Here is a 115,343-nt window from a genome sequence, read left to right as displayed (position 1 = left end):
ACATACTGTTGATGAGGAGGCAATTTTAAATCGTGGTAATTTTCCACTTCCTCCCATCCCCTACTTGGTTGGAAAGTAACTAAAATATTGCCGAACCATAATCCTGGAATAACAATATATTGGTTTTTATAAACCATTATTTCTCCAAGAGTTCCGCTTTGTCCCCAGCGGGCCATCATTTCATCATACAATTCCGGTTTTATATCAGAAGTTAGTTTAAAGAAATCTTTAATTGAAATTAACTGATTATGGGTCACTAAACTATCCCAATTTGTTTCAACATACTGTTCAAGTAATCCTGAAGCCCAAGATCCCTTATTACCCATCTTAAATACAAAATCTGTGAAATTATCTAAACTCATTATATCATTCACGTCACACCCGATATCATAACCTTGTTGGCCTAATTGGATAATTAATTCATAAGTACTTAAAAATACATCTAAATAAGATGCACCAATTTCGGCTTTACCAGGCGGATAATTGTAAAGTACGATAGCTATCTTTTTATCAGAATTATTCATATCTCTTAAATCGGCCCAACCACAGCTTAATTTTACCATTTTTTCAATACCTGATGGAATTACATGGACTGCTCCAGCACCATCTATATAAGATAAAATCACAGGACCGTATACTCCTTCAAAACTAGGATAAGTAACAGCGTAAGTCCATTCGACTTGAGGGCCCAATTCACTATTGAAACTGTATTCAGAAATTTCGTTAACACCTTTTAGGACTTCTAAATCTATTTCAGATAAGTCAGATTCTGCAGAACCATTAGCATAACTTAAAGACCAACTATATAATGAGATAATTGCTGAAATTCCAACATTTGAAATTTGATTAACTTTATTTAATAGAGAAGACATTGAAGGTTGTGTGGAAAACTTAAATATATTAAATGCAGGCCTTCCATTGGCCTCATATTCTCTAATTAAAGAATCTACAACATTTCCACCATAATAATAGGTAGCAATAGCCATGAATTTAGTATCTGGATTAAACTTAGAAATATAACTACTTTCAAATTGTTTGAATAATTCTGATGGATCTAAAACTTCTTCAACCCATTGATTATAATTATCAGTCATCCAGTTCAAACTTCCTTCGCCATCATGATTATAACCGGGATTAGAAGCAATCCAGCTATTTATTAAAGCACCATCTGGAGTTACAGAATAAATACCTAAATCAGGATGATAGAAACCACATTCGGGACTCATCAATGGAGCATTAGCTACATCAAGCGTAGGATTCAGATATTCAGTAGGATTAACTAAATAATAAACATATTTCAAGTAATTCTCCATATTGCTTCGCAAAATATCGGATTCATTTATGTCTTTTGCTTGGAAATATGAACCAATATAAGTATTTTCGATTGTATTAAATGTATTATTCTCAGCACTTGCCCCCACAATATGGATATTTGTACCATTTAATATTCTGGGGTCATAAACACCAAACGTATACGCTACATTATAATTAGTGTTAGCAGGAGAGTTGCTCAATATTCTATTTAATACTTCTGCAGTGAATTTATTGCTCCCTTCTGCAAACATGTCGACATGAATGAAGTTTGCATATTTGCATAGCCACTCCCTAGACTTATCATAATCAGTGGTACTGATATATGCAACTCTTCTTGACATGTTCATTAACAGATCCACTTTCTCATTGTGAGAATTATAATCCACTAATAAAAGTATATCTGGTGCAAACATTACATCCTTAATTTCAAAAGTTCCTCCATTTTTATTTGTCAAATCAATATTCAGCTTTATAGGATTATATGTTGAATATGTTAATTCCAAATTATATTTTGAAGAACCAACACCGGTAAATGTTGCAATACCATTCGAGTTAGTAGATTGAATAGCAATTAAACTATTTGAAGAGTTATATAATTTAACTGTCGCTCCGGATAGCTTAATTCCATCTTCGCTCCATGTTTTGCTTGTTTCATTAAACGAATCGTAAACATGAACATTAATTACATTATTGCCTGCTTCAAGCATACCCCCATCTGATTGAGAAGACTGAACATTTGGAACCTCCTGGATTTGTGTTACCTCTTCTAACTCATTTTGAGCACTCACCACATCAGATATTGTTTCATTATCTCCTGCAAAAACACTCGTTACAGAAAATAGAAGCAATATTGAAAGAATTAATGCGAATACTATTTTTCTGTCTAATCTTTTCGTATTTTCACCTCCTTTATGCCCAATTTCGAAACATAGCAAAATCATATTTACTATACGTTTAAATTTGATTTGAAAATATATAAAATTAACTAAACTTCATTAAAATTAGTTATAACTAAACTTTAACCTAAATAAAAGAGATACCTTTAAATACTTAAATGAATAAATAAAGTGTGCTATTATAAAGAGGTGATAATATGCGTAAAACTATAGTTATATTAGCGCTAATCCTCATAGGAATGCTAATTCCAATAGGATTTGCTACAAGTGATACACAAGTTGTTATAACCTACGGTGAGACCACTCACAACAATGCAGATTACAAGAACACTGTAGACAGTTTCTTTGTAAATAATGCTGGCATCGACTTAAAAAATGTTGATTCAAAAATAATCACTGCAAGTGATGTAAATAAGATTTCAAGCTCTATAACCGGTAAAACTTACTCATCAAATCAAATCTTTTCATCAGCACTTGTTGATTTGAATGATAATGACCAACTGGCGGTAAGTGTTGATAAATCCAAAATTACAACAATCACAGGAGACATGTACATGTCCGCTCTAAAATCAGCAGGAATTACATCAGGACACGTTTATGTAACAAGTCCAGTGACTGCTACTGGGGAATCTGCACTTGCAGGCATCATGAATTCATATGAAGTAGTTACTGATGTCGAAATTCCAGAACCTGTAAAAGAAGCGGCAAACAATGAAATTTACACTCAAGCCGAAATTGTTAAAAACTCAGATGTTGATGCTGACGAGCTATCACAATTGGTTGATGATGTAAAAGAAGAAGTGCAAGTAAATAATGTAACCGATCACCAAACCATCGTGAACATTATCAATAACTACACTATCATTAATAACATTAACATTACCGATGTTGATATTGAAAACCTTGCGGACAGTATTGAACAAACACAAAATGTTCAAGCTGAAGTAAACAATTATCAAACTGAAGTGTCAGATGTTTTAAACAGCACTGATGTTGATTCAACCGTAAATGGCGTAGAAGGATTATTAAACGGATTATTTAATTAAATAATCCTACTTTTTCTTTTTTTTAGATTAAATATTTAAAAAGCGAATCAATTGAAATTATTGATTAAAAAAATAAGAATAAGGGAAATTAATCCCTTAATATGTCATCACTAAACTACATGAATGGTATAATACACTGGATCATAAGCATATACATTATAAGCATGTTTGTGAGTATATGTTTTACCACAGTGACATTCGAACTTAGAAGTGACTTTATATTTTGATTTACTAGATATGTATTTATGGGTTCCTGGAACATATTTGACCTTAAGTTTCACTTTGACGGATTTTTTATAGTAGGCGTCGTCTCCTCTACCTCCCATATAGACATCGGATAACTCAGCATGTGCTTTTACTTTTGCTTTTCCATTTTTAACTTTTACCCAATAGTATCCATCTCTTTCTTTAATTCTAAGCTTACCGTTTTTAACTTTTTTGCCGTTTGTAGTTTTTACTTTGAAAGTTAAATATTTGTGTTTACCCACTTTCAATGTAATATCTTTGGTATAAATTTTTGTAGCATACCTCTTTTTCAATGTAGCTTTTGAAGAAACTTTTTTAGTTTTATATAAGTTTGCAGTTCCCAAATATTTAGCAGTGTATTTATATTTTTTAACTTTTTTCAATTTGACCTTTTTAGTGGCAACTCCATTTTTAACATTGACAGTGTATTTTTTACCATTAATTTTAAATTTGACTTTGCCTTCGTTGACGTTTTTGCCATTTGATTTTACAGTAGCTTTAAGTTTAACTTTATATCCTTTATATTCACTTGCTTTTTTAGCTTTGATGGATACACCTACCTTTTTGACAGTAATTGTTTTGACAGCAGATCCGGAAATATAGGATGGACCCGGTGTTATTGTAACTGTCCATGTTCCTGCTCCCAATGGAGGTACAAAAGAAATTTGGCCATTAGAATTAGGTGTGTAATATTTTGTTATACTAGTTTTTCCTTTAGTAAATACAACTTTAACGCTTAATGAGGTCAGTGGTTTTTGAGTTACCATATCAGTTAGGGTAGCAGTCATTTTAGCACCGGACATATACGCTGCATTATAATTGCTGGCAGTTATAACTGCAGCTCCTTTAACAGATAACTTTGCACTATCCATAATAATTCCATCATATGTATTTTCTGCCACCATGACATACTCTCCCGGAGTTAAAGTATTTTTTTCAATAGTTATTGAATATTCTCTTGCCTCTGTAGTTGTTTTTGCATAATGATGCGTATAAACTGCCTTAGCATTTTTATCATAAATAATAAAATTAAAGTCATATCCCGCATAGCTTGATATAGAACAAGGATCAATATAACACATAAATTTTTCTTTTTTATCAGAGCTGATTGTAGTATCATATAGGTCAATATCATACCAACTAGCAAAAATCATTGACAATGCTTCGTCAGATTCATCAACTGTTAATTTGGCATCCTCTTCACTAGCAGATAATTTTTCATCCTCAGCGTCATTTTCATCTACTGCCTTTTCTAAATCCTGTTCAGAATTCGTTGCCACATCATCTGCACTTGCTTCATCAATCATTACAGCATCACTATCTTCAATAGCTTCCACCGCATCTGAAACATCATCTGTTGCACAAACTGCAGACAACGTGCAAACACTTACTATCAATAATAATAGTATAATGATATATTTTTTATTAAACATATTCTCCCCTTAAGTTAATTTGATTATAAGAAATCAATCCTTATATTAAATAATCTTTTTTTAAAAGTATATAAAATTATATATAATTCTAATCATAGACCCGAATTAATTAATGTTTTTAGATTATATTATATATTTTATTAACTTAAAAGAAAAATCTGAATATTTTTCAATACAAAATAAAAATAGAAGTTATTTACGTTTTTTCGCGGCCGGAAGTTCTTCATACATCGCTTCCACCAGTTCTTTAAGAAATGCCCTATTTTCCACATCCTCAACAAGCACCATTTCCTTTGCACCCTCATATGGCCGTTCCATATTTGCATTAGGTATCATTGCTATGGCTGTTTTAACAGGCTTGATGAGAAAACGGTTATCATAAATGCCTCCTATAATTTTGCCGCGATAGTAGATGATATATTCTCCCATCATCGCCCTATGGGTTATATCATCCAAATCTGATAACTGTTCCAAAATATATTCCAAGTAGTCTTTACTTGATGCCATATTAATCACCTGTAAGTTAATTTATAATTTGTAATATTTCACTTTTTAATTAATTAATGAGGAGCTATTAACATGATAATTTAAATTAGCTAACTATTAAACGTTCGGGTTCTGTTTAGCAATGCAATAGTGGCAAGTTGCATTGACATTGTCCATATGCTTTTCTTTAACCGGACAGAAATATTCTCCATTTATTTCCTCAACTTTAAGGTTTCCGGGAAATTCGCTTCCAACATGGTGTATGGGCTCTTCGGTGATATATGTTACATATAATGAAATGAGAGCATAAACTAATGGGAATTTATCTCCTTCAAAACCGGGCACCGCCTCTTTTTCAAACATTCTCTCAAGAATAGGGAATGTTTCATCAAAGGAATCCTTATCGATATCTGAGTCATCATAATCTTTTAAAGCGATGAGTTCAGTTATGCGCAATATGAAATTTTTAATATAAATTTCCAGGAAGTGTTCGCGATACTCTTCATCGAGATATTCGCCTTCTTTTCTCATGCGTTCTGAAAGACTCATTAAGTCATATACACTAATTGTATGTGCGTATTTTTTAAGTATTCTCATCAATTCGCTTTTTTTAATAGAATCCTGTGAGGACAGTTCCTTTAATTCTATCAGAATATCTTCAGATTCCATAGTATAATATATTATTTTTATTAATAAAAAATACTTTTTGTTTGAACATTTTTTCATGGAAAGTAGTCTTAATTAATGTGAAAATTAGCAAAATAAGAAAATAATTAATATTCCTGGCATGTTAAGAGAAGGCCACTTAAAATCGTGTGGGTTACCTATCAAAAATAATCCAAAACTACCAAATTTTCTGACATTTTGTTTTATGGAAAAATAGCAGTTATAGTTAATAAATACCCATTCAAATGATGGTTACCTAATTTTTTTTGATGAATACCCTAAAAAAGAGAATCAATTATATGATTTCATTTATTGGAAATAAAAAGTTTATAAGAATTTTCTATTAGGCTCAACTAAAAAAAGAAAATGAAAGATAATTAATCTGAATAATTATCTATATACTTTAAATATTATACCCACTGACATTATAAAATACCTTATTTAAACTCAAGTGATTGTTTTAGCCCTTTAATCAATTGTACATCATGAGTTAAATTTACATCATCTAAAGAGTCACTGTATGATACATCAATTGTTACATAAAAATGTTTTCCGTCCTTTTCAAATTCTGCATAAGTATAATTAGCTGAAGACCCATAATCATCATCATAAAATAATTCGCCTTTCATAACTTTTAAATCACCTTCAGTATACTCATCAACCACAACCAGTTTATCAGGAAAACCATCATAAGGAACTGTTGAAACATCCATATTCCTATAGAGCTCACCAACCTCAACTAAACCCGTATGTAAACAAACTTCATGTTCGGGGTCTACTGCAGATGCTTCTCCCTTTTCAAATCCTTCTGGAAGAAGAACTGAAAACTCACCACATTCAATTCTATTAAATAATAATCCTCCGCCATGAGAATATTCAACATCATCAGTTTTATTGTTATCAGTTTTATTATTGGTATTTTTATCTGGAGATATTGCTCCACCTATCATACCTATAATAATAATTCCAATACAACAAGCACAAACTACTGATATTGCTTTTTTTGTTGTGCTCCATTCTTTCCAGTCATCTAAAAAACTCATTTAAAAACCACCTAACTGTAAATAAATGAAGTATTTTAAAGCTTTGATAATAATCCCTAAACCTAAACCACCCATTAAACCAGTTATTAACCTTAGAACATTATTGCTTTCACGATTTCCTCTAAATTGAGTTAAACCATCGATTGCAGATGGTATTAACAAAAAAAAAGAAAATAAAAGTAATTCAAAATCATAATCAACAAAAAAGAAGTATACATATATAAAATACAAAAACATACCAATATAGAAACCAGTGCATCTAGCACATACTGGAAATTGATATCCATTAATATGGAAACTCCTTTCAGGTTTTCTGTGGCAAATTAAGTTAGTTATATTCATATTATCTTAAACACGTTTTATTACTTCAATATTAATTATATCAAAATAACATATATATATTATGAAATAATTGTGACTATGAAAATTAATATCTCCTAAATTTCATTTATCATTTCAAAAAAAAGAATAATTAATATTTTGGCATGTTAAGAGTAACCCACATTCTGTTTATACAGCATTCATCTTAGCGAACTACCTTGCCTACAACAAATGATTATCGGCAGCTTTGCTCTTGCATCCTATGGAATGGCCGTTTCACCGTTTCTTTTAATGTCCTCAATTAACTGTCATCGTCTACCATTAAAAGTCGTTTCGTTTCTGCTCCAGAGTCATACTTCTCAGTATACGTTTTTCAACGCCATAGTTTTGTTTGATGTGCGGAGTTTCCTTAGTTAAAATAACCAGTAGCTGTCTTTAACTTGCCAAAAAATATTAATTAAAAGTAGCAGGGCCTAGATTTGAACTAGGGATCTCGGGGTTATGAGCCCCGCGGGTTCACCAGACTACCCCACCCTGCTATAACAAAATTAGTAATACTATTATTTATATGCAAGGAATATTATATAAAGTTTTCGTAAAAGTGAAAAAAATCAAAGAAAATAAAATTAATTATTCTCTAATGATTCAATTCTCTTATCCAAATCATCTAATTTTTCCTGAGTAACTTTTTGGAACTCTTCAGAAGATTTTTTGAATTCTTTATAATCTTTTTCTAATTCATCTACATTGTTAGTAGTTTCACTGAATTTAGTTTGAAGATCTTCTAAGTCATCAGTAGTTGCCAAAGACCAGTCTTTGATTAATTCATCACTTTTAGCATCTAAAAATGCATCAATTTTATTAGAAAATGCATCAGTGTTTATTCCAGACATGTCAATATCACTTAATTTGACTTTGATTCTTTTAGTCATTGACCCAGATCCTTCTTCAGCAGCGACTTCATTATTAACTAAATCTGAAGGATTTCCGCCTAAAACCTCATCCATATGTGCGTCAGCACTAGTTGGAACATAATTGCGTATTTTATCCAATGTAGACGGACTATTTAATAAATAATAATAAACTAAAACTACGATTGCAATAATTAAAATAATTACGGCAATTGCTTCTGTAGCATCCATTTTTCCACCTATTTATTCATTTTTTGAAGTTTAGCTTCTTTTTTCTCGATTTCTTTGAGCATTTTTTCTAATTTTCTTTGTTCAGTTTCAGCTTCAAGTCTAGCTAATCTTTCATTGATTTCGGAATGAAGATAACCTACACGGCTTCTAGCTTCAGTAGTGGATTGCCTAATTGCTGAAAGACTATCTTGTTGCTCTTGTGGTAATGGAATTGGATTATCCATTAATCTTTTAGATTCTATGTCTTTTTCTACCATTGACATTTTTTTAAGTTCAATTTCTTTTTCAAGCATTAAAATTGAATTTTTAGAGTTTGCAACACTTTTCCATTGTGCAACAATTATTATTAATACAATAGCAACAATAACTAAAACAATTAATAAAAATATTTGGTCAGGTATTATAGGAACGTCCATTTTTCAACCTCCAATTTATATATAAATTGTAATACAAAATATTATATAAACTTTATCAATTAAATATTTAATTGATTTAAAGGAAGGTAAAAATTTATGATTGAATCTTATATTAAATCTGGAAAACTTACTTCAAAAATTCGTGATGAAGCTTCAAAAATGATTAAAGATGGAACTTTAGTCATTGATTTAGTTGAATATGTGGAAAATGAAATTTTAAAATCCGGAGCGCAGATTGCATTCCCATGCAATGTATCATTAAATGAAGTAGCCGCCCATTATACCTCTCCACTAGGAGATGAAACCGTAATTCATGCTGGAGATATGGTTAAATTGGATTTAGGTGCAATGGTTGATGGATATATCGCAGATACCGCAGTTACAATTATAGCGGCCGGAAATATTGATGAAAATTACACTCAAGATGAAATAAATTTGCATGAAGAAATTGTAGAAGCCTCAGCCGCAGGCCTTGAAGCGGCAATTGCAACTGTTAGAGCAGGAATTGAAGTTTCAAAAATTGGAGCGGCTGTTCACGAAGCAATATCAGAATATAAATTAAATCCGATTTTTAATTTAACAGGACACAGTTTAGAACAAAACAATTTACATGCGGGAATTTCAATACCAAATTATGATAATCATGATAACTATGTTTTAGATGAAGGGCAGGCAATAGCCATTGAACCATTCGCAACAAATGGTGAGGGAATTGTTAACGATTCTCCAGGACATTATATTTTCTCATATTTGGCCAATAAACCATTTAGAATGAAAAATACTCAAAGAGTTTTAAAATACATACAAAATAATCATAGATTCGTCCCGTTTTCAGGCAGATGGATTACAAATGAATTTGGTGAGAGAAAAGGAAATATTGCATTAAAACAATTATCAGATGCGATGGCAATTTATCCATATGCTCCATTACGTGAAAAGCAGGACTGTTTTGTAAGTCAAAAAGAGCATACTGTCATTGTGGAAAAAGAAGGATGTACAGTCACAACTATCTAAAAAAAATTTAAATGAAGAGAGAACTCTCTTCATCATGCATAATATTGGGAATAGACTAATGTTATTTTTGCTTTTTTATAAGAAGAAACAACCTTGTAGGTTCCTAGCTTTTTAGGAGTCTTAAGATTAAATGTTGCTATTCCTTTTTTATTGGTTTTGGATTTATATGATTTTTTGTTAAACTTAACTTTTATCTTCTTGTTCTTCTTATTTTTGCCTAAAAACTTAACTTTAAATTTTATTGTAGATTTGATTTTCTTGTTTTTAAATGAAGTCAATGGTTTTAGAACTTGCTTTACCTGAAGAATGGAAGTAACAAGATAATCCTTATATTTTACACCCATCTCATACGAACCCGGTTTAAAAGTTAATTTCAGTTTTGCATAACCGTTTTTATCGGTTTTCTTAGTGAATGTTTTTTTACCTACTGCAAAAGTGACTTTTTGGCCAGCTTTTACATGTTTGCCATCATCTCCGAAAACACGAACCTTATAGGTGTTTCCGCCATCATAATACATTTTAATGTTTTTTGAACCAGTGATAACATCAAATACTTTGATGATTGCAGAATCAATAGCCATTGTTTCAGGATTTAATGCTGCAATTTTATGATTACCGTTTTTTATAGGAATGGTCAATAATGCAACCCCATTTGAATCAGTAACTGGTGCATAATCATTATAATCATCCACTTCAAACAGTACCTTAGTATTTTTCAATGGAGTGCCGTTTGCATCTAAAAAAGTGGCCTGATACTGGATATATCCATTATAACGTTTGGTAACTTTCCCCATCTTAATAGTTTTAATATCATTTTGAGTATTTGCATTGCCTGTTTCGGCAGCCATTACATCATCGGGAGCGTTATTTAAAGTATCTTGCTGATCATTTTCAAGTTCTATTACATTGTCATCAACGTCGGACAATGATTGGGTTGTATTTTCATCAACTGCAAATGCGAAATTTAATGCCAATAAAAATGCAATTGCAACAACTAAAAGAAATAATCTATTTTGCTTAATATTATCGCCTCCACTAATTTAATATATTGGCTTAAATGATATTTAAGTTTTATAAAAAAAGATTCAGAAGCAGAGGTTTAAAAAAAAGAAAAAAAGAAAGAAGTGGAATTAGTATTCCACAGGAAGTGGTAATCCCATTTTTGCTCTTCTTTCGCGTTCTTTGCCGTTTTTGTCTTTTTTACCTGCAGCTAATTTTTCAAGTAATCCAAGACCTGGTTTTACTTCGTCCATTGGTTTGGTTTCGATTAAACCAGCATCAACAGCAGCTTTAAATACAGTTTCACCAGCATCGGTTCTGGTTAAAACAGTGGACCAACCGTCAGGAGATCCTACAGAACCGGTTGATACGTCAGCCCATTCAGCAACGTAATCCATACAGATGTTACATCCAGCTTGTTCGTATCCGTGAGTTTCTTTGATAGCTAAACCGCTGTCTTCACCATCTTTGGTTAACCAGAATTTACCTTTACCGATGTCCATTTTACTAGCATCTTGTAATGAGTCAAATCCTAATTTTGCGGTTGCAAAGGTATCAAGAGAAGCCATAGGGAAATTTTCCATACAGTAGATACCGATGATTAAACTAATTTTTCCAGTAACAAATCTTGTTAATGGATAAGCGTTTGCTTTTCTTAAACCTTGAATTTGACATGGAGTTGCTACAACACCAACTTTTTCTAATCCGTATTGACGGGTAGCTTCTTTTAAAGCGGATAAAGTTGGGGACATTGAATATTTAGTACCAGCAGCTGCAATAACTTCGTCGGAGGAAGTTACTACAGTAGGAATTGGTCTCCAATCTTCGTCAGGAGTTCCAGCTACAACAGCACCTTCAATGATTCCTTCATCAAGTGCGTAACAGAGTAATGCTGAAACAATACCTCCGTCTTGTGATACGTCAGTAATTTTGCTATCAGTAGCCCTTGCAGATAATGCTTCTTTATAAGTTCCTAATGGCATGTTCATTCCTCCTATAATCCAGTTTCCTCTTTAATTCTTTTTATAGGTAACCATGCTCTTGGACACATTGCATAACAAGATCCACATTTAATACATCTGTCCCTATCACAGCTAGGTCTACCTTCAGTAAAGCCCATAGCTCTTGTTGGACAAGCGAGAGCACAAGTTCCACATCCAGTACATAATCCGTTACGGATAATGTTTGTCATTACATCACAGCCACATCCAGCGTTGCAAGCAGCAATGTCCATTGCAGGTTGTAAGTATTCTAAGTCACCGTTACATAATGCAACTACAGCATTTGCAATCATTTCAGGAGCTACAGGACAACCTGGAAGTGCTAAATCTACTTTTACTAATGAACTAATTGGTGCAAAAGATTCATGTTTAGGTTGTGCTTGTTGGCCTCCACGTGCGAAGGTTGTGAAACAACCAGTCATAGCACAGGAACCGAATGCACAAATTAATCCGGATTTTTCTCTTGCCATTAATAATTCTTGAACACTGTGTTCATCTTGTAAACATACGGATCCTTCAATTAAACATAAGTCCATTTCAGGCATTTCTTCAGCGTAAGTACCGTGAACCCATTTGTCAACTAAAGTTTGTCCGTATACGATGTCAACTAAATCAGTTAATACAGTAGATAAAATGTCATAGTTTTCAGTTAAAGACATTGCATCTCCAGTACAACCACTTAAGTGAATGTAACCAATACGTGGTTTTGCGGATGCTGCAGGAGCTGCTTCTGGTGCAGGTGCAGCTTCAACTTTTTCTTCTACTTTTGGTGCGACTTCTTCTTTAGAACCGCCAAAAGCTTTTTTCAATTTATCAAACATTATTTTACCCCGATTTCTTTTAAAATAATATCTATAGCTTTAGGAACTGCCTTTTCTACGGGTTCTGTTAAACCCATATCAACATCCGGTGTTGGAATTGATGCAGGTTTGCATCCTACAATAACGACTTCACATTTCTGAGCGATTTCACGAAGAGGATCCTCAACTGTCATACCATGAGGATTATCATATTTCCCTTTTTGCATAACTTCTGGGTCAAAAATTTCCACAGTACCCGGTTCAGCATTGAATTCGACAACATCGACTACAATAAGTTTCTTCCAATCATATTCAGTATATAATGGGAAGAAATTAGTTGGTGCTGCTGTTCCACCATCAATGAATTGAACACTATCAGGTAAAGTTATACCTTCAAATTTCTCTTCGATTTCGTTTAAAATTTGTTTATCAAACTCATCATCAACATATGAAGTGACTGCAGGGTCATAATAGTCATTTGTGTCATTAAGATATTTTTGTAAAACATTAATGACTACCGGACCATAACCATCATCTTTAAATAGTATATTTCCGCATCCAACAACAATGATGTCTGAATCGTAAGGCATTAATTAATTCCTCCAAACTTAGATTCTCACCATTTCATTTTTGAGAATGGATTTGTCCTCATCATCAACTACCATTACATGAGTAGCACAGGATAAACATGGATCGTAAGCTCTGATTACATGTGGACCTAACTCATGGTGGAATCCTTCAGTTGCAGGACCCATGGTTGGAATGTTCCAAGTAGTTGGTACAATTGCTGAATAGAATTGGGTTTTGCCTTCTTTGACTTGAGCCATATGTACATCAGTTCCTCTAGGACCTTCTATGACACCAAATCCAAGTTCCCCAGTTCCTCTTTTATCGTAAGATACATTTGCAGGTGCTGCAGTATCAATTGCGTCTAATGCTTCCATACAAGCATCGTAATTTTTCAACATTTCTTGAGCACGAGCGATATGTTGAGCAACTACACCTTTGTCTTTAAATCCAGAGAATTTTTCCATTCTTGCTCTTGGACCAGTTTCAACATTGGAACCTTCCCATAAAGGAATTACTGAACATGCTTTTGTACCTATTTCTGGGTCATCATACCATGCTTCAGGTAATACTTCTGAGAATTTGTCCATATCGAAATCGTTGGTACCGTAAGTTGCATCCATTGCCATTAACGGTTGGTTAACAACACCTAAATCTGCAGGCAAACCAGCTTCGTGAACACAGTTTGCAATAAATTCAACGTGTGCTTCAAGTTTTGGTTTTAAAGCAGTCATTCTTTCGATTAATCTTTCTTTGGTGAATGGGGTAATGTTTCTTGCCATTCCTCCTACTCTAATATCAGATGGGTGGATACCTTCACCAGCAATCATGTCTACAACATATTGAACAGTTTTTCTTACTTCACTTACACTGTTAACTGCATCTACGAATTTGTCTTCAGGGACAACGTCAGGTGCAATTAAGAATTGGTGAATTGCTGCACTGTTAATACCATGTGCTGCTGCGACAGCTTTTCTTAACAATTTAGCTGCTTTAGGGATCTCAATACCTAAAGCCATGTCCATAGCTTCAGCGGATGCTAAAGTATGTGGAATAGGACATACTCCACATATTCTTTGACATAAAACTGGAGCGGTTTCAGGTGCTTTGTTAAGAACCATCTTTTCTAAACCCCTTACAGGAGTTATACTTAAATACATACCTTTTGTAACAATCCCTTCGTCGTCGACTTCCATGACGAGTTCGGCATGGCCCTCTTGACGAGTTGTAGGGGATATAACTACTCTATCTTTCAAATATGTCACCTCAATTATAAATTAGAAACTAACATTTAGTATATATATCCATTATTATTAATAAGTTACTTCAAAAAATCCAAATCGAAATATATATAAATGATAAAAATCTTAACTTATTTTATTATAATTTAATAAGTGATAGGAGGGAAATAAATGGATAAAGCAAATATAATTATTTCAATAATTATTGTATTATGTATCGCAGCAGCTGTTGCCGCTTACGGAATAACCAATAGTGAGAACCCAATATTCTCTGATTTATCTAGTATGGGCGCAAGTGATGATACTGGAAATCAAAACGGAATTGGAAATAATACTGTAACCACTGAACCAAATTCTGTAGCTACTACATCTGGAAGTTCAGGTTCAACTGGATCAGGATCAGGATCAGGCAGTTCATCTGGAAGTTCCTCCTCAAGTAGTTCTTCAAGTGATTCCTCTTCAAATAGCGGAAACTCAAATAGTGGAACTTCAAACAGTCCGCAATTATCATATAATCAAGCACAATCAATTGCATCTAGCGCAATCCTAGAAGAAGGGTGTTATGCTAAAGACGGATATTATTCCAACGGATACTGGATTTTTACAGTTTATGATGCTGATGGAAATGTAGTTGACACCATAGGCGTTAACGATGCAACAGGTATGACTGAAAGAGTTTAAGGATTATTTTTAATCCTTTTTTATTTTTTTCAAAAAATAGATAACTATATATAATAAAATTTACATAATTATTATTGTTACATATGAGGGCCCGTAGCCTAGCTGGATAGGGCGTCGGACTTCTAATCCGAAGACCCCGGGTTCAAATCCCGGCGGGTCCGCTCTTATGAATTCTTTTTTTAAATGAATGATTTTTCACAAATTAATTTATTAATGGGCTTGTAGCCTAGTCTGGAAGGGCGTAAGACTCCTAATCTTAAGATCGAGGGTTCAAATCCCTCCAAGTCCGCTTTTTAAAAATTATCCAAAGTTACCATTTTAGGCTTTTTAACTTCTTTTTTAAAACAGATTTTGCCATACTGTCCGCCACCACCCGGAACAATATCAATAGTATTGTTTCTAAAGGATTCAATAGCTAAGGCAACATCCGAATCTATTTTTTTAATTTCATCCAATTCCGCATTGATTAAAACATCAATTTCCGTTTTAAAATTATCAATTAATTTTTGCCAAATGCCCTGAACGGTTTTAGTTGTAACCCCTTTTTCATAAACTGAGGATATTATTTCAGCCAAGGGCATTAGATGAACATATTTGGGCCTAAAATCAGGATTGAGGGGTTTTTTAAAATCAGATATTTCAGATATTCTAAAATCAACTCCCTTTTTAATTGTGCCTCCACAACTACATTTCATTTTATTTTCTCGAGCGACAATAGGATCAATTAATTTATAGCACTTTGTACATGCAGTCATGTGGTATTTCCCTAAGTTCGGCACAAGACCATAATTTGCCTTAATATCCTTGTGTTTAATGGCTTTCTTAATTGAAGAATAGGAAATATCATCTAGTTCAATTTGATTAAATTCACGGCCTAACCTATGAGGCCATGGAGAGTGTGCATCCGAATTAGTTAAAAAAGGAAAATCTTTAAGCTCTGAAATACAATCTGCCATGTCAGTATCTGCAGATAATCCCAATTCAACAAAATCTGGTTTTTTTCCATAGCAATCATAAATGCTATCATATGACTTATACATTCCAGTCCATGGAGTAAACGCGTGTGCGGGACCAATCAAACAATCATAATCATGAGCCAATTCCAATAGTTCCGCACCCCCTAAGTTTGTTTTAGGTCTTCCATCAATATTCTTATTTTTTGAAGGGAGCTTTTCGGATAGTTCACGGGCAATATCCATATCCGGAATAATAATCACGTGATGAATTCTATGTTTTGCTTCCACTTCTGTTGTTAAAACAAAATCCATTCCATCAGCAGCATATATTCCATCTCCAGAATAAGTAGTGCTTTCGTCAATAATATCTAACCATTTAGGATGGAATGCATCGCCAGTTCCTAATAATTGTAGACCCTTTAATTTTGATTTGGGAGCCATGTTTTTAATTACCATGTCTTTAGATGACGCCATTGAAAAACAACTGTGAATGTGAAAATCAGCATTTACCAACATATATAATTGTTAGAAATTATTATTATTTTAAATTATCTAAAATCCCCTTAACCTCAAAAATAGGATATCTATCATTTTTAGGTTTTAAATCTGTGTTTAATTCAGAATATGAATCTAAATTTCTTAAAAAATAGTTTGTTTTGTCTATTAAATTAATTATTTCCTCTTGAGTTGTTGGAAAAGCAAGTTTTAATGTTGGAATATCCAAATCATTTACAATTTTGACAAATAAACTATGTGCATTGTTACAAGCATTTCCGCCAAATAATATCAAATCATTTAAGGAGCTATAAATCTTTTCATAATTGTCAGGACGTTTTCCTATTATGATAGCCGCATCTGCCCTATCGATTACTTTTGAAAATAAGAATAGTCTTGATTTTACCCCAGATGGAAGTTCGCTTGATGAATATTTTGTAATTAAATTATCAAATTTCAAATTCCCTTCACAAATGTCCATATTGTCATAACGGGAAAAATCACTGGGGGATAAATATGTGTGCCCATTCTTTTCTATTAACGGGATTACTATCATCGATGCATCCGGTATAACTATAACGTTCATAAAAAAAGTAAATAAATATTGGATTGATTATCCAATATATCTTAAATCATCAGCATTTCCGGCATTAGCTTTATTAATTAAATCTTGTTCCATTTGTTGAGCTTTAGCAATCATTTGTCTGGTTTCTTCAGCTCTTTCATCTAATTTATCAACATTAATTTCAAAATTAAGTATATGTGATAATTTTTTTAATAAAGCTTCAGCGGCTTCGGCATCAATGAAATATCCTGGGGTTTCACCCATAAGACACATTCCATGAATCCCTTGGCGAACTCCAAGGCCTAAAAATAGTCCGGAAGCTCCAACAATTCCGCCATCATTGGATCTTATTTCAATTTCCGCTTCTCTTAATAATTCAACATTAGCTTCGTTAGTAGCTGCGCCGAATATTTTAGGATTTTCCACAGGCTGTGGAGTAGTTGCCATGCCTCCTAATGTGAATATTCTATCAATATTATAATTTTTTGAGACAAAGTCCAAAATTTCCTTACACACTAAATATTGTCCTTCTGGAGATAAAGCTTGAGTATTGCCTACAAGAATTATCAAATCCAAATTATCCTCACCAACATCTCTCAGGTAGTATAATTCATTATACATATTTTCAATTATGCCCTCATCTCTTACAAGAACTTGAGGAGGAAATGTTGGAGAATGAATTTCAGCAAATTTTGTAGCTTCCAACTCATCAATCATATGATCTGCAGCCAATTTGCCAACATGGCCAAGACCTGGTAATGCTTCTATGAAAATAGGATTATCCAATTCAATTTCTTCTAAAACATTAATTTCAGCAGTATTCATTGTACTACTCCTTATTCATTGCTTCTTTTTTCAAAATTCTACGATATTTTCCATATTTGTCCTCTATTGAAAACTTAGGAGGATAAATAACTTTAAGTTGCCCGCCACATTTTGGGCAAGCATCCTTTAAAGTATAAATCCCACAATCAGGACATTTATTCATTTTCATATTCATAAGAATCTAGTTATTATCTAACTCTCTTAAAAATGAACCGTTACCACCGGATTCTTCAACTACTGCAATGCATCTTTCAGCTGCAGCTTTGAGAGTTTTTTCTGCTAAGATATAATCTGTAGATTTTACAGTAATCCTATATCTAGGTGCACCGACACATTGGACCTTAATTTCCTCTTCTTCATCCTCATTATCTTCAGCAGCTTTCAATGCGGAAATAATAACATCCACCCCGTCAGGCACGAATGTTTCAATATCTACGTAACCGCTGATGTGAACTTCAGGAGGAGTAATATTCTTTTTAGCTACTTCAGTAATAGCATCCGCCCAATCCTGAGGTATTCCTTCTTCAGTTAATGATTCTGCACCCTCATCAGAAGCAGTTTCAAAAGCACCATAAACATCACCAAAGATGTCCATAAGTTCATAACCTACTTCATCATAAGCTTCATCTAAACTTTTATCTAATGATTTAGCAGATAATTCTAAGAATTTTTCAGCTTTTTGTTCAATTTTCCAATGTTGGATTTTTTTAGTTCTTTGGTCTTCACGGATTCTTTTTAAAGAAGCATCAACATGTCCTTTTTTAGGGTTAACTCTTAAAACACGACAGACGATTTTTTGATTTTCCCTTACGTGATCTCTGATATTTTTAACCCATCCAGAAGATACCTCAGAAATGTGAATGAAAGCTTCTTTGCCCTGATATTCTTCTAATTTAGCAAAAGCCCCATAATTAAGAACTTTATAAACAGTACCTACAATAAGTTCCCCTTCATCAGGCCATTCTTGACTTTTTCTAACCATACTTTCACCAACATTAAATTAAATCTAAAAATAGTAAATAAGTTAAAAACTAGAAATCTAGTTTAAAACTTTTTCAATGTGTGCAGTGATTTTAGCTTTACCACCACGAGATTTGACAAGAGTTTTACCACAAATAATACATTTTACATCAGATGCTGCACGATCGAATATTACTTGTTCATTGTCACAATCTAAACATTTAACTTTTAAAAAGTTTCCTCTTCCTTTACTAACCATGTTAACCACCCTATTTAGCTACGAATTCAGGTTTACCTGTTCTGAAAGATTGTTTAATGTGAGATTTACCACATTCTTTACATTTAAGTCTTAAATCTAATTTTTTAACTGGTTTATTTCCAGCAGGTAAAGGCCTTGGATAACCTCTGTAACCAGCAGTCACACGTCTGAATTGTCTTTGTCCCCAAGTTAATTCACTAGCTTTTCTTCTTTTTGCAGTGTGTACTTCATGTACAGTATGTCTTCTGCAGTGAGGACAGTATGTTCTCTTTTCTTTTGGTATTTTCATTTTTTCACCGTTTAATTAATAAGTTATGATAAATCTATCTGCGAATTTATCTAAATTCAATTTATAACAAAAAACGTTAGGGATAAGAACTGTCTTGTAACGCATCAAGTCTACACACAGCAAAAATCCAAATTATAATAAAATATAATTTTTTATTATCACAAATAGATACGAGTAATATATATATTCATTAAGTTATTTAAAGGTAATGGAAAATTAACTAAATTTTAACTTGACGGCCCTTTCTATTTTTGAAAAATATTTTTGCATTTACAAGCGGCAAGGTCACTATATCCTGTGGTCTGAAAGGTCCATAAACTTTTTCATCAACACCGACAATGGCATCCACATCATCAAAAACAAGCATTGTAACAAGTTCAGTATCTTTTGCTACTTTTTTAGATTCAAAATCAAAAAATTCATCTTGAGAATCAAAAGCATTAGGGTTATCTTCAATATTTTCAGCTTTAGGTTTAGGTTGCAGTTTGACTTCCTTCGGTTTATCCTCAACGACAGGTTTAGATTCTGACTTTTTTTCAACTATGGGTTTAATTTCTTCCTGTTTATCCTCAACAACAGGTTTTGAAGTCAATGTATTAGTTTGAGATTCTTTAGGTTTTATGATTGGTTGGGAAGAACTTTCATCATCATCGGATAACTTTTCAAGTGAAATATTGCCTCTATGATTTTTTAAAGTATCTATTAAAGAATAATAGAACTTTTCCTCCTCCGGAGTTAAATTCAATGGAGTGGTATCGACCAAATCAAACTGAGGCTTGCCTGTAAACAAATGATAAGATCTATGAATATTAACAACCGCTGCATCGGCTATTTTCTTCTCACGCCTTTGGCAAATCTCGGTTGCAATAATCTGAGCCTGTTTAAGTATTCCTGGTGCTTTAGAAAATGGATCACTCATTGCTTCTTTCTTTAGCCCTTCCATATATTCCAGGAGTTTATCATAAAAATCCTCATCTACCCGAGCTAATGCGCCATTGTTACGTTCTTTCTTCTGAACTTTACGTAGTGTTTGATAGAACTGATCCACTGAATACCATCTCTAAAATTAACTTTTAAAAATAAAAAAAGATGAACGGATGAAATTAATCATCTTGTTCTAATCTAGGAGCAAGTAAGAAACTTAATTTACCGTCGCCGGTTACCATATTAAGTGTCAAACTTAATGGCATATCGGTACCTAAACTAATTTCTGCTTCCTCTGAAAATTTATCTGCTTTGAGCATTTCTCTAATCTTATCTAAAGAGAATAGAGATTTAGCATGCTCTTGGATATTTTCTCCGTGAAGATATTTAATACTTGCATCACCGAATTCACCGTCTGCAGATGCAATGAAGTAATCTTCATCAACTTGTAAAGCAATTTTATCGGAAAAGATGTCAATATCGTTAATACAATCTTTCAAGATGGAGAAACGTACTTTGAATGTTGTCGGATGAGATATTTGAGGTGGAGTTGGATTATCATATTCAATATCAATCAATCTGATTTTGAATGTTCTTGTTGCATCACCTTCAAAAGTAATAATGAAATTACCTTCATCAACTGACATTAAAACTCTGTCTTGAGCTTTGGCACGTTTAAGAACTCTCATAAATTCATCAGTATCAATATTAATCTTTTCAGGAACATCACAAATATATTCGTCAAATAAACTTGCTTTAAGTTCTAAATGTACGAAAGTTATGTGACTACGGTCTAAGGCATCCAATCTCATGCCTTCACTGTCAGTTTGAATTTGTACTTCATCCACGATAGATGAAATAGCATCAAAACTGGTTTTTAATATACTAGAATCACTTAATTCTGCTTTAAACATAAATAATCCTCTTGTTAATAATGAAGTTATATTTGTTTTTTCTATTTAATAATGTTTATGTTTTCATAGAAATTATTCGTTTGATGCCTTTTTCATGCTTGAAACATATTCTTTCAAAGGTTCGCTTGCATTTTCACCATGCTCTTCAATAATTTTCACGATTGCACTACCGACAATAACTCCATCTGCAATTTTACCTATGTTTGATGCCTGCTCGGGCGTATTAATACCAAAACCGACAGCCAAAGGCAAGTCTGTCACTTCCCTGATGTCGGATAAAATTGCATTCAAATCAGTCTTAATTTCTGAACGCATTCCAGTAACCCCTAGAGATGAAACAACATAAATAAAACCTGTTGCCTCACTTGCAATCTTTTGTATCCTCTGTTTGGATGTAGGGGCAATCAGTGAAATCACATCAACACCATTTGACAGCGCAATATCTGCAATTTCGCCCTTTTCTTCATATGGCAAATCAGGAGAGATTATTCCGTCAATACCCAATTCGGCACACTTCTTAAAGAATTTCTCATATCCATAAAAGAAGACAGGATTGATGTAGGTTAAAAAGACCAATGGGATATCAGTTTTTTCACGAACCCTTCTGACGATGTCAAAAACATCATCGGTTGTTGTGTTGTGCTTAAGGGCTCTTACGTTCGCATCCTGAATTACAACCCCCTCAGCCATAGGATCTGAGAATGGAATTCCTATTTCCACTAAATCGCATCCAGCCTCCTCCATTGCCAATATGTATTCGACAGTTTTATCAATTGTTGGGTCGCCTGCTGTTAAAAATCCTATGAAAGCAGTTCCATTTTCAAATGCGTTAGGTATTTTACTCATTTAAATCAACTCCTCTGTATTCTGCAATTGATCTAACATCTTTATCTCCCCTTCCTGAAAGACATATCATTATTGTTTCATCCTTATCCATTTCTGGAGCTAATTTCATGGCATATGCAACTGCGTGTGCACTTTCAATAGCTGGAATTATACCTTCCATTTTTGATAAATATTCAAATGCTTCAACTGCTTCCTCATCAGTTATTGGAACATATTCCGCTCTTCCGGTATCTCTTAAATATGCATGTTCCGGCCCTACACCAGGATAATCCAATCCTGCTGATACAGAATATACCGGTGCAATCTGGCCATAATCCCCCTGATTAAATATTGATTTCATTCCATGGAATATTCCGATTTTGCCGTTTGTAAGTGCTGCTGCATTATATGGAGTATCAATTCCTTTTCCACCGGCTTCACAACCAATTAATTTAACTTCTTCGTCTTCAATGAAATTATAAAATGCTCCCATTGCATTACTTCCTCCACCGACACATGCAATTACTGCATTAGGAAGTTTTCCTTCTTTTTCCAGGAATTGCTCTTTTGCTTCAGCACTGATTACTGCCTGAAAATCACGGACAATCATTGGAAATGGATGAGGTCCCATTGTAGAACCGATTACATAATTAGTATCATGAACTCTTGCAATCCAATCACGAAATGCATCATTGACAGCATCCTTTAATGTTTTAGTTCCTGATTTAACAGAATGAACCTTTGCTCCCAATAATTCCATCCTATAAACATTTAAAGCCTGCCTTTTTGTATCAACTTCTCCCATGAATACTTCACATTCCATGTCAAGAAGTGCTGCCGCAGTTGCAGTTGCTACTCCATGCTGACCCGCGCCAGTTTCGGCAATTACTCTTGTTTTTCCCATTTTTTTAGCGAGCAATACCTGGCCTAAAACATTGTTAATCTTGTGGGCTCCAGTATGATTTAAATCTTCACGTTTTAAATAAATTTTAGCTCCACCAAGGTCATCTGTCATTCTTTTAGCATAATATAATAAAGAAGGACGCCCTGCATATTCTTTTAATAATGTATTCAATTCATTTACAAAATCATCATCATTCATGTAATGATAATATTGCTCTTCCAGATAGAGAAGTTCATTCATTAATGTTTCAGATATGTATTGGCCTCCATATTCCCCATATCTTCCGTTATTCAATTTATAGCCTCCATAATTTCTTTAATTTTATTTTCATCTTTAAATCCATCAATTTCCAAACTTGAACTTAAATCAATAGCATAAGGATTAAATTGCCTTATTGCCTCACAAATATTTGAACTATTTAATCCCCCAGCCAAAAAGAATTCTTTTTTTAAATCAGATTTTATCAAACGCCAATCAAATGTCTTTCCACTGCCTTTACCACTGTCCAGTAATAAATAATCCGAGTGAGAATCATTGTACTTTAATAAATCTACATTTTCAGACATTTCGATAGCTTTAATAATCTTTAATTCATTATTAGTTTTTTCTTTTAAATTAATTATATACTCTTCACTTTCCATGCCATGAAGTTGGGCCATTCCTATTACTCCCTCATTGAATAATTTTAAAATTTCCTCTTGAGGAGCATCGACAAAAACACCAACAGAAATAATGTCAGAGTCCAAATTCTGTTTTAATTCGAAAGCCAAATCATGTGAAACTTTCCTTTTGGAATCGGCGAATACAAAACCTATATAATCTGGTTTGTATTTATTTACAATTTCAATATCTTCCAATCTTTTAAGTCCACAGATTTTGATTTTAACCATTCTTCAACTCCGAAATCATAGCTTTTTTATCATCACTTTTCATTAAAGTTTCGCCAATTAAAACTGCATCAACATTATTTTCTTTTAATCTGGCGACATCTTCCTTTGTTTTAATTCCACTTTCAGAAATAAATATGACATCTCCACTAACACATCTACGTAAGCTAATACTGTTTTCAATATCTACAGTGAAATCATTTAAATTTCTATTATTAACGCCAATAATTTCAGCCCCTACTGTTAATGCACGCATGATTTCATCACCATCATGAGTCTCAACAATAGCTGAAAGACCTAAATCATGAGCTAAATCTAAAAATTTCTTTAATTGAACAATATCCAAAATAGAAACTATTAATAAGATAGCTGAAGCACCTAACGCTTTAGCTTCCCAAATCATATATTCATCAATGATAAAGTCTTTTCTTAAAACGGGAATACTTACATTTTCAGCAATTTCCTTTAGATAATCATCAGATCCCATGAAAAAATAAGGTTCTGTTAAAACTGAAATTGCAGAAGCCCCCGCAGATTCATATTCCTTTGCGATAGCCAAATAATCAAAATCCTCAGCAATCACTCCCTTTGAAGGAGAAGCTTTTTTTACTTCAGCAATGATTGCAATATCATCACCGCTTAAAGCTCGCTTAAATGGAAAGTCATCATTAATATCCATTAAAGAAACTTCATTTTTTAAATCATCAATTGAAATAATATTTTTAGCAATTTCCACTCTTTCTTTTGTTTTTTCGACAATTTCATCTAACATAATAATCAGCTATTTGTAAATTCAATAAATTTTTCAAGTTGTTGTAACGCTTTTCCAGAATCAATAATTTCCGCGGCTAAGTCAACACCTTCCCTTAAAGAATCAACTTTGCCTGCAACATATAAACCTGCAGCAGAGTTCAAAAGAACTGCATTTCTTTTTGGTCCTTTTTCACCATTCAGAATTGATAAAGTAATTTGCGCATTCTCTTTTGCATCTCCACCAATCAAATCCTCTTTAGAGCATAATTCCATTCCGAAATATTCCGGTGAAATTTCATAAGACATTGTTTTACCATCTTTAAGTTCGCATACAAATGTTTTATCACTAGCAGAAATTTCATCCATACCGTCCATTCCATAAACAGACAATGCAGAATCAACACCCAAATTCTTCAATACCTCAATTAATGGTTCGACAAGCTCTTTTTCATAAACTCCCAAAACCTGCATTGATGCCCCTGCAGGATTGGTTAGAGGGCCTAAAATATTGAATATTGTTCTAATTGAGAGTTCTTTCCTTACAGGAGCCACATATTTCATTGACAAATGATAATTCTGAGCAAATAAGAAACATATATTATGTTCTTTTAAACATCTTAAGCTTCTGCTAGGGCTAATGTTAATATTTACTCCTAGCTCTTCCAATACATCGGCTGCACCACATTTACTTGATGCAGATCTATTTCCATGTTTTGCAACAGGAACTCCTGCTGCAGAAATCACAATTGATGATGTTGTTGAAATATTAAAGGTATTGGAACCATCTCCCCCAGTTCCAACGATTTCTAAAACTTTTTCATCATTTAAAAGTCTTAAACAATGAGCCCTCATTGCTTCAGCGGAAGCGGTGATTTCCTCAATTGTCTCACCTTTCATTGCCATTGCTGTTAAATAAGCACTCATTTGAACTTCACTAGCTTCACCACTCATAATTTCATCCATTGTTTGGTAAGCCTCTTCATAAGTTAAATTTTGATGTTTATATACTTTTAAAATAGCTTCTTTAATCATAAAATACCTCTTTCGACTTTATCTAAAAAATTTTCAATAATTGTTAATCCATCAGGCGTTAATATTGACTCCGGATGGAACTGAAGACCATAAACATTATATTGTTTATGTTTTACTGCCATAATCTCACCATCATCTTTTGCTCTTGAAATGATTTCTAAAGGTTCTGGAAGGGTTTCTTTAATCAAACTTAAAGAATGATACCTGCCCACACTGATTTGGCTTGGAAGGCCCTTAAATATATAATCATAATCAAGTGATATATCTGATGATTTGCCATGCATTAATCTTTTTGCATGAGATACTGTACCTCCAAATGCAGAACAGATTGCCTGATGGCCTAAGCATACCCCTAAAATTGGAATTTTATCATGAAATTCACGAACAATTTCAATGCAAATTCCAGCATTTTCAGGTTTTCCAGGTCCTGGAGATAAAATAATCGCATCGGGATTTAGTTCTCTTATCTCTTCAATTGTTATTTTGTCATTTCTTGAAACTTTAATGTCTTGTCTTACCTCACCAATTAATTGGTATAAATTATATGAAAAACTATCGTAATTATCAATTAAAAGTATCATTCCAATCCCCCATCAGCAATTTTTAGAGCATCAATTACTGCAGCTGCTTTATTTAAACATTCCTCAAATTCCTTTTCTGGAACACTATCTGCAACAATGCCCGCTCCGGAACGTATGAATACCTTATTATTTCTAGAAAATGCAATCCTGATTGAGATACAGGTATCAATATTTCCACTCAAATCAACATATCCAATAGCTCCACCATAAATTCCGCGTTTGTTATCTTCAAGTTCATTAATTATTTCACAAGCTCTGATTTTTGGAGCTCCGGAAAGCGTGCCCGCAGGTAAAATCGAATCAATAGCGGCAAGTGAATCTAAATCACTTCTTAAAGTACCGGTTACAGTAGACCCTATATGCATTACATGGGAAAATCTCTCAACTGACAAATATTTCTCAACTTTTACAGATCCAATTTCAGCGATTCTTCCAATATCGTTTCTTCCGAGGTCAACTAACATATTATGTTCTGCAAGTTCTTTTTCATCTGAAAGTAAGTCTTTTTCCAGTTTCTCATCTTCTTCATCTGTTTTTCCACGAGGCCTTGTTCCTGCAAGCGGAAATGTGTAAAGTTTATCATTATTTAGCTTAACTAATGTTTCTGGTGAAGCGCCGGCAATTTCAATATCGTCGCTTGAAAAATAAAACATGTAAGGAGAAGGATTTGTAGTTCTTAGGACCCTATATGTGTCAAATAAACTTCCAGATATTTCTGCTTCGATTTTGTTTGAAAGCACGACCTGGAAAATATCTCCTTCAAAAATGTAATTTTTAGCCTTTTCAACCATGTCACAGAACTTTTCACGTGTGAAAACTGGTTTGAAATCGGATTTTAATTCTAATGGCGCAATATCTATTCTTTTACCATTTTTAATCAAATCTGCAATTTCCTTTAAATCGTTGCATGCCTTTTCATAGTTGTTTTCCAAATCGTCAGTTTTCATATTGACAATGATGATTATTTTTTGTTTGAAGTTGTCAAATGCAATTACCTTATCGAACAGCATCAAATCAATGTCCTTGAACTGATCTTGGTTTTCGGCATCTAAATTTAAGCTAGGTTCTTGGTATTTGATGTAATCGTATGCGAAATAGCCGACAAAACCTCCTGTGAATGGAGGCAAGTCTTTGATTTTTGGAGATTTATTCTTCAAAACCAATTCTTTGATAATTTCATGAGGTTTTTGGGTTTTAATGATTTTTTCATCGTCAGTTAATTCATTGAAATCTTCATCGCCCCTGATTTTAACTATTCCGTCTTGACATGTGACTTCCAAAAGCGGATTAAAACCTAAAAATGTGTATCTTCCCCATTTTTTTGAATCTTCTACACTCTCTAACATGTATGTATGTCGGCTGATGCCTTTTAAAATTCTTAAAACTTCTATTGGAGTCGCTATATCTGAATATAATTCATAAGATATAGGAATCCTTTTATATTCTTCATTCTTTGCAATTTCTTTTGTTTCTTCTAAATTTGGGGAAAACATTTTATCACTAATAATAAATTAGTATAATGTACTATTTAAAACCTTGTTGTAACAAAATGTACATTATATGAATATTGAAAAAAAATTTTAAAGTTTATCTTGTTCTCTGCTGAATTCAATGACGATTTTTTTGATTTCCCTGCTTTCCAAATAAGGAAGCTTTTCAGTAATTTCGCGTTCCAAGTCTCTATTTAACTGCAATCTTTTTTGAACGTATTCCTCGCCTTCAAATTCGTTTTTATATTGTTTATTTAAATTAGAATATTTAGTAATCATAGGTTGAAGAATTGTCACAATATCCTTATCCAATTGATCATTGATAATTTTTCTTTTCCTGATTTCACTAACAAAACCTACAACAGTAACAAAAAATCCTAAAACAGTTACAGTTAAGGCCGGAACAAAAATCTGTTGATTATCAATGAAAAGTATAGTAATAACAATACCCGCCAAAATCAGCGCAATTCCAATTTTTCTTAAATCCATATTAAAATTTATTATTTTTTATACTATTTAATTCTTTAAGAATTGAAATAAAAATAACTATTAATGAAAGAATGGCTAGAATTGACATGATTAGAATAACTAAATCATTTGTAAATAAAAGGCCGTTATAATCCATTCTAACAATTATTTCCGCAAATAAGTTATTTAATAAGTGAGCCAATATTGGAACAAAAATGTTTTCTGTTTTCAAATATAAAATTGCAACACAAACTCCAAATATAAATGCTGAAAAAATAGAACCAAAGCTATGAAGCGATGCGAACAAAAGAGAAGATACCAATATTGCAAAAGTTGTTGGGAGAATCAATTTCAATCTATTAAGAAAAACACCCCTGAAAATTAATTCTTCTGAAATTGGCGAAATAATAATGGTGGAAATTAGACTGCCTGTTAAAAATGAATTAAATATATTTCTAGATTGAACAAACCCTAAAATAAAATTTGAGAAATATAACATTCCATATGACAAAAATATGTTTAGAATGACAACTAAAAGAATAGTTCTAATCAAATTCGGGAAAAAAAGTTCTGAAATATCTTCTCCAACATAAGGAATTGCATCTTTGAGTTTAAAAACAAAGTAAAAAATTATGAAGATATAAATCCAAACTGTATCAACTTGAACAATGTTTAAGGAATTTAGCAAATAATGAATAATAAATAAAACAATGAAAAAAGACAACATCTCTTTTAAAGTAATCTTTTTTAGTTTTTCGTTGAATGAAGACATTATATCAAAAATAAAATTTGTTTAAAAAAAAATATATTAAATAATCTACAATGAACTACAAGTGAGATACTAATCCTCAATTAATTTTGAATTCTAAGTTAATCTACATCATCGAGTATAAATACATCTTCTATAGCATCTCTACCCAATACTTTTGTAATTTTATAGGCCAATAATAAGGAAGGATTGTAGCGAGCATTCTCTAAAGCATTAATAGTCTGACGAGTTACACCAACCAAATCAGCCAACTCCTGTTGAGTTATAGCTTTTTTTTGGCGAAACTGTCGTATTTTAGTTTCCATATAATCACCTATTATTAATATTATAATAGTAATTAAATTTTTTAATATAAAACAATATAAATGTTTGCTATAATATATAATACTTTGAACCAACAAAATAGTATTGAATACAATTATTGTGAGATGATAAAAAATGGCTATACACCCTATTGAATTTAGGTATGGTACTCCTGAAATGAAAAATATTTGGGAAGAAGAAAATAAATTACAAAGAATGCTAGATGTAGAAGCAGCTTTAGCTTTAGCGGAAGGAAAACTTGGGATTATCCCACAAGAAGTCGCAGATGAAATTGCGGCTAAAGCTAATACTGATTATGTTAAATTAGAAAGAGTGAAAGAAATTGAAGCTGAAACCAATCATGACATTGCGGCGTTATCAAAATCAATTACCGAAGTATGTGAAAATGGCGCCGGAGAATATGTTCACTTTGGTGCTACATCTAACGATATTGTAGACAGTTCAAATTCATTACTTATTCGTGATTCCATTGATGTGTTGGAAGAAAAATTAGAAAGATTGACAAAAATAATGCTTAAACTTGCAAGCGAAAATAAAATGAAAGTATGTATTGGACGTACACACGGCCAACATGCGCTTCCAACAACTTACGGAATGAAATTTGGTATTTGGGCAGATGAACTTCACAGACAATATGTTAGATTAGAAAATGCAAGACTAAATGTTTGTGTTGGAATGATGGATGGTGCAGTCGGTACAACCGCAGCTTTAGGTGAACAAGGTTGGGAAATCCATAAAACAGTTGCAGAAATCTTAGGATTGCCTGCAGCCACAATAACTAACCAAGTTGTTCAAAGAGACAACCATGTTGAATTCATAAGTGTTTTAGCCAATATTGCCTCTACTTTAGATAAAATCGGACTCGAGATTAGAAGTTTACAAAGAACTGAACTAATGGAAGTTGGAGAATATTTTGACCCTGAAAAACAAGTTGGAAGCAGTACAATGCCTCATAAAATGAATCCGATTACTGCTGAAAGAATCTGTGGTGTTGCAAGAATTGTAAAATCCTATGTAAATGCTGCACTTGACAATAATCCCCTCTGGCATGAAAGAGATTTAACAAATTCCTCTTGTGAAAGAATAATGTTTCCGGAAAGCTGTATCTTAACTGATTACATCTTAAACCTGACCATTAAATTAATGAATAATTTAGTATTCTATGATGAAAACATCGAAAGAAACTTAAATTTAACCAACGGTTTGATTATGGCTGAAAGATTAATGGCTGAGTTAACTCGTGCAGGAATGGGAAAACAAACCGCTTACGGAATTGTTAGAAAAAATGCTATTAAAGCAAATAAAGAAAAATTATTGCTCGGCGAATTAATCTTAGAAGATGAAGAGGTTCAAAAATACCTAACCGAAGAAGATGTCGATAAAATAATGGATCCACATACCTACATTGGTTCCATTCCAATAATCATCGATGAACTCCTTGAAAAGTCTGAAAAGTGGTTTGAATGAGTAATTTTAAAGAATTACGCTCAATAGAACTATCCTCATATACTATAATATCAACTGGAATTGCAGTGTTATTTTCAATAATTTCTGCAATTTTCATTACTATTCTTGTAGGTTTTACAGTTCCAGATGGAGCAAGTGTAATAATATACCTAATTCCGACAATTATTGTAGGCACATTCATGTATACAATTTACAATGCATTTTGTCAAGGTTTATTATATAATTTACTTGCCAAAAAATTGAAAACAATAGCTATAGAACTTAAGGATGGAAAAGAAATTGTTAAGATTTCTACAACTGAAACTGCAATGATGGTTTCAATTATTTTAACAATACAAGCAATATTGCTTTATTTAGTTTCGGTATTTGTTTTGCCTTTGCTTTTAAGCACAATAATGCAGACCTTAATGTATTCCGGTCAGCAGATAATGGCTTTCAATGTTTACCAATTATTGGTCCTTATAAGTCAACCTACAACAATAGCAGTGTTTATTTTTGGAACTCTTATAATATCATTTGTTTTTGTTTTAATTGGGACATACATTTATAATATTTTAGGAAAAAATGATAGAGGAATAGTTTTAAATTTAAGCGAAGAAAAAGGTTTTGCTGCAATTGATTCCATTGATTCATTAAGATTTGCTATTGCATTTGCAATAATTAGTGGTGTCCTAAATTTAGTTTTTGCAATAATTATGATGATAAGCGGCATGACACTAACAAGTGCAATCGCTAATGTATTATATGGTTTTGCAGGCGGATTTATTGAAGCTTACCTTCTAGCAATATTTTACAACTATTTAGCTCCTAAGCTTGGAAAATTAAAAATAGAATTAATTGATTTTATAATCAATTAATTTTAACTTCTTTTTATTTCTGGAACATATCTCTTAAGCATTAATGAAAGGGATATGACTGTTACAGAACTCATCGCCATTGCAAGACCTGCAAGGGCCGGCTCGAATGTTATTCCGAATGTCGGGTATAATACACCCGCTGCAACCGGAATCAAAATTGAGTTATATGCGAAAGCCCAGAAAATGTTTTCCTTGATTCTGCGCATTACCTTTTTAGAAAACTGCACGGCAGCCACTACGTTTTCCAGATCTCCTTCCATTACAACAATATCTCCGCTCTCCATTGCAATGTCGGTACCGTTACCCATGGCAACGCCAATATCGGCCTGTGTAAGTGCAGGTGCATCGTTGATGCCGTCACCAACAAACAAAACCTTCTTGGTGTTATTCGCTTGGGTTTTCTTAACAATGTCCAATTTGTTTTCCGGAAGAATACCCGCTTCTACATTATCTATTCCAACTTCACGGGCAACATTCAAAGCAGTGGATTCATTATCTCCAGTTAACATATAGGTTTCAACACCCATCTTATGTAACTCTTCAATAGCTCTTTTAGAATTAGGTTTAATTTTATCAGATAAGCTCAAAATACCTTTTACAGATTTGTCTTTTGCTAAAAAGATAATTGTTTTGCTTAAACTTTCAAGATTATGATATTTGTCTATAGTTTCCTTGCCAACATCAACATCAAAAGCTTGCATTAAAGCTAGATTGCCTGCAAGAATTTCACTGCCGTTTAACTCGGCTTTAAGCCCTTTGCCAGTAATATTTTCAAATTCGGATGTTTGATCTAAAACCAGATTCAATTCCTTTGATTTGTTCACAATAGCCTTAGCAATAGGGTGAGTTGAATTCTGCTCAATGCTTGCTGCAAGCTTAATCAATTCATCATCTGAACAACCATAACTGATGATATCGTCAACCTCAGGTTTACCTTCAGTTATTGTACCGGTCTTGTCAAATGCCGCAACATCGATTTGACCTGCATTTTCCAAGGTATCTCCGTTTTTAATCAGGATTCCATACTCTGCGGCCCTTCCAACACCTACTGTAACTGCTGTTGGAGTCGCCAAACCCAAAGCGCACGGACATGCAACCACCAATATTGAAATCAGACATGTTAATGAAAATAGTAATGTTCCTCCCAATACAAAATACCATATCAAGAATACTACAATAGCTATTGTTAAAATAACTGGAATGAAATATGACACAATAGTATTTGCGAATTTCTGAACCGGAGGCCTTGAAGACTGTGCCTTTTCAACCAAACGGATAATATTTGACAAGACAGTTTCCTTTCCAATCTTTTTGGCCCTGATTTTCAATACTCCGTCCTGATTGATGGTTCCGGCAAATACCTCTTCTCCATCCTTCTTTACTTTAGGAATCGGTTCACCATTAATCATTGATTCATCAACATAGGATTCTCCACCGACAACATCCCCGTCCACCGGGATTTTTTCACCGGGTTTGACCAAAAGCAAATCGTCTACAACAATGTCTGCGATTGAAACTTCCCTTTGTGAAATTATTTCACCATTTTCATCCACTTCAATTGCGGTTGCAACTGTTGGTTGAAGTCCTATCAGCTCCCTTATTGAATCGGAAGTTCGTTTTTTGGCTCTGGCTTCAAGATATCTTCCAATCATTAAGAATGAAGGAAGCATTACTGCTGAATCATAGAACATGAATGTGTGGTCCAGGACTATGCCGAATGTTCCAAAAATACTTGAGATATATGCAACCAGAATACCCATTGAATACATTACGTCCATATTCAGGTTTTTATGCATCAAACCGTTTATTCCCGCTTTTAAGATTGGTAAAGACACATACAAAAATGGTGCAATACTTACAATTAATGATAATAATCCCATAGAAGAAATATGCAATCCAGTTGCCTGATGCAAGGAATGTGTAAATCCATTTAACGGATCCCATCCGCTAAACATTAAAATCATTAAAATAACTGAGAAAAATAATCCAACAATAATTCTGTTACGTTTGTCCTTTAAATCCTGTTGATATATCGCTTCCTCATCGATTTCAGTCTGGCCTTCAACTCCTAAAAGTTCAAAACCTAAAGAATTAATTACTTTTTCGATTTCATCCAATGTTACTTTTGATGAATCATATCTTACTCTCGCAGATTGAGAAGTTAAATCGGCTTTAACATCAAAAATGCCATCCAATCTTATTAAAAAATTCTCAACATTCATGGTACAGGAAGCACAATGCATCCCTTGAATTCTTAAAGTCATCTCATCAGAGTGAAGTTCAAACCCCAAGTTCTTAACCAATCTCTCCATCTCTTCATAGGAAATCTTTTTAGTGTCGACTGTGATATGCAATTTATTTGCTGCCAGATCGGCGTCGACTTCCTCTACGCCTTCAATCTTACCGAATGTTTTATTCACGCTTAACACACAGGAAGCGCAATGCATTCCTTCGATTGGCAAATCCATATGTTTATGTTTCACCATATACTATCACAACTGTTTAACTTCAATTCCGTCTTGAATAACTCTTAAGATATTATCATTATCGCTTAGAACACTAACATCATCTAAAGGATTTGAATTAACTAAAATCAAATCAGCAACATAGTTCTCTTTAACTAATCCCAAGTCTTTGAATCCTAAAAATTCAGCTGCTTTAACGGTTCCTGCTGCAATTGCTTCATCAGCGGACATTCCAATATCAGTCAAATGAACCAATTCTTCCAGATTATGGCCATGAGGAATTACTCCACTGTCGGTTCCCATTAAGATGTTTACGCCCTGTTCATAAGCGACTGAAATGTTTTCTTTGTGAACTTTAACTATTTCTTTTAATTTAGCGGTTTTTTCTTCTGCAAAATTATCCCATGCCGGAAAACCGGTTTTATATAAAAACTGATGAACCAGAAGTGTTGGAACAAGATTGACGTTCTTTTCAGCCATTTTAGAAGCAGTTTTTTTATCGATGAATGTTCCGTGTTCTATAGAACTGAATCCCGCATCAATACAATTGTTCATTCCCTTTAAACTATGGCAATGAGCTGATACCTTCATGTCATTGGCACTAGCTTCTTTGACAATTGTTTTTAATTCCTTCTTATTGAATTGGGCAAATTCAGGTGAAGTATTTGTAGTCAAAACTCCTCCGCTTGCCATTACCTTTATAAAATCAGCGCCTGCTCTTTTCACTTCACGAGTCTTTTTTAATACCTCTTCAATGCCATCGCATCTTCCCTTTGGAAAACCTGGATAAATTATCTCCATATCCCAACCGGATGGCAAGAACAAGTCAAAATGACCTCCAGTCATGACCAGTGGAGTGATTGATAAATGTGCCTTTGGAGCTGTGAATAATCCTTTTTGTTGAGCCAATTTAAAACTCAAATCAGCTGATCCACAATCCCTAATTGTTGTAACCCCTGCATTAATGGTCTGTAGGCTGTGAGGCACCGCATTGTAAAAATGAAGACCTAAAGGATTTGCCATATTCTCCTCTTTGTGGAAACCTTTTGCAAATATATGGCAGTGACAGTCGATGAACCCCGGGAGCAAATAATTATCTTCACCATCAATAACATTTGCATCGACTTTGATTTTAGATGAAGAAATTTCCTTAATGACATCATCTTCAATTAAAACATTCTGATTAGTTTGAATTTCATCGAATGGATTTATAATATTTACATTTTCAATTAGAGTTTGCATACTATCACTATAATATTTCTATTGTTCCATTATCCCCATCAACTTCGACCAATGTCCCTGTTGTTAAGTCTTTAGTTTCTTCAGGTGAATCCACCATCGGAATATCGGACATTATGGCACCTGTGGCTATAATTGGTTCTGCACTTAAACAGATTATGGCCTTTGGAGCAGTGTTATTCTTCATCATTTGAAAAATAACATAAGAACCGACTGTTGAGCCTTTTCCGCCAGGAATGAATAAGACTTTATCTTTTATGATTTCTCCTTTTAATTCGTGATTTGGGTCAATTATTTCACCGTTATCAGGATTTACTCCTCCTAAAAAACTAATAGGTTCTGATGAAACAATTAATTCCCCTTTTCCTTTTCCTTTTGAAATATTTCTACATTTAATCATGAATATCACTTAAATTAATTTATCTATAACTTCTTCACCCTTATTTATGGAATTAGCTGAAATAATTGTATCAATTAATGCCCAAATCCATATTATAACACATAATAACAATCCAATTAGAATCAAAATTAGAATTGCTGAGATAACATAAGCTATTAAGAATATTGCGCCTTTATTGTCCAGTCCTAAGTAAATCTGACCAAGTCCCGGTAAAATCACACTTAAGATAACCGCTAAAAGGACATTTTTCTCTTCTGAGGAAGTGACTGTTCTGTTTGATTTGGTAACTTTAGCCTTTAAATCCTGACCACATTCCGGACAGAATTTAAAATCTCCAGTAAGTTTTGCGCCGCAATTATAGCAGAAATTGACTTTATCTGATTTGATGGAAACCGGAACTGATGTTTCCTCCTCAATTTCAGGAGTCTCCACCTCTACATCATCTTCAATGACCGGTGCCGCCTCAATTTCAGGGACCTCCAAATTTACATCATCTTCAATGACTGGTGCCTCCTCAATATTTTCAATGTAAGCACCGCAATTTTTACAAAATTTATCTTTTGGAACTTCTTTTCCACAATCCGGACAGATTACCATATTAACACCTAAACTACATCTATTTTCATGATTTCTCTTAAAACTGCAGTAGCGTATGACCCTTTATTTATTGAAAATTCACATAAAACTCCATCGTCTGTTGCTTCTGCATGAGCATCCCAAACTTGGAATCTCATTGAACGTCTTAATCCATGACTTCCTAAACGTGGCATTTTTGGAACTTCAAAGTCTTCTTTTTTAAGATTATAACCATTTAAAACATTTTCTTCCATTTCCCCGACAATTCCACCAGCATATGGAACTTTAGTACCATATAATGGGCAAGTTGGATTAACTTCAAATTTATCCATTAACTCTTGATACTGTTCAGGAGTTTTATCATAAACAATATGTTCTTCTGTGTCAATGATAATATCTCCTTCAATGTATTTGTTAATTCCCATAGCTACACGATTGCTTACGGCTTCATTAAACAAATAAGATTGATAAGCATGAACAAACATTCTCTGAAGAGGTTTTGGAAGTGCGTATAATGCATTTTTATAAGATTTATCTGTTAATTCTCCTTTTTTGGAATCTTTAATCAATTCACGAATCATCATTTTTTCATATCTCATTCCTTTGCCCATTAAATCCAAAGATTCCTCAAGGTTTCCATCATCATATGCCTGTCTTGCCATTTGATTTTCTTCATGCTCCTCTTCGGATGGTCCGCCAATATATCGGTCTACTGCTTTTTTCAAGTCATTTTCAATTAAAGCTTCGCCAACCAAATGAGTATTTGTTCTTGGCTTTCCGAATCTCTGCCAGCCAAAGTAATTAGGGACGCCTGTTGTTTCCAATTCTTTTAAAACATCGTTGGCTATTTCAGCACTTTCTTGAATGTCATCCAAATCTTTAATCAAAATTTTGAATTTGTTTCCCTTAAGCTGACCCATTCTGAGCTTTTTGCGACCGCGAACAATTTCTAAAAAATCAGTCTTGTAAATGTCCAGGTTTTCAACCTGCTTGAATTGCTCTTCTGAATCCATATTTGCGATACAGATCCATTGGCGGGTCAAAGCCTTCTTATCTTTCATTCCGGCAAAGCCCATTCTTTTTCTTGAGATATGTAAATCTCTTGAAATGTCTAAAACAACATCGAGAGTGGTTCTTCCCAACTTTTCAATCCAAATGTAAATGTTTGGACCTTCCCCTGTTGGAATGATTTCTGGAATTTCTTCAACGTAAAAATCTTCATATCTATTTCTAATAGTTCCCCCGATTCCTTTTTGGGAAGTAACATAAGTATTAGCATTTAACATAATAATCACGGAAATTACAATGCCCTGGCCGGGATTTGAACCCGGGGAATGGGATCCGCAGTCCCATGTGTTATCCAAACTACACCACCAGGGCCAACAAAATAAGATAACAAATAAATTTAAGATTTTTATACTATTTAATTATTGCCATATTGACAGGGTATATGAATAATCGCCATAGGTTCTGGAAGCCACATTGACATCAGTCGCTTTTTTATAATCTCCGGAGGATGCCAATACCTCCCCATCCAAAATATTGTTTTCCGTTAAACGATAATTCTTTAGATTATATGAATCCAATTTCATTTTAGAGATTTCAGATACTTCCCTTATTGATTCTTTTGAATTTTCTCCATCGTCTAAAATGGCTGAAATTTTTTCCAGGAATGTTTTGTCATCAAAATCTATTTTACCGCTCAACAATTCCATCACATCCTGTGCTGTTCTAATATCCTTGCTTTCATATGAGTAATCAGTTGCTGGGAGAGATATTATCGTATTAACAGCTAAAAATACAATTAAAAGTAAAAATATTGCAAGGATTGCATCAATTATATAAAAAGACCCATTGTTATCTAACATGTCCATGAATTGGATTTTTTAACTTATATAAAATTTTGAAGTGTGAAAGTGTGCTTTTGTGTAAAGTCACACTTAAAAATTATTGTATGATATTGGAAAGATAGGTTATTCAACACATTTGATATCCAATAATTATGACAAACTTATTAAAATCAAAAATATAATCTATTAAATAAGGAAAATACTGATAAACAATTCAAAAAAATAATGGGGGAAAATATCATGATTACTGATGAAGAAAAAGCAAAAATCAAAGAGGAGATAGTGGACAAAGTTAACTCTGTTTTAGAGAACAACAACGAATCCTACAGAATGGACAAAGTAAATGTCCTGAATAAAAGTGAAACAGTTAAATTCATGGGAAATTACAGAGTTTATGACAGAAAAAACTACAATTCCATCTCAAGGGAGATTAATACTTTCTTAAAGAAATACGGAAATGTCGACATAAAATCTAAAAAAATCAGGGACAGTGGCATGAAATTTACAACTGTAAGCTTTAATTTTGAGCTATGATAGTTCAAATGAAAATTAAAAATAAGTCAAAAAATGAATTTTAGTATTGAAACATGAATCATGAAAAAATAGAAGAAAAATTAAAATTTTAATTTTTCTTAATATAATCAATTACTTTATCCTTTTTAGCAATAGCCGCATCTGAAGCTTTTTGAACTTTTTCTTTCATTTCTTCAAAGTCTTCAGGAGTTGTATCGCCAACTAATTTTTTAATTTTAGTATATGCTGCTTCCCTGAATAATGGAACCAATTTTTCATTAGAACCATCTTCTTTAACTAATATTGGTTCGCCTGAATTGTTTACCTCACCAATTTCAGATATTGCAACGCCATATTTACCGACAGCTTTTTTAATGTCTCCAACAATTTCAGGAGGTACGATTAACATTAATGAATCAGTTGAGACTCCTAATGGATCAATATTTAATGTTTCAAGCATGTTTAGGACATTCGGTGCGACCATGCCCCTGATTTCTTTTTCATAGAACTCTAAACCAACACCGGTGGTATTTGAGATTTCATGAGCATCGCCTCTAAGGCCTCCATTGGTAACGTCAGTCATTGCATGAACATCTTTAACCAGATCAGATTCGAATAGTGCGTGTGATGCTTGAACAAAGTTAACATTCATTGTATCCCATACAACATCGAAAAAACCGTTGTATAATGCGGTAGTGGTTATTGTTCCTCCACCGGAACCTTCAGTTAAAAGGATAATATCCCCTTCAGTTGCTCCTTTTCTTGCAGTTGGTGGATAAGGTGAAACTCCAACACTTCCAACCGCGGAAACAAACCTGTCACCTAAAACCATGTCGCCTCCAACACGCAAAGTACTTCCAGCTACGATTGGCACATCAACAAGTTCGGATACTGCTGCCACACCCGCTGTAAAGTCAAATATTTTAGCAACATCCCCATCGTCAGCCAAGTGAACATCACTTAGAATTGCAACAGGGTCGGCTCCCATTACACAAACATCTCTAAGTGTTGCTCTTGTAACGTGAAATCCTCCTAAAAATGGGTATTCGCTTAATCTTGAGTGTATTCCATCAACAGCAGTTGTAATATAAACTTCATCATTTGCAACGGGAGCTTTTACAACTCCCCCATCGTCCTGTTCTGATGGGTTTACAAGTGAAGCAGTATTGGTGGATGAAACAATTTCTGCGATTTTTCTGTGGACAAAAAAGTCTCCGGCTCCACGGGATCCTACTCCCATTTCTCCCATCAATACATCAGCCTTGTTAACATCAACAATCTCTTTTAAAAACTCATCATCACTATCTTTGAGTTTTAATGTGGTTTGTACCTCATCAATAACTGCTTTTGCCATTTCTACTGAGTTTTCTTCAGAAATCTTTTTGTATTCACGTATTCTTACTGCTAAAATGTCTGCTAATTCATCATATGAGTAATCATCAATTCTAGCTCTTACAAATCCTTCAATATCCATAGTTATATCTCCAAATTAGTGAAATTTTTTAAAATTTTTAATCCTGCTTTTCCACTTTTTTCCGGATGAAATTGTGTTGAGAATAAATTGTTTTGGCTTAAGCTTGCCACAACTTCACCACCATATTCACAAACTCCTGCGATGATTTCGTCATCATCAGGGATTACATGATAAGAATGTACAAAATAAAAGTATTCCCCATCGATTCCATCTAAGATTGGTGAGTCATTGGTGACCTTTAATCTGTTCCAGCCCATATGAGGTATTTTAACGCCACCTTGTAACTTTTCAACATGACCTTTAAATAAATCTAAACCATCGACTCCTGGTGATTCTTCACTTGAACCCATCAATACCTGCTGTCCAAGACAAATCCCTAAAAACGGTTTATCGTCTGCAACGTGTTCTTTTATAATGCCTTCAAAAGGATTTAAATTCTCCATTGCGCTTCCAAATGCTCCAACACCAGGTAAAACCAAATAATCACTATTTGCAATAATTTCTTTATCATCGGTGATTTGATAATCGGCACCAATTTTTTTAAATCCATTAGAAATACTCTTTAGATTTCCACTTTTATAATCAATAATTGTTATCATTCGTTTAACCACCCAATAGCTGACCTAATCATTCCACCAAAATCAGAAAATACTATTTCATCTGTTCCAAGGGTTTTTGAATGTGCATCAAGTTCTGCTACAACATGTGTGTAACCCAGTTCTTTTAAAGGTTGAACCAAACGAGGCCCATCAGTAACCGCAACGGATTCAACATCAAAATCTTCAATTGGAAATGCATGAGGCACACCAAATACAACTATTAAATCTAAATCTTTATTTTTTAAGTATTCTGCTGCTTTATTGGCAGTTATTGGATATTCATCAAGACCACCAGTGATAAAATCAGGCTCAATATCTAACTGATTTTTAATATTTACAGCATGTTGTCTGATTCTTGGCAAACCAATATTTTCATCCAAATTAGCCACGAAAATAGGTTTATTATCTGGATTAATTTTTCTGTAGTCGAAATTAATAATATCTGAAAATAGATAAGATGTTTCTTTTTTAACATTGAGTACGAATGCTACTTTTTTATCATCTTTTAAAGCTTTAACTACAGTTTTTGCAACAGATTCTTTTGAATCACCAAAGTTAGGCTTAATATATTTGCCCTGTGCCATTCCACGGGTTTTTTCAACTTCTGTTGCCTTTTCAAGCATTTCAATCTGCCTGTCTGCTTCCTCTCTTGGAATAACACCGCATTCCACAGCAGCATCCAGTACCATGATTGCTCCAACAGTATTGTCCCCTTCACCTGATCCCCCATGGGATTCGACAGGGATGACTGTACATGGCAAATCTGCAGTTGCAATTGCCTCTTTCAAATCTTCTCCAATAATCATGCTGGCACATGTACCCGCAATTCCCATCAATTTCGGTTTGAATGTATCATAAGCTTCAACCAATGTTTCTACTAACTTTTCACCGGCGCCCAAAATGAAATCATTTTCAGACATTCCGGTGGTTACGACACGGACACCATCGCTTTCCAATAGTCTGGCTGTTCTAAAGCAGCACCCCGTAGGCCCATGCATAACAATAACTTCGACATTCATGTCTCTTAAGGTATAAAGAGTGGCGGCAATCGGACTTGGTCTTGGATGTATAATTTTTATCAACTCACAATATTTTTAACAAATAATTATATTAAATTCTTGATTAATATAATTAATTAACAAATTCAGGAGATTGCATGATGAAACTTGACAAACAAATTTTAGAAGAAAAAATTAGAGAATACAGAAAATCTAAAAGTTGTTCTGAATCAACATTGATGGGTCTTTGCCAAACCGCTGATTATCCGATGAGTGAGGAAGACATGTCCAGATTAGCCTGCGGATTTGCGGGAGGAATGGGTGGAACATTTGATGAAGGAACCTGCGGTGCTGTAACCGGTGCCTTAATGGCGAATGGTTTGCTGAATGATGAAAATGAGATAATTAAAGCAAACGCCAAAGAGATTTTCAACACATTTAAAGACGAATATGGTACTGTAAGATGTGATTTAATCACAAATAATGGTAAAGATAAATCTCCATGTGTTGACTGCTGTGTTTTTATTGCAAATAAAGTTGCAGACCTATTAGATAAATAACTATGATTTACAAAAGAGAATTTGATGAAGAAAGAAAAAAATGTGAGAAACTAACTCATATTGAAGAGCCCATTAGCGATTCCGCACTAATTGAAATTGACAAGTTATTCGGTGCTGCAGATGTTTTGAGCATGAAATATTCTGAAATACATCATGATAAAATTCGAAACATATCCATAATTGCACCGTTGATTGTATTTTTCTTTCTTCTTTATGAAGCAGCCGAACAACATTTTCTAATTTTCGTAGTTACAGGATTAATCCTATTGTTATATTATGTTTATAGACAGCCTAACGATGAAGATGCTCATGAAAAATACCTGGAATATCGAGTGCTTGCAGAGACACTGCGTGTCCAATATTTTATTTCAAAGGCAGGCATTAAAAAAAATGTTATTGATATTTTACCATGGTTTACCTATATACGTATACCTTTAGTAAAAGATGTCCTCTCGGGATTGCCTACAATAGAAACAAATAAAAAAGAATCCATTTTAGACTGTTGGATTAGAAATCAAATGAAATATCATGATGGTGCACATAAAAAGGCATTGAAACAATTGGAAAAAAATGAATTTTATGAAAAAATTTCACTAATCGCAACCATTATCTTTTATGTTATAGCATTGATTTTCGAAATTTCCATGATGATTTATGCTCCTTTTGATATGCATACTGCACATTGGATTCGTGCAGGATTGAAAATTGGTGTCGGAACTGCAACTGCAATTACCATATTTCTTTCAAACTACTACGGAAAGATGTCTATATCCAGTAAGGTTGACGAGCATCTAAGAATGTATTGGTTGTATCAAAAAGTTGAGCATGAAATTATTCATACGAAAGAAGAGCATGAAGATCAAATAATGTATTTGGCAAAAGAATGTTTAACTGAAAATACAATTTGGTATTCTCATCAAAAGAAAAACAAACCTGATTTTGCTGTAGAATGAAGTCAGTTTAAAACTGTCTTTAACTTTCTGATTGTGTATCTGGCATATGTGAAGTTTAAAATAGATGCAATTATCCTACCGGTAGCGAGGCCTGTCCAGATACCGGTTAACCCCCAACTAAATACCATTCCGAACAGATAAGTGAAACTTACGGTTAGAATTAATTCTCTGATAATTGTCCAACATAAGCTTGTTGTACCGCGACCGATTCCCTGATAAAAGAAGCTTGAAGGCATACCAATTCCAACTAAAAGCAAACCGAATGAAGCAATTCTTAAAAAATTAGTAATTTCAGGAATTAATGGGGCTGTTTCAGGAGTATATGCAAAAATCAATGATAATTGAGGTGCAAACACTACAAGAATAAGCATGATGAGAAGCGCTAATTTTGTTGCAAATTTGGTTCCGTAAATATGTGTTCTTGAAAGATAATCCCAATTTTTAGCTCCAAAAGAGCTTCCGCTGACTGCTGCAACCGCACTTCCTATTGCAGTTAAAGGCATTATTCCAAATAGATATAATCTTTGACCTGATGTGAATGCTGCAATACCATATTCCCCTCCGACAGATGAAATGAACATTAAATAGAAACTCATTGCAACGGACATTACCAGCATGTCCAAAGAAGCAGGAATCCCTACCTTTAAAATATCCTTGGCTATTTTTGATTCGAATTTAAATCCTTTAAGATTAACATCAACGTAAGTATCTTTTTTTACCAAAATCCAATACATTATAACAGTAGCTGAACCTATTGAACTTGTAATTGTTGCAAGAGAAGCCCCAGCTGAACCTAAATTCAACACATAAATGAAAAGAGGATCCAAAATAAAGTTCAAAATCACGGAAACAATGATTGCATACATTGCCCTTTTCATATCGCCTTCACCACGGAGAATTCCACTTCCTCCATTAGCAAACATGAATGCGAATAAACCTAAGAATAAAGGAGTTCCATAACTGATTCCCTCAGCTAAGGATTGGCCGCTTGCACCATAAGATATGAGCAAAGGTTTTAATGTCACAATAAAAATCAAAGTTAACACAATTGATGCCATGAGAAATATCAAAAGTGAGTGAGTTGCCGATTTACTGGCCCCTTCATGATTTCTTGCTCCAACAGCACGGCTGATACTGCTTGTTGCACCATTTCCAAGTCCCACACTAAACCCGTTTAGAATCATGAATATTGGTGTTACAAAACCTATTCCTGCAATAGCTGCTTGACCAAGCCCCGCAACCCAAATCCCATCAACGATATTGTATGATGCCGTTAAAAGCATGGATATCATTATTGGAATCGCCAATTTTCTAACGGCGATTTCCGGTTCTCCTCTCATCAATTCAACATTTTTATTGGCCATGTTATCAACAGTAAAACTTTGAATTTTCATCAAATTAAAAAATTAAAACCATTGTTTACATTTATATTTTTTAAGCATTATAAATTTAACAATCGATTAATTATAAAAAATTTTTTGATGTTTTCAAATTGAACTGATTCAAAAAATGATGCATAATTGTTTTATAATACTTTTTTTAATAATGTAATAGTATATAAGAAGTTAAGAGTTGTTACTATGTATCAAAAAGAGACCTTTTTCAAAGACATGGAAAATTGTAAAATTCCATTTACTCATATTGAAGAAAACATTACCGACCCTTCATTGAAAGCAATTGATAAATTATATGGGGCAGCAGATGTAATGAGTATGGAAAATGCAAAAAAACATTACTTTAATCTTAAATTGCTCGCGTTTTTTGGAACAGCTCTTGCTGTCTTGTTTCTTTTATATGATGAAGCTGAATTGCACTTGTTTATATTCCTGTGTATTATAATTTTGGCAATTTTTGGTTATTCCGACAAATTTGGTGTCCAATATGAAAATCACAAAAAATATTTGGAATATCGTGTGCTCGCTGAAACTCTTCGAGTCCATTATTTCCTTTCAATTGCGGGCATCAAGGAACATATAACCATCATTTTGCCCTGGTTCATCAAAAAAAATTCCCCTTGGATTAATGAAATCTTACTTTCATTGCCCGTGCATACAACAACCGAAAAAAGATCTATTTTAAATTGTTGGATAAGGGACCAACTGGAATATCACCAAAAGGCATGGATAGAATCAAATGAAAAAAAACAAAGGAACGACAAGTCTACACGTAGAGCATTATACATAACCGTTGCCACTTTCCTTATCGCAGGAGCTTTTGAATTTTATATGTTATTTAACGCATCTGGAGAAATACATATAAATGAACTTGGCATGATTTTAAAGACTCTCCAAGATTCTGGAATAATGGTTGGCTTCGAACAGGTAGATATGATCCGTTCATTACTGAAAATCATAGTGGGAAGCATGTCCGCATTCACCCTGTTTCTTGGAAGCTACTATGGAAAGATGTCTTTGTCAAATGAAATTAACGACCACAGAAGAATGGTTATGCTGTATGAAAAAGCTGAAAATGAAGTTTTACAGAAAGGAGAAAGTGAAGACTTAATCATGTCCTTAGCACATGAATTTTTAATTGAAAATACACTTTGGTTTGCTTATCAAAGCAACAATACTCCTGAGTTAATCTTAGAATAATCAGATTCCTATAATAACATGAATGCCTAACAGAAGCATTAATAGGATAACATTTAAAACCGTGAATACAATCAAATATTTAATTTTAAACTCCTCATGCTCACGAACAAGAATTTTATATGATATTAGATTGGCCATTGATGCGATAAGTGTACCTAAACCACCAATATTGATTCCTATAATAATGGATTCATAATTAGTGCTGAAACCGCTAAGCAACATTGCTGCAGGGACATTTGAAATAATTTGAGATGCGATGACACCCCAAAGAACCTCATTGCCTATAATCCATTTCTCGAATATCTGTGTGAAAAATGTGATATTCTGCAAATTGCCAATCAAAACAAAAAGGGCGATAAAAGTTAAAAGTAGATAATAATCAACCCCAAGAAAAACCTTTTTAAAGAAATTTTCCCTGTTAATCTCTATTTTTGCCATTGAAGGCAATGCAACATTGTCTGGAGAAATAAAGAAAGTCAAAATAACCAGAAATATCGTTGATACAATTACATATGGCAAAAGCAATAGGAAAAATGAGTTAAATGGTATTTTAGAAACAGTATACATGACAATATTGTGCGGCGCCCCGATAGGAAGAACCATACAGCCAACATTCGCCGCAATAGTCTGCAAAGTAACTGTGAAAATTGTTAAATCGATTCTATCAACCTTTCTCAAAGCCAATATGGCGAATGGTACAAATATTATTAAAGAAACATCGTTGGTGATGAAAATGGAACTAAAAAAACAAGCGAAAACCAATGTAAAAACAAGTTCCCGAGCATTCCTAATTTTAGTCAGCAGCTTTCGAACCACCATCTCAAAAATAGATAAATTTTTAAGAATTTCCACAATCAGCATGATTACAAAGAGCAATATAATTGTGTCCCAATTAATATAATTAAAATAATTAATGCCCGGTTTGACAAAAATGCAAGAAATAATGGCTAGAATTGCAGATATTGAAAATACAATCTCTTTTTTAAAAAAATTATAGCTTCTTTCTATTAAATTATCCATAATATCATAAAATATTTAATAATCAATCTGCATCTTCATCAAGTGTTTCCAAAAGAAAACTAACCGGCCTAAACCCATCATTGCAGGAAATCATTGCAGATTTTTTATTCTTCATCCACCCATCATAAAAATCACTAGCTCCATTTGCCAAAGCTAAAACAAATGGGGAAACGCTTTCCCATGCACTATCGCAGAACCCATCAGGTTTGACCCAACCATTTGCAATGAAAATTTGACCTTCTTCAACATCACATTCATGTTCAAGTGGATTTTCATATTTTTCGATTAAATCATCATGCCTTACTTTCCTCATAACGGTGATTTTAATTTTTTTCATATTATCCCTTCTTTAAAATATCTAAATCACTCTTTTCATAACGATTATGTCCTTTGAGAGATTTTTTATAGTTCCAACATTTGATTGCGTCCTCTAATGATTTATTTTCATTATTCTCAAAGAAATCTCTTATATATTGATTATATTGGAACTGCTTGCCTATTTTAGTTTTTTCTTTTGAATTTTGAATTTCATTATATGCAATAATTGCATCACGATAAGTCTTATCGGGGTTTGCCTTTAGCCATTTTTGAAAATTAACCTTAAATTTGAACCCTGGACCAATCTCTTTTTCGAAGAATGCTCGTTTATCTTCGCTGCATTTGAAATTTTCGCCCAATTTGGAATCCAAAGTTATCTCAGATATTGTTTCAGTTGGATGCTGTTCGATACGGGTTTCTGTTAACTCTTCACCTGTTGACAAATAATGAATTATTCTATTTTCCAAATCCTGCTTGCTTCCACTGACTTTTAACCCTTCCAACCTGCAAAAATCCTTTAATTCTTCTTTTAAAAAGTAGTATTGCCTAAATTCATCAGGATTTAAATCTCGAGTTAATTTAATCATATTATCTAAAATAAAAAAAGTAGAGGAATTAACCTCTTGTTACAATACTGATAATGTCTCCGTCTTTTAATTCATAGTCACTAGCTACACGCATATTTGATCTTGCATCAACCGCATGCATGAATTTATCCCCTATATCAGTGTGGACAATATAAGCCAGTTCTTTTGGGGTTGAACCCCTTCTGACCAAAAATCCGTCAGGCAGGACATTACCCTTCTGATCTGTGTATTTGTGCTCGTCTTGAACAGGATAAACAACAATCCTATCAAGCAATTCAAAAATGCCATAATTCAAAGCATCCTGAACACCTGTACTGCCGTACTTATCAAGAATATTGGTTTGTATGTATTCAAGCGCCTTGATTTGATTTGGATTTAATTCATCAGGTTTTAATATTTCAAAGTGGTCTTCACCTGAAACATATGAAATTAACCCCGCTTCAGCAGCCCTAACTAATGCAATTTCAGATTCCGCTGATGTTGCAATAACATTAGGATATTTTTCCTTAATTCTTTCGATGTTTGCCGCGGATGTAGGCAGGTCTGCCTTGTTTGCAATAATCATCATTGGTTTTGCGATTTTCAGGATATTTCTTGTCAATTCAATCAAATCTTCTTCTTCCCATTTATTGTAATCTGGTTCAATTGTTCTTTTAGCTTCAATAATATCTTCAATAGTTATCCCAGTACCTGATAATTGATCAAACAATACTTTTGAAATATCTAAATGCTCAGCACCAACTTTCCTTACAAGCCTTACCCAATTTCTTGACAAGATTCCATACATCCACATTACAATCTCATTTTCCAAAAATTCAACGTCATCCAATGGGTCATGGCTTCCAGGGTCAACGGGATTTCCTTCGATGTCTGTTGAACCAGAAGCATCAATCACATGTATGAATACTTTAGCTTGCATTAAATCATCTAAAAACTTATTACCTAATCCTTTTCCTTCATGTGCTCCAGGAACAAGTCCCGCAACATCTATCAATTCGATTGGAAGCAATCTTTTTCCATCGATGCATATTGAATTATGAGGATTACAAGTAACACCTAATTCCTTACATGGACAATCCTTAATTACATGAGCAACTGCTTTATTAGCATCAATTGTTGTAAATGGATAATTTGCCATTTCAACAGCAGATGCAGTTGCTGAATTGAAAAAAGAGGATTTTCCAACATTTGGTTTTCCACAAACTGCAATTTGAAGCATAATAATCACTTAATCTTTAACATCTAAATTTATGTTGTTAAAATTATAAATAGTTTCAGAAACCATAATAATACTGATGAAAGATGAAAATGTTCTAATCCCTCCGGCAATGAAAATTCGCCAAACGATTCAAGAGTCTATGACAAATACCCTACCTGAAAAGGAGTTTAATCCGGAGGATGTTGATGTAGTGGAAGTAAACATCGAATTGACTAATTTGGGCAAGAATTTTCACAATTACAGAATTTTAAATTTGTGTGATATCCATTTGGGCCAATGGATTAATCCGGAGTATCTTGAAGACCTGATAGATTACGTCAACACGCTAAACTATGATTTGGCCACATTGACTGGAGACTACGTTTCATATGTTATTGACGGTTATGATGCCTCATTGGAAAAATCTTTCAAAAAATTAAAATCCGAAGACGGAAAATTTGGTGTTTTGGGCAATCATGACCATTGGCTGGGTGCAGATAAAATCCGAAACATCTTTAAAAACTCAGATATCTATGATTTGAGCAATGATGCTGTTACTTTAATAAGAAAAAACGAAAAATTAAATTTAGCGGGTGTTGATTCATATACTGTTTGTGCTGATAATTTAGATAAGGTACTGCCTAAATTGGAAAAAGATGCTCCAACAATTTTACTTGCTCATGAACCAGATTTTGCACAACAGTCATTTCAAACAGGTAAAATTGACCTTCAAATATCCGGACATTCGCATGGAGGGCAATTTATAATACCAAAATTTGAAACAACCCCTTTTAGAGGCAAAAAATCAATAAAATATCCAGTTGGCCTTTATGAACTGGGAAATATGTTCCAGTACACAAGCAAAGGCCTTGGTACAAATTCATTCAGAATCCGTGTAAACTGTAAACCTGAAATTACAATAATTACTCTTAAATCAAAAATCAGACAAAAGATTGAGATAGAATGACAATTCAAAACAAAGTTATTTCATCATTGAAAACATTAATTACAGGATTAGTGCTTACACTAGCCAACATTCTCGCCATATTGTTCGTTGACTATATCAGTACCGACTTTACATTAGGCCCCCTTTACAATGCAGTGATAATTGTAATAGCCGTTTCAATTGTAAACTCAATATTATGGCCTATTTTCAGACGATTTTTGATGAAATTTATCATTTTAACATTTGGTATTGGATCGTTGTTTGTCACATCATTAATCTTCTATATCGCATGTTATTTCATACCTGACGTTTATGTCGGTTTTTATGGTTTTTGGCAGGTCCCGATAGTCATGTCAATATTTACAACATTCGCCGCAAACATTACAAACACAAATTACTATGACAATTATATCAAGAGCATTTCAAAATTTGCCCTTAAAAGAAGAACTTCTTATAAAAAAGTATATCCTGGAGTTATAATGCTCGAAATTGATGGTCTATCAATCGTTACATTAAAAAAGGCAATTGATAAAGGAGTTATGCCAACAATAAAAGGTTGGATAGACGACAACAGCCACACCTTAAAGGAGTGGGAAACCGATTTATCCTCACAAACCGGAGCAAGCCAGGCAGGAATACTCCATGGTAACAACAAGGACATTGTAGCCTATAGATGGGTTGAAAAGCAAAATGACAACAAAATCATGGTTTCAGGAAAATTGAGTCATGCCCCTGATATTGAAAAAAGGATAAGTAACGGTAAAGGCCTGCTCGTCAATGGAATAAGTATTGCCAACATGTTTTCAGGAGACAGTCCCCTATCAGTGCTGACCTCTTCAAAATTAAAGAAACTTTCAAGAATCTATAATAAATCATTGGATTCAGTATTTTTGGAATCATATAACTTTGAAAGGATTTTTATCTTGTTTTTATGGGACATGGTGATTGAATTGAAGTCCCAGATAATGCATAAAATTAAGAATATACAGCCTAGACTCAGAAGAACCATTATCTATACTGCAATTAGAGCAGGAGCTAATGTAGTTTTAAGAGAAGCTACAACAGAAGTTTTAGCAAGTGAAATCTTTAGGGGAGAAATTGATACCGCCTATGCAACATTCATGGGTTATGACGAAGTGGCACATCACTCAGGAGTTGAAGATGAAGATGTTTGGGGTGTTTTAAAGCAAATCGATGTTCAGTTTTCAAGATTGCTTTCAACTATCGAAAGGAGTGAAAGAGATTATAAGTTAGTGATCTTATCAGACCACGGCCAAAGTAACGGCGCAACATTCAAACAAAGATATGGCATAACATTAGGAAACTATGTTAGAAGATTGCTTCCAAACGATTTGAAAGTATACAAAACCGAATATAATATTGACCACTTTAGAGATGCTTTTCTTCCAGAAAACAAGCAATTGCAAACAATAAAACAGCATATTGGAAACATTCGTTACGATTTATTCGAAGAGAATGAATCTTTTCAAAATTTCCGTGGTGGACTTCAAAGCAGAAAGCCTGCAATAATTTTTGAAAATAACCAGTTCATTAATCTGCAAAAAAAGTATTCAAACAGTTTAGAGTACATTACCGGATATGAAAGTGTGGAACACAGCACTAAAAAAGCTGAAAATTCTGAATTAATTGTATTAGGCTCTGGAAATTTGGGTTTGATTTATTTAACTCAATGGAAACAACGCCTCACTTATGAAGAACTTGTCATGCTATTCCCAGACTTAATTCCAGGACTTGTAAAACATCCGGGAATCGGATTTGTTTTAGTTGATTCTATTGCAAACGGCGGAATGGTAATAGGTGAAAATGGTATCTACTACTTAGAGACTGATAAAATAGTTGGTCAAAATCCACTTGAAGGCTTTGGCAAACATGCAGCTCAACACCTGAAAAGAGAAAATAACTTTAAAAATATGCCTGATTTACTGGTTAACAGTTTTTATGACAGTGCCGCTAATGAAGTATGCGCTTTTGAAGAATTGGTTGGAAGCCATGGAGGTCTCGGCGGGAATCAAACCAAACCATTTATTCTTTATCCATCCGAATGGGAAGACCCTGGTGAAATTATTGGCTCTGAATCAGTTTATAAATTCTTGAAAAATGAAATTGAGAATTTAAATAATTAATCCAAGAATTTATACTAAAAAATATAAATAATAATTTAATCAACTTTTAATTATAACAAGTTTTAGAATTGATGATTGAAATGACTGGTAAAATTTATATTGTTGGAATTGGGCCGGGTTCTAGTGAATACCTAACAAAAAAAGCAATCGATACTGTTAAAATGAGTGATTACACTGTTGGAAGTACACGTGCGATTGATTTATTCGATGATGTGCAAAATAAAATCGCATTTAATGTTAAGGAATTGCTTGATAAATTAGAAGAAGGTGTCAAGCTAGCAGTTGATGGAAATACCGTGTCAATTTTATCTACTGGCGATCCTGGTTTTTCAGGTGTTTTGAATACTGTTTTAAGACTTTCAGATGAAAACGATTTTCCAAAAGAAAATATTGAAGTGATACCTGGAATCAGTTCCTTGCAGCTTGCAGCGGCAAAATGCCACATCCAATGGGACAATGCCAATGTAATGACATTTCACGGCAGGGAAAACATTGAAGATATTTTACCGGTTATCAACAATGGCAAGAAAACCATTGCTTTGCCATCTAGAAAAGTCAAGGATATGGCGCAGTTTTTGCTTGACAACGGGGTTGAAAAAGACCGTAAAGTCACAGTCTGTGAGCGTTTAAGTTACCCTGATGAAAAAATCGTCAACGCAACATTATCCGACATTGCAGAAAGCGAGTTTACTTACATGTGTATTATGGTCATTGATGCATAAAATTGACCTTAAAAATTCATTTTAAAAGTCTATTTCTATTTAATTTTAAAATTAAAGTTTATATGTTCTAGATATCATACATTAATTGTCGGTCGGTTCGAGAATTAGCAAAAAGGTAGATATCATGAACATTAAATTAAACACCACGTGGTTCATTTTCCTACTGTTTTTATTGATTGGAGTTGCCTCAGCAACTGACACGGATAATGAAACCCTACAACAAACCATAGAACAATCTGATGATAAAATTTGTCAGGAAAGTTTTGAAAATCAGGATTGCCTTGAAGCGAGCAATATTGATACAGATAAAATTGAATCCCCAGCCAACCAGGCAGTGAAGAACAGCAAAGCGAAGGTCAAGATAAAATCCAATGACGTGAAAATGTATTACAAAGACGGCAGTAAATTCACAGTTACGCTCAAAAATCAGCAAAATCAGGCAATGAAAAACTTTAAAGTAAAAATCGCCATTAATGGAAAAACGTATGTGAAAACAACAGATTCAAAAGGTAAAGCATCACTGAATCTTAAGTTAAATAGTGGAAAATATTCGGTTGTGACAACATTCGAAGAAACAAAACTCTACAAAAAACAAAGCGTTAAAAACACTGTGACAATTAAAAGCACAATAAAATGCGGTGATCTTTCAAAATATTATAAAAATGAAGCCGCATATTCATCCACTTTTTACGATAAGAAAGGAAAAGTTTTAGAGAACACAAATGTGAAATTCAAGCTGAATGGTAAAACCTATTACGTTAAAACCAATAAAAAGGGCGTTGGAAAACTTGCCGTTAACTTAAATCCTGGAAAATATAGCATTTCATCAATAAACTCTAAAACTTCAGAAAGCATCACAAAAGCAATCACAATCCAATCAATTCTTGAAACAAAAGATTTGACAATGAATGAAAAAGATGGTAGCAAATTCACAGTTAAAGTCCTGAACAGCAACGGGAAAGTTTCTCCAAATAAGAAAATAACATTAAAAATTAACGGTGAAACATACACTCCAAAAAGCAATTCAAACGGCATTGCAACACAGATAATCGATTTGCCTGCAGGGAAATACACAATAACAACAGAATATGAAGGGCTTAAAAATACAAACCAGATTATCGTCAAAAATGTTGCTGTAGAAAATCCTGTGAAAAAAAGTGAATTCACACATTCCATAATAATTCCAAACTATGTAAATGTTACAATACCCTATGCATTCCACAATAGCGCATATACACTTAAAACCGGCGCCAATGGAACAGTTAAAATGCCAAAAGTTGAAGTTTTTACGGTTGAAATCGGAACCAGTGTTGAACAGTTCGCAACCGGCAAAACAAATGTTGAAGATGCCGTAATTCTAGAGGAAAAAAGCTATTTCATTCCATTCCAGGGCTATGGGATAAGGGCATGTGTTAATAAAGAGTCATTAAAAGGAAACGGAATAATCATTACCCGAACTCCAACATACACCCAAATTGATTACAGGGACACAACAAACGACAATACTGAATTAATCGGATTTTATGCTGATAAAGGCATGGAAAACAGTGAAACATTCACCTATCTAAAAAATGATAAGATAATAGCCAAGATTAACGTGCAAACACAATATTATGATGAAACGGGAGTGAAATACAATTTGGCTAAGCTTTACCAAAGAATAAATACAGATTTCAATTACTATGAAATAACAAACCATGTCTCAAATCCCATCATATTTACAAATACGGGAGAACCTGTAACCTACAGTTATTATACAAATTTTATTGCAGGTTATCCAACCAGAGAAGACATCATTACCAAATTTACCATTAACGGCAGAGAAGAGCTTGAAAAAGTTGAACAAATCAGTTATGGGAGAGCCAATAAATACAGAATAGCTTTAGGATTTGAAGTGCTTCAGAGTTATAGCATCATCAATGAAAAAGTAACCAGAAACATAATGGAAAACTGGACAAATAGAAATTCAGCATATCTATCCAGATTTGGAGTCATGAACGTTTATGGAATGCATCTGGCATCACTTGAAACCGCATGGCTTGCAGATGAAATAGCTGACAGTTATGCAAAGGAATTCAATGTAAAATGGAATCGCGGAAATACCGCAACAATACTTGGAGGAATTAATCTGGAAGATACCTACCTGCATATATTAAATGCAGACATGGGTATGAGCATAAGCGGCAATAAACAAAATATCGAATTATTCAGACTGATAAACTCCCTAAATCTTCCAAACATTGAAGATTATGTTCTTGAACCCGTTGCAGACCGATTTTGGAACAATACTGAAAATTCACTTGATAATGTTTTAAAATCAATATCAGAGAACAATTACAGCATTGCCCAATTAGGAGAGATGTTATACTTATTCTGCCAAAATGATTCGGCAATTGTGTTGAATACATCAAGTGGAGTCAGTAGTGTCATTTTATCAAATGAAAATACTGTTTACAAAGGATCTAGAATTCATACGAGCGAAGACTGTTGCGGAGTCGGAATAATGCCCAAGGACATCATAAGAGGCATTAGGGACATTTTAAAAATAGCTTCGCCAGCGACATATCTCCTTTCAAATCATTTTAAGGACATACACCCCCTAAGCCTTATAGCCTATAAGGGATTGAGCTTTTTATTGGGTAAAACACTGAGTGGCGCATCAGCTTCCGTTTTTGGCCTTGCTACAGGAATAATACTTCTCCAAGACGGTGCAGTAAAATACAGGGATGCAATGATAAGCGAAAAGGACTGGCATAGTGCAATGGATACCTTCACCATCACTAGGCCAGGTTATATTCAAAGTAAAAAGATCTACAACATTCCTAATGAAAACGGAGGAACGGATTATCTGGAAGTAAAAATCAACAATGACTTAACTTTAGATAGAAACAATGCGACTTATATCAGCGCCGGGAAAACAAGGAAGTTGACATCAGAAGAAACCTACCAGTACTTCTGTGAGGATTACTGGACGCCATTCAGCATGCCGACAAAATATTGGGACGAATCGTGGAAGTGATAACATGTATCTTATTGAAACGTTTAAAAATCAGCCGTTGATTGTTAAAATATTGGATACTGCGTTTATAATTTCGCTTGTTTATGAAATTACAACATGCAATAGTGTTAATATAAGTCTATGGATATTAGGACTGATTATTGCTATTACTCTGTATCTAAGATATTTTAAAAAAGAAGAATAAGAAAGTTAAAATAGACTTATTTTAACTTTTAATTTTTTTATAATTGAATAGCTTCTTGAACAACTTCGTCGTTGTCCTCATCATCATATAGAATATGAGCCAATTTCAATAACTTTTCCTGACCCTTAACTTCATCCTTAAATAAAGGAATTTCAGCAATGTGCTGTTCTGGGAACTTTTGGTCAATCAAAGCTAATCTTTTTTGCTGCAATTTATGTCTTGAGTGGCAGAAATCGCAATCGCAAATGTCAGGCATCACCTGGTTTACAATAACACTGTCAACGGTAATGTCATATTTTCCAAGTGCTTCCAATGCCCTTTCAGATTCATAAATTGACATTTCTTCCGGAATTACGACCATTTTGAAGGTTGTTCTATCAGGGTCTGATAAAACTGCTTTTGCTTGGTCAATTTGTTCTTTTGTCCTTTTCAAATCTTCGGATGTTTGTGGATCATCAATTTCATCCATGAAAGGCATGATTTTTCTAAGGGCATTGGTTGCAGAACCTAATTTCGCCTTAAGCATCATCATTTTACCTACCCATGAATCCATAACTTCAGGGAAGGACAATAATCTTAAAGTGTGTCCTGTTGGAGCGGTATCAAATACAACAACGTCATATTCATCTGAGTTCATTACACCCATAAACATTTCAAATGCCGCAGCTTCATCTGCACCTGGTGATGCTGATGCCATATCCAACTGGTCAGATAAAAAGTCCATACCAAATAAGCTTCCTTCATCAGGATTTGCTGCTTTTTGAGCTTCCAATTGTGCCTGTTTTTGAGCCATTGCAACATCCGGATCGATTTCAACCGCGAACAAATTGGTTTTGATTTCACGAGGATAACTGCCAATTGGCACTTCAAGTGAATCAGATAATGAGTGTGCAGGGTCGGTTGATACGATTAAAGTTTTTTTACCTTGTTCGGCTAACCATAATGCAGTTGCAGAGGATACTGAGGTTTTTCCAACTCCTCCTTTTCCTCCTATGAAAATGAATGTTGTTTTATCTTTGTTAAATTTAAAATAATCCTTAAACGCCAAATAAATTACCTCCTTGAATAAAATTACTTTTTGTTACTAAATGTTATTTAAATTTTCATAGTATATAAATATACTTATTAGACCCATATTGCAATCACAAATATTTCAAATTACTGCTATTTTTTACATGATTCATGTAATTCATCGAGAATAATTATAAAATAGCTTTTCTAAATTCCTGAAATTGGATTATACTTATTGACACGGTTTGATTCATAATCATTTTTTCACTGTTCGGCCTGAAATCATCCCCAAAAAGAGTAAGTAAACGAATTTCCATAAGATAATTGGTGGCATGTATATGAATTTTCAATTAGTTATTTTGGGTAACATTATGAATTTCAAATGAGTAATTTTAGATATTGCCTAAATTATCATTAGAGCATTAATTGATAATTACAATAATTATGTTACCTGTTTTATACACCTGAGCCATATAGGAATTAAATGTAGAAAATATATTGATTAAAATATCATATTAAAAAATAGCAATATAATCATTAAACCAAAAGAAATTAGAATAAATTTCTTCATGCCATCATTTTTTAAATCAAATGGTAAAATCTTATTTGCAACATCCGGAGAAAGAACAAAGCATTCTAAAAGTAATGCCAATACAACCAAAATTAAATCCATATTCAAAAATGAACCTTTAACAAACATGTCTTTTAAAAAATTAGTTAAAGAGACCCCCAAAGGTCCAGAACCTACAGTAATACCTAAAACCCAATGAAAAAGTGGATGATATCCATTACCCTCATAAAATGAGTTGTTGTTTTCATTAGAGTATACATTTCTTCTTAAAAGCAGGAAAATTCCCGGAAAACATACTGCTAAAGAAAATGCAATGGCATTATATAATCCATATTTTAAAGCTGCACAAAAAAAAGCCCATGATACTAAAAATGAGGATACAAATAAAAATAAGATTAATCCTTGATTAGTGCCTTGCATTAAATCCGGAGAAAATAATTCAAATTTTTCATCAAAAAAGTCACGTTTATATATTAAAATAGTAAACATGATACTAACAATAGTAAAACCAGACATGCAGAGCATAAAATCAGATTTGAACAATAAATTTAATATTATTGAAATAACGACACTCAAACAGATGCATTCTATAAAAATGCCCAATGAATAAAATTTAAGTTCATCCTCATTCAAATACATCCATTTAGTCTTCATAATTTCATTTAAACTTTTGTCCATATTTTTATCCCCCAAATTAACTAACAATTACAATATAATCATATGTGGTTAGTTTATCTTAGTATGTGATGTTTTAAGTTGAAAGGCACGGGTTCTTAAAAAAAAAATTCAAATTAATGTCCTATTGTAGAGAAAAATCTCTACAATATCCCGTATTCGACATTAATAATACATTTTTTGCATCTGAATAGAGTTTACATAAAAGTAAATCTCTTGTATAATACTATTATTAAATAAAATATATAAACTTAACTAATTTTAAAAAATAGACAATTAAATAGTAGCTATCTCCGGAAAAAGGCCTCACAAAAACATTAGTTTTCAAAACCCTTCATTGACTTGTTTATATTTAATTGCCATTGATGAGGTGAAAATTTGAGTCCTTATCTTCCACCTTTTATTAGAATCATTATCGTCATGATATTAAGACAGTATGATCCTATGAGGAAGAGAATCAACTCCACTTTTTCCACCTCCATTCAGATGCATGGAAAGAACACCAGAACAGCCATACGGTGAAACTACTCTGATTAATAAATAAACAGCGAATATAATAAATATTCTCATGTTTATTCACCTCCTTTCAAAAATGTTATATAGTTTGAGGCCTTTCAAGAGAGCATATATGTGTTATAAATTATTTAAGGCTTGTTGAAGTCATTTTGTAAAATTGTAGTGAGAAAAACATCATATATAAAATTTACTGTGAAAAAGAATTGATAGAAATATAAAATTAAATTAGAATATGATTATGAAATGGAGAATATAATAATCTTTATTACAGATAATAAAAATATATTATTCTGTAAATTGTCCACGGAAAAGTGGTAAGTAATCGAAATTCCAATTACATGCTTTTAGTAACTAAATGTTATTTTAATTCATTATAGTATATAAAGTTAGTTATTATACTAAATTAATTGTCCCATCCAATAAGATACCAAATTTCATCAATTTTTTTAAAATTAGCTACAGTATTGGAAATCCACCTTAGTTCCTTGCCTTTGACTTTAGCAGTTAATCTTACTTTAGATATCAAAGAAGCAGAGGCATCATCATCTAATAATATGGTAGGCTCCATAATATCGGATTTGGAAAAATCCATAGAACCGTCTTTTATCTCGGAGATAAATTCTCTTTTAACTTGGGATTTATTTGGGGCTTGAGTAAGTTTAAAATCATCTAAAAGAATCTCATCTAATTTATCAATGTCCGCTTCAATTAATGCATATTGAAACTCAACAAACTTATCAACAATCTCCTGGTCAGCAAAAGAGAATGATTTCTCACAAAGTAATTCTACATCAGACATGATATAATATATAAATTAATAAGTACATATTATTTTATGTATGAATGATTATAGGTTGGTGAGATTATTTGTGAAATTCCAGAAATAGACTGCGAAAAAACAAATGATGCAATTGTTGAATTCATCAAAACCAAAGTATCCGACTCCAAAACCGATGGAATTGTAGTTGGTTTGAGCGGAGGAATAGATTCAACTTTAATAGCTTATTTATCCTGTGAAGCCATCGGAAAGGAAAATGTATTTGGAATTATCATGCCGTCTGCAACAACACCTCCTGAAGATAAAGTTCATGGAATCGAAATAGCACAGCACTTAGGTATCGAATACAAAGAGATTGCTATTGACAGTATCCTAAATGAATTTTTATCCATGACACAGCTTGAAGAAAACAATCTGGCAATAGGAAATCTCAAAGCCAGAATAAGAATGTCAATCATTTATTATTATGCAAACGCTAAAAATTACCTCGTCAGCGGAACAGGTAACAAAAGTGAAATCCTAATCGGTTATTTCACAAAGCATGGGGATGGCGCATGTGACATGGAACCGATTGGAGACTTATACAAGACTGAAGTCTATAAATTAAGCGAATACTTAAATGTCCAAAAGGAAATCATCGACAAACCTCCGAGGGCAGGCCTCTGGGCCAACCAAACTGATGAAGACGAAATTGGAATGAGTTATGATTTGCTTGATAAAATATTGTATCTTTACACTGAAAAGGATATAAAAGAAACTGAAATAGCTGAAAAATTAGATATTTCGATTGATGACATTAATATGATTATTAATAAAATTATTAGGAGCGAACACAAAAGTAAAGTTCCGGAATACCCTCAAAAAATAATATAATGGTGATTTAGTGAGCGAAAATATTGAAAAGAAATGGCAGAAAAAATGGGCAGATGCAAAATTATTTGAATCAGACCCTGACGAAAGAGAAAAATTATATCTTACAGTAGCTTTTCCATATCCAAGTGGAGCAATGCATATAGGACACGGACGTACATATACTGTACCGGATGTTTATGCAAGATTTAAAAGAATGGAAGGTTACAATGTATTATTCCCAATGGCATGGCACGTAACTGGTGCACCAGTTATTGGAATAGCTGACAGGATTAAAAGAAAAGATCCATGGACACTTGATTTATACCACAGAGTTCATGGCGTTCCAAAGGAAACCTTGCCTAAATTGGAAGAACCTGAATTCATTGTAAAATACTTCTCAACAGAATATCACGAAGTAATGGATGAAATGGGATATTCAATTGATTGGAGAAGAGAATTCAGAACAATCGATCCGACTTACAGAAAATTCATCGAATGGCAGATTACAACCTTACACGACAAAGGGTTGGTTGCAAGAGGGGAACACCCAGTAAAATACTGTCCAAACTGTGATAACCCCGTCGGAGACCATGACCTTCTTGAAGGTGAAGGAGTAGGCGTCAACGAACTTACCCTTTTAAAATTCCCAATAGAAGATAAAATCCTTGTAACCGCAACTTTAAGGCCAGAAACAATCGTTGGAGCAACCAACATCTGGTTAAACCCTGATGTAGAGTATGTTCTTGTCGATGCTGAAGGCGAAAACTGGATAATAACAAAAGAAGCTCACTATAACTTATCTAACCAAATTAAAGATTTAAATATCATCTCTGAAATTGACCCTAATGATTTTATTGGTAAAATGGCTAAAAATCCATTTACCGGAGATGAATTACCAATTTTCCCTGCAAGCTTTGTAAGTGCATCTTACGGAAGTGGGGTCGTATTTTCCGAGCCTGCTGATGCACCAGCAGATTATATAGCTCTTCAAGATTTGAAAAACAATGCCGAAATGATAGCAAAATATAATTTAGAAGGCATTATTGAAAATGTCGAACCTATTCCTGTATGTACTCTTAAAGGCTATGGGGAAATCCCTGCAGCCGACATCATTGAAAGATTAGGCATTACTGACCAAAACGATGAAAAATTACATGAAGCCACTAATGAATTATACAAACAGCAACACAGTAAAGGTACCATCATAGAATCCATTCCAGGATTTGGAGGTATGAAGGTTCGCTTTGCTCGTGAAGAGTTAAAAGAAAAATTAATCTCTGAGAACATGGCCACAATAATGTACGATTTCGCCGAAAGGCCAGTAATCTGCAGATGCGGTAACAATTGTGTTGTTAAAATCATGGATGACCAATGGTTCATGAGATACGGTGATGAAGAATGGACTGAAAAAACCTTGAAAGTGCTTGAAGGCGAAACAATCATTCCAAAAGAACTTAAAAATAACTTCGATTATTACATCAACTGGTTGGATGACTGGGCATGTTCAAGGAAAGTAGGGCTTGGAACAAGACTTCCATGGGACAATCAATGGTTGATTGAACCATTGACCGACTCTACAATTTACATGTCTTACTACACAATTGCAAAATACTTAAAAGACATGGATCCGGATGATTTAAACCTTGCATTCTTTGATAAAGTTCTCTTAGGTAAAGATTCAGGTGAAATTACAGTTCCTGAGGAAAAAGTCAAAGAAATCCAAGATGAATTTAATTACTGGTATCCATTAGACTGGAGACTATCTGCAAAAGATTTAGTAGGTAACCACTTAAGCTTCCTAATGTTTGCGCACAGTGCAATTTATCCTGAAGAAAAATGGCCTAAAGGAACCGTAGTTTTCGGTATGGGTCTTTTAGAAGGAAATAAAATGTCATCATCCAAAGGTAATGTAATCCTCTTGAAAGATGCAATCAGCGATTACACAGCAGATGTTGTAAGATTGTTCCTAATGGCTTCAGCTGAACCATGGCAAGACTTCGACTGGAGAGAAAAAGAGGTACTCGGTACCAAAAGAAGACTCGAATGGTTTAGAGAATTTGCAGCAAGAGTTGAAGAAATCAAAGGTTCACCTTTAGATTTAAGCAATATTGAAGAAGTTGAACTAACCCGTACAATCGACTTATGGATGATCAGCCAGCTTAACCAGCACATCAAAAAATCAACTGAAGCATTAGAAGTTTTCCAAACAAGACAAGCGCTTCAAAACTCATTATTCTTGCTTAAAAAAGATGTAGACCACTACCTATATAGGGTCAAACATATTATCGATGCACAGGACCCTGCAGTCATTTATGTTTTATCCACTGTATTGGAAGCTTGGATTAGACTTCTTGCACCATTCACACCACACACTTCAGAAGAATTATGGGCAACCTATGGTGGAGAAGGCTTTGTAAGTGAGGCTGCATGGCCTGAAGTGGATGAATCAGCAATAAGTCTTGAAATTGAAAAATCAGAAGATTTAGTGGAAAATATCATTAAAGATATCGCACATATTAAACAAATGGTTGGGGACGACGTTGAAAAAGTCCACGTTTACTTAGCTCCTGATTGGAAATGGGACTTATACAAAATAGCTGATGAAGTTGGAAAACCAGATATCGGTCAAATTATGGGTAGAGCTATTGGAGCTAATATCTACGATGACAAAAAGGAAATAGCAATGGTAGCTAAAAAAATCGGTAAAGAAATAACTAAAACAAGATACATTGGTAAAATTAATGAAGAAGAAATTTTAACTGATGCTCTTGAATACATCAAAGAAGAATGTGGTAATGAGGTTATTATCCATACTGATGACTCATACGACCCACAAAATAAGGCTAAAAATGCAATGCCTTATAAACCTGCATTATTTATGGAATAATAGAGGTTAATCCCTCTATTCTAATTTTTTACTTATTATAATTTTCTTGCAAACATTAGATATCCGCTATGTCCAACCATACGTGTTTTAGGTCTTACGCCTTGAGTTCTAACCTCCAGACCTCTTTCTAAAGTTTCGAATATTTCTATATCATAAAAACCTAATTTTTTAGCAACACGATAAGAGGTTTCAGCCTGATCGATGTAAGGTGCATAAACCGCAAGCCATCCTCCCACATTTAATGCTTCAAGCACCTCTTCAAATATCTCAAATGGTTTGGGCAAATCCAAAAATACTAAATCAATATTATCTTCATCGATACCATCTTTAATATTTTGATTTTTTACATGAATGTTTTCAATTCCAAACTTCTCAATGTTTTTAGACGCAACTTCTGCAAAGTCTTCGCGTATCTCATAGGTGAAAACATCGCCGTCAGGTCCGACAACATTTCCGAAATTAAGTGCAATAGCTCCAGCACCGGTTCCGGCATCAACTACACGTGAGCCTGCTCCCAAACCCGTGTGGGCCAAAACCTGCCCAATATCCTTTTTGATAAGTATTGAACATCTTCGATCCATAACATCAATGAAATCATTGATATTTGGTTTAACAATTTTAAATGAGTGGTCCAAATGGCTTTTAACCTCGTCACCTATTGCTGCATTATCTAAGATTTCTGCTTTGATAATCCCTAAATCACTTTGAAATTCTTCACCAGGTTTTAAAACATACTTTTTACCACGTTCATCTAAAATCATTTTCATAATAATACACCTAATTTTCTAACTCTGCTAATCTTTTTACCCTTTTAAGTGAATCCGGGTGAGTGGACAACAGTTCCATGATTCCGCTTGTTTTTGAAATTTTCACTCCTGACGCAGCAAGTCTCATTAATTCCTCATCGGAAATTTTTCCGTCACCGTCAAAGTCTATTTGTCTGAAATCTGTAACGTCATGTTTTGCATTGTTAACATCATTTACAAAAAATGCTCTGTTAGTGTTTAGCTCAGCAATTGTTTCCTTATCGCATTTTGCAGCACCATAAGACAATTTATAGAGTGCGGACACTAAAGCGGCCGGGCGATTTCCATATTCAACACTGGCTTCATCAGCATAGTATTCGCGGATTCTTGAGATGAACAACACTAGCAATTGTCCTATCAAGTAGAATACATAACCCAATATACCTATGATAATTCCGCCGCCATTCCTGCTGTCTCCGGAAAACATGAAGGCCAATGCGATGTAATAGCAAATCATAGGGACAACACTTACTGCAGCAGTTATTGCCATGTCGTTGTGTTTAATGTGACCCATTTCATGACCCAATACTGCCCTTAGCTCATCACGGTCAAGTAAACCTAAGATAGGGCGAGTAACAGCAATATGGCCACTTCTGCTTGTTCGGCCATATGCAAATGCATTCGGAATATTTACTTCAGACAATCCGACTTCAGGTTTAGGAACGCCGGCAGCGTCAGCCAATTCCTGAACCATTTGATGGATGTGAGGGGCTTCGGCCTCTGACAATGGCCTTACATTCATTGAACGTTTAACAAGAGATGGACCAAACCAATATTGTAAAAATACAATGACTAAGCTTGCACCCATGTACAACATCCAACTGCTGATTCCCAAATACCATCCTACAAGCATTATGAGAATATAAACAGTTGTAAACATTAGTATAGATGTAAGAATCATTCTTAACTTAAGTTTCCATGTGCCTTTCATTTTTAACACCTTAAATTTTTTTGAAAATATTACTTTTCAAATGCTCACTTTAATTATATATTAATTAGATTTCATATAATAAAAAAGTTAAGCAAAAAATAATTTAACTACAAGGTACAAAAATTTTACTATAATAAAATGGTGATTAAATGAGCGGACCATGGGTAGAAAAATATAGACCACAAAAATTAGAAGACATTGTAGGACAAAAGCAAATCGTGACAAGACTTGAAAAATATGTAGGCGAACAAAGCATGCCTAATTTAATGTTCACCGGTCCTGCAGGTGTCGGTAAAACAACCACAGCCTTAGCACTAGTAAAATCTATTCTTGGAGAATACTGGAGACAAAACTTCTTAGAGTTGAATGCTTCTGATGCAAGAGGAATTGACACAGTAAGAGACCGTATTAAAAATTTCTGCAGATTGAAACCTGTTGGTGCTCCATTCAGAATAATCTTTTTAGACGAAGTAGACAACATGACAAAAGATGCACAGCATGCACTTCGTCGTGAAATGGAAATGTATACCAAAACCGCTTCATTTATACTCTCATGTAATTACTCTTCAAAAATCATTGATCCGATTCAGTCCAGATGTGCAATATTCAGATTTGCTCCATTAAAAGGAGAAGAAATTAAGGAACGTTTACAGTTCATCTGTGAAAATGAAGGATTTGAAGCATCTGATGAAGGTCTTGAAACTATTGTTTATTTTGCTGAAGGAGATATGAGAAAAGCAGTGAACGTGTTGCAGGCTGCAGCTTCAGAAGGAGAAACAATAACAGAAGAATCTATTTATGAAGTAATATCCAAAGCAAAACCGCAAGATATTGGGAATATGATAAATAAAGCTTTAATGGGAGACTTTATGGGTGCCCGTAATATCTTAAGAGAAACAATGGTTTTACAAGGAACCAGTGGAGAGGACATGGTTACTCAGATTTATCAAGATGTTTCAAAAAGAGTTATTGAAGGAAAAATGGATGCCAGCATCTATATGGATTTGATTGAAGCAATAGCTGAGTGTGATTTTAGAATAAGGGAAGGAGCAAATCCAAGAATACAACTTGAAGCTTTATTAACTCAATTCTTATAAGGTATTTAAATGTTATGGACAGACAAATACCGGCCACAAGAGCTATCAGAAGTGGTCGGTAATAAAAAAGAGATTAAAATAATCACTGATTGGGTTGATGAGTGGAAAAAAGGTAACCCGCAAATCCCTCTACTTTTAGTCGGACCCCCGGGTATCGGAAAGACTACACTAGCTCAAATCATAGCAAAAGAATTTTCAGAATACATTGAGTTAAACGCTAGTGATAAACGTTCCCAAGACGTGATTAAAAATACAATTGGTGAGTCTTCATCTTCCAGATCTCTTTTTGGTGATGAGTACAAATTAATTATCCTTGATGAAGTAGACGGAATTCATGGAACAAATGACCGTGGCGGCGTAAAGGCAATTGGAGAGATAATTAAATCTTCACACCACCCAATGATTTTAATAGCCAATGATTTTTACTCAAAACGATTACAATCCATAAAGCCAAAATGCCAAGTAATCAAAATGAAAAAATCAAGATGGAACTCAATATCCGCATTACTGAGAAAAATAGCAATAGCTGAAGGTGTTGATGCAAATCCACAAGCTTTAAAAGAAATAGCTGTAAAATCACAAGGAGATGTGAGATCAGCTATAAATACATTGCAAGCACTTGCTGATAAAGACACCACACTAGAGGTGGCTGATGTGGAAGGCATGGTTACAAAAGATACACGTTCAGACATCTTCAATGCAATTACTGGAGTTCTAAAAAGCAAAACCCCTGCACACGTCAAAGAAGCATTGTGGGTTGAAGAAGATCCGACTCTTGTCATGGAATACATTGCGGAAAACATTCCACGGGAATACAAGAAGAAGGATGAAATCAAAAAGGCATATAACTACATATCAAAAGCGGACGTGTACTTTGGAAGAACTCAGGTAAGCAGAAATTACGGTTATTGGAAATATGCAACAGATTTCATGGGAATCGGAGTCAGCAATTCCAAACATGAAACATACAAGAAATTCACAAAAATCCAAACCCCAACTATTTTTGGCTTAATGAGCCGTAACCGTGGAAAAAGGAATTTGAGGGATGCCATTGCGGATAAAATGTTCGATAAAATGCATGTATCCCGTAGGGTTGCTGTTTCAATGTTTCCATACCTTGAAATAATGTTTCAAAATGATGAACTTGCTTGGGAAATCTCTGACTTTTTAGAGCTCGAAGAAGATGAAATCAAACGATTCAGGAAAAAGAAAATTCCTAAAAAAGTAATCGCAAAAATGGAAAAACAAAAAGAAGAAATGAGAGTTGAAGAGCGTGACAAACGTGCTGAAGAGCTTAAAAATCAAATGATGAATGTCATTCCAGAAGTTGAAGAACCTGCCGAAGACGAATTGCCGTTTGAAATTCCAGGAATTGATGAAAGTCCTGAAGATGACGTCGTCGAAAAACCTTTAGTTGAGGAAACCCTTGAACCTGCAGTTGAAGAAGAAATTGAGGAAGAACCCCCAAAAGAAGAGAAAAAAGAGAAAAAGAAAACCGATAAGCAAGTAGATTTATTCAGTTTCTAATTTATTATTAATAAACTCTGCGGCGCTCACAACATTGTCCTTATATTGTGGAGCCACATCTTCCAAAAACTTGGAAAAGGAATTGGCCAATTCATCTTTATTTTCCTTTTCAATCAGCTCCTGACCATCCATCTCCAAAAATGAATTAATCCAATCAAAGGATACGTTAGCTAAAGGATAAATTTCATTTTCTTCGTTAGAATAATTTAGGCCTTCGCCTGAAAAAATACCTTCAAAGATATTGTTTACTTGATCATCCAAAATTATAGGATTAACCTTCAAATCATAATCTCCCTCATAAACTAGTTCAACACCATATTTTCGAGTATATGGCTCCATTAACAATTCAACCAGATAATTGTCTTTAGGCATTAATATTTTAGAATTAGGTTCAATTTCCAGAGCCAGATGTTTTGAGGATTTTGAGCATATTTTTTGGAATAATTTGCTTCTTACAACTTCAATTTCCGGATATTGCTTTTTAAAGGTAGCTTCTCTTGTTCTTGAAAACTTTGAAAATCTTAAATTATTAATGTAAATCTTATCTGGAGTATATGATATAAAACGAGTGTCAACTCCAATTATCTTCAAATATTTAAGCACATCTTTTTTAGATGAGCCAAATTCATCATCTTGAGATTTTAAACCAGAAATGTCAAAAATTAAATCCATATTATCATTTTAAGTCAATTGTTTTTCTCAAGGCATCTTCCATTACATCAACCGGAGCTTCGTTGCCCGTCCAGATTTTAAAACTTTCAGCTCCTTGGTAAAGCAACATCTTAATTCCGTATACCGGTTTTGCACCTGCCTTGATAGCTTCCTTTAAAAGTACTGTTTCATTTGGATTGTAAACGGCATCAAATACAACTAAGTCTTCATGCATGTCACTAGCTGATGCGATAGGTTCATCATTGACATTTGGATGCATGCCGGTTGGGGTTGTGTTAATTAAGATATCTGCTTCCCTTAAATAAGAACTAATTTCAGAAATAGAACCAGCTTCAACATTGCTGATTAAATTAGAATCTAAAACATCATTTGCTAATTTCTGAGCTTTATCAACATTCCTATTTAAAATTGTTAATTTATTTGCGCCATATTTTGCAATGTAAAATGAAATAGCTCTTGAAGCGCCACCTGCTCCTGCAATAACAACATTTTTATCTTTAATTGATGTAACCTCTTCAATGGCCCTAACTGCACCGATTCCATCAGTGTTATATCCTTTCATATCTTTAAAATCGATTGTGTTTACGGCACCTATCAAACTAGCTACCTCATCAATTTCGTCCAAATATTTCATGACTTCAATTTTATGGGGGATTGTAACATTCAAACCCCTGATATTCAATGATTTAGCACCTTCGATTGCTGATTTTAAATTATCAGGACTAACATCAAAAGCAACATAAGCATAATTCATTCCCAACTTTTTAAAAGCAGCATTATGCATTGGTGGTGAAAAACTATGCTCAACAGGATGGCCTATTAAACCTACAATATTTGTACTACCTTTAATATTCATATATTATTTAATTGATTAACAAAGATTATATAACTTTGTACATACAAAATTAAACTATAATATATCACATACAAGGAGTGTAAAAATGGAATTTACAAGACCAAGAGGTACAAGAGATTTTTTATTTGATGAAATGAGACAAAGAAAGCAAGCAGAAAGTACCTTAAGAGAAGTTTTTGAAAGTTATGGTTATCAAGAGATAAAAACACCTTTATTTGAGGAATTAAGTTTATTTACAACAAAATCTGGAGAAGAAATTGTTGATCAATTATACAATTTTAAAGACAAATCCGACAGGGAATTGACCTTAAGACCAGAAATTACCGCTCCAGTTGCCAGATTATACTTAAATGAACTTGAAAAAACCGCTGTTAAACCAATCAAATTATATTATTACGGCAGCTGTTTTAGATATGAAAGACCTCAAAAAGGCAGATTCAGACAATTTTGGCAATTTGGTTGTGAATTGATTGGTGCTAAAACTCCACAGGGAGAAGCAGAAGTGATAGCTCTATGTAGTGATGCGATTAACTCACTTGGAATCACTACAGCGGACGTAAATATTAACCACTTAGGAATTATCAGAGGTTTGTTTAAACACTTTAACATCACTGATGAAACCCAAAGGGAAATAATGGTTGTCATTGACAAAGGAGATAAAGACTTATTGATTGAATCGTTAAGTGGAGAAACTCCAGTAATCGATAATGATGAATTAAACCAAATATTATTAAAATTAATTGACCTTGTTGGAGATAAATCCATCATCACAGATGTGGAAGAATTAATTGCCCCATATGAAGAACCAAAAGAAGCTTTAGAAGAGTTAAAAGAATTAATATCCTTATTAGAGTCTTTCCAAGTTGAAAATTATACTTTGAACCTCGGCGTTGCAAGAGGTCTTGATTATTATACCGGAATTGTATTTGAAATATATGTTCCTGAACTTGGCGCTCAAAAACAGATCTGTGGTGGAGGATCCTACAGTCTTGTTAAAGTATTTGGAGGCCAGGAAGTCGAATCCACTGGATTTGCACTTGGTTTTGACAGGTTAATGAATGCAATTGAAGAATTAACCGAACAAGAGGAATTGCCTTCACACTTAGACGTATACGTAGCCCCAATTACAAAAGATGTTCGCACAAAAGCATTTGAAATAACCCAATTGCTTAGAAAAAATGGAATTAAAACCGATGTCGATTTAAACGGCAAAAAGTTCAAAAAATTAATGAACTATGCTGATAAGATTAAAGTTGAAAAAATCATCATTGTTGGTGCTAACGATCTTGCTGAAGGAAAAGTCACTGTTAAAAATATGATTAGTGGCGAGCAGGAATTAGTTGAAACTGATAATCTTATAACATATTTAAAAGAGGAATAAAAATGAATATAAACTTCAGGCATGAAATTAATGGCATTAAGGTCATTACTGCAGTTGCACAAGATGTCGAAACCAATGAAATTTTAATGTTGGCTAACATGAATAAAGAAGCTCTAATTAAAACCATAGAAACAGGCAAAGCTCATTATTGGAGTACTTCACGTAATCAGTTATGGCTTAAAGGTGAATCTTCAGGTCACTTCCAGGAGGTTCATGAAATCCTTGTAGATTGTGATATGGACGCAATCATTTTAAAAATCTCTCAAACCGGTGCGGCATGCCATGAAGGTTATAAATCCTGCTTTTTTAGAAAATTGAATACTGAAAATAAGATTAACATTGATGACCTGAAAGAAGAAGATGTTGAAATCATTTTAAAAAGACTTGTAAACCCAGAAGATGTGTATTAAAATGAAATGTATAATACCGGACACAAGCGCTGTTATTATAGGTGCAATATCAGAAATTATTGAAAAAGAGAATTTGGATTATCCGGAAATTATTGTACCTGAAGCTGTAGTTTGTGAACTTGAACACCAAGCTAATGCAAATAGATCCGAAGGAAGAAAAGGTTTAAAGGAACTTCAAAAATTACAGGATTTGCAAGATGAAGGGGAACTTGCAATAAGCTTTAAAGGAAAAAGACCTACTAATTATGATATCAAATATGCAAAAAGCGGTGAAATAGACAGCATTATTAGAGATATTGCTAGAAGTGAAATGGGAACTCTTGTCACAAACGATAAAGTGCAGGCAGAAGTTGCAAAATCTCAAGGAATACCTGTTTACTTTTATGAGCAAAAAATTGAAGAAAAGCCACTTTCAATTGAGAGATACTTTGATGATGACACAATGTCCGTCCATTTAAAAGAAAATGTAGTTCCAATGGCTAAAAAAGGAACACCTGGACATATTGATTTCGTTATATTAAACGAAAAACGTTATACCTACAAAGAACTTCAAGAAATCATTGATGAAATCCTTGATAAAGCAAAAAACGACCCTAAAACTTACTTAGAAAGTGAAAAAAAAGGTTCATATGTTGTCCAATCAAGAGAATACCGGATTTCAATAGCTTACCCTCCATTTTCTGAAGGTTTAGAAATTACGGCTGTAAGACCAGTTGCCAATATTGATTTAAATGAGTATCATTTATCTGATAAATTATTAGAAAGAATCAGGACAAATGCTGAAGGTATTCTAATATCAGGTTCTCCCGGAGCGGGCAAATCAACATTTGTACAGGCAATCGGTAAATATTACTCATCAAAATTAAATAAAGTTGTAAAAACAATGGAATCCCCAAGAGATTTGCAACTCCCAGATGAAATAACACAATATGCACCTTTAGAAGGAAGTATGGAAAATACTGCTGATGTGCTGTTGCTTGTAAGGCCCGATTATACTATTTATGATGAGCTTAGAAAAAATACTGATTTTAGTATTTTTGCTGATATGAGGCTTGCGGGCGTTGGTATGATTGGAGTGGTGCACGCAACACGTCCGATAGATGCAATCCAAAGAATCGCTTCAAGAGTTGAACTTGGAGTAATTCCATCAATTGTTGATACAAGCATTTATATTGAAGACGGTAAAGTTACAAGCGTATACGAAACTAAAATGACCGTCAAAGTTCCGACAGGCATGAAAGAAGCAGATCTTGCAAGACCGGTCATTGAAGTAAGAGACTTTGAAACTGGTGAGCTTAAAAACGAAATTTATACCTATGGTGAGCAAACTATTGTAATGGACATTAATCTAGTTAACGGCAGCAGCAGTGACGCCAATTATAAATCCTCGGTTGATAAAATTGCTGAAAAAGAAATTCTAAGGAAAGTTAAGAAACTCCTACCTAAAAAAGCTAAAGTTGATGTTGAAGTCATTTCACCTGAAAGGGCGAATATCTACATTCCAGAAGAGTTTATTCCAAAAATCATCGGTAAAAATGGAAAAAGAATTGCTGAAATAGAGGAAACTATTGGAATAAGTTTAGGTGTTGAAGTAATTGAATCAAAACCTGTTAATAAAGCTCCATTTGAAGTGGATATTCTTCATACAAAAAAACAATTAATTTTAGAACTTGGACGAGAAAATGGAAGAAAAAACTTTGATATTCAAATTGATGGAGAGTATTTGTTAACTGCAACAACATCTAAAAAGGGAGAAATTAAAATTAAAAGAGGAATAGAACTATCCGATTACATTATCGAAGCGCTTGAAATGGGATTAAAGATTACAGCTATTCAAAAAATGTGATAATATGAAAATTGGAGCATCTACACTAGCAGGAATGACTAATAAACTAGAAGAAAATTTAGAATTCATTGAAAATTTAGGCCTGGATTATGCTGAAATCGTACATCAGTACCCTCATGATAATTTTGACATTGATATTTTAGAAAGTTTTAATTTAAAATATTCAGTTCATTCCCCATTTATGGACGTGAATATTGCAGCACTTCAAGAAAAGAGCAGGATTAACTCAATTGAGCAGATAAAAGAATCAATTGACCTAGCTAATAAAATAAATGCAGAGGCGGTTGTTGTACATCCTGGCCTGGCACCTTTTTTAGCAAATAAATATTATTTAGATACTGTTTATGAATATGCAAATGAATCAATTAAGGAAATTGGAGATTACGGGAAAGATTTGGGAGTTTTAACTACTGTTGAAAACATGCCGACATTTGATGGCATGCTTTATAAAGATATGAATGATTTACATGAACTGCTTGTTTCACTAGATATGTATATGACCTTAGACATCGGCCATGCAAATCATGCAGGATATTCCCCAGACGAAATGATTTTTGATTCAATTAAACACATACATATGCATGATAATTTTGGTGATGATGATGCACACCTTGCATTTGGTGAAGGGTCTATTGATTTAAAATCTATCGTTGATAAATTAGAAGAAAAAAATTATAATGGCATCTACATCATTGAAGTAAATGACACTGATTCTATCAAAAAAAGTTATGAATATATGAAAGAGAACTTCTAAAGAAGTTTCTTTTCTTTTATTTCTTTTTCAAAATACAAATATTTCGAATCAATTACCTTTCTGATATCTTTAGCTGTTTTTTTACCAATCCCTTCAACTTCCTGAAGTTCAGTTTCAGAAGCATTAAGGACTTTTGATACACTTCCAAAGTGTTTTAATAAGTTTTTGGCATTAACTGGTCCAATATTAGGTAATGATTCTACAATAAATAATTGTTGTTCTAAAAGGCTAACTGGTTTTTTATCAGTTCTGATCTGAATTGGAGTTCTTTCGCCGTTTTGTTCTCTAACTGCAATTCTTTTAATCATAGCTGCAGTATCCTGAGCATTTCTTGTAGGCAATATACTTATTCCAAAATCAATTGCAATAGAAGCCATAGATCCCCTAATTGCATTAGGATTAATGAATCCAGTATATAAATCATCGCCTTCAAGAATTAAAATAGGATGTTTGAACTCTTCAGAAAGCTCTTTTGCTTGTTTAAATAATCTCTTATCAATAATTGAGTCTACAAAATCCTTTGCAGTTTTTCTCTCAATAGCTACTTCATCACTTACCTGATAGTCTGCAACAGCCATTGAACGAACTTGAACGTCAATCTCCATTTCAGTTAAATGCCTAATTACTTTAGAATTGCCTTCACGAGAATCTGCATAAACAATTGGAAAATTATTTTCTTTTTTAGGTTTATCAATTACTTTAACATTTCTTTGATTTTCCATTCTTTCAACTGCCGATGCATTTAACTCCTCTAAAACCTCCTGATCAATTAATTGGTTTTTCATACGGTCTTCTTTTCTTATACTTGACCAATAATAACCCTCATCACGAGTTCCTTCAGTAATTAAAACTTTTACACGACCTGTTCTTTTACGACCAGTTCTACCTCTTCTTTGAATCATTCTCACTTCAGACGGCACCGGTTCATACAATACTACTAAATCGACTGCAGGAATATCAATACCTTCTTCAGCTACACTAGTGGAGAGCAATACATCATATTCCCCCATTCTAAAGGATTTTATGATTGCCTTTTGTTCTTTTTGAGTTAGGCCTTTTTCACCGTCTTTAGGTGCCTGACCAAAGAATTTTGCAGATTTAATTCCTTCTTTTTCAAGTTTTTGATGAATCATTTCGAGTGTGTCACGATATTGTGTAAATATAATAATTTTAGAAGCTGATTCATCACTTTTATCCTCAAAACGAGAAGTACTGAGTTTAGTTTGACCATTATCACCTAATTCTTGTTTAAGAATTTTTGTTACTTCACGTAATTTTGGATGTTCCCAGCCATGTTTTTCCGCTTCTCTTGCCAATCTAACAGCACGACTGAAATTATCATCCCACATCAATGATTTAGCTGCTTTAGTTTGTTTTTTACGCAGCCTTGCAACATATTTATTGAAAGTTTGAACACCCTGAGTTTCAATTAACTCTTGAGCGTGTTGAACATTGATAACCGCACTTAAAATAGATATGGCTTGGAATAACTCTTTATCAGGATTTGCTGAGCGAGCGATTTCGCCTTGAACTCTGCTTCTTGCTTTTAAAATATCCACTTTATTAACAGAAACTGTTTTAATAATGCCCATATTTTTTAAGGCTTTAAGCCTTACTTTTAGAGCTTTATCAACATTTTCTTTAATTTTTGCAAGTTCACCGCTCATTTTAACCTTGACCCATTCGATTTCCACAGGGTTGAAATATGGTTTTACATCAGCATCATCCTCAGTCTTGACAACAATATTTTGAATATAAAGGTTTTCACATACTTCTTTGATTTTATATTTATCTGAACCTGGAGAAGCAGTTAAGCCTAAAATAAGATTAAAATTAGATTCCTGAACGTATCTTGATGCTAAATACACATAAGAATAAGATCCAACTCCATGATGGCATTCATCGAAAACAATTAATGAGACATTACTTAAATCATACCTGCCGTTTAACAAGTCAGATTCTATAGTTTGTGGAGTTGCACAAATAATTCTGGATTCTTCCCATCTTTTAATTCTTTCATCAGTTTTAACGGCACCTGTTAATGAGGTGCATGGTAAATTAATGAATTCTTTAAAACTTTCTTCATGTTGAATGGCTAAAGGTTTAGAAGGTGCTAAAACTAGAACTTTTGAGTTTTTGACTTTATTTAATCTGTCGGCAGCTACAAGAATCGCTACAATTGTTTTACCTAATGCTGTAGGTGCAACAACCATCGTATTTCCTTTTTTTAAGACATCTCCTGCAAGAATCTGTTGATATAATCTTGATTCGATTGCATCTTTTTTTAATAAGGGATGATTAATGTAGCTTGTCATGATATCATATTAATTAAAAGTAATATTAATATATTAAGAGAGAGCATTTGAAAAGTAATCTCAATATTATAATTCAAATACTACAGATTTAAATTTAGTGGCGGCTTCGCCAATAGCTATTATCATTTCACAATCGAGATTTAAAGCTTTTATCAAACCATCACGAACTTCTTCTTCAGAAGCGCCTAATGTTCCTGTTTTTACAAAATCATCGACATGGTTTAAAAATATCCTATCATTTAATTTAGGATTTTCCCTTAGTTTTTCAACTGCTATTTTTTGTGAAGCAACTGAAGCAGGTACAATGAATTTTGAGAATTTTAAAACACTGTTAAATATATCAATGTCACCGATGTAACCTGATTCTGATGAAACTGTTATGACGGTTGTAAATTCGCCGAACAGTTTTTTAAATTCTTTCAAAACAGTTTCGACACCTGCAGGGTTATGGGCATAATCTACATAAATGTCCTTGCCTTTAACTTTTCCTACCTCTTCCATCCTTCCACTTACACCGTTAAAATCAGCTATGCTCGGCAAAATCTTATCATATGGAAGGTCCAGGAATTCATGTGCTGCAATAATAACACCAGTTAGATTATAAACGTTGTGAAGACCGTCTATACCCATTTTCACTGTTAATTTTTCGGTTGGAGTAAACAGATCGAAAGTACGGTTGACCAAATCCACATTTGTTGCAATATAATCGACTTGAGGAGTTGTTATGCCACATTTGCAGAAGTAATATCCGCAACCTGAAATTATTTCTTTTACAGCAATTTCACGTCCGCAAACGCATTCTTTCATGCCCATGGAATCCGGAATTTCATTTATGCCAAAGGTTATGAGTTCACCTTTGAAATCCAATTCCCTCAAAAGGCCGATGATTGTCGGGTCATTGGCATTAACAATCAATTTGCCTTCACCTATCTCTTTTATGAATTCCGCTTTGACATTCGCATAATCCATAAAGCTTCCAAGGTCATTCAGATGGTCCGGAGTGATGTTTGTAATTAAACCCGCTGTCATGTCGGTATTTTTAACTATCCTTCCGATAGTTCCCGGCTTACCAAAGGTTCCGACTTCCAATATCCCCACATCACCATCTAATCTTGACTGTAAAATCGGAATGAATTCAGCATTGCCTTGCATTCCTTCCAAATCATGTTCACATGGCTTGATTCCATTGTCATATGCAATTTTTTTAAGCAATGTTGTTGTGGTTGTCTTACCGTTGGTACCTGTTATTCCAAACACCGGTTTTTCAGGTTTAATCATATCAATAATATCATATAAATCTAAAATTGGTTTATCGCATTTTTTAAGAATTTCAGAATCTTTTGATAAGCTTAAAGGACGAACAACACAATCGACTTTTTTGAAAAATGAATCTGGAGTTTTTCCATAAAAGACTTCAATATCATAACCTTCCAGAGATTTTACGAATCTGCAATCTTTTTTAAAGGACAAGTCTGTACCTATGACATTATATCCTCTTTGTTTAAGTATTCTTGCTATTAAATTACCGTTTGCTCCGCAAACTCCGATGACTCCAAAGGTTTTTTTATTCATATTTCTTACTTCCTATTTCAAGTCCTTTCATGATTTTTTCAACGGTTGTCAACCTATCGTATGCTATAAGCGGCCCCATGTGCAATATGATATCTCCCGGCTCGGAGTATTTGAATGTCTCTTCGGCGGCTATTTCAATGTTTTCCACAGCCACCTTCTTAATGTTCGGATTTGAAATTGCATCTAAAATCTCCTGAGCCGCTTCCATTTCGACTTCCTGAGTTACTTCATTAAATCCGCTTGCTATTACACATTTAAGGTCATAATTACTTACCAATTCGCCAACTTCCGTTTTATCTCTAACAGATAAAGTATCAAAATGATCCAGGAACAATACAACACTTTCATCTTTAAAGTAATCGAGTGTAATTTTCATTCCATCATATAAAAATGCAGAGTCTAAGATTACTTTTCTTCCATTATACTCCCCCACATCATCCATATGTGCAGGCAATCCCTTAAACTCGGTTAATGCGCCAATAATATCTTCTTTTTTAACTCCGTATGTGAGTGCAACAGCTGAAGCCGCAACTGAATTTTCAAAGAAATAACTCATCATATAGAACGGAGTTGTAAAAGAATCATCATCATATTCAATGGTTAATGATTTATCGCCAATAGTGCCCTTGAAATCAACATCTTCATCCAACGCATAGTATAGGGCATCATCCCTTATAGGGTCTATGAGATTAAAGCATGAATAGTTTGCGATGAATGTTTCACTGATGGCTTCCAAAATGAGTTTGCGCTGTTGATATAACATTAGTGAACCGCCAAACTCTGAGAGGTGGTCTTCTGCAATATTAGTTAAAAGACCAATTTTAACATTTAGCTTGTTTAAGAGACCAATTGTACCATGAGGAAGTTCAAAAATAGCAATATCACATTCCTGCGCTTTGCCTTTAACAATACCATCAATAATGGCTTCAGAAACCAAGTTATTTACTAAAGATGAACAGGACCATACATTAAATCCTGCCTGTTTAAATAAGCTTGTTGTGATAAAAGTAGTTGTGGTTTTGCCCATAGTTCCGGTTATTCCGATAATGTCAACCGGAATCAAATCATTGACGATTTCTGAGAATTCCTCATTTGTAAGAACTTTTAAATCGGAATCTTTAATCTTTTTAGCGATTGGAGCGGATTCCGGTAAGGTAGGAGGCATATATGCCGCTTCAAATCCATCCACTGATGGATCCTTATTGGCCATGTCTAACTTTACACCTTCCTTTTCCATTTCGATTAAACTTCTTTGAAATTCAATTTTAAATTCAGAAATATCTTTTAAGTCTGTTATTACAACATTATGCCCTAGATAATTGAGCAATCTTGCAACAGGCCTACTTGCGTTTCCTGCACCAACAACTAAATAATTCATAAAAAAGTTTCCTTATAATTTCTAGTATAATTTATAGATTTTATTAAATTTAAAGTTTAATAAAATTGATTAAAAATATTTAAAAAAAAAGAATTTAAACCTTATTCAAAATGAATAAGATTTTCAACATCATTATAAACAACATCAAGTCCACACATTGATGGAACATAGTTTGCTGCCTTTGCAGAATTTACACCGATGACTTCAAAGCCCATTTCTTCAATAGGAGCCACAACCATACAGGTGTCGCAAACGACATTTCCACCTGCAGCCTCGATTGTTTGGGTATATCCCATTCTGTCAGCTGTTGCCTTGACGCTGACTGATGTGCAAATCCATAACTTGTTTTTAATGGTTTTTCCTTCGACAATAGTCGCTACCTGCTTAATCTCTTCAAGTGATGCGTGAGGACAGCCAAGACAAATCAAATCAGGAGTCTTGTCGGTAGTTGACAATTTTTGGCGAGTTTCTGAAATTTCCTTATCAGAAATAAACATTATATCCTCAATTTCATCTTCTGAATTTAAATTAAACTCAGGAGTAACATCTTCAATGTGGTAAAGCGCTACTGAACCTGATGATGCGAGAGCTGCACCCAAGGTTTTCAAATCATTGTTGTTTGGAGTATTTTGCAGTTTGAAATAAGGTATTCCTCCACCAACAACTTTACCAATGATATATCCTAATGCACCAAAGTCTGCGCCCTTTAACTCAGTGCTGACATTGACTACCAAATTAGCCTTTCTATTTTCATCCAAATGGAAGCCATAAAGAGGAGTTTTTCCAACAATAGCGGCTGCAAGAGCGGCCGGTCCTCCTTCACGATTGGTACGGGCACCTATTACAGAGTTAACATAAGCTACAGCTGATGATTCGGACCATGAAACATGGTCTCTGAATCTTGGAACATTACCAACCAAATAAGGAGTGCAAGTACATGTTTTGGAAATGCCGAGCTTTGCATATGCATCTACAATCTGATTCTGCTTGATTGCAAAATCGCGAGGGAAACCTAATTCCTCCCAGTTATCCAAATCTGTTCCAGGCGGATTAAGTGAAGCATTGATGGTGGCTTTACCTGAACCGTCACGAGCCAAATCTTCAAGATATTCTAAACCTGCATCCCCAATTGTCTTATAAGAAACACCTGATACCTGAGCAGAAGTAATATCGACCAATTTAGAAGCACCATAGATATCTCCTAAAGCTACAAGGATGTCCATACTTTTTCTAATGGTTTCTCCATACTCTCCATCACACATTTCCTGTTCTTTTTTTGTTAAAAACATATTAATCATTATTTAATTGATATTCGACCATTTCATCTACTAAATGTAGGAAATTATCTTTTGCTTCAAATGGTATCATTGCACCAGCTGCAATATCATGTCCCCCGCCGGTTCCTGCAAAGTTATTTGAAGAATCCTTAAGTGCTTGGCCCAAATTAACTCCGCGTGCAACCATTTCACGGGTGGTACGTCCGGAAATTTTAATATCCCTGTGAAGTCTTGACATTCCAATGACTGGTTTTGAACTATCTAATAACTCAACTGACAATCCAATACTTGCAATAGTTCCCATTACGGACTTTAATACTTTGTCATCTGAATATAGATATTGAATAGCGTTTAATTGTTCTGCGCCATACTTTTTAACCCATTCAAGTCCTCTAACTATTTGATCGCGATATTGGCGTTGGAGTTTTAAAGCCGCATCCAATGCTTGGTCTCTCTCACCAAGTGCAATACTTAAACCTAAACCCTGTTTTTTATTTTTACCGCAGGCATCTAGAATGTATGCATATTCTTCTAAATCTCTGAGTAATGGAACTTCTTTTGGAAGAGTATAACAATCACCAAAAATCTCTTGATTAACATTGATGAGCGCATCTTTTAGGAGGTCTTTTTCCTCATCTTCCAAATCTGTGAATTTAATTCCATAGGATAAATTCATGCGTTCTAAAAATTCCTGAGCCCCTTCTAAATCTCCACTAATTCCCGGCAAAGGAGGTGAAAAAGTATAAGCGAGTGATTTGAAAACAGGTTCGGATTCTTTAGAAACTGTTTTTAAACCTTCATGAATTTCAACGCTCCCACTACTTACTGCATCATCTAAAATTAATTTATTAACGCCTGTAAAACCGTCTTGACCTTGCATATCCCCAAATGCACCAACAAGTGCAAAATAGGCAAGGTGTTTTTTATCCAAATCACGAATAGTTAAATAAGCTGAACCTGAACCGGACAAGTCCTTACTACCATCAATTCCAAACAAATGAGGGTTTACATGGACCACATTACTTTCAGATTCAGTATTATCTACTTGATGGTGATCAGCAACTATAACATCATGCTTATAAGTGTTGAATTCCTTAATAAATGGACTTCCCATATCTGAAAATATGAATAAATCGTATTTCTCACTTCTAAGTTGATTTACAATATCTTCCTTAAGACGTGGGATTATTGTAGTGTGAAATTGAACATCTTCTTCTTTCAAAGCATTCGCTATAACTGCTGCGGCTGATATACCATCAGCATCGTTATGAGAAATTAATCTGATAACACTATCATTGTCGATATGCCCCTTAAGCATATCGGTAGCTTCACTAGCCCTATTTAACAAGGAGTGCTGCTTCTTTTGGATTATATCTCCAACCTTCTGGTAATGCACCTTCACTTACATAGTAAGATGCTAATTTTCTGATTCTAGCTTCAATAATGGTTAATCCTCTTCTAGAGTGTAAATCTTTAGGATTTTCTTCTAAGTGGTCTCTGATGTTAACTGCTCTTCTGATTAAGTTTAATAAATCTTCTGGGTAGTCACCAGCTTGACCGTTTCTTTTTAAAATTTGAGTAATTCTTTCACCAGTTACGTCTTTTACTGATGGAATTCCGTATTGGTCTCTTAAGATAATACCAATTTCGGAAGTACTTTTACCTTCTCTGTTAAATTTTAAAATCATTTCTTCAATTTCTTCATCACTATAAGTTACCCATTCTGGTCTTGCCATAATATAAACCTCTTTAAATTTTTTAAATCTTAAATAAGCCCAATATAAACAGAAAATAATGTTATTCTTGACTAGAATACCATTCGATAAATTTCTTTAATGAATTCTTTCTATGTGAAAATTGGTTTTTTTCATCAGTTGTAAGTTCCCCAAAGGTCTTGCCTTCACTTGGGACATAAAATATAGGATCAAATGCAAATCCTAAATCTCCTCTTTCTTCAACTGCGATTTCACCTTCGACCTTGCCTAAAAAAGTCTTGGGCTCAGAATTGGGGGCACAGTACCCAATAACTGACCTGAATTCGGCATAACGGTCAGAAGAATCTGCTAATAACTTTAAAATACCTTGATTTCCAATAGTATCCTGAACATAATGTGAATAAGTTCCCGGAAACCAATTTAAAGCTTTAATGAATAAACCAGCATCTTCCACAATCACAGGTTTGTCAAGCTTACGACTAGCATATTTTGCGCCTGATAAGGCCACTTCCTCGAGAGTTCCTTGGGGTTCTGTATAGCCTAAATCAATATGCTCTAAAGTAATGTCATAATCTTTGAAAATATTCTCTGCTTCTTTTACTTTATGTTCGTTACCAGTTATAAATGTTATCATATTTTTAACTATGATGATGATTTTTATTATATGTGTTGGTTATGAATCAGTGGGTATATCTTCCACGGGATTCGATGTCTGAAATTGTATTTAATATTGATTTATCCCCATAACCATTTAAAACACAATCAAAGTATTTTACTGCCAAATTATAATCAATACTTTGCAGGGATTTTTTCAAAACAAGTAAATCAACTGCTTTGTCTTCTTTCAATTGGGAATATCTTCCAAGCCCGAAATCAATGAAAACCAAATTGCCGTCCTGAAGCATTATGTTGGATGAGGTGATATCGCCATGAATAATATCATAAGAATGTAATTTTGATATTTCCTGACCTATTTTAAACGCCAAATCTTCATCGATGACATCCTTAACCATGACTCCCCCAATCTCTTCCATTACAATAGCTTTGCGGTTCAAATCGACATCATATAAAACCGGAGTTTTTACACCTGCCCTTTTGGCATCAGACAATAGCTTAGCTTCTTCTTTGGTTCTCGCTTTTCTGATTTTAGAATCGATTTCAGGAATCCTATAGCTTTTAGGAATTCTATCCTTAATCACTGCCTTTTCACCCAAATAATCGCTTTTAACAATATTGGATTCGGCACCCTTTGCTATCAATTCATCTGGAAGGGTTAGATAAGTTTTAGTATTGTCAATCCAAGGAATATCCACTTCATCTGTCCTGAACTTCTGAATGATACCTGTGTCGGCCAGGTCCATTGGACCAAATTGTTTGCACATCAACAAACCCAACCATGCAATCATGACTCCATTATCTCCGCATAGTTTCATTTCAGGCATGTAGAATTTTGCACCGTGCTCTTCGGACATTGTCTTTAGCATTTCACGCAAACGTGAATTGGCTGAAACTCCTCCGCACAACATTACCTCATCTTTTTGAGTATGTGACAGTGCACGTTCTGTAACTTCAACAAGCATTGAAAAGGCAGTTTCCTGAAGTGAAAAGCAAACGTCCTCTATTGGAGTGCCCTTTTCCACTTCCCTAATGGCTGCTGACAATAATCCTGAAAATGAGAAGTCCATTCCCTTAACGACATATGGCAAATCGACATATGAACCTTGCTTTGCCAACTTTTCTATTACCGGTCCGCCGGGATGACCTAAACCTGTTTCACGGCCAAAATGATCAAGGCAGTTTCCAACTGCAATATCCAAAGTTTCGCCGAATATCCTATATCTTCCGCTTTCGTAAGCGATTACCTGACTGTTTCCCCCACTGACGTAAAGCGATACTGGATTGACTGCACCAGTGTCAAGTTTTCCAACTTCAACGTGTCCAATGCAGTGATTGACACCTATGATTGGTTTTTTCAATGACAATGCAAGGCTTCTGGCGGAAGTTGCAACAATCCTCAAAGCGGGACCGAGACCCGGACCTTGCGAGAATGATATCAAATCAATGTCATCATATGACAAGCCGGATTCTTCAATGGCTTGCGGTATCAGTTTAGGAATCCATTCGGCATGGTGTTCTGCGGCAATTCTAGGATGGATGCCTCCCTCTTCTGGAAATAGCTGTTTTCCAGCCATGGCTAGGATATTGCCTTCACTATCAACTATACCTACACCGGTTTTTTCTGCTGTTCCTTCAATTCCTAAACTTATCAAAATAATCAACTTGAATTTATTTAATGTTATAATATTGTTCTTTTTAATATTAAACTATAATGAATACCATGATTGTAGTTTTTCTGAAATAATATTTTCAATTTCCTTTTTCATTTTAACATTTAAATATACATCAGTTCCATGCTGAGTTTTTTTAAATCTAATCATTTTAAGCTTGTACAAATTTTTTAACTCATTTTTTACATGTTTGCATGGAATTTGGGATAACTTATTGCAAACATTGGAAATTGGAGTGTGGCGTTTGTTGAAATATTTGTTATGATATAAGAAGAATAGGATTTCTTCCTGAATAATGGTGTTGGTTTTCAATTTAACACCCTATTCTTTCTCAGTGTACTTTTCTAAAAGATTTTTTAAATCATTGGCTGTTTTTTTATCCATGACAATTTGTAAATCAGATTCGTTGATTAATTTAAATCCTTTTTCATCAGTGATTAATTTTTTATCACAGATAATTATCCTAATTTCATCATTAGTGCCGCCTACACCAAAAGATGAAGCATGAACGACTTTAGAGTCTTTATTTATTTTAACATTCTCATCATACGGTATATCAGATATATTCTTCATTTTATCACCTGCTCAATAACAAATCAAAAGAATTTTTACTGGATTTATCGGAGGAAAATATATAAAATTCTCTTGATTCAATTTCAAATTCTAGTTTATCCAAATCTACTTCATTAGGAATTTCATTAAGGATCTCATCCAATTCTTCATCTGTAAATTCCTCTCCCACTTCTTCCGGAACTTTTAATTGTTTTTCGATTTCTATTTTTACGAGCTTATCATTAATACTGAAAAAATCTTTTATGAACTCGGATTTAGGATTTACAATATATTTAGGTCCTTTTTTACATAATAATTCATATTCAAGAAAATCATCAATAAATTTATCTAAAGTTGACCTAGATATTTCAGATCCTACTGCCAGTTGCTGTTTTGTAAATTCATGGAAAGGACAAGACAGCATATAGTCGATTACCTTAATTTGAGGGTGGTTTCCCAAAATATCTTTTATCATTTAATCACCAATGTATAATAATTAGACATTTTTTTATATAAATATTTTTTTAATGTCTAAAAAAAAGACAATAATCCAATATAGAAACAATTTTAAATTTAAAAAACAAAAGTGAAAGTATGGGATTTTATAGTGCAAATACTCCAGAACAAAAGAGAGTAAAACAACTGACAGGAGACATTAACATCAACGAAATGTTTAAAAACGAATGCAATACAAGGGGAATACCTATTTACAATGCGTATAACATCCAAAAAAGGTTAATACATGAAGTTGAACAGGAACAGTTGGTTGGTGTTAAACAAGTAGACGATAGATTGATGGAATTGCTTGACGAGAGAGGAAAAAATAAAGTAACCCACAGATATGTCGATTTCGTTGCAAAAGAAGACAGCGCTTCAAGAGGCACAATACCTCCAAGAGGAGATGAAAAATCTTCACTGCCTCCAAAAGATCAAATTAAAATCCCTCCAAGAGCAAGAGACGGACAGACATTCCCAACTGATGATGAACTTCCGGAAAGGGAACTGTTGAAGAAAATCATGCTTCAAAACAAAAAAATAATTAATCAGAATAAGGTAATTATTGATTTATTGAAAAAACAAGGTGAAAAAGATGATTGATGGAATTAAAACATACGGATCAACAGAATTGACAGAAAAATTACAGGAATGTGACGATCCAGTATTTCTACTTACAATCGGAACAACCGATACATCATTGATAGAAGGCATTTCCGGAGCGGGACCTTCTGCAGAATTAACAATATACACACCTGCTTCCGATGCTGAATTTATGGTTCTGGGCGAAGTAAGATGTTGTGAAGCTCCTGCGGAAACCGTAGTTGGAGACGCAGCGGCACCTACACCTGCAAGACTTACCAAAGCATCTCTTCAAGTTGCAAACATCCCATTCGTTATTGTTGATGCAGGTTCCAAAATCAAACCTGACCTCGACTATGTCAGCTTAGGCAAAGATTATGGAAGAGACATTAGAACAGGTAAAGGTGTCTTGAACCCATTGGAAATATTTGAAAATGCAAAAGATTTAGGTAGTGAATTATCATACAGGCATGAAATGCTCATTATCGGTGAAAGCATCGCTGCAGGAACAACAACAGCTCTTGGAGTATTGAAAGCACTTGGATATGAAGCTAATGAGAAAGTCAGCGGAAGCATGCCTCATAACCCTCACGATTTAAAGTCAAATACCGTGAACGAAGGATTGAAAAATGCCGGAATTGAAATAGGAAAAGCGGATGCGATGCAGGCAATCGGTGCAGTTGGCGACCCGACCATCCCTGCAATTGCAGGATTGGTATTAGGTTCCGATATCCCTATCATTTTAGCAGGCGGAACACAAATGGCCGCAACCTGCGCTGTAATCAAATCCATACAGCCAACATTCGATTTTTCAAGAATCAATTTAGCCACTACAGTATTTGTTGCCGCTGATGAAACCGCAGACCTGTTCGGTATCCTGGAACAGATTGACGATAACATTACCGTCAATGTAGTGGACCCTAGATTTGAAGAATCCGAACATGAAGGATTGAAAAATTACCTAAAGGGATTTGTTAAAGAAGGTGCTGGAGCTGGAGGAGCAATGTACACCGCACTTGTTTTAGGAAATTCCGTTGAAAAATTAAGAAAAAAAATAGAAAAAGTATGTAAATAGAGATTATTTTTAATCTCTACTATTTTTAATTTTAGAATATATGAGCGATTGAGCCCATAAATACTATTATACCTACCAACCAACAGTAATAGGCAAAAATGTCTAAACTCTTATTTTGAATTAAGTCCAACATCCATCTGATAGCTAGATAACCTGCAATTATTGAAGCGATGAACCCTAAAAATATTGGAAGGAAGTTAACATTCATTGCAGAACCAATATCCTTAAGTTGGAAAACAAAGGCACCAAAAATTGCCGGTATTGATAATATGAAACTGAATTTTGCTGCAAATTCCTTTTCAAGACCGATTGTTAAACCTGCTGCAATTGTTGTTCCTGAACGTGAAAGCCCTGGAAGAATTGCACATGCCTGACCTAATCCCATAAACAATGCTTCTTTTGCAGTGATTGAATCGTAATTAATTTCACCGCTAGGCATTCTTTGTGATAGATATAATATTGTTCCTGTGACAAATAAGAAGAAGGCCGGAACATATAATGCGCCTGCAAACAATGCATCTACTGAGTCTTCAAATAGCACACCCGCAATCCCCACAGGAATTGTTGCTAGTATCACATACCATGCAAGTCTCTTATAAGGATCTTCATAAAATCCTTCCTTGAATCTTCCATTTCGGATATCATTAATACTGTACCACCATGATTCAAGCATCTTATAGACATCCGCCCTGAAAAACCATAATACAGCAATCAAAGTTCCTAAGTGAAGGAAGATATCAAAAGCTAGAGAGCTTTCAACCCCAAGAATATTTTGAATGAAAACTAAATGTGCGGAACTACTAACTGGTAAAAATTCAGTTAATCCCTGAACAATACCAATTATAATTCCTTGAACTATATTCATAGACTACCCCATTAAATGTAAGTTAACCAACCATATTTGTCTTCAACTTTAGCTTCAACAATGTCAAAGAATGAAGATTGGATTTTTTCAGATATAGGGCCTCTGCTACCAATACCGATAGTTCTGTGGTCGATTGAACGAATTGGAGTAACTTCTGCTGCAGTTCCAGTGAAGAATACTTCATCTGCGGAGTATAATCTTTCTCTTGAAATTATTTCTTCAACGACTTCATAACCTAAATCACGTGCAACAGTCATTATTGAATCTCTTGTAATACCTTTAAGATTAGATGAAGACATTGCAGGGGTGAATAATTTTTCGCCTTCGACGATGAAAATGTTTTCTCCACTACCTTCTGAAACATGCCCTTCATAATCAAGCATGATGGCTTCATCATATCCATTATCGATAGCCTCAAGTTTTGCTAATTGAGAATTCATATAATTAGCAGCACATTTTGCAAGTGCTGGGAAGGTATCTGGTGCTGGTTTTCTCCAGGAGGAAACACCAATGTCTACACCTTTTGCCATTCCTTCTTCTCCTAAATATGATCCCCATTCCCAAGCAGCAATAACTACATTAACAGGACAATTTAAAGGGTTTACACCAAGTTCCCCATATCCTCTGAATACGACAGGGCGTATGTAACAACCATCTAAATCATTTACACGAACTGTTTCTAAGATTGCTTCTTCAATTTCTTCTTGTGTGTATGGAATATCAATTTTATAAATTTTTGCAGAATCGAATAAACGTTGTACATGTTCTTTTAAACGGAATACTCCTACACCGTTTTCGTTTTTATATGCACGAATTCCTTCAAAAACTCCGGTACCATAATGGACAACATGAGAAAGTACGTGAATATTTGCATCTTTCCAGTCTACCATGTTTCCATCAAACCATATTTTACTAGCTTTGTCATCCCATGCCATTTTATCACCAATTAATTAATATATATTTTGTAACTAATAAAATTTTCTTAGGTAAAATTTAAAAAATAGTAATCTATATATATTAGTAAATTTATAATATTACTTGTTGGTTCCGTGGTCTAGTGGTATGATACCTCCCTTACAAGGAGGGGATCACGAGTTCGAGTCTCGTCGGAACCACTTTAATTCTATTTTTAAAGATTTATTCAGATTATACTTGATTTTTTGCTCTTTTTTGATGAAAATTCGATATATTTCATGCTTAAATAAACGTTTCAATAGATGCTAATAGTTCAATAAGAGACCAACAAACTATGGCCAAATTATCAAATAATAAAATTTAAATAGTTTTTATCTTAAAATTATTATTATCAAATAAGGAGACTAAATTATGGTAGTTAAAATTGCTATTATTAAAAGTGGTAATATTGGTACTTCACCAGTAATTGACCTATTGTTAGACGAAAGAGCAGACAGACCAAATATCGATGTAAGAACATTTGGATCTGGTGCAAAAATGAACCCAGAACAAGTAGAAGACGTCGTACCTAAAATAGACGCTTTCGAACCTGATTTCGCAATTTTCATTAGCCCAAACCCAGGAGCTCCTGGACCAGCAAGAGCAAGAGAATTATTATCTGAAAAAGACATTCCTGCTATTATCATTGGTGACGCACCTGGTAAAGGTAAGAAAGATGAAATGGACGAACAAGGACTCGGTTACATCATCGTAATGTCTGACCCAATGATTGGTGCAAAAAGAGAATGGTTAGACCCAACTGAAATGGCTATTTTCAACTCAGACATCTTAAAAGTACTTGCAGAAACCGGTGCATTAAGATTAGTCCAAAAAACCATTGACACCGTAATCGAACAAGCAGAAGCAGGTGCAATCGAATTACCTAAACTCATTATTACCGCTGAAAAAGCTGCAGAAGCTGGTGGATTCGCAAACCCATACGCAAAAGCAAAAGCTATCGCTGCATACGAAATGGCAGGATCCGTTGCAAACTTAGACATGAAAGGTTGTTTCATGACCAAAGGTTTCGAAAACTTCATCCCATTAGTAGCTGCTGCTCACGAAATTGCTGCATGTGCTGCTAAATTAGCACAAGAAGCAAGAGAAATCGAAAAAGCTAATGATACTGTTTTAAGAACCCCTCACATGAAAGAAGGAAACCCAGGTTGTAAAACAGACTTAATTAGTAAACCACAATAAGTAGTTTAATTACTACTTACTTTTTTTTATTTTTTTAAAAAAAATTAACACCACTATTTAGTAATGGATTTTTCAAATAGTATATTCTATGAAAAATTAAAAAAAGATAGCTAATAAATTAGCTATAAAACTCCTTTAGTTGAAGGAATTTGATCATGTTCAATTTTGATTGCTTCTTTTAGAGCCTTTGCAAATGCCTTGAAAACAGCTTCTGCCTTGTGATGGTCATTGGCTCCTTCAACGGTACCATAAATGTTTACTTTACCGCTTGAAGCAAATGATTCGAAAAAGTGAATGATAACGTCAGCTGTCATGTCGCCGATTTTTTCATTCTTGAAATCCAAATTCATGTTGCAGTAGCTACGTCCGCTGATATCAATTGCCACTGTTGAAACTGATTCGTCCATCGGAACGATTGCATGAGCCATTCTTTTGATGCCCTTCTTATCGCCTATGGCTTCCAGGAATGCCTCTCCTAAAAGTATTCCAATGTCTTCGATGGTGTGGTGGTCATCTATTTCGATGTCTCCCTCTGCCTTGACATCCAAATCTATCATTGAATGTTTGGAAAATGATTCCAGCATGTGATTGAAGAAGTTTACTCCTGTTGAGATGTTATAAACCCCTTTTCCATCAAGATCCATTTTTATTTCTATATCTGTTTCAGATGTTTTTCTTGAAACATTAGCAATTCTAGTCATAATCTAACCTACAAAATAATTAATTTTAGCTTCAATAATTTAGGCTTATTCACCGGGACGTATAATTTTAATGCAGTCTGTAGGGCATTCCATGGCACATAGCGTACAAACATGACAATATCTTAAATCTAATATACGTGCAACGCGACCAACTTTCCAAATTTTAGCTGATTTGGGACAAATCTCGGCACAGTTACCGCATCCAATACATTTATCTTCATCAACCAAAATTTGCAGTGCCATAATAATCCCTTTATAGTTTTAATGTTGCAACAGACATTGCCTTAAATCCAACATAGACCTCTTTTCCGATGTTAAGATTCAATTCTTTTTCTGCAGATACTGTAATATCGCTGCATAAAGTGATTCCGCCAACATTGACTTTGACACGAATGATTTCGCCTTCGAGCCTCATTTCAATGATTTGACCTTTTAAGATATTACGAATACTGGAAGCCTGCGGCTCCAACATTAAAAAGATGTTATCATAACTAATCAAAGCCAATATGTGATCTCCAAGCTCATAATTCCTATTCAATGGAGCATTAATCTCAAAATCCTTCATTTTAATGGTCATTACACCCTTAGTATCGTTAATATCTACAATTTCGGCTTCAATCTCATTTACATCTTTGTGAAGCTCCATAATAGCATTAATCTTTTTACATTCTTTTAAGATAGAGTATCCTTCTTCAGTCAAAGAGGTTCCTCCACCTCCACCTTTTCCACCTTTAGTAGTTGCTACAACTTTTACATCAAGTGTTGATTCTATCTTATCAATATAATTCAGTGCAGTCCTGTAAGAAACGTTAATTTCTTTAGCGGCAGCTGTCAAAGAGCCAGTTTCTAAAATAGATTCAAGCAAGTTGTATTTTTTACTGTCAAGTAGAAAAGAATTGCCATCTACATTAATTTTATATTCTACCCCTGCCTTTACATCAGTCATATTATACTCCCCCAAGTATAACTATTAAAAAATATATTCGTTATATAATAAATAGGTTTTCTATTATCTGTTTCTGAATTCAATTTTTTCAACAAAGTTCAATACCTTATTGACAAATTTGGATAAAGGACCTAATTTCGATGAATATCCTCTCAAAGTGGCAATATCTTCCGCAGTGAAAAATCTGACTAAAATTAACGCGAAAAAATAGACAATCATACAGATTATGATTCCAGGAAACAGCCATAAGGTGGTCTTAGGAATAAAGAGACCTGCCAATCCCATGATTAAAGCAGCCATCACTATTTTAACAACCGGTTTTTTGGGAGCTTTTGTTTCAGTCAATTTAAATACGAAATATACGCATGGGACCATCATTAAAAAGCAGGAAATGGTTGTAGCAGTCGCACCACCTGCAATACCCAGATATGGAACAAAAAGCCAACAGAGTGCGGCAGTTGCAATAGAACCGCATATCAAAATATACATTGGAATCCTAGGATTTCCGATACCCTGAACAATACTGGTTGATATGGCAAAAATTGAGTAGAAAGTCATTCCAATTGACAATATGGCCAAAGCTGAAGCACCTGCAACATAAGCAGGGGTTTTGAAATATAATAATTTCAAAGTAGGTGCTGCGAATAATGCAAGGCCAATGCACATAGGAACTACAAATAACAATGATATTTTATAAGCTTCGCTGACATATTTTTGAAGAGTTGGAATATCTCTAACCTTAAAAGCTTCAGAAGAAGCTGGCAAAATGGTAGTTGCAACAGAAATAGAAATCATCAAAGGCAATCTGGCAATAGGATCCGCGGCTGTGAAAAACCCGATATCCGCCAATGTCAGGAATTTACCCATAATGATTGTACAGATATTATAGATAAGCATTTCAGCAATTGCAGTAATAATTACCGGAATGGAGAATTTTACTAATACGAGCCCTAATTTGAGTTCATCGCGAAAGCTGAATTCAAAATCATCGGTTGGTTGGGGAATATATTTCGGCATGTAAAACTTAAATATCAACACGCAAGTAACGGCAGAAAGGGCATAACCGATGACTGTACCCCATAATGCACCAACAACGGAAAATCCTATTAAAACAAATGCTGTAGCAAAAAGAATCATTCCCAATTGTTCAATAGCACGGGTATAAACTATATACTCCATCTTGTATACACCTTGGAATGAACCTCTGAATGCTCCCATAATGACACTGAACGGAGTGATCAAACCGATAATCTGCAGTGGAACCATTACTTCAGGCTTTCCCATGAAATTATTGGCAATGTACGGGGCAATGACAAAAATCATTAAAAATCCCAAGGATATTCCCAAAAACACCATGATTTTCAGCGCGGTGTAGATAGTCTGCCTGGCCATATTATAGTCTTCAACGGCATTATATTCGGCAATATATTTGGATATTGCAGGAGGAAGCCCTCCAGCAGCCAATGTTTGAAAAATCCCTTGGAAGGACAATGTAGTCCCTAAGATACCGTTGTTGACAGGACCCAAAAGAGTAGCCATTAAGAAACGGTACAGATAACCTCCGATACGAAAGATTATGTTACCAATGAAAATTATCAAACTGCCTCTGAGTAACTTATTTGCCATAATATAACCTTAAAAATAGATATTACATATATGTAAATTAATTTTAATATATATACTTATTTAAGAAATTTTCAAATTCTATCAAAGTCCTATTCAAAGACTCCATACCATATGTATCTTCCTTTATTTTATCCAGAGAGTCCTGAGACCAGAATGATGCGCCTAAATTGGAACCGAAAGGCCCTCCGCTGACCGGGATTATGCCGTGTATCATAAAATAGGTGATGTTTGCCAGATGAGCGAAATCCTGACCCCCGGTACGGTCCCCGCCGACTGCAATGCTAATTCCGATTTTTCCTCTTAAAAGATTATAGTCAATAGCTTCAAGAGCTCTTGTTCTGTCCATTATTGCTGAAAGATTTGATGAAATTGATCCTGACTGTATCGGAGTGGCCAATATTATACCATCGGCTTGCTGAAGATTTTCATAGATTTCTTGCATATCATCCTGTATGATGCATTTCTTATTTTCCAAACAGTAATCGCAATGCATACAAGGCTTAATATCCTTTGCCTGGCAAGTAAACATTTCAGTTTCAAAATTATGGCTTTCCAGTATGTCCAAAGCATGGGCCAATACGTAATGAGTTGTATCGTTTCTCGGACTTGCACAGATTCCAAAAACTTTCATAGAAATATTTAGGTTATATTAATTAAAATATATTTGGAATAGACTTGAAAACGATTTGGAAGTAATTTACTCTTCAACCATAATTAGTTTTCCCGTTGAAGGGTCCTTATATACTTTTCCCATTTCCATATAACCTTGACCTGAACTGTTGGAAGTATCTGGAGTTTCATTGAGTTGATGGCCTTCTGTAACTTCAGTAGTCTGTTGTGCTTCCTGAAGGGGCTGGTCCTGATTTTCCTGGAAAACCACACTCTGCATATTCCAGCTGATTACTACAAAAATCAATAGACCAACTGCAATTACAAGCATTGCATCAACAAGGTTGGATGTCCCTGCCATAGGGTCTTCTTCACTTTCAGTGAAACGTTTCTTACCTTTTTGCCTTACCATCAAATCACCCTTGATTTAATTTGTCTAAAACACAATCCACTAAAGTATCCAAGTTGGATAGGTATTCCTCATACCATCTGCGTCTGATTTTAGCAACGACATATGCTAGAGCACCAGACCCGATACCCACTACAGTTGTATCAAAAGCTACAATAATCGAATTTGCCAATGTATTAATGTCTCCTGCTCCCAATGCTGCAAGACCCGGTCCCATTGGAATCAATGTTCCCATTAACCCCAATGTAGGCCCAATACGTGTAATAATATCTGTTCTTCCAAGGGATTTGGTGAATCCGTTTTCTTCTGATTCAATTAATTTACGTGCAAGCGCTTCCCTTGATTCTTTTGTAAGAGATTGTGCCCTTATTACTTTCATCAATATTAATTTTTGTGATTTTGGAATTTTTGCGCCTTCAACAATTTTTTTCACATCATCAATTGATGGAGCGTTATTGATATTGAAAACCAGCTTTTCAATTACATCCACCGATACTTTCATTCGTGAAGTATACTCCGATATGAGACCTCCAAGCATCAATATTGCAACTAGTGCAAATAATAATAAAAAGATAACTACAGGAATTTGTAAACCCTGTGAGATTGCATTCAATGCTGATGTTAAAAATTCACTTCCCGGAACTGTTGTAACCATGTAATTCACCTATGATAAATGACTCCTATTTCTTGATATTAACATTCCAATCACAATAACTATAACCAATAATATTACAAATATCGCTAAATTATCAGTTGATTCTATTGTAATTGGATTCATTGTATTTATTAAAATATCAGTAATGTATGGTAGGAATAGTGCTGATATCAAATAATACAATCCTAAAAAAAACATAAAATTGCCTAATATGATTGGATATGGCTTGTCTAAAAATACTTTAACAAATGATTTTGACAGGAAATATGTGATTACTATTGTTGCCACAAGTGCAAGTGCAACATATACACTCAAGTTCACCGCACCCAAACCGATTGTCGGTGCAACCAATAGTACACTAACTAAGATTGATCCAAAACAGCACGGGCATGGTGCAATAACTGCCATTGCAGTTGCTGCTGCAGTATTTCTTTCATAAACTTTGTATTCCCTTATTGTGAATATTCCCGCTGCAATCATTATGGCTGCCATAATCAGGAAAAATTCAAAGTTATAAGCATAAATCCATTCTGTAATTTCCTGCGTAAAAAAAGAGGCAATCCAACACAGTATTAGGACTCCTCCTCCATAACCTATTGATACACCAAGCAAATACTTTTTGGAAAAATTGGCAAGACCCGTTGCAAGGCCAAGTTTTATTCCGAATATTAAAACCGCCGCCAATATTCCTAATTGCCATAATGTTGAAATAACATCCATAATTTTCACCTATTAATAATTTTAAACTTAAATAAAACATTTCCTCGAAAATATTTTATTTAAGCTTAAAAAAATAATAAAAAAGGTTTATAAAAAACCTTTATTCATTAAAATTGTAATTATAGTCGAAGTCTACGACTTCCTCTTTTTCTTCGTCTTTATTTCTAATGTAACCTAATCCTATGATAATTACCAGTCCAATGACTGCAAGCACTGCAAGGATTGATAAACCGGTGTCGGATGATGATTTTGCAACAACCGGATTGATTTCAGCTGCTTTTTTACCATCCTGTGATGATGCACTTTCTCCTGCACCACTAGTGCCTTGAGACATGCCTGTACTAGGCTGGCTTCCATCTACACCTACTCCATTACCGGAAGAAGTACTTCCAGTTGAGGATTGTTTGGTGCTTGATGTGGAAGATGAGTTTGTCTCAACGGTAGATGTTGCATCTGATCCCTTTTGAGGATTTGGATTTGAAGCATCAGCATCACTTTGTGGAGTGTCAGGTGAAGCATTAGTTTGAAATGCCGGGTTTTGGGTTGCCTCATAGAGTTTTGGCAGTAATTTTGCAAGAATGTCTGGATTAACATATGTTATTGCCCATTGCATCATTGCCACATTACCACAACTGCAGTCACAGCATGCCACACCGTTTTGTACGGTTGCCTGTGCCCAGGTATTTGCAATATCCCTTATTGTTGCATCATCTGCATTCCAATAACCTTCCTTAATTGCTGTAAGCATTGTTCCGGACATGGATATTAATGAATATGCATTGTTACCTGATTTTAACCATTCGTTAACGCCTATTCCATATTTGTCTCCATAGTAGGTATCATATACTTTTTTCCACAATTCATCTGATACTGCTGAAGGACGGGTAACCTGCCAACCGAACAAGTTGGTGACAAATTTGTTTGAAATATATCTGGCACCGCTGTAACCTTCATTCATCATACCTTTAATCCATTCAGGATTATCATACCTTGCTGTAATTTCAGCATTCATCACTTCTTCAAGAGATTTTACATATGGATGAGTCTTATCTGCATACATTAAAATATTCATTTTTGGAGTTTTTCCTGAGATATGCTCGAGAGTCATTGAAAGACCTCCCCAGTAATCGAAGAAGTCATCATTGTCTAAAACTCCATACTGGTTGGTATTACGACTTGCTACAATTGTATCCGCATTGGATAATGCTCTAAAGAACACTATCGGATTTGTATCTCCCCAATAGTTTTTGGAGTACATATTACCCATTCTTCCAAGATAGAAATCAGCAAGTTCGGAGGTATCATTCCAGGTCCAGGACATCTGAACGAGTTTTGATATCCCTGCACCGTAATCTCCATTTGGAGGTGCAAATATTCTTGTAATCGCACATTCACCAGCATAAGTGGCATTATAGCCGATACTTAAATAGTACAAACAGTCTTCAACCCAATGTTTGGCAACATAATTATCTTCTAAAGATTCAGAACCTATTCCCTGATAGTTGATTCCTTCCATTACGAATTCAAGAGCTTCCAATAGTTTGGCTCCCTCTTTTGTTTTAATAAGAGTCCTATTATTTTTAATTGTATTATATGAACAGGCCAATGTCATTCTAAATGCATTATCCATTAGAACTGCTTGAGATGAGTATAAGTCCCTGAATAAACCGCTTGTAATGACTGAAACGTCAATCCTTTTTTTAGCCCATCCTTCAGGCCTTACCAAATCGTCAAGAGGAACAACCTCAGGATATGATTCTGTTTTCATACCGGTGACATATCCTTCATCATCTACCCCTGCAGATGCTGAAGCGTGCCATTTTACCTGCATACCAAGCAAATATAATACAGTGGATACCAATGCACCATCGTCTCTTGCAGTTTCTACACACCAAATACCCATAATGATTTTTTCTGTTTCATCATCAAGGTCTGCCAGTGTCAAGAGTGCAAGAGTTTTTGCATATTCATAGGCATCCATTGTTGGAAGTTCAGCAGACTGGTCCTGGAACATGTTGTAACCTGTCGGCAATATTGCCGGTGTTGCAATCAAATCGCCTCCATAACCAACTGGAATATATTTGCCTTCCAATCCCTTAAGCATTGAGTTTAATTCATTGGCAATACTTTCATTAATCAGATTGATGTATTTTTTAGCCTGATTTAGGCATTCCAATAAATTATTACTGTCAATATTTAAAGTGTTGTAAACTGTATCGGCATCCCAATATATTAAAGCCTTGCAAATGTCATATGATTTATTTAGGATAGATTCTCTTTCAAATGCGGTTAAATCTTCATAATCCTTTGAATAGTAGTTATTTGACAATACTTTAAAAAGATTTGTAGTTCCCTTATTTCCCGGCAGGTCAAAATCACGTGATATCATTGCAGATACCGTGTTTGCAACATCCTTTTCACTCCACATCTCACCGATTGCATGAAGACCCAATGGGTACAAAGTATTTTGCATTTCTTTAAGGAATGTGTTTGTATAACTGACCAAATCAGCATCACTAAGCGCCTTGGTCTCATTTTCTGATAGGCCAAAACTACCGTAATACAAATTGTCAATTACAATACCTCGCAATTCCTCTGCCAATACTTTTTTCATAGTTTCATCAAAAGTATTTTCGTACTCTTCAATGATTTTTGCAGAAGCTGTGAGATTACCATATAATTGAGTGTATGCCATTGGAGAGGTCAAGTGTGAAATCATCACGGCAAATCCTCTTCTTTTAGCTTGAATTGCTTCACCTAAACCATCAGTAATGTAGAAATATAGTTGAGGAACATCTCCCACCACAATAGATCCATAATCATTGTAAGATAAAAGAATCTCTTTTCCTGGCAGCCATTCGTGTGTTCCGTGTCTTCCTACAAATATCATTGCATTTGAATATCGGCTTTGCATATAATAGTAAGCGGCAAGGTACTGATGAGTCGGTGCAACAGCAGTACAGTGATAAAGGTTTTCAACATCTGACTCCCATCCCCTTTGAGGTTCGGGGGCCACAAATATGTTACCGAATGTTAAACCTGGAATTACAAAGTAATCGGTTCCATTACGGTTCACCATCATGATATTGCCTGGGGCTTCACCCCATCCGTTTAAACCTGCTATATTAAGGGATTTGAACTCCGCGTAATACTGTTCAAATATCTGATAATCACTGTATGAACCGGTTGATGCATATTGTTTTAAACTTGCTACAATATTTTTTAAAGCTTCTGTTGCCATAACAGTATTGTTTTCAGGAAGCAGAGCCACTATCTGATTATACCACTCATCAATTGTATCACCAATTGTTACAGTATATTGAAGCTCTACAGCCCTTTTTGTTAACTCTGCAATATATGCAACAGGACCTTCTGAAACCTGTATTTTTACAATATCATCCAAAGTATTATACCAGTTCACATATTCGTCAACCGGCAATAATGTGATGCCGGTTTGGTTAGCTAATTTCTGAAGCTCGCCCGGAGCCCAATTAGCTACATTAATACCGCATCTAATCATCTCATTTTCAAGTTCAGATACATTTTTAGGCAATTCACCAACATTATATCCTGCATCTTTTAAAGCGTAAAGCATATTATAGATACTTGTTATTGAGTCCAGGTAACTGGAACCGATGTTCTGCTTTCCAGGTGGATAATTATAGTAAATGATGGATAAAACTTTATCATCATTTAACGTATAACGTAAATCCACCCATGAGGAAATTCTATCGGTCAATAAATTGATATTTTCATGATGAGGTGAATAACCGGTGATTAAAGCACCAGTTCTCTGAGATAATGTTTTAGCGGCCCCCCCAATGAAGGTGGCATCAATAATACCCTGAGCTTCGGCAATTGATACATGCCACCATTTATCACTCATAGTGGTTGTCAAACCTGTTGAACTTAACTCCCACTGAGCATTTGATACATAATCAGAATGAACTGCTCTGAAAACCGGAACCCCTGCATCTTCAAAGAAATCTGTAGTGTTTGCAAATGTTTCACCGCCAACACCATATGCAACCATAGATACAATTGCATCGAGATTTACATCATATTTTGAAGGATCTGCTAAAAATTCCTGATAAGTTGACGCTGTTGTGAAAGTTTCAACCATTACCATGAGCTGCTCTTTAGTAGCACCAGCTGCAAATACCGGAATTACATTGAATCCTTTAGATTCCAATTGCTCTACAATTTCATAACATGGCTGCAGTGCATTTGAATTCACATACATTGTACTTTCCAAAACACAAGCAATACGAGTTTTTGAACTGTCAAAGAATTCTGCCTTATAATCTTCCAGGGAATACCATTTGTCCCTGTAAATACCATATAATCTTGTTCCGTCACTTGTTGGTTCGCTATATTCCACATCCAATCCAAGATTATTTAATATATAAAGGATTTGGCTTTTAAGGTTATCCTTATTGTTAATATCCTTATATAAGACGATGTTATTAAATATGGAGTTGAATCTGCTTCCGAAGTCAGTTCCATAAAATTCAATGATATCTTCAAATGCAGTTCCCCTTTTAGTGAGTGTAAAGTATGTGACTATTTCCTCATTGGTAAATCCGTCGAATATCTTTACTCCATTAATAACATTTTTCTTCAATAAGTCAATGGAAGTTGATGTTGAAGTTAATTTTCCGGAAGGAGGTTCGAGAATTAAAAATATGTCTTTTTGTGCTAAAGCAGGATAGTTAGCAATGAGACTTGTCAATACAGCATCTACATCAGTACTGATCCACTCGCCAATGAATGCATCAGAATTATCCATTAATGCATATAACTCATCTTCAGGCATATCCTTGATTTGCTCCCCGCTTCGAATAACCAAATTTACATCCAAACCATTATCAAGCAACTCTATAGCGGCAGTATCCAGAATATTTGTTCCGGAATTATCACTAATAAAGAATATGGTTTTTTTACCTGATTGAGAAGATAAAATATCATTAGAATTATCACTTACCTCAGTATAACTATCTAAAGCAAGATCATCATTAGAATTATCACTTTCGTCCTTTGAAACATCTAAATTATCATCAACTTGAACTGTTGAATTTTTATTTTCAACAGCCAATTTGCTAACATCATTTTCAACGCATATGTCAGACGAATCTTCAATTGCAATGCAATCTGTTTGATTAAGTGATTCGGCCGAAATTGCAAGCATTGTAAATGACAATAGAACAATCAAAGTGAATAATAATATAGAACATTTCTTTATGCCAAATTTCTGCATAATATTAGTCTCCAAATTATGCATGATAATAAATCACAATCATCTATTATCAATATAATATATGATTATAACAATTAATAAATATTTTTGAACAAGTAATACTTTTTTTTGAAAAAAAATAAAAAAAGTAATACTTTTAAAAAATGAAAATAGAGAAATTAATCTCTATTTTTTTACTGTTAATTTTTTACTTACTGTGTCTTTACTGTATGTGACTTTGTAAGTGTATTTTTTGCCTGCTTTAAGTTTTTTAAGGATGTTTTTCTTAATGGTGAATGTTGCTACACCTTTTTTATTGGTTTTAGCTTTTAAAGTTTTTCCATTAAGTTTGAGTTTAAGGGTTTTGCCTTTGAGGTATTTTCCATCAACTTTATTAAGGGAAACTTTAATTACAAGTTTTTTAGCAGATTTTTTGACTTTTTTGTTGGAAGCTTTTAAAATGCTGTTAACTTTGACATTATTTGTTACTTTAATGCCATCGTAAGATGCACTGACAGTGTATTTGCCAGGGTTTAAACTAAGTTTAACCTTAGCAACACCATTTTTATCAGTATTTGCAGAAACAGCTTTACCATTAACAGTAAATTTAACAGTTTTACCAGCTAATGCTTTACCATCCTGAGTAACTTTAACAGAGTAATACTGATTACTGGTATAAAGCATAGTAACATCCTTTGCTGTTAAAACTACTTTAGGTTTTGATTTTTCTACAACTAAAATCTGTTGTAGAGCTAAAACTCCTCCTCCGGTAGAAACAAAGCCAACAGTATTTGAACCTTTAATCAGACTGGTTACATCACTACTGAAATACTGAAGAGAATGGGCATTATCGCCACTCCAAACATTACTATAGACATTACCATTAAAAGTTAAATCAGCCAAATTATCTTTAGCATTAGCTGCAAAAACATACCATTTGGCAGATTTCATTTTATCGATATCCACATTAATATTCTCGGTGATGTTTACAGGCCTATCTGCTTTGTTATAACTTGTTTTGGATAATATATCAGCGCCGTTTGTAATATAGATATTTTTTAAATTGCCTCCACTTTCATTATATAATCCAATTAATGCCGGAGGATAAACCGCAGCATAAGTACCGTTCACTTTAATTAATTCTAAAGAATTGGATCCATCCTTAATTAAATCTGAAACATCATAAATTATAACTCCATACCAGGATAACCCATAAGAACCTAAATTTGTCTTATCCCTATATTTACCGACGATACGGTTAGAAATATCAACATTGTTAAAAGTCATGTTGAAAACCGGGAAACCTGCCGGAGTTTTATCATAATTATATGAAATATACAACAGGCCATTTACAAAAACAGAATTTTTTGGCAAGTTTAAAGTAAACTCATAAGATTTATTGGCTGCAAGCTCATCACTGCCTAAATATGCATCAGTACCTAAAACATCAATTAAAACATTTCCTGTTACAGCAGTATTCAAATTGAATTTTAAATCATCAGTCGGATAAGCGAAATTTTTGTTTAAATAACCGTTATATCTGATAGGAACAGTAATATTGCTTTTTGCAAGTAAAATATTCCCATCATAAACTTCAACCGTATAGGTTACATCATTATTTATTGCACCAGCTACTGTGGATTCATCAATAGTTCTAACGGTCGGGTCAATTAAACTGATTTCATTTAATGCATCATTTAATTTCATGGTTTGAGTGGAGATGACATTTCCATCTGCCAATAATTTAACAATGTAATTATCTTTATAATTAGTATTTATTGATGCTGTAATTACATTATTAGTGCCTGCATATGCAGTATTTGAATATTCTGTAGCAATTTTTGAAACGGTAACATTAGTATCTTCTAATGTTGTAACAATAATTTGATGAAATGCAACAACAGTAGTGGTAGTTGCAATAAAACTAATATTATTTGATTCCTTAATAATTGAAGTCACATTTGCTTCGAACATATCCATACTTTCAGCATCACCATCATAAACATTTGCAAAAGTATGATTATTGAATACCAAATCAGCATCGCGTTGATGAGCACTGCCTGCAAAAACATACCACATTGCTTCAGTGACTTTATCCATTGAAACATCTACTTTGCTATCTGCTTCAATTGGTCTTTTTCCATCATTATAGTCATTATATAATAAATCCATACCATTTCCAAAGTAGACATTTTTATAAGATGATCCAGGTTTTTCATACAATGTCACAACGGAACTTGAATATAATGCAGTTGAACATCCTCTATTTACAACAATTGTATTTGTTCTATCTGGCCTAACTAAATCTGTAACATTATATCCCAGCAAACCATATTTTAATGCACCCCATGTAGTGCCCATATTGGCTAAATCAATAGAAGACCAAAGGAGCCTATCTGAAATATCTAAACCATTGAAAGTTAGATCCCATAGTGGAAGACGATTATTCAAATCATCCGGAGTGTGATCCCAGTTATACAAAATATATACATATGATTCTGTTATTTTTCCCCCACTTAATCTGAGATTAAATGATTCGCTTCTTGGACCTGTAGATGCTCCGCTATAGGTATTTTTAAAATTATAGAAAACCACATCACCCTTAACTGATGTAGTGTAAGACCAGTCCCATGATTCAGATTTTGGATATGCATAATCTTTGCCCAAATATCCGTTATACATAACATTGGCAATTATTGAATTTTCTGTGATAAATTTATCCACTTGATAAACCTGAACAGTATAATTTACTTCTTTATTATCTGCACCCCTTACAGTAGTTTCATCAATTGGCCTGATTGTAGAATCATTTAATTTGAAACTTTGACTGCCTGCAGTTAAGTGAACATTCACACAATCAACTACATTATTATCAGCCAACAGCTTAACAGTAAAATTACCTTCAACATCAGATCTGATTGTTGCTGTCAATATATTAAATGTTCCCGGAAAACAGATATAGTCAGCAGGATATTCTGTACTTATCTTGCTAACGGAGACTGTTGAGTCCTGAGTTTGTTTTTCATTAGATAAATCTGAACTTAATGTATTAGTAGAGGGCTCATCTGATAGGCAAACATCATCGGTTATAGAATTAGAATTGAGTGAGGAATTATCATTTTCGGATAAACTAATGTAATCTTTTGAATTATCTATCTCTTCAGTTACTGCCATATCATCAATATTTTGAAAACTATCAGTAGTATTTAATGAATCCTGAGCCACAACGCAACTAAGAGAAATCATCATGAAAAATATGAAAATCAATAAAAGAGAATATTTTTTCATTAAAATAACCTCCTTCAAACAATTTTAAAAAAAAATTAAAAATAGAGATATTATTCAATCTCTATTTTTTTACTGTTAATTTTTTACTTACTGTGTCTTTACTGTATGTGACTTTGTAAGTGTATTTTTTGCCTGCTTTAAGTTTTTTAAGAATGTTTTTCTTAATGGTGAATGTTGCTACACCTTTTTTATTGGTTTTAGCTTTTAAAGTTTTTCCGTTAATTTTAAGTTTAAGGGGTTTGCCTTTGAGGAATTTTCCGTCTACTTTTTTAAGGGAAACTTTAATTTTGAGTTTTTTAGCAGATTTTTTGACTTTTTTGTTGGAAGCTTTTATGATGCTGTTAACTTTGACATTATTGGTTACTTTAATGCCGCCGTAAGATGCACTGACAGTGTATTTGCCCGGATTTAAACTAAGTTTAACCTTAGCAACACCATTTTTATCAGTGTTTGCAGTAATAACTTTACCGTTAACAGTGAATGTGACAGCTTTACCTGCTAATGCTTTACCGTCCTGAGTTACTTTAACAGAGTAATACTGATTACTGGTATAAAGCATAGTAACATCTTTTGCTGTTAAAACAGGTTTAGCCAATACATGAATAATAGAATTCACAGTCATTGGTTTATATTTGTCATCCCCTAAATATGTGCATTTAACTATATTGTCACCAGCGGTTAAACTAGGAATGTTAAATGTAGCGGTACCATTGGTAACTTCAGAGAATAATTTATTTCCATCAACTTCCAATAAAACATAACCTTTAGCATCGCTCGGTAAATCCATTGTGAAACTTGAGGTTTCACCAGTGGTGATTTCTGCAGGTAAATTCAAATCAAACAAAGCATTCTCAACAACGAATATTTGTTGTAACGCAGTTATTCCACTTCCAGTAGCAACAAAACTAACAATATTGGAATCTTTTATTAAATCGGATACATCTGCAACATAATATTGAACAAGATTGTAGTCTGTACCGTTCCAAACATTGCTGTAAAGTTTATCATTGAATATTAAGTCCCCTCTTCCGGAAGTTCCTCCAGATTCAAATACATACCAATAAGCATTCTGCATTTTTCCAGCATCTAAATCTACTTTATTTGTAACATTCACTAATCTGCCGGCTTTATTATAGCTACTTTTAGATAATTGATCAGCACCATTTAATATGTAAATATCGCTTAGAACTGTACTGTTAGTAGTGTTGTATAATCCAATTAATATGGTAGGATAAACTGCAACATTGGTTCCATTAGCTTTGATTAAAACAAGAGTGTTGTTTCCATCTTTAATTAAACCGGACACATCATAAATAAGAACACCATAGTATTTTTTACCATAATCACTAGTACCTAGATTAGTTTTATCCCTGTATTTTCCAACGATTTTGTCTGAAATATCTGCTCCATTGAAGGTCATGGTAAATACAGGATAACCTGCAGGAGTGAAATCAGAAGTATATGGAACATATAAAAGACCATTGACAAATGTTGAATTTCCAGGTAAAGTTAAAGTAAAGTTATCAGTTCTATTATTAATTCCAGTACTAATATATGCACTTTCAGTGATATCGACTAAAACACCGCCGGAAACGGTAGTGTTTAAAGTGTAAGGTTCATCACCAGTAGGATAAGCATAATCTTTACTTAAATAACCATTATATCTGATAGGAACTGTGATATTTTTAGTTGATATTAATTTATCACCATCATAAATCTCAACTGTATAAACAACTTTTTTGTTAGTGACATCAGCAGCATAAACAGTAAATTCATCAACAGGTCTGATTGTAGGATCAGTTAAAACAATAGTTGAACTTCCCTTGGTTAAATCAACAGCACTTTCATTAACTATCTGACCGTCTGCCAATAATTTAACAGTGAAATTATTATTAGAACCAATTGGGATAGTAGAATCAACTGTGGCAGTTATTACATTATTGGTACCAGCATAAGCAGTATTTGTATATTCAGTTGCAATATTTGTAACTTCCACATCCAATTCGCCTGTTGTTGTAACAATAAATTGAGTTAAAAGTTTATAAAACTGATTTTCATTAGTACCAGTTTTTTTTGCTATAAGGGTTATATTATTTGATTCTTTAATTATTTCAGTTACATCAGTTTCAAAATAACATGTGTTTTGAAAATTACTGATACCAGGGAATGCATCAAATGTATTATTATTAAATTCTACATTAATAATATTACAACTAGAGTCCCTTGCAAATAAATAATATTTAGCATCAACAACATTATCCAATGGAACATTTACCTCACTTTCACCTTTATTAACTCCGGTAGGTTTTAAAAAATTTGCACCATTACCGAAATAAACATTTTTTTGGGGTGCGCCAGGTATCTGGTATAAAGTAATAATATATTCTCCATGAAGTCTATTTGTGGCAGCTATACCAGTGCCAGAATTCTCTATATATAACTCATTATTTTCATTAGCTTTTATCAAACCAGTAATATTATATATCATTAAACTTTCCGGCATATTACTATTTACAAGAGTAGGAGCAGTATAAACGTACATTAAGTTGTCTTTGATGTTATGTCCATTGAATAGAATAGTATTATTATATATATTATCAACAAATTTTGTATTTCGAGTAACAATAGGTAAGAAAAGATAAGATTCAGTTATTGTTTCATCATCATTTAACTTTATAGTTATTGATGTATTATTATAGTTTTCCTTAATATTATAATTATTGTTTGGCATAGTTGCTACGAAGATATTTATATCTCCCTTAACAGTAGTATTGTAAGACCAATCATAACTTTCATTACCAGAAGTTATTACATTTACATCAGGATCAGCTAAGATTTCTTCAGAATTGACAGACAATACTTCACTTAAATCACAACTTCCCAATAAATCATTACATTGTTTTGCAGGAATTTGTTCTTCTTCAAGAGTTAAAACACCTAAAACTGTTTTCATGGAAAAACCATAATAACCACTACCAGGAACCCATCCTAAAACTGTATTGGAACTGCCAGGCATATAGTTTGAAATATCATACCATTCATTACATTTATAGTAACCTCCAGAAGCAGTATTATTCGCAATTGTACTGCAACCATTTATTGTAAATGCAGGATTTGAACTTGAAAGAATAACATTTCTCAAATTAGCATTTTTCGGATTTGAAATAGAGGATGTTTCAAAAGTGGTAGTGGCTGGTTGATTAAACCATGCCTGACCTGATTTAATCCAGTAATAAATGATATCGTCATCCCCATCATCATAAGCAACAACTAATGCAAACCATTTAATTCTACCATCAAAACTATATCCACTAATAGGGGAAGTCCCAATTTCAAAAGTTAATGTTGTACCATTTAATCCACTGATTGTGTCTGTTATATCATACCTCATATCATAATCAGAGTAGACTTTTGTTATGTTTGCATTAATAGTATACACAGTACCATCAGTAGAGCCCTGAGTACAAACTAAATTTTCTTCTCTAAATAAATTACCGTTCATATATATTTCGGCATTCGCAGCATATGTTGGCTGAGCACTGCCTGAATAAACATTAGCATGCAAATATGCCTTTTTAATAGTGGCATTTGATGGAACATCATATGTAAATGAAGAATATGTTGTAAATAAATGATTATCCTCAGCAATATCAACTCCCCCAGAGACATTACCACTATCTACAGTTTGAAAATTACTTACATCATTAATAGTTCTATCTGCTGATTCATCCGTATCAACATCGATCTCATCAGATACAGCAGTAACATTTGAAATATCACTATCTTCTGCTGAAACCGAACTAATAGAAACAGCAATGATGAAAATTAAAGTTATTAAACAAATTAAATACTTTCTTTTCATTTTATCTCCTTATTTAAATTTATAAAAACCAATAATACAAGAAGTATTACAAAAAAGCTAAAAATGAATATATTAGTAATACTAATCAAGGTATTATTAATAATATTATATAATTAAGAGTATATAACATTTACTTTAAAAATGAATTCTAAAAAAAAGAAGGAAAAATGAAAAATCACTATTTTTTAATTGTGATAGTATTTTTAATAGAAGATTTTCCATATGATGTAGTTATAGAATATTTGCCCACTTTCAGATTCTTCAAGGTTAAAGTGGCTATTCCCTTTTTATTGGTTTTTGCCTTATAGGTTTTTCCTTTAAATTTGAAAGTGATTTTCTTATTTTTAAGAGCTTTGCCTTGGGCGTTTACAAGCTTTGCAGTGAACTTGATTTTTTTAGCTTTCTTTTTGGAAATGTTTTTAGCAGTCAAAACCGGCTTTACAACTATTTTATTTGAAACTTTAAGATTTTTATAAGTGGCTGTAACATAATAGGTATTTGCCTTTAGTGTAATCTTATATGATGCATAACCGTTACCATCAGTGGTGGCTTTAACTGTTTTTCCTGAAATTTTAATTGAAACTACCGCACCTTTGAGGGGTTTACCGTCATCTGCAAGAACACGAACCTTATAATAGCTTCCTGCTCCAAAATACATCACAATGTCAGATCCTGTCATTTTAGCCTTGGATATGACATTAATCTTATTTGAAATCACAGAAGAATTATAAATCACTGAATCATTAACGCAGGAGGTTATTAAAAAACTACCTGCAGGAAGAGTGAGAATTAACGCTGAAACACCATTTTCATCACTTATAATGTGATAGGCCTTACCATCAACAGTGACATCTAAAGACACATTACCTAAAGGATTGTTTTCATCATCCAAAACATTGATTTTAAAAACAGCATTTTCACCGCAGCCCACACTAATATCGGATGCGGTCAGCCTGACATTTTTAAACACAACTGCATTATTTATACAGGAAGAACAGTTGAAAATTTCCGGGTTTGAAACATCGCATCGGACATCATAAACTCCAACAGGCAGATTAACGTTCACCCGTACAGTACCGTTTTCATCAGTGTTTAGATAATATGTTTTCCCATCAATTGTGACATTTAAAGAAACATTCGCCAGGCCATTGCCCGCCATGTCTGTTAATTTTGCAGTGTAGGTTACGTTATTCGGGTATTTTATATGGATATCGGATGAAATTAACTTAACTTTTAATGGAGAATATTTGACCGGTGATGAAAATGTATATGAATCGGCAACAACACCGCAGTCATATACTGATATTGTATAATTCACATATTTTGGACCGTTTAAAATATTATATTCCTTTCTGTAGGTATTCATGTCAAACAATTCGAAATCACATCCCTCTTGCGGAATGTCAAGGAATATCTCATCATCTTTAATGCCGTCGACATACAGTCTGGTTAAATATTTGCCCGGCTTATCTGCAGTGAAGTGGGCATTAATAGTTGTTACATCATCATTTAATGTAAATCCGCCGGCAGTGCTGACATCTGAAATGTTTAATGAAATGTTTTCCTTTCTAGGAGTTGATTTGATAACGGTCAAAACCAGCTTTAAAGATGGAGTGCCTGCCCATCCAGCCCCCGGACCGTATTTGATAAGAGTGTCACTTGAAGCATTGTAAAGGTTTGTTGCATTACAAATATGGCGCTGATAATATCCTCCGCTTACTGTGTTAACATCAGCCCTATCAAGCGAATTGCATGAAACCCCATTAACATCTATCTGAACTGTTCCGCTTGAAAGTATAACTGAATCAATGTTAAAATAATCCGTTTTTCCTAAGGATTTTGTTTCATAATCAATATAGAGTGGCGTGTCCATCCATGTCTGACCGTGACGAATCCAGTAATATATTTCATCATCATCCCCGTCATCATAAACTGTAACCAGTGCCAGCCATTTTATTCTTCCGTCAAAATTCTTTTCCATTTCAGCCTTCAAATCGTGAGAAAGAATTGTGAAATTTACTGTTGTGCCGGTTAAACTTTGAATCTTATCGGTAATGTCATATCTCATTTCATAATCCGAATATACTTTAGTTATATAATCATTAAGCTCATAAATTTCACCGTCAATGGATCCCTGGTCGATGAATAATGTTTCATTAGCAAAAGATTCTCCATTGATTGTAAACTTCGCCCCCAGGGCATAGCTTGGCTGTGCGCTGCCTGAATATACATTAGCATATAAGATGGATGACTTTATCGTTACATTTTTGGGAACGTCATATGAGAGATACCCATAGTATCCTTCACGCTTAACCGTTTTTTGAACACCATTTATTGTGACGTTTTCTTCATACCTTATCTTTTGCGCATCCCATGGATTGGAATCGACCACATCAACACCTCCAGATGCGATGCCGAAATCAGTCGTCCGGTTATTCATATAATCGGAAACATAATCCTCATCAGTGACATTTAAAGCATCCTGGGCATCCCCGGCATATATGCAGCAGCATGAGCATGCCAATATAACTGTTAAGATAAATAAAAAAATGAAATGTTTTTTCATAAGCCCCACCTTCATGTTATCTAATATTCTATTTGAATCATACATTTAAATATGTGATTATTACAAAATTCATCATAAAATATGAAAAAGTATTATTCAATCTAGCAAATATTTATTAAACCAAAAAAATAAATATAATATCTAATGTAGGGAGTACATATGATATTCGGAAAAGGCATTGTAAGAAAATATTCTAGAGAATACAATAGAACACTGAAAAATGGTGAAACAAAAAAATACACCACAGAACAAATCCAAATTACAGTATCTAAAAACGAAGACATCTATGAGAACAAAGAAAAAGTTTTAATTATCCCAAATTCAGAAATTAACGAATTCATTAATAGAGAAGAAGAGAATGATTCATTAAAAGTTGCTAATTATTTATATGTGGAGGAAGTGAAAAAATTGGAAAAACTATTAGCTGAAAATAATTATGCTTCTGCTTCAGAATACGAGCAAATCATTAAAGAACTTAAATCAAAAATTGAGAAACAAAACGTTGCTTTAGATGAAATGGAAAAGAAATACGATTCTTTACATCAAGACAATATGGATAGCTTGAAAAAAGAAAATGAATCCATAAAAGACAAACATTCAAAATTAATTATGGAAAATGAAAACCTCAAAACCAAGTTTGTCAACATCAAAACTGAAAATGAAAACTTAAAAACAAAATATTCAAGCATAAAAGAAGAAAACAAAAACCTTAAAAATAAATGTTCAATAATAAAAGAAGAACATTATTCCCTAAAAGAAAGTTATGAAAACGTTTCAAGTAAATATGACCACTTAAAACAAGAAAACCTCAACACAAAAACCAGTTATGCAGAAATTTTTGAAGCTAATGAAAATTTAGAAAAAGATTACGATTCATTGCGTTTAGAATATAATGATTTGGTTGATCAATTCAACAATTTGCAAGAAGAATTATATAACCTTAAAACCAACCATTCCCGTGATGAGTTTATAGCAAGTAGAGTTAAAGAGTTTATGTTGAACAGGAGTTAGAGAGTTTCATAATCATCCTGAAACTCCGGATTCCATCTTTTTAGTCCCGGAATGAACATTGTTGTGATTCCTGTTGCATGGGTTTCAGCAAGCCTAGGATTCTTTTCCATCATCTCTTTTGTTTTCCTGACAATCATCTCTTCCAGTGTTATGTCAGGTTCAGTGTACTCGCCATTTTGATAGCAATCCTTACAAAATTCAGGATTTAAACTTCCATCTTTATTTGTTCCGTAATCTTCTTTTACAATAGGTTGGCCACATGAATTACAAAATCCCATAAAAATACACCTTTAAAAAAAAATAGAGGTAAATTAGAATAATTCTAATTTACTTAGTCGTCTTTTACTTCAATATTTTCGTCTTCATCCATAGCAAGTCTCATGTTGTCTGGATCAGGTTCGAAATGTTCTAAGAAGTCTTGTGCAGCTCTTCTTACATCTCTTGAACCAATGATGTATCTGCCTGCGATAATGATGTTTGCACCTTTATCTATAGCTTCTGCAACATTATTAGGTTTGATTCCTCCAGCAACAGCGATTAAACCTTTATCACCGAGTGCTGCTTTAATATCTTTAATGTTACCCCATTCAGTCATGTCACTGGTGTCTTCACCGTGCTCTGCCCTGTAGGTTTCCATGTCAACATTTCTGTGTAATAAAACAATGTCCGGTTTCAAGTCTTCAGGCAATTTTTCTAATTTTTTCTCGAATTCCGCTACGTTCATCATATCAAGGATAGAGTAAATACCTTGTTTTTGGGTTTCGTGAATTGCTTTAGCAATGGATTCGACAGTACCGAGACCGGAAATTGCTACAGCATCAGCAGTTTCGTCAGCTGCCATTTTAACTTCTACACGACCAACATCCAAGGTCTTTAAGTCTGCGATAATGAATGCATCTGGACGTAGAGCTCTAATTTTACCGATAATTCCAACACCGAATTTCTTAACAAGTGGAGTACCTGCTTCAAGCAAGATTCTGTCATTATCCGGCAAGTCATTGATGATTCTTTCCATTGCAGCTTCGTTGTCAAGGTCAAGTGCAACTTGCAAGTAAGGTGGTGACCAAAGTTTTTTGACTTTGAATCCCATAATTGGGTGAGTTCCACGGTCTTTTTCTGCAAGTACCTTTTCGATTGATGGGTATCCTTCCATTGCTCTTCTGATTGCTAATTTTGTTGCTCCGTAGTTGTATTGGTAGATTTTTCTGAAATCTTGAGCAGAAGGATCTATAAATACGCTTACGTTAATCACGATATCTTCTACAATGTCTTTTGGAATGTATCCATCTTCCACTGCATCAGCTACTGCTCTTGCAACAGCTGTCTGTGCAGGTCCGAATATTTTACTTGCATCATCTAAATCTCCAACAGTTACTTTAGGAATGATTAAAGTAGCTGGCTTGGTCATTAAGTTTGGTCTGATTACACTTGTTAGTGGAGTGTGGCCTACAGATAAATTGGATAAACCGTTTGCAAAAGCCTGACCAACAGGTCCTTGTTTATCACCAATTAATAAGTCAATATGTGCTAATTCCGGGCCGTCTCCAATAAGAGCTTCTCCTATTTTGTACATTGGGTCCATTAAATTTCCTCCATATTATAATATAATTTTTATTTGTAATAAACTATTGGAAGTTAATCCTTCTTGAGATATCTTTTGGTAAAGGTAATCTTCTGAAAGGTTTTCCAGCAGTTTTTTCATTAATTTCATTAATTAAGTCATCGACTGTCATTTCGACTTTTTCGCCGGTTTCACGTACGGTAACTTGGAATTTGCCTGATTCCGCTTCCTTATCTCCTACAACAAAGATGTATGGAATCCATTCCTGGGATGCATTTCTGATTTTCTTGCCGACGCTTTCATCCCTGTCGTCAATGTCCACACGGATATTTGAAGCATTGATTTTAGCATATAGCTCTTCAGCAAATTCTTTGTGAGATTCGCCGACAGTCAATATTCTTGCTTGAATCGGGCTTAACCATGTCGGCAACATTGGAGCTCTCTCATCAATTTCCAATGCGGTTTTTTCAAGCATTGCACATAATACCCTTTCGATACTTCCGGTTGGGGAAGTGTGAAGGATTGTTGGATTATGCTGTTTGCCGTCTTCGCCCAAATAGGTAATGTCGAATCTTTCACCACTTTCCACATCGATTTGAACGGTTGGGTTTTCAATCGGACGACCTAATGCGTCAATGTTTGCCAAATCGATTTTACATACCCAGTAGTGGTGTCTTTCAGGTAAAATCTCTAAAAGAATAGGTTTTTTGAATTTATCGGCTATTTCATACATCCATTCTTCATTTTCATCAAAGAAGTCTTGGGTTGCTCTGAAAATTACTTCGAAATCCAAATTCAAATCAACACCTGTTTGCATACACATGTCTGTTTGAGCGGAAAATTCCTCTAAAGATGACGGTACGTCACAACAGAATGAGTGGCAATCAGGCATGGTGAATGCTCTCAATCTTTTAAGACCGACAACTTCTCCTTTTTTCTCATAACGGAAACTGTATCTGGTTAATTCGAAAATTTTTGCAGGGAAATTTCTCCAGGTCAAATATGAATCAGACATTAATCTGAACGCACCGAAACAGGCCGCAAATCTAAGCATTAATTTCTTTTTGGTGTCGGTTCTGTATTGTCTTTCACCGAATTTGTATGCATGTTCATAAATAGCCTGATTATCCAAATCATAAAAGATTGGAGTTTCAACGGGCATTGCACCACGTTCTACAGTCAAGTCATAAACATAATCGGCAAGCAAGTCTCTGATTAGCTTACCTTTAGGATACCATCTGAGGTTTCCGACATCGGATGCGGGTTCATAATCACAGATTTCCTTTTCCCTCATCAATTTGACATGTGGAGGTTCGCCTTCATCGGATGCTCCGCGGCCGAGTTCATAATCGACGAGTTGTTTGAAAGCATGATTTTCGAAATTGAAATCTTCAATCTGTGTGATTTTGTCCCCTTCAAGAATTTGCCATTTGGAAGGTTTTCTCTCTACTTTGGTTTCCTCTTCATCGGCAGTGATTGTTCTTGAAAGTTCGCTTAACGGATGCCCCTTACAGGAAATTTCAAATGCCTTATACCATCCGAAAGGTACTCTTTTTACAGTTAAGTTTTCAGCTAAAAGCGCCTGTTCCGCATCTTTTAAGATTTGAACGGCAACTTTTGGAGAGCTTAATGATGAAGATAAGTGAGCATATGGATATAACACGATATTTTCAGCTTGAACTTGATCATTAGTTTTTAAAACTTCTTTAACTAAATTTTTAACAATACCTTCTGGATTATTTTCGTCATCTTTTTCAACAGCTGTAAACACTACTAAAGAATCATCAAAGGAGCCTTGTTTTTTGGCATCTTCGATTTCTTCAGCTACAGGTGTCTCTTTTTTCACATTATAATTTAAATAATCAGAATGAATAAGAAGTATTCTCATTTAATCACCATATATTAGTGATTAAATTTTTGATTTTAATATTATATATAAATTAGGAAAAGGCAATTCTAGACTCTTTCAAAAACTTTGTTGATTTGAAATTTTTTAATGAAAATTAGTTTGTAATTTTTAATTTTGCTTAAAAATAGTTAAATTTAATAAATAGGTGGAGTAAAAGTTTTTATTATGCATAACCAAAAAACAAATACTCC

At 34.1% G+C, this 115,343-nt stretch carries 108 protein-coding genes, 5 tRNA genes and 1 other RNA gene (1 of these 114 running past the window's edge); 28 read left to right on the top strand and 86 right to left on the bottom strand.

All coding sequences use genetic code 11. The annotated features are described in order from the left end of the window. On the bottom strand, positions 1-2,255 hold the start of the coding sequence (locus IKS50_RS02640) for a cobaltochelatase subunit CobN (protein WP_292844924.1). The gene continues 2,641 nt to the left of window position 1, outside the view; only the first 2,255 of its 4,896 coding nucleotides appear in the window; the start codon lies at positions 2,253-2,255; its stop codon lies off the left edge, out of view. Positions 2,256-2,407: 152 nt separating this feature from the next. On the opposite strand from IKS50_RS02640, the gene IKS50_RS02635 reads away from it, so the two are divergent. After that, the gene (locus IKS50_RS02635; RefSeq protein ID WP_292844921.1) at positions 2,408-3,256 is read left to right on the top strand and encodes a DUF1002 domain-containing protein; all 849 of its coding nucleotides are present in this window, start codon (positions 2,408-2,410) and stop codon (positions 3,254-3,256) included. Between the two features lie 110 nt (positions 3,257-3,366). Here IKS50_RS02635 and IKS50_RS02630 read toward each other — a convergent pair whose 3' ends face one another. From IKS50_RS02630 to IKS50_RS02590, 9 genes are all read right to left on the bottom strand, one after another. Beyond that, positions 3,367-4,935: an Ig-like domain repeat protein gene (locus IKS50_RS02630; protein ID WP_292844918.1), complete on the bottom strand. Its 1,569-nt coding sequence runs from the start codon at positions 4,933-4,935 to the stop codon at positions 3,367-3,369. Positions 4,936-5,127: 192 nt separating this feature from the next. Further along, positions 5,128-5,442, bottom strand: coding sequence for a TfoX/Sxy family protein (locus IKS50_RS02625; RefSeq protein ID WP_292844915.1), 315 nt, complete (start codon positions 5,440-5,442; stop codon positions 5,128-5,130). Positions 5,443-5,538: 96 nt separating this feature from the next. Next, complete coding sequence (locus IKS50_RS02620; RefSeq protein ID WP_292844913.1) at positions 5,539-6,090, bottom strand: DUF2115 family protein; 552 nt, start codon at positions 6,088-6,090, stop codon at positions 5,539-5,541. 434 nt (positions 6,091-6,524) lie between these two features. Continuing rightward, positions 6,525-7,130 (bottom strand): hypothetical protein, encoded by a 606-nt coding sequence (locus IKS50_RS02615; RefSeq protein ID WP_292844910.1) that lies wholly within the window; start codon positions 7,128-7,130, stop codon positions 6,525-6,527. Continuing rightward, positions 7,131-7,472: a DUF2085 domain-containing protein gene (locus IKS50_RS02610; protein ID WP_292844907.1), complete on the bottom strand. Its 342-nt coding sequence runs from the start codon at positions 7,470-7,472 to the stop codon at positions 7,131-7,133. Positions 7,473-7,613: 141 nt separating this feature from the next. Continuing rightward, positions 7,614-7,895: RNase P RNA component (gene rnpB, locus IKS50_RS02605), an RNA gene on the bottom strand. Between the two features lie 20 nt (positions 7,896-7,915). Then, a tRNA-Met gene (locus IKS50_RS02600) sits at positions 7,916-7,990 on the bottom strand. Positions 7,991-8,077: 87 nt separating this feature from the next. Continuing rightward, a complete protein-coding gene (locus IKS50_RS02595; RefSeq protein ID WP_292844903.1) occupies positions 8,078-8,593 on the bottom strand; it encodes a hypothetical protein in 516 nt (171 codons plus the stop codon). Between the two features lie 8 nt (positions 8,594-8,601). Then, complete coding sequence (locus tag IKS50_RS02590; RefSeq protein WP_292844900.1) at positions 8,602-9,009, bottom strand: hypothetical protein; 408 nt, start codon at positions 9,007-9,009, stop codon at positions 8,602-8,604. A 96-nt stretch (positions 9,010-9,105) separates the two neighbouring features. Between IKS50_RS02590 and map the strand changes: the two genes are divergently transcribed. Beyond that, positions 9,106-10,023, top strand: a complete 918-nt coding sequence (gene map / locus IKS50_RS02585) for a type II methionyl aminopeptidase (protein WP_292844897.1) — start codon at positions 9,106-9,108, stop codon at positions 10,021-10,023. Between the two features lie 32 nt (positions 10,024-10,055). Here map and IKS50_RS02580 read toward each other — a convergent pair whose 3' ends face one another. The 5 genes from IKS50_RS02580 to frhA form a co-directional block, all read right to left on the bottom strand. After that, complete coding sequence (locus IKS50_RS02580; RefSeq protein WP_292844894.1) at positions 10,056-10,997, bottom strand: Ig-like domain-containing protein; 942 nt, start codon at positions 10,995-10,997, stop codon at positions 10,056-10,058. Positions 10,998-11,153: 156 nt separating this feature from the next. After that, positions 11,154-12,005 (bottom strand): coenzyme F420 hydrogenase subunit beta, encoded by an 852-nt coding sequence (gene frhB, locus IKS50_RS02575; protein ID WP_292844891.1) that lies wholly within the window; start codon positions 12,003-12,005, stop codon positions 11,154-11,156. A gap of 11 nt (positions 12,006-12,016) precedes the next feature. Further along, a complete protein-coding gene (gene frhG, locus IKS50_RS02570) occupies positions 12,017-12,844 on the bottom strand; it encodes a coenzyme F420 hydrogenase subunit gamma (RefSeq protein WP_292844888.1) in 828 nt (275 codons plus the stop codon). Continuing rightward, positions 12,844-13,413 carry a coenzyme F420-reducing hydrogenase, FrhD protein gene (gene frhD, locus IKS50_RS02565; RefSeq protein ID WP_292844885.1) on the bottom strand — a complete coding sequence of 190 codons (570 nt, stop codon included), beginning with the start codon at positions 13,411-13,413 and terminating at the stop codon, positions 12,844-12,846. Before frhD ends, frhG begins: the two co-directional genes overlap by 1 nt. An 18-nt stretch (positions 13,414-13,431) precedes the next feature. Beyond that, entirely contained in the window at positions 13,432-14,646 is a 1,215-nt protein-coding gene (gene frhA, locus IKS50_RS02560) for a coenzyme F420 hydrogenase subunit alpha (RefSeq protein WP_292844882.1), read from the bottom strand. Positions 14,647-14,802: 156 nt separating this feature from the next. Between frhA and IKS50_RS02555 the strand changes: the two genes are divergently transcribed. The 3 genes from IKS50_RS02555 (at position 14,803) to IKS50_RS02545 (ending at position 15,601) form a co-directional block, all read left to right on the top strand. After that, complete coding sequence (locus tag IKS50_RS02555) at positions 14,803-15,312, top strand: endoglucanase (protein WP_292844879.1); 510 nt, start codon at positions 14,803-14,805, stop codon at positions 15,310-15,312. 87 nt (positions 15,313-15,399) lie between these two features. Further along, a tRNA-Arg gene (locus IKS50_RS02550) sits at positions 15,400-15,473 on the top strand. Between the two features lie 54 nt (positions 15,474-15,527). Further along, positions 15,528-15,601, top strand: a tRNA-Arg gene (locus IKS50_RS02545). 4 nt (positions 15,602-15,605) lie between these two features. On the opposite strand, the gene IKS50_RS02540 is transcribed toward IKS50_RS02545, so the two are convergent. The 19 genes from IKS50_RS02540 to IKS50_RS02450 all read right to left on the bottom strand — a co-directional run bounded on the left by IKS50_RS02540 (position 15,606) and on the right by IKS50_RS02450 (position 29,513). Further along, entirely contained in the window at positions 15,606-16,784 is a 1,179-nt protein-coding gene (locus tag IKS50_RS02540; RefSeq protein WP_292844876.1) for a TIGR00375 family protein, read from the bottom strand. Between the two features lie 22 nt (positions 16,785-16,806). Further along, positions 16,807-17,349, bottom strand: a complete 543-nt coding sequence (locus IKS50_RS02535; protein ID WP_292844873.1) for a DUF2112 family protein — start codon at positions 17,347-17,349, stop codon at positions 16,807-16,809. A 27-nt stretch (positions 17,350-17,376) separates the two neighbouring features. After that, entirely contained in the window at positions 17,377-18,153 is a 777-nt protein-coding gene (locus IKS50_RS02530) for a proteasome assembly chaperone family protein (protein ID WP_292844870.1), read from the bottom strand. Positions 18,154-18,157: 4 nt separating this feature from the next. Further along, a complete protein-coding gene (locus IKS50_RS02525; protein ID WP_292844867.1) occupies positions 18,158-18,328 on the bottom strand; it encodes an RNA-protein complex protein Nop10 in 171 nt (56 codons plus the stop codon). Between the two features lie 6 nt (positions 18,329-18,334). Continuing rightward, a complete protein-coding gene (locus tag IKS50_RS02520) occupies positions 18,335-19,135 on the bottom strand; it encodes a translation initiation factor IF-2 subunit alpha (RefSeq protein ID WP_292844864.1) in 801 nt (266 codons plus the stop codon). A gap of 57 nt (positions 19,136-19,192) precedes the next feature. Then, on the bottom strand, positions 19,193-19,372 hold the full coding sequence (locus tag IKS50_RS02515) for a 30S ribosomal protein S27e (RefSeq protein ID WP_292844861.1): 180 nt from the start codon (positions 19,370-19,372) through the stop codon (positions 19,193-19,195). A gap of 10 nt (positions 19,373-19,382) precedes the next feature. Beyond that, the gene (locus tag IKS50_RS02510) at positions 19,383-19,661 is read right to left on the bottom strand and encodes a 50S ribosomal protein L44e (RefSeq protein ID WP_292844858.1); all 279 of its coding nucleotides are present in this window, start codon (positions 19,659-19,661) and stop codon (positions 19,383-19,385) included. Positions 19,662-19,881: 220 nt separating this feature from the next. Further along, positions 19,882-20,709: a hypothetical protein gene (locus IKS50_RS02505; RefSeq protein WP_292844854.1), complete on the bottom strand. Its 828-nt coding sequence runs from the start codon at positions 20,707-20,709 to the stop codon at positions 19,882-19,884. A 55-nt stretch (positions 20,710-20,764) separates the two neighbouring features. Continuing rightward, entirely contained in the window at positions 20,765-21,499 is a 735-nt protein-coding gene (pcn, locus tag IKS50_RS02500) for a proliferating cell nuclear antigen (pcna) (protein WP_292790899.1), read from the bottom strand. Between the two features lie 72 nt (positions 21,500-21,571). Further along, positions 21,572-22,345 (bottom strand): tryptophan synthase subunit alpha, encoded by a 774-nt coding sequence (trpA, locus tag IKS50_RS02495; RefSeq protein ID WP_292844795.1) that lies wholly within the window; start codon positions 22,343-22,345, stop codon positions 21,572-21,574. Continuing rightward, positions 22,338-23,522, bottom strand: coding sequence for a tryptophan synthase subunit beta (gene trpB / locus IKS50_RS02490; RefSeq protein WP_292844791.1), 1,185 nt, complete (start codon positions 23,520-23,522; stop codon positions 22,338-22,340). The genes trpA and trpB overlap by 8 nt, the downstream gene beginning before the upstream one ends. Then, a complete protein-coding gene (locus IKS50_RS02485; protein ID WP_292844788.1) occupies positions 23,519-24,118 on the bottom strand; it encodes a phosphoribosylanthranilate isomerase in 600 nt (199 codons plus the stop codon). The genes trpB and IKS50_RS02485 overlap by 4 nt, the downstream gene beginning before the upstream one ends. Then, complete coding sequence (gene trpC / locus IKS50_RS02480) at positions 24,111-24,887, bottom strand: indole-3-glycerol phosphate synthase TrpC (RefSeq protein ID WP_292844785.1); 777 nt, start codon at positions 24,885-24,887, stop codon at positions 24,111-24,113. The genes IKS50_RS02485 and trpC overlap by 8 nt, the downstream gene beginning before the upstream one ends. A gap of 5 nt (positions 24,888-24,892) precedes the next feature. Then, complete coding sequence (gene trpD, locus IKS50_RS02475; protein WP_292844782.1) at positions 24,893-25,900, bottom strand: anthranilate phosphoribosyltransferase; 1,008 nt, start codon at positions 25,898-25,900, stop codon at positions 24,893-24,895. Continuing rightward, entirely contained in the window at positions 25,897-26,481 is a 585-nt protein-coding gene (locus tag IKS50_RS02470) for an aminodeoxychorismate/anthranilate synthase component II (RefSeq protein ID WP_292844779.1), read from the bottom strand. Before IKS50_RS02470 ends, trpD begins: the two co-directional genes overlap by 4 nt. Beyond that, on the bottom strand, positions 26,478-27,974 hold the full coding sequence (trpE, locus tag IKS50_RS02465; protein ID WP_292844776.1) for an anthranilate synthase component I: 1,497 nt from the start codon (positions 27,972-27,974) through the stop codon (positions 26,478-26,480). The genes IKS50_RS02470 and trpE overlap by 4 nt, the downstream gene beginning before the upstream one ends. A gap of 87 nt (positions 27,975-28,061) precedes the next feature. Further along, positions 28,062-28,460: a hypothetical protein gene (locus IKS50_RS02460; RefSeq protein ID WP_292844773.1), complete on the bottom strand. Its 399-nt coding sequence runs from the start codon at positions 28,458-28,460 to the stop codon at positions 28,062-28,064. A 1-nt stretch (position 28,461) separates the two neighbouring features. Next, positions 28,462-29,211: a CPBP family intramembrane glutamic endopeptidase gene (locus IKS50_RS02455; RefSeq protein ID WP_292844770.1), complete on the bottom strand. Its 750-nt coding sequence runs from the start codon at positions 29,209-29,211 to the stop codon at positions 28,462-28,464. A 98-nt stretch (positions 29,212-29,309) separates the two neighbouring features. Next, positions 29,310-29,513 carry a helix-turn-helix transcriptional regulator gene (locus tag IKS50_RS02450; protein WP_292844767.1) on the bottom strand — a complete coding sequence of 68 codons (204 nt, stop codon included), beginning with the start codon at positions 29,511-29,513 and terminating at the stop codon, positions 29,310-29,312. A gap of 133 nt (positions 29,514-29,646) precedes the next feature. Between IKS50_RS02450 and purB the strand changes: the two genes are divergently transcribed. Together purB and IKS50_RS02440 are read left to right on the top strand one after the other, a co-directional pair. Beyond that, positions 29,647-30,999 carry an adenylosuccinate lyase gene (purB, locus tag IKS50_RS02445; RefSeq protein WP_292844764.1) on the top strand — a complete coding sequence of 451 codons (1,353 nt, stop codon included), beginning with the start codon at positions 29,647-29,649 and terminating at the stop codon, positions 30,997-30,999. After that, complete coding sequence (locus tag IKS50_RS02440; RefSeq protein ID WP_292844761.1) at positions 30,996-31,856, top strand: hypothetical protein; 861 nt, start codon at positions 30,996-30,998, stop codon at positions 31,854-31,856. Before purB ends, IKS50_RS02440 begins: the two co-directional genes overlap by 4 nt. 2 nt (positions 31,857-31,858) lie before the next feature. Here IKS50_RS02440 and IKS50_RS02435 read toward each other — a convergent pair whose 3' ends face one another. From IKS50_RS02435 to IKS50_RS02405, 7 genes are all read right to left on the bottom strand, one after another. Further along, positions 31,859-34,342 carry a heavy metal translocating P-type ATPase gene (locus IKS50_RS02435; RefSeq protein WP_292844758.1) on the bottom strand — a complete coding sequence of 828 codons (2,484 nt, stop codon included), beginning with the start codon at positions 34,340-34,342 and terminating at the stop codon, positions 31,859-31,861. 6 nt (positions 34,343-34,348) lie between these two features. Further along, positions 34,349-35,563 carry an amidohydrolase family protein gene (locus tag IKS50_RS02430; RefSeq protein ID WP_292844755.1) on the bottom strand — a complete coding sequence of 405 codons (1,215 nt, stop codon included), beginning with the start codon at positions 35,561-35,563 and terminating at the stop codon, positions 34,349-34,351. 7 nt (positions 35,564-35,570) lie between these two features. Beyond that, positions 35,571-35,960 (bottom strand): DUF126 domain-containing protein, encoded by a 390-nt coding sequence (locus IKS50_RS02425; protein ID WP_292844752.1) that lies wholly within the window; start codon positions 35,958-35,960, stop codon positions 35,571-35,573. Between the two features lie 9 nt (positions 35,961-35,969). Then, entirely contained in the window at positions 35,970-36,557 is a 588-nt protein-coding gene (locus tag IKS50_RS02420; RefSeq protein WP_292844750.1) for a zinc ribbon domain-containing protein, read from the bottom strand. A gap of 8 nt (positions 36,558-36,565) precedes the next feature. Next, entirely contained in the window at positions 36,566-37,822 is a 1,257-nt protein-coding gene (gene truD / locus IKS50_RS02415) for a tRNA pseudouridine(13) synthase TruD (RefSeq protein ID WP_292844747.1), read from the bottom strand. A 20-nt stretch (positions 37,823-37,842) separates the two neighbouring features. Beyond that, positions 37,843-37,916: transfer RNA gene (locus tag IKS50_RS02410), tRNA-Arg, on the bottom strand. Positions 37,917-37,963: 47 nt separating this feature from the next. Next, the gene (locus tag IKS50_RS02405; protein WP_292844744.1) at positions 37,964-38,404 is read right to left on the bottom strand and encodes a hypothetical protein; all 441 of its coding nucleotides are present in this window, start codon (positions 38,402-38,404) and stop codon (positions 37,964-37,966) included. A 222-nt stretch (positions 38,405-38,626) separates the two neighbouring features. Here IKS50_RS02405 and IKS50_RS02400 point away from each other — a divergent pair, with 222 nt between their 5' ends. Beyond that, positions 38,627-38,920 (top strand): hypothetical protein, encoded by a 294-nt coding sequence (locus IKS50_RS02400; protein ID WP_292844741.1) that lies wholly within the window; start codon positions 38,627-38,629, stop codon positions 38,918-38,920. Between the two features lie 88 nt (positions 38,921-39,008). On the opposite strand, the gene IKS50_RS02395 is transcribed toward IKS50_RS02400, so the two are convergent. From IKS50_RS02395 to cfbD, 3 genes are read right to left on the bottom strand one after another with little or no spacing between them, the layout of a single operon-like run. Further along, a complete protein-coding gene (locus IKS50_RS02395) occupies positions 39,009-40,373 on the bottom strand; it encodes an AIR synthase-related protein (RefSeq protein WP_292844738.1) in 1,365 nt (454 codons plus the stop codon). 2 nt (positions 40,374-40,375) lie between these two features. Next, complete coding sequence (gene hisH, locus IKS50_RS02390) at positions 40,376-40,972, bottom strand: imidazole glycerol phosphate synthase subunit HisH (protein WP_292844736.1); 597 nt, start codon at positions 40,970-40,972, stop codon at positions 40,376-40,378. Further along, a complete protein-coding gene (gene cfbD, locus IKS50_RS02385; protein WP_292845124.1) occupies positions 40,969-42,042 on the bottom strand; it encodes a Ni-sirohydrochlorin a,c-diamide reductive cyclase catalytic subunit in 1,074 nt (357 codons plus the stop codon). The genes hisH and cfbD overlap by 4 nt, the downstream gene beginning before the upstream one ends. A gap of 86 nt (positions 42,043-42,128) precedes the next feature. Here cfbD and IKS50_RS02380 point away from each other — a divergent pair, with 86 nt between their 5' ends. Next, positions 42,129-42,530, top strand: a complete 402-nt coding sequence (locus IKS50_RS02380) for a C-GCAxxG-C-C family protein (RefSeq protein WP_292844733.1) — start codon at positions 42,129-42,131, stop codon at positions 42,528-42,530. A 2-nt stretch (positions 42,531-42,532) separates the two neighbouring features. Continuing rightward, the gene (locus IKS50_RS02375; protein ID WP_292844731.1) at positions 42,533-43,483 is read left to right on the top strand and encodes a hypothetical protein; all 951 of its coding nucleotides are present in this window, start codon (positions 42,533-42,535) and stop codon (positions 43,481-43,483) included. Between the two features lie 2 nt (positions 43,484-43,485). Here the strand turns inward: IKS50_RS02375 and IKS50_RS02370 are convergent, their stop codons facing one another. Beyond that, positions 43,486-44,847, bottom strand: coding sequence for an MATE family efflux transporter (locus tag IKS50_RS02370; protein ID WP_366664912.1), 1,362 nt, complete (start codon positions 44,845-44,847; stop codon positions 43,486-43,488). 216 nt (positions 44,848-45,063) lie between these two features. Between IKS50_RS02370 and IKS50_RS02365 the strand changes: the two genes are divergently transcribed. After that, positions 45,064-46,077, top strand: coding sequence for a hypothetical protein (locus IKS50_RS02365; protein ID WP_292844726.1), 1,014 nt, complete (start codon positions 45,064-45,066; stop codon positions 46,075-46,077). Here the strand turns inward: IKS50_RS02365 and IKS50_RS02360 are convergent, their stop codons facing one another. Genes IKS50_RS02360 through IKS50_RS02345 form a run of 4 tightly spaced genes read right to left on the bottom strand, consistent with a single transcriptional unit; the run spans position 46,078 to position 49,221 of the window. Then, positions 46,078-47,097 (bottom strand): SLC13 family permease, encoded by a 1,020-nt coding sequence (locus IKS50_RS02360; RefSeq protein WP_292844723.1) that lies wholly within the window; start codon positions 47,095-47,097, stop codon positions 46,078-46,080. Positions 47,098-47,119: 22 nt separating this feature from the next. Continuing rightward, positions 47,120-47,434, bottom strand: a complete 315-nt coding sequence (locus IKS50_RS02355; protein ID WP_292844720.1) for a TIGR04076 family protein — start codon at positions 47,432-47,434, stop codon at positions 47,120-47,122. A 1-nt stretch (position 47,435) separates the two neighbouring features. Next, positions 47,436-48,002 carry a DUF6434 domain-containing protein gene (locus tag IKS50_RS02350; protein WP_292844717.1) on the bottom strand — a complete coding sequence of 189 codons (567 nt, stop codon included), beginning with the start codon at positions 48,000-48,002 and terminating at the stop codon, positions 47,436-47,438. 28 nt (positions 48,003-48,030) lie between these two features. Then, entirely contained in the window at positions 48,031-49,221 is a 1,191-nt protein-coding gene (locus IKS50_RS02345) for a redox-regulated ATPase YchF (protein ID WP_292844714.1), read from the bottom strand. A 76-nt stretch (positions 49,222-49,297) separates the two neighbouring features. On the opposite strand from IKS50_RS02345, the gene IKS50_RS02340 reads away from it, so the two are divergent. The 4 genes from IKS50_RS02340 (at position 49,298) to IKS50_RS02325 (ending at position 56,031) form a co-directional block, all read left to right on the top strand. Next, entirely contained in the window at positions 49,298-50,167 is an 870-nt protein-coding gene (locus tag IKS50_RS02340; RefSeq protein ID WP_292844711.1) for a metallophosphoesterase, read from the top strand. Next, positions 50,164-52,290 carry a phage holin family protein gene (locus tag IKS50_RS02335; RefSeq protein ID WP_292844709.1) on the top strand — a complete coding sequence of 709 codons (2,127 nt, stop codon included), beginning with the start codon at positions 50,164-50,166 and terminating at the stop codon, positions 52,288-52,290. The genes IKS50_RS02340 and IKS50_RS02335 overlap by 4 nt, the downstream gene beginning before the upstream one ends. A gap of 80 nt (positions 52,291-52,370) precedes the next feature. Beyond that, positions 52,371-53,012 carry a cobalt-precorrin-7 (C(5))-methyltransferase gene (locus IKS50_RS02330; RefSeq protein ID WP_292844706.1) on the top strand — a complete coding sequence of 214 codons (642 nt, stop codon included), beginning with the start codon at positions 52,371-52,373 and terminating at the stop codon, positions 53,010-53,012. A 124-nt stretch (positions 53,013-53,136) separates the two neighbouring features. Beyond that, positions 53,137-56,031: an Ig-like domain-containing protein gene (locus tag IKS50_RS02325; RefSeq protein WP_292844703.1), complete on the top strand. Its 2,895-nt coding sequence runs from the start codon at positions 53,137-53,139 to the stop codon at positions 56,029-56,031. Between the two features lie 221 nt (positions 56,032-56,252). Here the strand turns inward: IKS50_RS02325 and IKS50_RS02320 are convergent, their stop codons facing one another. The 5 genes from IKS50_RS02320 to IKS50_RS02300 form a co-directional block, all read right to left on the bottom strand. Continuing rightward, positions 56,253-57,263 carry an ArsA family ATPase gene (locus tag IKS50_RS02320; RefSeq protein ID WP_292844700.1) on the bottom strand — a complete coding sequence of 337 codons (1,011 nt, stop codon included), beginning with the start codon at positions 57,261-57,263 and terminating at the stop codon, positions 56,253-56,255. Positions 57,264-57,417: 154 nt separating this feature from the next. After that, positions 57,418-57,543, bottom strand: a complete 126-nt coding sequence (locus IKS50_RS02315; protein ID WP_292844697.1) for a hypothetical protein — start codon at positions 57,541-57,543, stop codon at positions 57,418-57,420. A 185-nt stretch (positions 57,544-57,728) separates the two neighbouring features. Continuing rightward, positions 57,729-58,475, bottom strand: coding sequence for a hypothetical protein (locus tag IKS50_RS02310; RefSeq protein ID WP_292844694.1), 747 nt, complete (start codon positions 58,473-58,475; stop codon positions 57,729-57,731). 423 nt (positions 58,476-58,898) lie between these two features. Next, positions 58,899-59,042 carry a hypothetical protein gene (locus tag IKS50_RS02305; protein ID WP_292844691.1) on the bottom strand — a complete coding sequence of 48 codons (144 nt, stop codon included), beginning with the start codon at positions 59,040-59,042 and terminating at the stop codon, positions 58,899-58,901. Positions 59,043-59,391: 349 nt separating this feature from the next. Then, positions 59,392-59,787, bottom strand: a complete 396-nt coding sequence (locus IKS50_RS02300) for a nuclear transport factor 2 family protein (RefSeq protein ID WP_292844688.1) — start codon at positions 59,785-59,787, stop codon at positions 59,392-59,394. Between the two features lie 66 nt (positions 59,788-59,853). On the opposite strand from IKS50_RS02300, the gene IKS50_RS02295 reads away from it, so the two are divergent. Together IKS50_RS02295 and leuS are read left to right on the top strand one after the other, a co-directional pair. Continuing rightward, the gene (locus IKS50_RS02295) at positions 59,854-60,639 is read left to right on the top strand and encodes an NAD+ synthase (protein WP_292845121.1); all 786 of its coding nucleotides are present in this window, start codon (positions 59,854-59,856) and stop codon (positions 60,637-60,639) included. Between the two features lie 10 nt (positions 60,640-60,649). Beyond that, positions 60,650-63,505 (top strand): leucine--tRNA ligase, encoded by a 2,856-nt coding sequence (leuS, locus tag IKS50_RS02290; protein ID WP_292844685.1) that lies wholly within the window; start codon positions 60,650-60,652, stop codon positions 63,503-63,505. Between the two features lie 35 nt (positions 63,506-63,540). On the opposite strand, the gene IKS50_RS02285 is transcribed toward leuS, so the two are convergent. Beyond that, positions 63,541-64,272, bottom strand: coding sequence for a tRNA (adenine-N1)-methyltransferase (locus IKS50_RS02285; protein ID WP_292844682.1), 732 nt, complete (start codon positions 64,270-64,272; stop codon positions 63,541-63,543). A gap of 10 nt (positions 64,273-64,282) precedes the next feature. After that, positions 64,283-65,242, bottom strand: coding sequence for a zinc metalloprotease HtpX (locus tag IKS50_RS02280; protein ID WP_292844679.1), 960 nt, complete (start codon positions 65,240-65,242; stop codon positions 64,283-64,285). A 149-nt stretch (positions 65,243-65,391) separates the two neighbouring features. Between IKS50_RS02280 and IKS50_RS02275 the strand changes: the two genes are divergently transcribed. Then, on the top strand, positions 65,392-66,339 hold the full coding sequence (locus tag IKS50_RS02275; protein WP_292844676.1) for a replication factor C small subunit: 948 nt from the start codon (positions 65,392-65,394) through the stop codon (positions 66,337-66,339). A gap of 9 nt (positions 66,340-66,348) precedes the next feature. Then, positions 66,349-67,866: a replication factor C large subunit gene (locus tag IKS50_RS02270; RefSeq protein WP_292844673.1), complete on the top strand. Its 1,518-nt coding sequence runs from the start codon at positions 66,349-66,351 to the stop codon at positions 67,864-67,866. Here the strand turns inward: IKS50_RS02270 and IKS50_RS02265 are convergent. Together IKS50_RS02265 and IKS50_RS02260 are read right to left on the bottom strand one after the other, a co-directional pair. After that, positions 67,852-68,538, bottom strand: a complete 687-nt coding sequence (locus IKS50_RS02265; RefSeq protein ID WP_292844670.1) for an ATPase — start codon at positions 68,536-68,538, stop codon at positions 67,852-67,854. The two genes, IKS50_RS02270 and IKS50_RS02265, sit on opposite strands and share 15 nt — an antisense overlap. A 4-nt stretch (positions 68,539-68,542) precedes the next feature. Continuing rightward, entirely contained in the window at positions 68,543-69,394 is an 852-nt protein-coding gene (locus tag IKS50_RS02260; RefSeq protein WP_292844667.1) for a shikimate dehydrogenase, read from the bottom strand. Positions 69,395-69,479: 85 nt separating this feature from the next. On the opposite strand from IKS50_RS02260, the gene hisS reads away from it, so the two are divergent. Genes hisS through IKS50_RS02240 form a run of 4 tightly spaced genes read left to right on the top strand, consistent with a single transcriptional unit; the run spans position 69,480 to position 73,785 of the window. Further along, positions 69,480-70,775 (top strand): histidine--tRNA ligase, encoded by a 1,296-nt coding sequence (gene hisS / locus IKS50_RS02255; RefSeq protein WP_292844664.1) that lies wholly within the window; start codon positions 69,480-69,482, stop codon positions 70,773-70,775. 2 nt (positions 70,776-70,777) lie between these two features. Next, positions 70,778-71,185 carry a phosphoribosyl-AMP cyclohydrolase gene (gene hisI / locus IKS50_RS02250; protein WP_292844661.1) on the top strand — a complete coding sequence of 136 codons (408 nt, stop codon included), beginning with the start codon at positions 70,778-70,780 and terminating at the stop codon, positions 71,183-71,185. 1 nt (position 71,186) lies between these two features. Continuing rightward, the gene (locus tag IKS50_RS02245; RefSeq protein WP_292844658.1) at positions 71,187-73,031 is read left to right on the top strand and encodes a PINc/VapC family ATPase; all 1,845 of its coding nucleotides are present in this window, start codon (positions 71,187-71,189) and stop codon (positions 73,029-73,031) included. Between the two features lie 4 nt (positions 73,032-73,035). Continuing rightward, the gene (locus tag IKS50_RS02240) at positions 73,036-73,785 is read left to right on the top strand and encodes a sugar phosphate isomerase/epimerase (RefSeq protein WP_292844655.1); all 750 of its coding nucleotides are present in this window, start codon (positions 73,036-73,038) and stop codon (positions 73,783-73,785) included. On the opposite strand, the gene IKS50_RS02235 is transcribed toward IKS50_RS02240, so the two are convergent. The 11 genes from IKS50_RS02235 to IKS50_RS02185 form a co-directional block, all read right to left on the bottom strand. Further along, positions 73,782-76,100, bottom strand: coding sequence for a DEAD/DEAH box helicase (locus IKS50_RS02235; RefSeq protein WP_292844652.1), 2,319 nt, complete (start codon positions 76,098-76,100; stop codon positions 73,782-73,784). The two genes, IKS50_RS02240 and IKS50_RS02235, sit on opposite strands and share 4 nt — an antisense overlap. A 66-nt stretch (positions 76,101-76,166) precedes the next feature. Then, positions 76,167-77,672 carry a Mur ligase family protein gene (locus IKS50_RS02230; RefSeq protein WP_292844649.1) on the bottom strand — a complete coding sequence of 502 codons (1,506 nt, stop codon included), beginning with the start codon at positions 77,670-77,672 and terminating at the stop codon, positions 76,167-76,169. Continuing rightward, positions 77,665-79,050, bottom strand: a complete 1,386-nt coding sequence (locus IKS50_RS02225; protein WP_292844645.1) for a Mur ligase family protein — start codon at positions 79,048-79,050, stop codon at positions 77,665-77,667. Before IKS50_RS02225 ends, IKS50_RS02230 begins: the two co-directional genes overlap by 8 nt. A 101-nt stretch (positions 79,051-79,151) precedes the next feature. Then, entirely contained in the window at positions 79,152-80,339 is a 1,188-nt protein-coding gene (locus IKS50_RS02220) for an aconitase X catalytic domain-containing protein (RefSeq protein ID WP_292844642.1), read from the bottom strand. Between the two features lies 1 nt (position 80,340). Further along, positions 80,341-81,675: a DHH family phosphoesterase gene (locus tag IKS50_RS02215; protein WP_292844639.1), complete on the bottom strand. Its 1,335-nt coding sequence runs from the start codon at positions 81,673-81,675 to the stop codon at positions 80,341-80,343. Further along, on the bottom strand, positions 81,665-82,063 hold the full coding sequence (locus IKS50_RS02210) for a 30S ribosomal protein S15 (protein WP_292793116.1): 399 nt from the start codon (positions 82,061-82,063) through the stop codon (positions 81,665-81,667). The genes IKS50_RS02215 and IKS50_RS02210 overlap by 11 nt, the downstream gene beginning before the upstream one ends. Before the next feature lie 61 nt (positions 82,064-82,124). Continuing rightward, positions 82,125-82,676, bottom strand: coding sequence for an XTP/dITP diphosphatase (locus IKS50_RS02205; protein ID WP_292844636.1), 552 nt, complete (start codon positions 82,674-82,676; stop codon positions 82,125-82,127). 46 nt (positions 82,677-82,722) lie between these two features. Next, the gene (locus IKS50_RS02200) at positions 82,723-84,321 is read right to left on the bottom strand and encodes a bifunctional N(6)-L-threonylcarbamoyladenine synthase/serine/threonine protein kinase (protein ID WP_292844633.1); all 1,599 of its coding nucleotides are present in this window, start codon (positions 84,319-84,321) and stop codon (positions 82,723-82,725) included. A 45-nt stretch (positions 84,322-84,366) separates the two neighbouring features. Then, a complete protein-coding gene (locus IKS50_RS02195; protein WP_292844630.1) occupies positions 84,367-84,642 on the bottom strand; it encodes a hypothetical protein in 276 nt (91 codons plus the stop codon). Between the two features lie 9 nt (positions 84,643-84,651). Next, complete coding sequence (locus tag IKS50_RS02190; RefSeq protein ID WP_292844627.1) at positions 84,652-84,903, bottom strand: hypothetical protein; 252 nt, start codon at positions 84,901-84,903, stop codon at positions 84,652-84,654. 4 nt (positions 84,904-84,907) lie between these two features. Then, positions 84,908-85,357, bottom strand: a complete 450-nt coding sequence (locus IKS50_RS02185; protein WP_292844624.1) for a hypothetical protein — start codon at positions 85,355-85,357, stop codon at positions 84,908-84,910. 119 nt (positions 85,358-85,476) lie between these two features. Here IKS50_RS02185 and IKS50_RS02180 point away from each other — a divergent pair, with 119 nt between their 5' ends. After that, positions 85,477-85,980, top strand: coding sequence for a hypothetical protein (locus tag IKS50_RS02180; RefSeq protein ID WP_292844622.1), 504 nt, complete (start codon positions 85,477-85,479; stop codon positions 85,978-85,980). Further along, positions 85,973-87,034, top strand: coding sequence for a nicotinate mononucleotide-dependent phosphoribosyltransferase CobT (gene cobT / locus IKS50_RS02175; RefSeq protein ID WP_292844620.1), 1,062 nt, complete (start codon positions 85,973-85,975; stop codon positions 87,032-87,034). The genes IKS50_RS02180 and cobT overlap by 8 nt, the downstream gene beginning before the upstream one ends. A gap of 31 nt (positions 87,035-87,065) precedes the next feature. On the opposite strand, the gene IKS50_RS02170 is transcribed toward cobT, so the two are convergent. Continuing rightward, the gene (locus tag IKS50_RS02170; RefSeq protein ID WP_292844617.1) at positions 87,066-87,899 is read right to left on the bottom strand and encodes an undecaprenyl-diphosphate phosphatase; all 834 of its coding nucleotides are present in this window, start codon (positions 87,897-87,899) and stop codon (positions 87,066-87,068) included. Positions 87,900-87,910: 11 nt separating this feature from the next. Further along, positions 87,911-88,834, bottom strand: a complete 924-nt coding sequence (locus tag IKS50_RS02165; RefSeq protein WP_292844614.1) for a branched-chain amino acid transaminase — start codon at positions 88,832-88,834, stop codon at positions 87,911-87,913. 108 nt (positions 88,835-88,942) lie between these two features. Between IKS50_RS02165 and IKS50_RS02160 the strand changes: the two genes are divergently transcribed. Continuing rightward, positions 88,943-89,014 (top strand) — tRNA-Val (locus IKS50_RS02160). 211 nt (positions 89,015-89,225) lie between these two features. After that, entirely contained in the window at positions 89,226-90,053 is an 828-nt protein-coding gene (locus tag IKS50_RS02155; protein ID WP_292844611.1) for a F420-dependent methylenetetrahydromethanopterin dehydrogenase, read from the top strand. A 122-nt stretch (positions 90,054-90,175) separates the two neighbouring features. Here IKS50_RS02155 and hisB read toward each other — a convergent pair whose 3' ends face one another. The 12 genes from hisB to IKS50_RS02095 form a co-directional block, all read right to left on the bottom strand. Continuing rightward, positions 90,176-90,754 carry an imidazoleglycerol-phosphate dehydratase HisB gene (hisB, locus tag IKS50_RS02150; RefSeq protein WP_292844608.1) on the bottom strand — a complete coding sequence of 193 codons (579 nt, stop codon included), beginning with the start codon at positions 90,752-90,754 and terminating at the stop codon, positions 90,176-90,178. 45 nt (positions 90,755-90,799) lie between these two features. Then, complete coding sequence (locus tag IKS50_RS02145) at positions 90,800-90,997, bottom strand: 4Fe-4S binding protein (protein WP_292844604.1); 198 nt, start codon at positions 90,995-90,997, stop codon at positions 90,800-90,802. A 10-nt stretch (positions 90,998-91,007) separates the two neighbouring features. Next, positions 91,008-91,700: a TOBE domain-containing protein gene (locus IKS50_RS02140; RefSeq protein WP_292844601.1), complete on the bottom strand. Its 693-nt coding sequence runs from the start codon at positions 91,698-91,700 to the stop codon at positions 91,008-91,010. Positions 91,701-91,763: 63 nt separating this feature from the next. After that, the gene (locus IKS50_RS02135) at positions 91,764-93,326 is read right to left on the bottom strand and encodes a flippase (protein WP_292844598.1); all 1,563 of its coding nucleotides are present in this window, start codon (positions 93,324-93,326) and stop codon (positions 91,764-91,766) included. A 43-nt stretch (positions 93,327-93,369) separates the two neighbouring features. After that, positions 93,370-93,957 (bottom strand): flavodoxin family protein, encoded by a 588-nt coding sequence (locus IKS50_RS02130; RefSeq protein ID WP_292844595.1) that lies wholly within the window; start codon positions 93,955-93,957, stop codon positions 93,370-93,372. Positions 93,958-94,023: 66 nt separating this feature from the next. Beyond that, complete coding sequence (locus IKS50_RS02125) at positions 94,024-94,347, bottom strand: DUF2149 domain-containing protein (protein ID WP_292844592.1); 324 nt, start codon at positions 94,345-94,347, stop codon at positions 94,024-94,026. A gap of 4 nt (positions 94,348-94,351) precedes the next feature. After that, positions 94,352-94,999 carry a MotA/TolQ/ExbB proton channel family protein gene (locus IKS50_RS02120; protein ID WP_292844589.1) on the bottom strand — a complete coding sequence of 216 codons (648 nt, stop codon included), beginning with the start codon at positions 94,997-94,999 and terminating at the stop codon, positions 94,352-94,354. A 9-nt stretch (positions 95,000-95,008) separates the two neighbouring features. Further along, complete coding sequence (locus IKS50_RS02115) at positions 95,009-95,719, bottom strand: DUF2162 domain-containing protein (RefSeq protein WP_292844586.1); 711 nt, start codon at positions 95,717-95,719, stop codon at positions 95,009-95,011. Positions 95,720-95,819: 100 nt separating this feature from the next. Beyond that, positions 95,820-100,976 (bottom strand): cobaltochelatase subunit CobN, encoded by a 5,157-nt coding sequence (locus tag IKS50_RS02110; RefSeq protein ID WP_292844583.1) that lies wholly within the window; start codon positions 100,974-100,976, stop codon positions 95,820-95,822. Between the two features lie 165 nt (positions 100,977-101,141). Beyond that, positions 101,142-104,243, bottom strand: coding sequence for a DUF3344 domain-containing protein (locus tag IKS50_RS02105; RefSeq protein WP_292844580.1), 3,102 nt, complete (start codon positions 104,241-104,243; stop codon positions 101,142-101,144). A gap of 61 nt (positions 104,244-104,304) precedes the next feature. Next, the gene (locus IKS50_RS02100; RefSeq protein ID WP_292844577.1) at positions 104,305-108,105 is read right to left on the bottom strand and encodes a DUF3344 domain-containing protein; all 3,801 of its coding nucleotides are present in this window, start codon (positions 108,103-108,105) and stop codon (positions 104,305-104,307) included. A 178-nt stretch (positions 108,106-108,283) separates the two neighbouring features. Further along, the gene (locus IKS50_RS02095) at positions 108,284-110,671 is read right to left on the bottom strand and encodes an Ig-like domain-containing protein (RefSeq protein ID WP_292844574.1); all 2,388 of its coding nucleotides are present in this window, start codon (positions 110,669-110,671) and stop codon (positions 108,284-108,286) included. 159 nt (positions 110,672-110,830) lie between these two features. Here IKS50_RS02095 and IKS50_RS02090 point away from each other — a divergent pair, with 159 nt between their 5' ends. Next, complete coding sequence (locus tag IKS50_RS02090) at positions 110,831-111,682, top strand: phosphoserine phosphatase (RefSeq protein WP_292844571.1); 852 nt, start codon at positions 110,831-110,833, stop codon at positions 111,680-111,682. On the opposite strand, the gene IKS50_RS02085 is transcribed toward IKS50_RS02090, so the two are convergent. Genes IKS50_RS02085 through IKS50_RS02075 form a run of 3 tightly spaced genes read right to left on the bottom strand, consistent with a single transcriptional unit; the run spans position 111,679 to position 115,131 of the window. After that, positions 111,679-111,960 carry a zinc ribbon domain-containing protein gene (locus IKS50_RS02085; protein WP_292844568.1) on the bottom strand — a complete coding sequence of 94 codons (282 nt, stop codon included), beginning with the start codon at positions 111,958-111,960 and terminating at the stop codon, positions 111,679-111,681. The two genes, IKS50_RS02090 and IKS50_RS02085, sit on opposite strands and share 4 nt — an antisense overlap. Positions 111,961-112,013: 53 nt before the next feature. Continuing rightward, positions 112,014-113,255, bottom strand: coding sequence for a bifunctional 5,6,7,8-tetrahydromethanopterin hydro-lyase/3-hexulose-6-phosphate synthase (locus tag IKS50_RS02080; RefSeq protein ID WP_292845118.1), 1,242 nt, complete (start codon positions 113,253-113,255; stop codon positions 112,014-112,016). Between the two features lie 52 nt (positions 113,256-113,307). Beyond that, entirely contained in the window at positions 113,308-115,131 is a 1,824-nt protein-coding gene (locus IKS50_RS02075; protein ID WP_292844566.1) for a threonine--tRNA ligase, read from the bottom strand. Positions 115,132-115,343: the final 212 nt, after the last annotated feature.

Source organism: Methanobrevibacter sp., assembly GCF_017539065.1.
Taxonomy (GTDB): Archaea; Methanobacteriota; Methanobacteria; order Methanobacteriales; family Methanobacteriaceae; genus Methanocatella.
Note: the sequence above shows the minus strand (reverse complement) of the source record. Positions and strands in the feature narration are given on the sequence as shown.

What these genes read in the sequence shown, in the direction of transcription:
- IKS50_RS02395 (WP_292844738.1), bottom strand. Translation starts at nt 40,373, where the DNA reads ATGGATATTGAAGGATTTGTAAGAGCTAGAATTGATGATTACTCATAT.
- IKS50_RS02240 (WP_292844655.1), top strand. Translation starts at nt 73,036, where the DNA reads ATGAAAATTGGAGCATCTACACTAGCAGGAATGACTAATAAACTAGAA.
- IKS50_RS02630 (WP_292844918.1), bottom strand. Translation starts at nt 4,935, where the DNA reads ATGTTTAATAAAAAATATATCATTATACTATTATTATTGATAGTAAGT.
- IKS50_RS02185 (WP_292844624.1), bottom strand. Translation starts at nt 85,357, where the DNA reads ATGATAAAAGATATTTTGGGAAACCACCCTCAAATTAAGGTAATCGAC.
- IKS50_RS02090 (WP_292844571.1), top strand. Translation starts at nt 110,831, where the DNA reads ATGATATTCGGAAAAGGCATTGTAAGAAAATATTCTAGAGAATACAAT.
- IKS50_RS02460 (WP_292844773.1), bottom strand. Translation starts at nt 28,460, where the DNA reads ATGGATTTAAGAAAAATTGGAATTGCGCTGATTTTGGCGGGTATTGTT.
- IKS50_RS02340 (WP_292844711.1), top strand. Translation starts at nt 49,298, where the DNA reads ATGAAAGATGAAAATGTTCTAATCCCTCCGGCAATGAAAATTCGCCAA.
- IKS50_RS02105 (WP_292844580.1), bottom strand. Translation starts at nt 104,243, where the DNA reads ATGAAAAAATATTCTCTTTTATTGATTTTCATATTTTTCATGATGATT.
- IKS50_RS02345 (WP_292844714.1), bottom strand. Translation starts at nt 49,221, where the DNA reads ATGCTTCAAATTGCAGTTTGTGGAAAACCAAATGTTGGAAAATCCTCT.
- IKS50_RS02485 (WP_292844788.1), bottom strand. Translation starts at nt 24,118, where the DNA reads ATGGTTAAAATCAAAATCTGTGGACTTAAAAGATTGGAAGATATTGAA.
- IKS50_RS02300 (WP_292844688.1), bottom strand. Translation starts at nt 59,787, where the DNA reads ATGTCTGATGTAGAATTACTTTGTGAGAAATCATTCTCTTTTGCTGAC.
- IKS50_RS02450 (WP_292844767.1), bottom strand. Translation starts at nt 29,513, where the DNA reads ATGGAAACTAAAATACGACAGTTTCGCCAAAAAAAAGCTATAACTCAA.
- IKS50_RS02620 (WP_292844913.1), bottom strand. Translation starts at nt 6,090, where the DNA reads ATGGAATCTGAAGATATTCTGATAGAATTAAAGGAACTGTCCTCACAG.
- hisI (WP_292844661.1), top strand. Translation starts at nt 70,778, where the DNA reads ATGAATATAAACTTCAGGCATGAAATTAATGGCATTAAGGTCATTACT.
- IKS50_RS02310 (WP_292844694.1), bottom strand. Translation starts at nt 58,475, where the DNA reads ATGGACAAAAGTTTAAATGAAATTATGAAGACTAAATGGATGTATTTG.
- trpD (WP_292844782.1), bottom strand. Translation starts at nt 25,900, where the DNA reads ATGATTAAAGAAGCTATTTTAAAAGTATATAAACATCAAAATTTAACT.
- IKS50_RS02205 (WP_292844636.1), bottom strand. Translation starts at nt 82,676, where the DNA reads ATGATAACATTTATAACTGGTAACGAACATAAAGTAAAAGAAGCAGAG.
- trpA (WP_292844795.1), bottom strand. Translation starts at nt 22,345, where the DNA reads ATGAGTAAAATACCTAACGCATTTGAAAATGGAACTGCTTTCATAGGA.
- map (WP_292844897.1), top strand. Translation starts at nt 9,106, where the DNA reads ATGATTGAATCTTATATTAAATCTGGAAAACTTACTTCAAAAATTCGT.
- IKS50_RS02470 (WP_292844779.1), bottom strand. Translation starts at nt 26,481, where the DNA reads ATGATACTTTTAATTGATAATTACGATAGTTTTTCATATAATTTATAC.
- IKS50_RS02115 (WP_292844586.1), bottom strand. Translation starts at nt 95,719, where the DNA reads ATGGATGTTATTTCAACATTATGGCAATTAGGAATATTGGCGGCGGTT.
- IKS50_RS02275 (WP_292844676.1), top strand. Translation starts at nt 65,392, where the DNA reads ATGAGCGGACCATGGGTAGAAAAATATAGACCACAAAAATTAGAAGAC.
- IKS50_RS02080 (WP_292845118.1), bottom strand. Translation starts at nt 113,255, where the DNA reads ATGTACAAAATAGGAGAAGCTCTTATTGGAGACGGCCCGGAATTAGCA.
- IKS50_RS02095 (WP_292844574.1), bottom strand. Translation starts at nt 110,671, where the DNA reads ATGAAAAAACATTTCATTTTTTTATTTATCTTAACAGTTATATTGGCA.
- IKS50_RS02360 (WP_292844723.1), bottom strand. Translation starts at nt 47,097, where the DNA reads ATGGATAATTTAATAGAAAGAAGCTATAATTTTTTTAAAAAAGAGATT.
- IKS50_RS02245 (WP_292844658.1), top strand. Translation starts at nt 71,187, where the DNA reads ATGAAATGTATAATACCGGACACAAGCGCTGTTATTATAGGTGCAATA.
- IKS50_RS02380 (WP_292844733.1), top strand. Translation starts at nt 42,129, where the DNA reads ATGATGAAACTTGACAAACAAATTTTAGAAGAAAAAATTAGAGAATAC.
- IKS50_RS02555 (WP_292844879.1), top strand. Translation starts at nt 14,803, where the DNA reads ATGGATAAAGCAAATATAATTATTTCAATAATTATTGTATTATGTATC.
- IKS50_RS02365 (WP_292844726.1), top strand. Translation starts at nt 45,064, where the DNA reads ATGTATCAAAAAGAGACCTTTTTCAAAGACATGGAAAATTGTAAAATT.
- IKS50_RS02425 (WP_292844752.1), bottom strand. Translation starts at nt 35,960, where the DNA reads ATGATTAAATGTAGAAATATTTCAAAAGGAAAAGGAAAAGGGGAATTA.
- frhD (WP_292844885.1), bottom strand. Translation starts at nt 13,413, where the DNA reads ATGCCTTACGATTCAGACATCATTGTTGTTGGATGCGGAAATATACTA.
- IKS50_RS02265 (WP_292844670.1), bottom strand. Translation starts at nt 68,538, where the DNA reads ATGGATTTAATTTTTGACATTTCTGGTTTAAAATCTCAAGATGATGAA.
- IKS50_RS02525 (WP_292844867.1), bottom strand. Translation starts at nt 18,328, where the DNA reads ATGAATATGAAAATGAATAAATGTCCTGATTGTGGGATTTATACTTTA.
- purB (WP_292844764.1), top strand. Translation starts at nt 29,647, where the DNA reads ATGGCTATACACCCTATTGAATTTAGGTATGGTACTCCTGAAATGAAA.
- IKS50_RS02270 (WP_292844673.1), top strand. Translation starts at nt 66,349, where the DNA reads ATGTTATGGACAGACAAATACCGGCCACAAGAGCTATCAGAAGTGGTC.
- trpC (WP_292844785.1), bottom strand. Translation starts at nt 24,887, where the DNA reads ATGTTAGATGAAATTGTCGAAAAAACAAAAGAAAGAGTGGAAATTGCT.
- IKS50_RS02210 (WP_292793116.1), bottom strand. Translation starts at nt 82,063, where the DNA reads ATGGCAAGACCAGAATGGGTAACTTATAGTGATGAAGAAATTGAAGAA.
- IKS50_RS02285 (WP_292844682.1), bottom strand. Translation starts at nt 64,272, where the DNA reads ATGAAAATGATTTTAGATGAACGTGGTAAAAAGTATGTTTTAAAACCT.
- IKS50_RS02375 (WP_292844731.1), top strand. Translation starts at nt 42,533, where the DNA reads ATGATTTACAAAAGAGAATTTGATGAAGAAAGAAAAAAATGTGAGAAA.
- IKS50_RS02350 (WP_292844717.1), bottom strand. Translation starts at nt 48,002, where the DNA reads ATGATTAAATTAACTCGAGATTTAAATCCTGATGAATTTAGGCAATAC.
- IKS50_RS02325 (WP_292844703.1), top strand. Translation starts at nt 53,137, where the DNA reads ATGAACATTAAATTAAACACCACGTGGTTCATTTTCCTACTGTTTTTA.
- IKS50_RS02120 (WP_292844589.1), bottom strand. Translation starts at nt 94,999, where the DNA reads ATGGTTACAACAGTTCCGGGAAGTGAATTTTTAACATCAGCATTGAAT.
- IKS50_RS02155 (WP_292844611.1), top strand. Translation starts at nt 89,226, where the DNA reads ATGGTAGTTAAAATTGCTATTATTAAAAGTGGTAATATTGGTACTTCA.
- IKS50_RS02590 (WP_292844900.1), bottom strand. Translation starts at nt 9,009, where the DNA reads ATGGACGTTCCTATAATACCTGACCAAATATTTTTATTAATTGTTTTA.
- IKS50_RS02610 (WP_292844907.1), bottom strand. Translation starts at nt 7,472, where the DNA reads ATGAATATAACTAACTTAATTTGCCACAGAAAACCTGAAAGGAGTTTC.
- truD (WP_292844747.1), bottom strand. Translation starts at nt 37,822, where the DNA reads ATGTTAAATGCTAATACTTATGTTACTTCCCAAAAAGGAATCGGGGGA.
- IKS50_RS02595 (WP_292844903.1), bottom strand. Translation starts at nt 8,593, where the DNA reads ATGGATGCTACAGAAGCAATTGCCGTAATTATTTTAATTATTGCAATC.
- IKS50_RS02435 (WP_292844758.1), bottom strand. Translation starts at nt 34,342, where the DNA reads ATGGTGAAACATAAACATATGGATTTGCCAATCGAAGGAATGCATTGC.
- IKS50_RS02220 (WP_292844642.1), bottom strand. Translation starts at nt 80,339, where the DNA reads ATGTTTTTAACAAAAAAAGAACAGGAAATGTGTGATGGAGAGTATGGA.
- IKS50_RS02405 (WP_292844744.1), bottom strand. Translation starts at nt 38,404, where the DNA reads ATGTTAGATAACAATGGGTCTTTTTATATAATTGATGCAATCCTTGCA.
- IKS50_RS02190 (WP_292844627.1), bottom strand. Translation starts at nt 84,903, where the DNA reads ATGAAGAATATATCTGATATACCGTATGATGAGAATGTTAAAATAAAT.
- IKS50_RS02135 (WP_292844598.1), bottom strand. Translation starts at nt 93,326, where the DNA reads ATGGCAAATAAGTTACTCAGAGGCAGTTTGATAATTTTCATTGGTAAC.
- IKS50_RS02510 (WP_292844858.1), bottom strand. Translation starts at nt 19,661, where the DNA reads ATGAAAATACCAAAAGAAAAGAGAACATACTGTCCTCACTGCAGAAGA.
- IKS50_RS02225 (WP_292844645.1), bottom strand. Translation starts at nt 79,050, where the DNA reads ATGAATTATTTAGTTGTTGGTGCAGGAAACGCAAGTAGGCCTGTTGCA.
- IKS50_RS02330 (WP_292844706.1), top strand. Translation starts at nt 52,371, where the DNA reads ATGACTGGTAAAATTTATATTGTTGGAATTGGGCCGGGTTCTAGTGAA.
- IKS50_RS02140 (WP_292844601.1), bottom strand. Translation starts at nt 91,700, where the DNA reads ATGACTGATGTAAAGGCAGGGGTAGAATATAAAATTAATGTAGATGGC.
- IKS50_RS02615 (WP_292844910.1), bottom strand. Translation starts at nt 7,130, where the DNA reads ATGAGTTTTTTAGATGACTGGAAAGAATGGAGCACAACAAAAAAAGCA.
- cobT (WP_292844620.1), top strand. Translation starts at nt 85,973, where the DNA reads ATGATTGATGGAATTAAAACATACGGATCAACAGAATTGACAGAAAAA.
- IKS50_RS02455 (WP_292844770.1), bottom strand. Translation starts at nt 29,211, where the DNA reads ATGTCTTCATTCAACGAAAAACTAAAAAAGATTACTTTAAAAGAGATG.
- IKS50_RS02305 (WP_292844691.1), bottom strand. Translation starts at nt 59,042, where the DNA reads ATGAGAATATTTATTATATTCGCTGTTTATTTATTAATCAGAGTAGTT.
- hisS (WP_292844664.1), top strand. Translation starts at nt 69,480, where the DNA reads ATGGAATTTACAAGACCAAGAGGTACAAGAGATTTTTTATTTGATGAA.
- IKS50_RS02335 (WP_292844709.1), top strand. Translation starts at nt 50,164, where the DNA reads ATGACAATTCAAAACAAAGTTATTTCATCATTGAAAACATTAATTACA.
- IKS50_RS02165 (WP_292844614.1), bottom strand. Translation starts at nt 88,834, where the DNA reads ATGGCATGGGATGACAAAGCTAGTAAAATATGGTTTGATGGAAACATG.
- frhB (WP_292844891.1), bottom strand. Translation starts at nt 12,005, where the DNA reads ATGCCATTAGGAACTTATAAAGAAGCATTATCTGCAAGGGCTACTGAT.
- IKS50_RS02230 (WP_292844649.1), bottom strand. Translation starts at nt 77,672, where the DNA reads ATGAATAAAAAAACCTTTGGAGTCATCGGAGTTTGCGGAGCAAACGGT.
- IKS50_RS02180 (WP_292844622.1), top strand. Translation starts at nt 85,477, where the DNA reads ATGGGATTTTATAGTGCAAATACTCCAGAACAAAAGAGAGTAAAACAA.
- IKS50_RS02280 (WP_292844679.1), bottom strand. Translation starts at nt 65,242, where the DNA reads ATGAAAGGCACATGGAAACTTAAGTTAAGAATGATTCTTACATCTATA.
- IKS50_RS02420 (WP_292844750.1), bottom strand. Translation starts at nt 36,557, where the DNA reads ATGGTAATCTGTCCGGATTGTGGAAAAGAAGTTCCAAAAGATAAATTT.
- IKS50_RS02540 (WP_292844876.1), bottom strand. Translation starts at nt 16,784, where the DNA reads ATGTTGGTAAATGCTGATTTTCACATTCACAGTTGTTTTTCAATGGCG.
- hisH (WP_292844736.1), bottom strand. Translation starts at nt 40,972, where the DNA reads ATGATAACAATTATTGATTATAAAAGTGGAAATCTAAAGAGTATTTCT.
- IKS50_RS02440 (WP_292844761.1), top strand. Translation starts at nt 30,996, where the DNA reads ATGAGTAATTTTAAAGAATTACGCTCAATAGAACTATCCTCATATACT.
- IKS50_RS02145 (WP_292844604.1), bottom strand. Translation starts at nt 90,997, where the DNA reads ATGGCACTGCAAATTTTGGTTGATGAAGATAAATGTATTGGATGCGGT.
- IKS50_RS02520 (WP_292844864.1), bottom strand. Translation starts at nt 19,135, where the DNA reads ATGGTTAGAAAAAGTCAAGAATGGCCTGATGAAGGGGAACTTATTGTA.
- IKS50_RS02370 (WP_366664912.1), bottom strand. Translation starts at nt 44,847, where the DNA reads ATGGCCAATAAAAATGTTGAATTGATGAGAGGAGAACCGGAAATCGCC.
- IKS50_RS02355 (WP_292844720.1), bottom strand. Translation starts at nt 47,434, where the DNA reads ATGAAAAAAATTAAAATCACCGTTATGAGGAAAGTAAGGCATGATGAT.
- IKS50_RS02315 (WP_292844697.1), bottom strand. Translation starts at nt 57,543, where the DNA reads ATGGAAATTCGTTTACTTACTCTTTTTGGGGATGATTTCAGGCCGAAC.
- IKS50_RS02430 (WP_292844755.1), bottom strand. Translation starts at nt 35,563, where the DNA reads ATGCAAACTCTAATTGAAAATGTAAATATTATAAATCCATTCGATGAA.
- IKS50_RS02125 (WP_292844592.1), bottom strand. Translation starts at nt 94,347, where the DNA reads ATGGTAAGGCAAAAAGGTAAGAAACGTTTCACTGAAAGTGAAGAAGAC.
- IKS50_RS02130 (WP_292844595.1), bottom strand. Translation starts at nt 93,957, where the DNA reads ATGAAAGTTTTTGGAATCTGTGCAAGTCCGAGAAACGATACAACTCAT.
- IKS50_RS02515 (WP_292844861.1), bottom strand. Translation starts at nt 19,372, where the DNA reads ATGGTTAGTAAAGGAAGAGGAAACTTTTTAAAAGTTAAATGTTTAGAT.
- IKS50_RS02535 (WP_292844873.1), bottom strand. Translation starts at nt 17,349, where the DNA reads ATGAACGTTATAGTTATACCGGATGCATCGATGATAGTAATCCCGTTA.
- IKS50_RS02530 (WP_292844870.1), bottom strand. Translation starts at nt 18,153, where the DNA reads ATGAATACTGCTGAAATTAATGTTTTAGAAGAAATTGAATTGGATAAT.
- IKS50_RS02075 (WP_292844566.1), bottom strand. Translation starts at nt 115,131, where the DNA reads ATGAGAATACTTCTTATTCATTCTGATTATTTAAATTATAATGTGAAA.
- IKS50_RS02170 (WP_292844617.1), bottom strand. Translation starts at nt 87,899, where the DNA reads ATGAATATAGTTCAAGGAATTATAATTGGTATTGTTCAGGGATTAACT.
- IKS50_RS02635 (WP_292844921.1), top strand. Translation starts at nt 2,408, where the DNA reads ATGCGTAAAACTATAGTTATATTAGCGCTAATCCTCATAGGAATGCTA.
- IKS50_RS02110 (WP_292844583.1), bottom strand. Translation starts at nt 100,976, where the DNA reads ATGCAGAAATTTGGCATAAAGAAATGTTCTATATTATTATTCACTTTG.
- IKS50_RS02085 (WP_292844568.1), bottom strand. Translation starts at nt 111,960, where the DNA reads ATGGGATTTTGTAATTCATGTGGCCAACCTATTGTAAAAGAAGATTAC.
- IKS50_RS02100 (WP_292844577.1), bottom strand. Translation starts at nt 108,105, where the DNA reads ATGAAAAGAAAGTATTTAATTTGTTTAATAACTTTAATTTTCATCATT.
- IKS50_RS02235 (WP_292844652.1), bottom strand. Translation starts at nt 76,100, where the DNA reads ATGACAAGCTACATTAATCATCCCTTATTAAAAAAAGATGCAATCGAA.
- trpE (WP_292844776.1), bottom strand. Translation starts at nt 27,974, where the DNA reads ATGTTTTCCCCAAATTTAGAAGAAACAAAAGAAATTGCAAAGAATGAA.
- IKS50_RS02625 (WP_292844915.1), bottom strand. Translation starts at nt 5,442, where the DNA reads ATGGCATCAAGTAAAGACTACTTGGAATATATTTTGGAACAGTTATCA.
- IKS50_RS02260 (WP_292844667.1), bottom strand. Translation starts at nt 69,394, where the DNA reads ATGAATATTAAAGGTAGTACAAATATTGTAGGTTTAATAGGCCATCCT.
- pcn (WP_292790899.1), bottom strand. Translation starts at nt 21,499, where the DNA reads ATGTTTAAAGCAGAATTAAGTGATTCTAGTATATTAAAAACCAGTTTT.
- frhG (WP_292844888.1), bottom strand. Translation starts at nt 12,844, where the DNA reads ATGTTTGATAAATTGAAAAAAGCTTTTGGCGGTTCTAAAGAAGAAGTC.
- hisB (WP_292844608.1), bottom strand. Translation starts at nt 90,754, where the DNA reads ATGACTAGAATTGCTAATGTTTCAAGAAAAACATCTGAAACAGATATA.
- IKS50_RS02400 (WP_292844741.1), top strand. Translation starts at nt 38,627, where the DNA reads ATGATTACTGATGAAGAAAAAGCAAAAATCAAAGAGGAGATAGTGGAC.